Origin of the sequence: Achromobacter sp. JUb104, from assembly GCF_024806975.1 — a bacterium.
Lineage (GTDB): Bacteria > Pseudomonadota > Gammaproteobacteria > Burkholderiales > Burkholderiaceae_B > Achromobacter > Achromobacter spanius.
Genome location: NZ_JANUEY010000002.1, coordinates 1,315,413 through 1,428,296 on the forward strand (window position 1 = coordinate 1,315,413; position 112,884 = coordinate 1,428,296).

Sequence of the window (112,884 nt, forward strand, 5' to 3'; positions counted from 1 at the left end):
GCGCTTCACGTAATCTTCCATCCACCCTTCACCGAGAATGTGCCGGGCCATCTCGACAACGATGTAATCCGCTTCCATCTTGACGTCGCCCTCATAGCGCGACAGCCCCTGCAAGCACGATGGGCATGACGTCAGCACCTTCACGTCGCCGGCGAAGCCATCACCGCGCAGCGCCGCGTCGCCTTTCAGCAATTCTTCCTGCTTGCGAAAACGCACCTGCGTCGAGATATCCGGCCGGCTGACCGCCAACGTGCCCGATTCCCCGCAGCAGCGGTCGCTCTTGATGGCTTCATCACCCACCAGCGCCCGCACCGTCTTCATCGGCTCTTGCAGCTTCATCGGCGTGTGGCAGGGGTCGTGATACATGTAGCGCACACCCTTGGCGCCTTCCAGCTTGATGCCCTTTTCCAGCAGGTACTCGTGGATGTCGATCAAACGGCAGCCTGGGAAGATCTTGTCGAACTCATAGCCCGACAACTGGTCGTAGCACGTGCCGCAACTGACCACCACCGTCTTGATGTCCAGGTAGTTCAGCGTATTGGCAACCCGATGGAACAGCACCCGGTTATCGGTGATGATCTGCTCGGCCTTGTCCGTCATGCCGTTGCCGCGCTGGGGATAGCCGCAGCACAGATACCCCGGCGGCAACACCGTCTGCACGCCCGCATGCCACAGCATGGCTTGCGTGGCCAGGCCCACCTGCGAGAACAGGCGCTCTGAACCGCAACCCGGGAAATAGAACACGGCTTCCGTATCGGCGGTTGTGGCCTTGGGGTCGCGGATGATCGGCACGTAGTTCGCGTCTTCGATATCCAGCAACTTGCGCGCGGCCTGTTTCGGCAGCCCGCCCGGCATCTTCTTGTTCACGAAGTGAATGATCTGCTCGCGCAGCGGCGGCTTGCCCACGGTGGCCGGCGGCTTGGCCGTCTGCTTTTTCACCAATCCCGAAAACAAGTCATGCGCGGCGCGCTGGACCTTGTAGCCCACCCCCACCATCGCCTTGCGCGTGGCGTTGATGGTGGCCGGGTCCTTCGCGTTCAAGAAGAACATGGCGCTGGCCGTGCCCGGATTGAACGACTTGCGGCCCATGCGGCGCAGCACGGCGCGCATGTTCATCGACACGTCGCCGAAGTCGATATCCACCGGACAGGGGTTGTAGCACTTGTGGCAAACCGTGCAGTGGTCCGCCACGTCTTCGAATTCTTCCCAGTGCTTCAGACTGACGCCGCGCCGCGTCTGCTCTTCGTACAAAAAGGCTTCGACCAGCAGCGAGGTCGCCAAAATCTTGTTGCGCGGCGAATACAGCAGGTTCGCGCGCGGCACGTGCGTGGCGCACACCGGCTTGCACTTGCCGCAGCGCAGGCAGTCCTTGATGGATTCCGAGATGGCGCCGATGTCGCTTTGCTGCATGATCAGCGACTCGTGGCCCATCAGGTTGAAGCTGGGCGTCCAGGCGTGGCGCAAATCAGCGCCGGGCATCAGCTTGCCGGCGTTGAAGTGGCCGTTGGGGTCGACGCGGCGCTTGTAATCCTGGAACGGCGCCAGCTCGGCGTCGGTCAGGAATTCGTACTTGGTCAGCCCGATGCCGTGTTCGCCGGAAATCACGCCGTCCAGGTCGCGGGCAATCTGCATGATGCGGTCGACGGCCTGGTGGGCCTCGCCCAGCATCTCGTAGTCGTCCGAGTTGACCGGGATATTGGTGTGCACGTTGCCGTCGCCGGCGTGCATGTGCAGCGCCACGAACACGCGGCTCTTCAGCACACGGCCATGGATGGCGATCAGCTCATCGACGATCTTCTTGTACGCCGCGCCCGAAAACGCACGCTGCAAGCCGGGCAGTACTTCAGTCTTCCACGACACACGAATCGTGCGGTCCTGCACCACGTCGAACAGGCGCGCCGTGGGTTGCGCGGCCAGGCGGTCGGTCAGCGTGGCTTGCACGTCGCCCAGGCCCAGCGCTTGCAGTTCAGGCAGCGCCTGCGCCAGCGGCAGGTCCAGGTTGTCCAGCAGCCATTGCCAGCGCTGGCGCACGCTGCCCAGCAGCTCAAGCGCCTGGCGCGTGCGTTCGGCCAGCACTTCGGCACGGGTGCTGTCGATGTCCGCGTCGTCGGCCTTGCCGATGGGCAGCGGCGTGCACAGGTAGGCGTCCAGCGCACCCAGCAGCTTGAGCTTGTTGCTGGTCGACAGTTCGATGTTGATGCGTTCGATGTGATCCGTGTATTCGCCCATGCGGGGCAGCGGAATCACGACGTCTTCGTTGATCTTGAAGGCGTTGGTGTGGCGCGCGATCGCGGCGGTGCGCGAGCGGTCCAGCCAGAACTTCTTGCGCGCCTCGGGGCTGACGGCCACAAAGCCTTCGCCATGGCGCGTGTTGGCCAGGCGCACGACTTCGCTGGCGGCGGCGGCCACCGCGTCATCATCGTCGCCAACGATGTCGCCAATCAAGACCATCTTGGGCAGCACACCGCGCTTGCTCTTGGTGGCGTAGCCCACCGCGCGCAGATAGCGTTCGTCCAGGTGTTCCAGGCCAGCCAGGATGGCGCCGCGCGCCTTGCCTTCGCCGTCCAGGTAGCCCTTGACCTCGACAATCGACGGGATGGCGTCGCGCGCCTGCCCGAAGAATTCCATACAGACGGTGCGCGTGTGGCGCGGCATGCGGTGCAGCACCCAGCGTGCCGACGTGATCAGGCCGTCGCAACCTTCCTTCTGGATGCCGGGCAGGCCGGCCAGGAATTTGTCGGTAACGTCCTTGCCCAGGCCTTCCTTGCGGAACACGCGGCCTTTGATTTCCAGCAGCTCGGTCTTCAAGAGACGCTCGCCGGGCTTGCCCTTGCCATCGAACCACTTGAGTTCGAAGCGGGCCGTGTCCACGTCATGGATCTTGCCCATGTTGTGTTCCAGGCGGGTGACTTCCAGCCAGTTGCCGTCCGGATCCACCATGCGCCACCAGGCCAGGTTGTCCAGCGCGGTGCCCCACAGCACGGCCTTCTTGCCGCCCGCGTTCATGGCGATGTTGCCGCCCACGCACGACGCTTCGGCCGAGGTCGGGTCCACCGCGAAGACAAAGCCCGCGGCTTCGGCCGCTTCCGACACGCGCTTGGTCACCACGCCGGCGCCGGCGTGGATGACGGCCACGGGCTCGGTCAGCCCGGGCAAGATACAGGACTCGACCTTGCCCAGCTTGTCGAACTTTTCGGTGTTGATGACGGCCGACTTCCAGGTCAGCGGAATGGCGCCGCCGGTATAGCCCGTGCCGCCGCCACGCGGAACAATGGTCAGGCCCAGCTCAATACAGGCGGTGACCAGCGCGGCGATCTCATCTTCGGAATCGGGCGTCAGCACCACGAACGGGTATTCCACGCGCCAGTCGGTGGCGTCCGTCACGTGGGACACGCGCGACAGGCCGTCGAACTTGATGTTGTCGCGCGCGGTGATGCGGCCCAGCACCTTCTGCGCCTGCTTGCGCATCATGGTGGTCTGGTCGAATTCCCCTTCGAAGGCGGCAATCGCGGAACGGGCGCGGGCCAACAGGCCGACCACCTTTTCGTCGCGATGCGGATCATGGCCTGCTTCGGTGGGGATGCCCGGTTCGCGCCGACGGTCGATTTCGCCCAGGCGATGGTGCAGGGCATCGATCAGCTGCTTGCGCCGCTTGGGATTGTCCAGCAGGTCGTCCTGCAGATACGGGTTGCGCCGCACCACCCAGATATCGCCCAGCACTTCGTACAGCATCCGCGCGGAACGGCCCGTGCGGCGCTCGCCGCGCAGGTCGGTCAGCAAGCTCCAGGCGTCATCGCCCAGCAGCCGGCCGACAATCTCGCGGTCGGAAAACGACGTGTAGTTGTAGGGGATTTCGCGCAGTCGCGCGGGTGTCGCGGGCGGCATCGCCCCGTTCAAAATGTGGCTAGCGAGTGGGGCGTTCATGGCAGCAGGAGGGGCCCATAAAAAATTATTTTATGCCATTGGCCGGACTTGACCCCAAATACCCCTGGGAAGCCGGCCAATGGCACGGGGAAACTGGCGTTAACCGTCCCCGTTTAAGTTCGACGTCAGTGCTTAGATCTGGCCCGGGAAGAACCACAGCAGGCTGGCCGTCATGACCAGATACCGCAGGAATTTGCCGATGGCCATATAAAGCATGCAGGGCCAGAACGACAAACGCAGCCAGCCCGCCACGGCGCACAGCGGGTCGCCCACGGCGGGCAACCAGGACAGCAGCAAGGCCGGCGGGCCCATGCGGTGCAGCCAATCGTGGGCGCGCTCATTCCAGCGGCCCCGCATCCGCCCGCTTTCGGTGGCGTCGGGATGAGGGTGCGGGTGTTTTTCCTTCCAGCGATGCACGGCTTTTTCGGCGCCCACGCCCATCCAGTAGCTGATCGCCCCGCCCACGGTGTTGCCGGCCGTCGCCACCAGGATGGCCGGCCAGAACATGTCGGGCGACAGCTTGATGTAGCCAAACACCGCCGGCTCGGAGCCCAGCGGCAGCAAGGTGGCGGAAACGAGCGATACCGTGAAAATGGCGGACAAGCCCACCGAGGGCAGCGCCAACATTCCCAGCAACCACTGAACAGCGGATAAAAGGCTTTCTTCCATGAGGAGCGAGTGTAGCCGCGCCCGGTCCAATGCCGATCAGGAATCGAATCGGCCGCCCTTGGCGCCGCCGCGCCATCGCCACGACAAAGCTTTTCAGGCGGCGCGGCATTCCCTGCAATAATCTGGCCCAGTCCTCACTCTTGCTCTTGCGCGGTCCATGTCCACTGATTATCTGAAACGCATCCTGACTTCGAAGGTTTACGACGTAGCGGTCGAGTCACCGCTGGAAGCCGCGCCCCAGCTATCCGCGCGAATTTCCAACACGGTGCTGCTCAAGCGCGAAGATACTCAGGCGGTGTTCAGTTTCAAGCTGCGTGGCGCCTACAACAAGATGGCCAACCTGCCGCCGGCCGCGCTGAACCGGGGCGTGATCGCGGCCTCGGCCGGTAACCACGCGCAAGGCGTGGCGCTGGCCGCCAGCCGCCTGGGCTGCCGCGCCGTCATCGTCATGCCCACCACCAGCCCGCAAGTGAAGATCGACGCGGTGCGCCGCCTGGGTGGCGAAGTGGTCCTGGCGGGCGAAAGCTTCACCGACGCCTTCGCGCATGCGCAGATCCTTGAGAAAAAAGAGAAGCTGACGTTCGTCCATCCCTTTGACGACCCCGACGTGATCGCCGGCCAGGGCACGGTGGGCATGGAGATCCTGCGCCAGCATCCGGGGCCGATCGACGCCATCTTCGTGGCCATCGGCGGAGGCGGTCTGATTTCCGGTGTCGCCGCCTACATCAAGCAATTGCGGCCCGAGATCAAGATCATTGGCGTGCAGACCGAAGATTCCGACGCCATGCTGCGCAGCGTGCGCGCCGGTCGCCGCGTGCAATTGAATGACGTGGGCCTGTTTTCGGATGGCACTGCCGTCAAGATGGTGGGCGTGGAAACCTTCAAGCTCACGCGCCAGTACGTGGACGACTTCGTGGTGGTCAATACGGATTCAATCTGCGCCGCCATCAAGGACGTGTTCCAGGACACGCGCAGCGTCCTGGAACCGGCGGGCGCCATGGCAGTGGCCGGCGCCAAGCAATACGCGGCCGAGCACCATCTGAAAGGCAAGACGCTGGTGGCGATCGCTTGCGGGGCCAACATGAACTTCGATCGCCTGCGCTTCGTGGCCGAACGCGCCGAAGTCGGCGAAATGCGCGAAGCCGTGTTTGCGGTAACCATGCCCGAGCAACGCGGCAGCTTCCGCCGCTTCTGCGAACTGGTCGGCGAACGCAGCGTCACCGAATTCAACTACCGCATTTCCGACGCGGACCGTGCGCACGTGTTCGTGGGTATTCAGGTGTCGTCCGCGACCGAGCCCGACAAGATCGCCGCCAACTTCCGCCGCCATGGCTTCGACACGCTGGACCTGACCCACGACGAGATGGCCAAGACGCACCTGCGCCACATGGTGGGCGGGCGTTCAGCGCTGGCGCGCAACGAACTGCTGTATCGCTTTGAATTTCCCGAGCGCCCCGGCGCGCTGATGCGTTTCTTGAACGCGATGAACCCGGACTGGAACATCAGCCTCTTTCACTACCGGAATCAGGGCGCGGACTACGGGCGCATCCTGATCGGCATCCAGGTGCCGCCCACGGACAAGAAGCAGTTCCGCACGTTTGTGGCCGAATTGGGCTACCCGCATTGGAACGAAACCGAGAACCCGGCCTACAAGCTGTTCCTGTAGACAACACGACGCCAGAATGCGAGAGGGCCTCCAGATGGAGGCCCTTCCCTTCTGCGCGTCGAATGCGCCCGGCCGGACCCAGGCGGGGGGGGTTGCTGTCACTCGGCGGCCTACGGAGATAAGCCGCGCATTCAGCAGGGTCCGGCCAGGCGCCCCGTCGCTTAGAAACGGTGGCGCATGCCGACGGCAACGGCGGTGTCGCGCGCGTCGTGCTGGAACGCATAGTTGTCGCCATAGGAGGCGTAGGCGTACAGGTTGGTGCGCTTGGTGAAGTCGTAGGTGTAGCCCAGGCTGTAAACGTTGAACGTGGCGTCATCGCCCGTCAGCTTGTCGTTGCCGGCGGTCGCGCGCTGCCAGGAACCGAACACGGCGTGGCGGCCCAAGGGCACGGTGGCGCCGATCATGTACGAGTTGGCGCGGAAGCCGTCGGCCAGCTTGAACGAGCCCAGCGTGTTCATGCCTTCCGGCGTGGTGCCCATGTTCTGGCCCACGAACCAGCCGTCGCGGGTCTGGCCGAAAGCGGCTGCCAGCTTCACGACTTCAAAGTCGTACGAACCGCCGATGATGTATTCCTGGATGCGAGCCGCGCTCTTGCCGCCGACGCGATCGTTGGTCGGATCGAAGCGGTCATAGGCCGCGGCCAGGTTCAAGGGGCCGTTCACGTACTGCATGCCAACGGTCAGCACGCGGTTGTTGTCGCCGGTGGCGAAGCCGGTCTGCGTGGTGTCGCTGACGGTGTCATCGGCGCTGAACGAATAGCCGATGCCGGCCTTGAAGCCGCCCAGGCTGGGGGTTTGATACAGCACCATGTTGTCCAGGCGCATCGTGTTGGCGCTGCCGAACGTCGTGCCCATGTTGGCGGTGTTGTAGCTGATCGAGAACGGGTCGATCGAACCGAAGTACTTCGACGCCAGGTTCGTTTGACGACCGAATTCCAAACGGCCCCAGGAATCGCTGTCCAGGCCCACGGTGGCTTGACGACCGAACAGGCGGCCGTTTTGCGCCGACTTGCCGTTCATGGGACCGAAGCCGCCTTCCAGGGTGAACACGGCGCGCAGGCCGTCGCCCAGATCTTCCGTGCCGCGCAGGCCGAAACGCGAACCGCTGCTGACACCTTGAACGCCGCCAAAACGGCTTTGCTTGGCCCCATTGAACTTCACTTGCTCGTAGCCGATACCCGCGTCGATCAAGCCGTACAGCGTTACGGAGTCAGCGGCTTGCGCAGCGCCGGCAGAGCCTGCCAGCAACGCAACGGCCAATAGCGTCTTCTTCATATAAGTCCCCAAAATGGCGAGATAAAAGGCATGCGCAGTCGCGCCGTCCAAGCGACGGGCTTCTGCGTGCCGCTGCAATCCGCAAGCGGCGTCTGCACTACATCTAGTGTCCGGCCTGGTGCAACTTGAAGTAACACCGGTTTTGACGAACTACTTTCCACGGTTGGGATAATGACAGCCGGCTGAAACGTCAGAACGCCTGGGGATGCGCCTTAACGCCTTGAAAACAAATACGAATGTTTGCTCGCTATTGAGGGTGACAGGCGGCACGGTGGCGTCACGGCGCAGGATTTTTCGACAGCAGTTGTTGGCGGCGGCGTACAGTGTTGCGGCATAAACACCACAGCGTCGCCCCGCAATCACCACGCCATCACGACCGCCAACGTTCGGCGAGGATAAAAAAACCCCTTGGCGTCTCAAGGGGTTTCGTGACCATCCGGGTGCCCGCGCAAGCCGGGCTTGCAGCCTTACTTGCCCTTGGGCGGGTAGTCCAATTCACCGAAGGTATATTCGCCGCGGGCCTTGGCTTCAGCCAATTCCTGGCGAACTTGTTCGCGCGACTTGCCGGCCGATTGCGACACGGCGGCCTTGGGCGGGTAATCCAGTTCGGCGGAGGTGACCTGGCCGGCGGCCTTGGCGGCTTGCAGTTCTTGTTGGACTTGATCGCGCGTCAGGCTGGTTTGCTGCACGGTGGCGGGCGGGTAATCCAGTTCGCCAAACGTGACCTGGCCGGCGGCCTTGGCGGCTTGCAGTTCTTGTTGAACCTGTTCACGCGTCTTGCCATCAGCGTGAGCGGCGGACATGCCGACTAGGGTTGCGGTGACCATGAGTGCGGTTGCTAGGGCTTTCATTGTGATGACTCCATCCTAAACCTTGCACAGCGTCTGCTGCCAGAATGGCAGCGGCTATGTGACTGTTTGATTGCTGGGACGAAGTATCTGGGGTTTCGAGCCTAGTAAAAACCCTTATTTTGGTGAACATATTTTCACGGATGGGACAATTGCACGTTGTATCCGGCGAATGCCGTGGGAATTTGCGCGATTTCTGCGCATTTCCTTGTGCCGCGAAGCGCCGTAAGCCTTACAGGTGTTCAGCTTGATGCAAGCCGACAGGGGAGTTTCGGCTTGGTGGCCCTCGGCCAGAACATGTTCGTCGCGCGGGAATAGACATTTTCGCTGGCGGGACAATAAATCCATTTATCATACAAACCTGCCAGAAATGGAATTTATAGACTCGAGGCCCCATGGATATCCAGCTTAACGACATCGCGCTCTTTGTCGAAGTCGCCAAGCGCAAGAACTTCAGCCACGCTGCCGAAGCCTTGAATATTCCGACATCCACGCTCTCGCGCCGCGTCAGTGAACTGGAACGCAGCGTCGGGATGCGGCTGCTGAATCGCAGCACGCGCAAAATCGATCTGACCGAAGCCGGCGCCATTTATTTTGAGCGCTGCCGGCACATCGTCGAAGAGGCGCGCATCGCGCATGACCAATTGCTGGACATGGCGGTGCAGCCCAAAGGGCGTTTGCGCATTTCGCTGCCCACCAGCCTGGCGCAATTGTTCTTGCCCGCGGTCATACGCGAATTCCGCGAGCAACACCCCGACATCGAATGCGATTTCGATCTGAGCATGCGTCCGATCGACCCCATCAGCAACCCGTTCGACCTGATCCTGCGCTTCGGGCAGCAGCCCGATTCCAGCCTGATTTCACGCAAGATCGTGCTGATGGCCCACCAGTTGTATGCGTCGCCGGACTATCTGGCCCGCTATGGCGAGCCGCGCGTACCGGCCGACCTGACCCACCACGAATGCCTGCGCCCCACGATGCGCGAGGAATCGTCGTTCTGGATGCTGCATTCGGGCGACAAGGTAGAGCGCGTGCAAGTGTCGGGCAGGCTGTCGGCGAACAATGTGGGCATGTTGGGGCGTCTGGCCGGCCAGGGCTTGGGCATTACGCCGCTGCTGGTGTTTGACGCGATGGAACGCGCCATCAATCAAGCGGGCCTGGTGCGCGTGCTACCCGACTGGAGCCTCACGCCCCTGCCGCTATTCGCATTGCTACCCTCGCGCATGCTGCCCGCCAAAACCAAGGCGTTCCTGGATTTCATCCAACCAAGGCTGTCCGATTCGTAGGATGGGTGCAGCGCGGGAACCCGCTGCCAAGAACGCCGCCCGAATCCGCGCGAAACCCATCAAACAGCCGTAACCAGCACCCTAAGGCGTATCCGCCCCATACTGGCAAACCGTAAACAGCGGCGTACCCGTCGCGGCCACTTTCGCTGACCCGCCCAGATCAGGCAGATCAATAATCGCCGCAGCCTCCACCACATTCGCGCCCAGGCGTTGCAGCAGCTTGATCGCGGCCAGCATCGTGCCGCCCGTGGCGATCAAATCGTCGACCAGCAGTACGCGCTGGCCGGTGCGCACGGAATCCGTGTGCATCTCAACCGCCGCATTGCCGTATTCCAGCGAATATTCCTCGGCCACCGTACGGAAAGGCAGCTTGCCCTTTTTGCGCACCGGCACGAAACCCAGGTTGAGTTCATAGGCCAGCACGCTGCCCACGATGAAACCGCGCGCGTCCACACCCGCCACGAGGTCAAGGCGTTGGCGCATATAGCGGTAAACGAACAGATCGATCAGAACCCGGAACGCCCGCGGGTCCTGCAGGACGGGCGTGATGTCGCGGAAGGTGACACCAGGTTGGGGCCAGTCCGGAACGCTGCGGATGGTGCGCCGGATGGTCTCGGCGTTGTCGGTCTGCATGAAAGGCGGGCCTGAAGAATTGAAGCAAGGCGAACTATAACCTTGCCACCGCGCTTAAGCCAGGATTGCCGCCGGCGATGACACGTCATGTAATCGTCCATTGCGCAATTGCAGGCAACGGTCCACCGCGCCCGGGGGCAATACCGCATGCGTAGCCAGCACCACGGTGCGTCCCTGCACCGCGCGTTCCAGGTCATTGAAGAAGTCAGCTTCCGCCACGGCGTCCAAGCCGGCGGTGGGTTCGTCCAGCACGATCACGGCGGCCGGCGACAGCAATGCGCGCGCCAGACACAGGCGGCGCGACTGCCCGGCCGACAATTGCGACCCCGTTTCTCCCGCCCAGGTGTCCAGCCCTTCCGGCAACGCGCGCACAAAGTCACCCAGCCGTGCCGCGTCCAGGGCGCGCCACAGCGCCGCGTCGTCAGCCGTGGCGTCACCGATCAGCAGATTGGTGCGCAAGGTGCCCAGAAACACGGGCGCATCCTGCGACAGCAAGGCAATGCGTCGATGCCAGTCGCTTTGCATGGCGTCACGCGCGTCGCAGCCGCCAAAGCGCACCTGCCCCGCCTGCGGATCTTCCAAGCGCAGAATCAAGTGCAACAAGGTGGACTTGCCCTCGCCGCTGGCGCCCAGAATGGCCACGCGCTCGCCCGGTTCCACCCGCAGATCGATACCATCCAGCACCGTCGGGCTGGCGCCCGCCGACCGGGCGGGATAGCAAAAGCTGACGCCGTCCAGTTCCAGCGCGCCCCTCACAGGCAAGCTTAGCGGCGTGGCCGGGTCGTGCATGTCGGGCTGCGCCTGCGTAACGTCGCGGATGCGCGCCGCCGCCGTCATGGCCGAACCCATGCGCGAAGCTCCCCGCATGATCGGCCCCGCCACTTCAAAAATGCCGATGACGGCCAGCAGCAGCCCGGCCAGCACCGGCCCTTCGATGCCGCCCGCTTCGTGCGTGCCCAAGCCGAACCACAGCAATGCCAGCACCGACACGCCAGCGGCCACCTGCAAGAACCACTGCCCCCTTGCGGCAACGCGCGCCTGACTGCGGCGAGCCCGCGCACTGGCCTCGCACAAGCGTTCGAAATGCTCGGCCGTCTGCGCTTGCGCGTGCAACGCCACCATGTCCGCATGGCCATCCACCGCATCCAGGGTTGCCGCGCGCAACCCTGCCGCGCTTTCCTGCGCGGCCGCACCCGGCTTGCGCGCGGCGCGCAGCAGCCACAGGGGCACCAGCACGCAGGCAGTCAACAAAGCCAACGCGAAAGCCAGCGCGGCGGCAGGCACCCACATGCCCAACACGGCGGTCAGCACCGCACCGGCCAGCACGGCCGTCGCCAAGGGCGCCAGCACAAACAGAAACACCGTGTCCAAGGCATCGACGTCGCCCGTCATGCGCGCGACCAGATCGCCGTTGCGATAGCGCGCCAGTTGGCTAGGCGTCAAGCGGATCAAGGCGCCGAACACCGTGGCGCGCAAGTCCGCCAGCAGACGCAAGGTAGCCGAATGGCCCACCACACGATCCGCATAACGGGACACGATGCGCAGAAAGGACAGCCCGCGCACCAGCGCGGACGGCGCAAACAGATTGAAGACACCGCCTGCGCCCGCGATCGCGGCGCCGGTCAGGAACCAGCCGGAAACGCCCAGCAGGCCAACGCCGGCGGCAACGGTTGCCAGCGCACAGAATAATGCGAGTAAAAGCCCGCTTTTACGGCGCGCATACAAGGGCAACAGCAATAACAGATTCTTCATGCCTCTTCCACTTTCCCGCCCGCCACCCGCACGACACGGCCCAGGCGCGCCGCGACCGCCGCAGAGTGCGTGGCCAGCAGCAAGGTACGGCCGACGGAGAACGTCAGGATTTCATCCAGCAGCCGCGCCTGGGTCGCTTCATCCAGATGCGCCGTGGGCTCGTCCAGCAGGATCAGGCCAGGGTCACGCAGGAACAGCCGCGCCAGCGCCACGCGCTGCGCCTGCCCGCCCGACAAACCCTGGCCCCGGCTACCCAGCGGCGTGTCCAGGCCTTGCGGCAGCGCGGCCGTGAATTCCAGCACGCAGGCGCGGCGCGCGGCTTCCTGTACATCAATGTCGGACGCGCCAGGGCAACCCAGCCGGATGTTGTCGGCGATGGTGCCGGCCAGCAGTTGCGGCGTCTGCCCAATCAAGGCGACCCGGCCGCGCAATGCGGCTTCGTCCCAGTCGGCCAAGGGTAGGCCGTCGATACGGATATCACCCTGGCTGGGGCGCAGCCGCGCGATGGCTTCGATCAAGGTGGACTTGCCAATGCCGCTAGGCCCCATCAACGCCACGTGCTCGCCGGACGCCAGCGTCAGCGAGGCCTCGGACAATACGGCGTGCGCCCGGCCGGGCGCCAAGACGGTCAAGCCTGACACCGCCAGGCCCGCCGCGCCTAACGACGTCGCCGCCGTGCCAGCGGTGCCATGCATCGGCTTGGACTCGGCATCCTCTTGCGGCAGGCCATCGAACAAGACGGCGATCTGCGTGACGGCGGCCAGCGCCGTGGCGCGGTCGTGATAATGCGCCGCGAATTGACGCAGCGGCGCATAGACTTCCGGCGCCATCAGCAGGCAGAACAAGCCCGCCTGCAACGTCAGCGGCGACCAGCGCACATCCAGAAAGCCCAGGTACGTCAAGCCGATATACACGGCCACGCCCGCCACGCCCAAGGCCGCAAAGAACTCCAGCACGGCTGACGACAGGAACGCAATGCGCAGCACCGACATCGTGCGTTGGCGCAACGCATCGCTGGCCGCCACGACCGAGGCCGCTTCGGCGTCGGTGCGACCATAGAGCTTCAGCGTGGACAAGCCGCGCAGACGGTCCGCGAAGAAGCCGGACAAGCGCGCGAAGGCGCGCAGATGACGGCGGCTGGCGCCTTGCGCGCCCCACCCGACCAAGGCCATGAACAGGGGAATCAAGGGCGCGGTGATCAGCAGCACCAGCCCGGCAATGACATCCACCGGCAGCAGCAACACCGAAAACGCCACCGGCAACATGGCAGCGGCCGCCATGGCGGGCAGGTACTTGGCAAAGAAGCCATCCAGCGCTTCAACCTGATCCACCACCGCGCTGGCCAATTCGCCAGACGCCTTGCCACGGCTCCAGTACGGCCCCTTGGCGACCATCCGCGTAAACAGCGACTGGCGCACGTGGCGCTTGATGCGTTCGGCCGCGTCCGCGCCCGCGCGCTCGCCCGCCCAGGTGATGGTGGCGCGCACCAGCATCAAGGCGGCGATGCCCACAATGCTGGCCAACAATTCCTGGCGGGGCACGTCTTGCATGATCGCCGCGTCCAACACGCTGGCCAGCAACCATGCCTGAACCACCAGCAAGGCGCCGCTGACAAGCGGCGCGGCGCCTGCCAGCATCAACGGAAGCCTGGCCGACTTGGCAAGCGTCATCAACCACCGCGACTGCTCGCGCGGCGGTTTCTGCAAACTGGCCGAAGGATCGTGCTCGAGGCTGCTAGCGCCGCCGCTCACTCGTCGTTACGGCTGGCGCGCGGGTCATGCGTATGACCTTCGCGCAGCTCGAACCACATTGCATTCAGGATGGCGAAGGCACACGCCAAACCCAGACCGAGTATCCACGAGAAATACCACATGGAGTGGACTCCTTTTAGTATGAGTTGGGCGTGTCGCCCACGGATTCATGGGTGACCTTGCCGCGCATCACGCGATACACCCATGCGGTGTAAAGCGTGACGATCGGCAGGAACACAGCAACTGCAATCACCATGATCCACAGCGTCAGTTGGCTGGACGATCCGTCCCAGATGGTCAGGCCGGCCTGCGGCTTGGTCGACGACGGCATGACGAACGGGAACAGCGCAAAACCCACCGTCAGGATCACGCCGGTGATCGACAGCGACGACGCCAGGAACGCCAGCATGTTGGCGCGCACGCTCAAGAGCAGCACCACCAGCAGCGCGCCGGCCACGCCCAGCGCGGGCGCAATCCACATCAAGGGCCAGGTGGCGTAGTTGGCCATCCAGGCGCCGGTCTGCACCGCCACGGTCTTGAGCATGGGGTCCGACGGCCCATTCGCGTTGACCGCGCTGGTGATGGTGTGGCCGCCAATGCCGCCGGCAACCCAGAACCCGCCCGCGACGAACAGCGCCGCGGTCAGCAAGCCCGCCAGCCGCCCCCAGTTGCGCGCGCGGGACGACACGGGGTCGTCAGTGCGCCAGGCCAGCAGCACCGCGCCATGCATGGCCAGCATCACCACGCTGAGCACGCCGGCCAGCAAGGCGAACGGCGCAAAGAGCTGATAGAAATGCCCTTCGTAGATGGGCCGCAGCGTCACAGGGTCGAACGTGAACGGCACGCCCAGGATGATGTTGCCCATGGCCACGCCAAACACCAGCGAAGCCACCACGCCCGAGAAACACAGCACGCCGTCCCAGCTATTGCGCCAGCGCGTGCCTTCCATCTTGCTGCGGTACTTGAAGCCCACGGGGCGCAGGATCAGCGCAATCAGCACCAGCATCATCGCCAGGTAGAAGCCGGAGAATGATGCGGCATACAGCAAGGGCCAGGCGGCAAAGATGGCGCCGCCCGCCGTGATCAGCCAGACCTGGTTGCCTTCCCAGACCGGGCCGACAACGTTGATGACAATGCGGCGTTCGGCGTCGGTCTTGGCCACCACGGGCAGCAAGGCGGCCACGCCCAGGTCAAAGCCGTCCATCACGGCAAAGCCGATGAGCAAGGCGCCCAGCAGCACCCACCAGATCACCCGCAAGGTGCCATAGTCGAAAGGAATAAGGGTATCCATCTGCTTCTCTCCCCTTAGGCGCGCACGGCGGCGCGCACAGGATCGGCGGCGGCGTTGCCCGCCACCGGCCCATCGGATTTCGGACCCGCCTTGATGGCGTGCAACATGACCTTCACGCCGATGATCAGCAAGACGGTGTAGAGCACCAGGAAGATGGCCAGGCTGATTGCCAGGTCGGCAATGGTCAGGCCGGATGCCGCGTAATACGTGGGCAGCACCCCTTCGATCACCCAGGGCTGGCGGCCGTACTCGGCCACGAACCAGCCGCTTTCAATGGCGACCCAGGGCAACGGCAGGCTCCACAGCGCCACCTTCAGCAGGCCCCGGCGGCTGTCCAGACGCCCGCGCGAGGCCAGCCAGAAGGCCACGCCGAAGAACAGGATCAGGTACATGCCCACCGCCACCATGATGCGGAACGCCCAGAACAGCGGCGCCACGTTCGGCACGGTGTCAATCGCGGCCTGCTTGATGTCGGCCTCGGTGACCTTCGTCATGTCTTCCTGGTAGCGCTTGACCAGCAGGGCGTAGCCCAGGTCCGGCCAGGTCTTGTCGAAGACCATGCGCGCGTCCACATCCTTGGGATTGGCGCGGATCTTCTGCAAGGCGTCATACGCCACCATGCCGTCACGGATGCGGTTTTCGGCGCGCAGGATCAGGTCGTTGATACCCAAGAGCGGGGTGGTCAGCGAACGGGTGCCGATGATGCCCATGACGTACGGGATCTCGATGGCGAAGTCGTTCTTGCGCTCGGCCTGGTTGGGAATGGCGAACAGGTTGAAGGACGCGGGCGCGGGTTCGGTCTCCCACATGGACTCCATGGCCGCGATCTTCATCTTCTGATGCTCGGTGGTGAGGTAACCGCTTTCGTCACCCAGCACCACCACCGACAACGCACCGGCCAAGCCGAAGCTGGCGGCCACCGCCATCGAGCGCTTGGCCAGGTCGGTATGGCGGCCCTTCAGCAAGTACCAGGCGCTGATCGACATCACGAACATGGCGCCAGCTACGTAGCCGGCGCTGACCGTGTGCACGAACTTCGCCTGCGCCACGGGGTTGAAGATCACCGAAGCGAAGTCGGTCATCTCCATGCGCATGGTGTCGGGGTTGAAGATGGCGCCCACCGGGTTCTGCATCCAGCCGTTGGCGATCAGGATCCACAGCGCCGAGAAGTTGGTGCCAAACGCCACCAGCCAGGTCACCACCAGGTGGCTGACCTTGGACATGCGGTTCCAGCCGAAGAAGAACAGGCCGACGAAGGTGGCTTCCAGGAAGAAGGCCATCAGCCCTTCCAGCGCAAGCGGCGCGCCGAAAATATCGCCAACGTAGTGACTGTAGTAGGACCAGTTCATACCGAACTGGAATTCCATCACCACGCCGGTGGCCACACCCAGCGCGAAATTGATGCCGAACAGCGTGCCCCAGAACATGGTCATCCGTTTCCAGATGGGGCGGCCGGTCATGACGTACACGCTTTCCATGATGGCCAGGATGAACGACAGGCCTAGCGTGAGAGGGACGAACAGGAAATGGTAAAGCGCGGTCGCGGCAAACTGGAATCGCGACAGGTTGACGACATCAAGATCAATCATTGGGGCGCTCCCAAGCAGTCGAGACACCGCGGCAACCGGCATGGTTCCCAGGCCGACTCTGGCGCCATGTTAAGGGCGATGGATACAACTTCATAGCGGTTTCCTGAAAAGTTCGGGCGCATGGCAGCTCAGTCCTTGCCCCGCAATTTGCCGGCGAAGCCAAGCACCTTTTGCACTTGCGAACCCAGTCGCATGAGCTTTTGCAAGGTCTCCGGGGGCAGGCGTTGAACCTCATCGAACCATCCGGAAGACAGTTCGATGAGCTCCAGCATTTCGGTCATGCGTTGTTGCGCGTAGGCGTCATTGGGCCCTGATGGTGTTTCAAGCAAGGTGTCGCGCAGCAGGGTCAGGGTGGGATTGATTTCGCGCTTGCGCTTTTCTTCCATCAGGATGCGGAAGATTTCCCAGACGTCTTTGGGCGTCTCGAAGTAGTCGCGGCGGTCGCCCACCTGGTGCACCAGCTTGACCAGGCGCCACGACTGCAACTCTTTCAACCCCAGGCTGACGTTTGAGCGTGAGAAGCCCAGCGTCTCGGCGATCTCGTCGGCATTCAGCGGTTCGGGGTGCAGGAACAGCACGGCGTAGATCTGGCCGACGGTGCGGTTCACGCCCCAACGGCTGCCCATTTCGCCAAAGTGCAGGACGAAACGTTCGTTTTGAGGGGTAAGAACCATGAGCTATCGACGCCAAAGAATCAACATGGCGGCGTCTCTGATAAATCCAGTTACGCCACTTTCAGAAATTTCTGAAATTATCGAACAAACTGTGTGATAGCGCAAACCGTGGTTGCAGAAAGCCAAACAGCCACCGGCCCTGGGGCGCGGTGGCTGTCATCAGGGGCAAGGCCCCTGCACAATTCAATCGGGCAGGTCAGCCGGCCTTGACGGCGACGGCGGCGGAAACGCGCTTGGCCTTGGCGCGCGCGGCGGCCACGTCCTCGTCCACGGCCAGGCCCACGCCCATGCGGCGCTTGACGAAGGATTCCGGCTTGCCGAACAGGCGGATGTCCGTACCCGGTTCGGCCAGCGCTTCAGCCACGTTGTGGAACGACACGGCGGCGGCGTCCACGCCACCATAGATAACGCTGCTGGCGCCGGGCTGGCGCAGGCTGGTGTCCACCGGCAGGCCGAGCAAGGCGCGCGCGTGCAGTTCAAATTCGTTCTGGGTCTGGGTGATCATGGTGACCATGCCGGTGTCGTGCGGACGCGGGCTGACTTCCGAGAACCAAACCTGGTCCCCCGCAACAAACAGCTCAACGCCGAAGATGCCCAGGCCGCCCAAATCGGACGTGACGGCCAGGGCGATTTCCCGGGCGCGTTCCAGCGCGGCGGGCGACATGGGGTGCGGTTGCCAGCTTTCCACGTAGTCGCCGTCAACCTGTTTGTGGCCGATGGGTTCGCAATACCGGGTTTCGACCGTGCCGTCGGCGCCACGGGCGCGCACCGTCAGCAGCGTGATTTCGTAGTCGAAGCGGATGAAGCCTTCAACAATGGCCCGGCCACCGCCCACCCGGCCGCCTTCCTGGGCGTAGCGCCACGATTGCGCCACGTCATCGGCGCTTTTGATCACCGACTGGCCCTTGCCGGACGACGACATCACCGGTTTGATGACGCAGGGGTAGCCGATGCCGCCGTCGATGGCGGCCCGCAATTCTTCCTCGGTGTCGACAAAACGGTAGGGCGACGTGGGCAGGCCCAGCGTCTCGGCCGCCAGGCGCCGGATGCCCTCGCGGTTCATGGTCAATTGGGCGGCGCGGGCGGTCGGCGTCACGCGGGCCACGCCCGCCGCTTCCAGTTCCACCAGCAAACTGGTGGCAATAGCCTCGATTTCGGGGACAATAACGTGCGGCCGCTCTTGCTCGATGATCTTCTTCAGGGCGTCCGCGTCGGTCATGGAGACCACATGCGCGCGGTGCGCCACCTGATGGCCCGGCGCATCGGCATACCGATCCACCGCAATGACTTCCACGCCCAGCCTTTGCAGGGCAATGATGACCTCTTTGCCCAACTCGCCGGATCCGAGCAACATGACTCGGGTGGCCAGGGGGGACAGGGGCGTGCCAAGAACGGGGCTGGAGATGCTGGACATGGAATGGGCCGGGATAGAAGGATTTGAAAGCCGTTGAAAAAAGTTCCGCCAGGATGCCATACGCCCCTGCTGGGGGCAAACCCGCACACTGATATTAAAATCCCTGAATGACTGATCATCCCATCACATCGTCCGATGCCGCGCTGGCATCTGCACGCAGAACGTTGCAAGTCGAAAGCCAGGGTCTGCTGGACCTGTCCGCGCGGCTGGACGACTCATTCACCCAGGTCGTCGCCATGCTGCTGGCCTGCCGGGGCCGCGTCGTGGTCACCGGCATCGGCAAGACCGGGCACATCGCCCGCAAGATCGCCGCGACGTTCGCCTCGACCGGCACGCCCGCTTTCTTCGTACACGCCGCGGAAGCCGTGCATGGCGACCTGGGCATGATCACGCAGGATGACGTGGTGATTGCCGTGTCGTATTCCGGCGCCGGCCAGGAATTGCTGACCATCCTGCCCGTGGCCCGGCGCATGGGCGCCAAGCTGGTGGCGATTACCGGCAACCCGCAATCTGAACTGGCCCTGTTGGCCGATGTGCACCTGGACGGCAGCGTGGCGCAGGAAGCCTGCCCGCTCAACCTGGCGCCCACGGCCAGCACCACGGCCGCGCTGGCCCTGGGCGACGCCCTGGCGGTTGCCTGCCTGGAGGCGCGCGGCTTCGGCCCGCAGGATTTCGCGCGATCCCACCCCGGCGGCGCGTTGGGCCGCCGCCTGCTGACCCACGTGCGCGATGTCATGCGCCAGGGCAACGCCCTGCCCATCGTGCTGGCGGGCACCCCCGTGTCGCAAGCGCTTGAAGTGATGTCCGCCAAGGGCATGGGCATGACGGTCGTGACCGACGCCCAACACCGGCCGCTGGGCATCTTCACCGACGGCGACTTGCGCCGCCTGATCGCCCGCCATGGCGATATCCGAAGCTTGACCGTGGAGGCCGGCATGACCCGGTCGCCACGCAGCATCCCTCCCGACGCGCTGGCCGCCGAGGCCGCCCAGCACATGGACGAGCTGCGGCTCAGCCAGATGCTGGTACTGGACGCCGACGGCGCGCTGCTGGGCGCATTGCATATGCATGATCTGATGGCCGCTAAAGTGGTATGACTATGACTCTTCCTGCTTCCGTGACTCACCCGGCCGAAGCGCTGGTCCTGGCCCGCATCCCCGCCACCGTGCGCGATCGCGCCGCCGCCGTACGCCTGATGGTGTTCGACGTGGACGGCGTGCTGACCGACGGCAGCCTCTATTACGGCGAAGGCGGCGAATTGCAAAAGCGGTTCCACGCCCTGGACGGCCATGGCTTGCGCCTCTTGATGGAAGGCGGGCTGGGCGTGGCGCTGATGACGGGCCGTTCTGGCCCCATCGTGGCGCGTCGCGCCGCGGAACTCGGCATCTCTGAAGTCATTCAGGGTGTGCGCGACAAAGGTTCGGCACTGACCGAACTTGCGCAGCGCGCCGGTGTCCAACTGAATCAAACCGGCTACATGGGCGATGACATCATCGACCTGCCGGCCATGCAGCGCGCCGGTTTTGCGGCCAGCGTGCCCAATGCACCCGGCTACGTCAGCCAGGCGGCGCATTGGGTCTCCACGCAGCACGGCGGCAGCGGCGCGGTGCGCGAATGCTGCGACCTGCTCCTGGCATCCCAAGGACGCCTGGGCGCGTTCCTGGCGGCGCCGGGCCTGTTAGGCCCGGGCGCCATCCAATGACGGTCCCGAACCCCGACACGCCCTTGCGGCGACACCGATGAAAGAACGTTTTCCTTCCCTGATCGCGCTGTTCCTGCTGCTGGTGCTGGTCACCAGTTCATGGTGGGCCGCCGATTACGCGCAGCGGGCCATCCAGGTGGACCCGCCCCGCCGCGTCACCCACGAGATGGACGCCTGGTCGCGCGATTTCGTCATGTTGCGCACGGACCCCACCGGCCGCCCGATCAACCGGCTGGAAGGCGAATACGCGGAACATTTCCCCGACGACGATTCGTATCACATCACCGCGCCGCGCGCGGTGGGCCAGCGCGAGGCCAACCCGGTAACGGTAGGCGTGGCGAAAACCGCCGTGATGGAGCAAGGCGGCAAGCGCATCGTCATGAATGGCGACGCCCATGTGCACCGCCAGCCCGACGCCAACAACGACATGCTTGACGTGCGCAGCCAGCAGTTGATCATCCTGCCCGATGAAGACGTGGTCTTCACCGACCTGCCCGCCGAGGTCATCAAGGGCCGTTCGCGTATGAATGGCAAGGGCATGCACTACAACAACAAGACACGCCAATTGCAGGTGTCCGCGTCGACGGATGTTGAGATTGCCGGTTCCGAAGGCAAGCAACAGCGCCGCACCGAGATTCCCGCCAACAACACTGACCAAAAGAAACCATGACCGACCTTCGGACTCTCTTTGCCCCGACGACCCGCCTGCTGGGCGCCGTCCTGCTGTCGGCCTCGGTGCTTGCGCCCGCCTACGCGGCGGAACCCGCGGCCAAGCCGGCCGAAGAGCCCAGCACGCTGATCCTGTCGGACACGCTGCACTACGACGACGTCAAGAAGCAAAGCGTTTTCACCGGCAACGTCAACATGACGCGCGGCCTGATGACGCTGACCTCCGATACGCTGGAAATGCACGAGGACGCCCAAGGCGGTCAGTACGGCACGGCCACCGCCAACAAGGGCAAGGTCGTGACCATCCGTCAGGAACGCCCGGATACCTTTGAACTCATCGAAGGCAAAGGCTTGCGCGCCGAATACGATGGCACGAAGAGCACGTTTGATCTGATCGGACAGGCTGTCGTGGTCCGTTACGTCTGTGGCAAACCGTTCGACACGATTCGCGGCGAACGGATACGCTACAACGAAAAAACCGGCACCTACGAAGCCCAGGGCGGCCCCAACTCGGCTGCGGCGGGCGGCCGCGTGCGTTCGGTTGCCGAACCCCGCGCCAAGTCCGATGCCGCCGTCGCGGAATGCCGCAAGCAGCAAGCCGCCAAGAAAGGGCGCTAAAAGCGCCCCCCACGCCACACACTCGCACCCACGATGAATCAACCTTCTGTGCCCACCCCCGTGACCTCCGCCCCGTCCGGGGTCAAGCAGGGCAGCCTGCGCGCAACCGGTTTGCGCAAGACCTATAACGGCCGGACCGTGGTGCAGGATGTGTCCCTGTCCGTGGTAAGTGGCGAAGTCGTGGGGCTGCTTGGCCCCAACGGCGCCGGCAAGACCACCAGCTTCTACATGATCGTGGGCCTGGTGCCCGCGGATGCGGGTCGCATTGAAATCGATGGTGCCGTCATTACCGCGATGCCGATCCACAAGCGCGCGCGCATGGGCCTGTCATACCTGCCCCAGGATGCGTCCGTCTTCCGCCGGCTGACGGTCGAACAGAACATCCGCGCCGTGCTTGAACTGCAAGTGGGCGCTGATGGCCGTCCGCTTTCCACGCCCAAGATCAATGAGCAGATGGAAGCCCTGCTGGAAGAACTGCAGATTGGCCATATCCGCAGCAATGCCGCGATTTCGTTGTCCGGTGGCGAACGGCGCCGCGTGGAAATCGCGCGTGCCCTGGCCACCAGCCCGCGCTTCATCCTGCTGGACGAACCCTTCGCCGGCGTGGACCCCATCGCCGTCATTGAAATCCAGCGCATCGTGCGGTTCTTGAAGGGCCGCGGCATCGGCGTGCTGATCACCGACCACAACGTGCGCGAAACGCTGGGCATCTGCGACCGCGCTTACATCATCAGCGAAGGCAAGGTGCTGACCGACGGCCACCCCGACGAAATCGTGGGCGATCCGGCCGTGCGCCGCGTGTATCTGGGCGAGCACTTCCGCATGTAAGCGGCACCTGGGGAAGACCCCTAGTTCCCCTACGGGAACGGGTCAATACCCCCTAGGGCGTCCGCCATAAAAATGCCATGTTCTTGCGCTAGGTCAGCTTGTTTTATCGGCCCGAGTCTATACACTAGTACTAAACGTAGCCACCCAATCAAGGAGAACGCCTAACGACCTCACCGCGCATTTCGCGCAACCATTTTTTCTCTTTTAGAAGGAGAGCACACTATGAACCTGAGCATCTGCGGTCGTCACCTCGACGTCACCCCGGCAATCCGGGAATATGTCATGAACAAACTGGCGCGAGTGCTGCGGCATTTCGATCACGTCATCGATACCCAGGTCATGCTCTCGGTAGAGCCCCTGCGGCATAGAGCCGAAATCACCATGCGTCTAAGCGGTAAGGACATTCATTGTGAAGCAACCGATGAAAATCTCTATGCAGCCATAGACCTTCTTGCTGACAAAGTCGACCGTCAGGTCATCAAGCACAAGGACAAGGTACGAAGTCACTCAGCGGAGTCCGTGAAGCGGCAAGCGGCGAACCTTTCGCCACCCCAGCAGTAACGCGCTTCATGATCACTCGCTCTGAGCGATACGCTAAACAGCGATTGTAAAAATCCTGCCTAAGTCCCGGTGTCCCGCTAGACGTCAGTCCAGCCGGGGCATCGGCAAAGCTCCCCCCGCAGTACCCTCCGCAGTATCCCCCCAAGATTTGTCCCCGAAATCCTCGGCCCCCATTGGTGCCCTAGGTCTTTGCATCGCGCATTCCTGCGTGTTTTGCAGCCGAGTCCCGCGCCCCCCGGGTTGGCCCGCATGCCGTAACGCCCACAATGCGCCGCGATCAGACTATGCTGTCGCTCTTGCCGTACCGTTCGCCGCCCAGTGCATGGGCGCGACGCAAGGCCAATTTATTGCACTGCGTCATATAACCATATAATGATCCGATGAATCATTTGTCGCGCATCCTACCCGCCGGCAACGTCGTGCTCGATATGCTCGCAACGAGCAAGAAACGGGCGTTCGAACAAGCTGGCCTTCTTTTTGAAAACAATCATGGCTTGGCACGCGCGCTCGTGTTCGACAGCCTGTTTGCCCGGGAACGTCTTGGCTCCACTGCCCTTGGGCAGGGCGTGGCCGTTCCGCATGGCCGCGTGAAAGGACTGGAGCAGGCGCTGGCGGCATTCATCCGCCTGGCCCAGCCCATTTCGTTCGACGCGCCCGACGGGCAACCGGTGTCGATGCTGCTTTGCCTGCTGGTGCCGGAAACGGCCACGCAACAGCACTTGGACATCCTGGCCGAACTGGCGCAGCTGATGTCGAACAAGGCATTGCGTGAAGCGCTGGCCACCGAGCCCGATCCGGCCATCGTCCACAAAATGCTCACGACCGGCAAACTCTGACCCTCGCGGACACGCAGCCATGCTAACGGTGCAGGAACTCGTCGACGACAACGCCGACAAAATCCCCTTTAACTGGATATCCGGCCAAGGCGCCGCGGACCGCGCCATTCCCGATGACGGCATGGCGGCCGCCGACCTGGTTGGCCACCTGAACCTGATCCACCCGTCCCGCATCCAGGTGTTCGGGCAGGAAGAGCTGGCGTACTACACCCGCTTCGACCTGCGCCGCCGCATGCACCACATGGACGAGCTGTTGATTGGCGGCGTTCCCGCCATTCTGCTGGCCGACGGCCTGACGCCCCCGCAAGATCTCGTGGACCAATGCGACCAGCACCAGGTGCCGCTGCTGTCCACCCCGGTGGCGGCCGCGCAACTGATCGACCTGCTGCGCATCTACCTGGGCAAGAAGCTGGCGCCCACCACCACCGTTCATGGCGTGTTCCTGGACGTGCTGGGCTTGGGAGTGTTGATCACTGGCGAATCGGGCCTGGGCAAGAGCGAACTGGCGCTGGAACTGATTTCGCGCGGACACGGCCTGGTGGCCGACGACGCCGTGGAATTCTCCCGCACCGCGCCCAACATGATCGAAGGCCACTGCCCGCAACTGCTGCAGAACCTGCTGGAAGTTCGCGGCCTGGGCCTGCTTGATATCCGCACCATCTTCGGCGAGACCTCCGTGCGTCGGAAGATGCGCCTGAAGCTCATCGTGCATCTGGTGCGCGCCACCGCGCAAGACAAGTTCGAACGCCTGCCGCTGCAAGACATCACGCAAGACATGCTGGGCCTGCCCGTGCGCAAGGTGATGCTGCAAGTGGCAGCCGGTCGCAATCTGGCCGTGTTGGTGGAAGCCGCTGTGCGCAACACCATACTGAAGCTGCGCGGCATCGATACGCTGGGCGAGTTCATGGAACGCCAGGCCATGGCTATCCTCCAAAGCAGCAAGTGAACGCGCGTCGCCTTGCGGCACCGTGAGCCTGTACGAAACCCTGGCCGGCGAGATCGCCAAGTCGATCCGCGACGGCGTCTTGCGCGTCGGCGACAAGCTGCCTTCCGTGCGGCATGTTTGCGCCACGCGGGGCGTCAGCCCGTCGACGGTATTCCAGGCCTATTACCTGCTTGAAGCGCGCGGCCTGATCCGCGCCCAGCCGCGTTCGGGCTATTACGTGCACGCCCCCGCCGAATCGCTGCCACCCGAACCCGGCGCATCCAGCCCAGACGGCGAATCAACCGAACTCGCCATCAGCGAGCGCATCTTCGACATCCTGGACTCCGTGCGCAACCGCGACGTGACGCCACTGGGATCCGCCTTTCCTTCCCCGCTGCTGTTCCCGCTGCCGCGCCTGGCGCACGCCATGGCCGCGCACCTGAAACGCCAGGATCCGCTGGATACGGTCGAAGACCTGAGCCCCGGCAACCCGGCGCTGCGCCGCCAGATTGCGCTGCGCTACCTGATCGGCGGCATGAACGTGCCCGCCAGCGACATCGTCGTCACCAACGGCGCGCTGGAAGCACTGAACCTGTGCCTGCAGGCCGTCACCGCACCCGGCGACATCGTGATGGTCGAGGCGCCCACGTTCTATGGCGCCTTACAGGCGCTGGAGCGCCTGGGCCTCAAGGCGTTGGAAGTGCCGACTCATCCGCGTACCGGCGTGGACCTGGACGCCATGGAGTCCGCCATCAAACGGCACGCGCCGAAGGCTTGCTGGCTGATGACGCAGTTCCAGAACCCGCTGGGCAGCCTGATGCCGGAAGACAGGAAGCGGCAACTAGTTGAGCTATTGCGCCGCCACGACATCCCGCTGATCGAAGACGACGTGTACGGCGAACTGTATTACGGCGCCGTGCGGCCGGTGCCGGCCAAGGCCTACGACAAAGATGGGCTGGTGCTGCATTGCTCGTCGTTCTCCAAATGCCTGGCGCCTGGCTACCGCATCGGCTGGGCCTCGGCGGGCCGATACTCTCGGCGCGTAGAGCGCTTGAAATTGTCATCCACGCTTTCCGCGTCGGGCCCGGCGCAAGGCGCCATCGCCGAATACCTGGAACAAGGTGGCTACGACCGCCATCTGCGCCGCTTGCGTCAGACCTTGCACGCGCAGCAAGCACGCATGGCTGATGCCATCGCCCATGCATTTCCCGCTGGCACGCGCGTGACTCGCCCGCAAGGCGGCTTCTTCCTGTGGGTGGAACTGCCCGCGGCGGTGGAGGCGCTGGCGTTGCATCGCGAGGCCTTGGCGCACGGCGTGAGCGTGGCGCCAGGGCCGATTTTTTCGGCCAGCAGCCAGTTCACAAGCGCCCTGCGCCTGAACTACGGCCATCCCTGGGACGCAGCCCATGAAGAGGCGATCCGCGTGCTGGGTAACCTGGCGCATCAGCATCAGGCCCGCGCGCGGTCTACCGCGCGGCGCTAGCCGGCCTTAGTTCAAGGTGGACGACGCGCGCGCCCGCTTGACCTCGAGCGCGGTGACGCCGCCCGCTTCGTTGCCCCAGCTATTGCGGATGTAGGACACCAGCATGGCGATGTCGCTGTCGTTCAGCATCTGGCCAAACGGCGGCATGCCATGGGGCCGGGGATTGGCGGCCGTGGCGGGGGCATAGCCGCCATCCAGCACCATGCGTATGGCGTTGACCGGCGACGGCGCCGTCACCGTCGGGTTACCCGCCAACGCCGGCCACGCGGTGCCGCTGCCCTGCCCTTGCGGCTGATGGCATTGCGCGCAATGCTGGCGATAGATCTTGCTGCCCAATTCCATTGCCGCGGGCGCAGCCGCCGCCGTTGAGCGCGGTGTGGAAGCCGGCGTGGCCGGCAGGGACTTGATGTAAACGCCGATCGCCAGCGCGTCGTCGTCCGTCAGGTGCTGCGTGCTGCCCAGCACCACTTCGGCCATCGGACCGCTGGCGCTCGAATGGGCCGAGATGCCGGTCTTGAGCAAGGCGGCGATGTCGGCCGCCGTCCAGCGGCCCATGCCGGTCTGCCTATCGTTGGTGAGCGGCGGCGCATACCAATCCAGCACCGGAATGACACCCCCGGTGAACGCATCGGACGATCGGGTGGCCCCCAGGCTGTTGCGGGGCGTATGGCAGGCGGCGCAATGCCCCAAGCCTTCGACCAGATAGCGGCCCCGGTTCCATTGCACCGATTGCCCCGCGTCGGCCTCTTGAACGCCCGGCTTGAAGTACAGCGCACGCCACGCGGCCAGCAAGGCGCGCTGGTCGTAGGGGAACGCCATGTCGGGCGGGCGATTGGGCTGGCTGACCGGCGGCACGCTGCGCAGATAGGCGTACAGGGCGTCGGCATCGGCCCGCGTGACACGGGTGTATTCGGTGTAGGGGAAGGCCGGATACAGCAGCGTGCCGTCCTTGGATTTACCGTTGTGCAGCGCTTGCCAGAAGTCGTCGGCGGTCCAGGTGCCAATGCCCGTTTTTTCATCAGGCGTGATGTTCGGACCGTACACCGTGCCGAATGGCGTGGGGATCGGCGTGCCGCCCGCCAGCGCCTTGCCGCCCCGGCTGGTGTGGCAGGCCATGCAGTTGCCGGCCAGCGCCAGATAGCGGCCGCGCTCGACCAGCGTGCCCGCGTCCGCCGTGGCGGCGGGGCCCGTGCTGGTGTCGTCGCGGGTGCCCAGCCAAACCATGCCGCCTACCGTCACGACACACGCCAGCAACACCAGAGTCAGGATTTTCTTCAGCAGTTTCATCATGGCCCCCGGATCAGCGTTGCGCCTGGCTGCCGCATTCCGCGGGCAAACGTAGCGACCCCGCGCTTTCAGGCGCATAGGGCTCGGTGATGGGCTGTGACGACAGCCACGCCGCCAGGGCGCCGATGTCGACAGGGGTGAGTTTGTTGGCGATGTCGGCCATGCAGTCCGGCGCGGCAGCGCGGCGCAGCCCGGTCTTCCAACTGCCGATCTGCGAACCGATGTAGTCGCGCGGCAAACCCAGCAAGCCAGGGATGGCGGGCATCAGGCCGCTGAGCGCGGCGCCGTGACAGGACGCACAGGCAGGCAGGCCACGTGCCGCGTCGCCCTGCAAGGCCAGCTTGCGGCCGGCCTCCAGCGTGGCACTGGAAACTTCCGCGCGCGGCGGCGGCGGATAGGGCACATGCTGCTCGGAAAAATACGCGGCCATCTCGCGCAGGTAATCGTCGGGTAGACCCGCCAGCAGATGCGACATGGGCCGGTACTGACGGCGGTCGTCGCGGAAGTTCAGCAACTGGTGGTACAGGTATTCCTGCGGCTTGCCGGCCAGGCGCGGGTAGTAGCCGTCGGCGCCGGCCCGGCCCTGCGCACCATGGCAGGCGGTACAGGCCGCAACACGGGCCGCCATGGTGTCGGGCTGCAAGGTATCAAGCGTCGATGCATCGGGACTCGCGCTGGCGGGGGCGGAAGCCGACGTGGCGGGCGCCGCTGGCTGCGCGTTCAGGGGGCTTGTCGTAAAGACAACAGCAGCCGCCGCCAACACGCGGAAAATCGCCCCAAACCGCGGCAGTGAAACACTACGAAAGGAAATGAGCGCTAACATCTAGGTCGAATTCCTATCCCCCGAAAGCATGACGGCGGGGCTGGTCAGTGAGTCGATCAAGTATCCGGCCCGTAAGCTTAAGCGATGGGGCGAGAAAGGGTACAGGCGCAGATTCCCGATTTACGGCCATATCAGATGTCATCCCGCCTGCATCGTCCTGGAAAAGCGTGCCACAATCATGTCCATGTTGAAAGTCGTCCTAGTCACCGGTATCTCAGGTTCGGGAAAATCAGTTGCCTTGCGCATGCTTGAGGACGCCAGCTACACCTGCGTCGACAACTTGCCGGTGCGCTTCCTGACCGAATTCATCGCCAACGCACGCGACGAAGGCTTGGAGCGCGTGGCCGTGGCCATCGACGTCCGCTCGCCCGGCGAACTTGCCGAACTACCCGATGTGGTCACCGCGTTGCGCGCCATGGGCACCAGCCTGCGTGTGGTCTTCCTGGACGCCAACACTTCGACGCTGGTGCAGCGCTACTCCGAATCGCGCCGCCGCCATCCCCTGACCGATCGCCTGCAACGCGGGGGCACGCCGCCTTCGCTTGCCGACTGCATTGCGCTGGAACGCGAACTGCTGGCGCCGCTGCGCGAGCAGGAACATGTGATCGACACCTCGGACCTGACCCCGGGCCAGTTGCGCGCCTGGATCCGCGACCTGATCCAGGCCGACCGCGCGCCGCTGGTGCTGACCTTCGAATCCTTCGCCTACAAGCGCGGCGTTCCCGGCGACGCCGATCTGGTGTTCGACGTGCGCTGCCTGCCCAACCCGCATTACGACCGCAACCTGCGGCCGCTGACCGGCCGCGACGAACCCGTTGCCACCTGGCTGGCCGGGTACGAGCAAGTGGGGCAGATGGTCGACGACATCGCCGGCTTCCTGAACCGCTGGCTGCCGCAATACACGCAGGACACCCGCAACTACCTGACCGTGGCAATCGGCTGCACGGGCGGCCAGCACCGCTCGGTCTATGTGGTGGAGCAGTTGGCGCTGCGCTTCGCCGACCACGACCCCTTGCTGGTGCGCCACCGAAACCAATTGCCCACCGAATCCGCATGACCCTGTCTCGCCCGCTACGCCTGATCCTGATGCTGTTGCTGGCCATTGCCGTGGCCGGTTGCTCTTCCACCGGGGGAAGCAAAAAGGGCGGCGGGTACTACAAAGACGACGGCCCGGACGCCAACCCGCCGTCGAACCTGGACCAGGTGCCGGACGCGGTGCCCCGCATCGAACCCTATGCCAGCGGCGCCAACCGACCCTATGTGGTTTTCGGCAAGCGCTACGTGCCGGACACCAGCGGCCAAGCGTACAAGCAGCGCGGCCTGGCGTCCTGGTACGGCAAGAAGTTCCACGGCAATTCCACGTCTATCGGCGAGTCCTACGACATGTACGCCATGACGGCGGCCCACACGACGCTGCCGCTTCCCAGCTATGCGCGCGTCACCAGCCTGGTCAACGGCAAGACGATCATCGTGCGCGTGAATGACCGTGGGCCGTTCCATAGCGACCGCATCATGGATTTGTCCTATGTGGCCGCCTACAAGCTGGGCATCATCGGACCGGGTAGCGGGCAGGTTGTGGTCGAGAGCATTCCGCAGGAAGAGATTCGACGCCTGGCCTCGCAAGGAACGCCCGCGGCGCCGGCGCCGGAGCCCGATTCCGCCACGGGCTCCTTGCCCGTCCAGGCGCCGTTAAGCGCCGCGCCGGTGGCGTTGACGGCTGAACCCTTGCCCGGCCCCGCCGCGGGTTCGGCCCCGGTACGCCAGGCGCCGGCAGCCGGCATCGGCAATGTCTATCTGCAAGTGGGCGCATTCAGCCAGGCCGGCAATGCGCAATCGCTGGTTGCCCGCATCAATCCGCAACTGAGCGCGGCGGGCGCACCGCCCGCCCAGGTGGATCAATCCAACAACCTGTACCGGGTCAGAATCGGCCCGTACCCCGACCGCCAGAGCGCGTTGAACGCAGTGCCGGTCGTATCCGACCGCATCGGCATCCTGCCCAGCATCGCCACGCAGTAAACGCGGGCGGCTTTCGGGCTTACCAAGGCAGCTTTACCAAGGCAGATTCACCAGGGCAGCTCGGCTTGCCCGTCGCAGACGCGGCGCGCGCGCGGGTTGCGGCTGACATAGCGGTTGCCTTCGTGAGCCAGCAGCGCCTGCTTGCGCGGGAGCCCGCCGCCAAACCCCGTCAGCGAAGTATCGGCGCCAATCACGCGGTGACACGGAATGATGATGATGATGGGGTTGCGACCGACCGCGCCGCCAACCGCCTGCGCGCCCTTGGGCCGCCCCACGGTGCGAGCCAGGTCGCCATAGCTGGCAAGCTTGCCGAAATCCAGCGCGCACAGTGACTGCCAGACCTTGTGCTGGAAGGCAGTGCCCACGGGGTCCAGCGCCACATCGAAAGCGCGGCGCTTGCCCGCGAACCATTCGTCCAGTTCGCGCCGCGCCTGCTCAAGGATGGGATCGGCATCGGTGTGCGTCCAGCCTTCAGGCGACGGCAGCGATTCCTGGTCCGTGAACCAGGCGCCCCGCAGGCCTTTCGGGCTGGCGACCAGACGCAGCTCCCCCAAGGGGGTAGGCATGTCGCGGTAGGCCAAGGGTTCCAGCGGATCGGCGGGTTTTTTCGACACGATTGTTGGGTACGCCATGGCTTACTCCGCCGACTTCTTGCGCGACAGCGCCCGGTTGTACAACACGTCACGCGGCTGGCCCGTGACTTTGGCGGCGACCCGCGCGGCGTCGCGCACGGACAGTGATTCCAACAGCGCGTCCAGCAACACGTCGGTGCGCGGATCGGCGTCCACGTCGATTTCCTGCTCGACGGCGGCATGCGCGATCAGCACGAATTCGCCCTGTTCGCGGTGAGCATCGGCAGCCAGCCAGGCCGCCGCTTCGCCCATCGTGAGGGTGGCGATTTCTTCAAAACGCTTGGTGAGCTCACGCGCCACGGTCAGTTGCCGGTCGGGGCCGCAGACTTCCAGCAGGTCCGCCAGCGTGGCGGCCAGCCGGTGGGGGGATTCAAACATCACCACGGGTGCGGGCAAGGCGCACCACGAACGCAGCCAGCGCTGGCGCGCCACGGCCTTCGGCGGCGGGAAACCGGCGAAGGCGTAGGCGGGATTTTCGTCGGTGGTCACGCCGCTGCCCATCAGCGCCGCAATGACGGCGCTGGGCCCGGGCACGGGCACGACCGCGAAACCGGCTTCGCGCACGGCGCGCACCACGCGCGCGCCGGGGTCGCTGACGGCGGGCGCGCCCGCGTCCGACACCAGCGCCACGCGCTGGCCTTGGGCCAGGCGTTCACAGATGGCTTGGGCGGCGGTGGCTTCATTGTGGCGGTGCGCGGCCATGAGCGGCGTGCTGACGCCCCAGGCGTCCAGCAAGGTGCGGCTGGCGCGCGTGTCTTCGGCGGCGATCACGTCGGCGCGTTGCAGGGCATGCCAGGCCCGCAGCCCCAAGTCGCCCAGGTTACCGATCGGCGTGGCCACGACGTACAGCGTCGACGCGGGCCAATGCTGCCCCGCCACGCGGTCGGCCACGCGGCTCCAGGCATCGCCACCGGGCGGGGGTGAGACATTTTGATTCATTGCAGCCTACTGACACGGAAAACCATGTCAGTGTAGCCGCCAATCCCCGCCATCTTCGGAGCCTGCATGACGGACGATACCTTGCGCCTGGCCTGCGAACTGGCGCTGGCCGCCCGGCGTCGCGCGGACAAACGGCGGCGTCGCAGCCGGCCGCCGCCCGCCCCTGGCGACACGCCGGTGCGGCGCTCGCCCATGCAGCGCCGGGGAGACCACCACGAAGACGCCGCGCTGCGGCTACTGCAAGCCCGCGGCCTGGTCTTGCTGGCGCGCAATCTATGGACGCGGGCCGGTGAGATCGATCTGGTCATGCGCGACGGCAACACGCTGGTCTTCGTCGAAGTGCGCGCCCGCGCACACACCCGCTACGGCGGCGCGGCGGCAAGCATCGGCCGCGACAAGCAGGCTCGGCTGGCCCGCGCGGCCGCGCACTGGCTGCCGGAACTGGCGCGGCGGCATTGGCAAGGGGTGGCACCCCCCGCCCGCTTTGACGCGGTGGTGTTCGACGCCGGCCATCCGCAGTGGCTGCGCGGCGCGTTTGTGCTGCCGTAGCCCGATGCGCAGGCAGGGTCCGGACTCGCCGGTAACGATGTGCCGCACAGTCGTTACGCATGGACAGAACGGCACGACGGCCCCGTGAGATAATCGCGCCCATGGATATGACCTCTCGTATGACGTCGCACTTTCGCGACGCCATGGCTGCGTGCGAACAAAGTATGAACGTCCTGGCGGAACCGCTGGCAGTGGCGGTCGACGTTCTATTCGGCGCCCTGGCGAACAACGGCAAGATTCTGGCTTGCGGCAACGGTGGCTCGGCCGCCGATGCGCAGCATTTCATCGCCGAACTGGTGGGCCGCTTCGAACGCGAGCGCCTGCCCCTGGCGGGCATCGCGCTCAATACCGACACCTCGATTCTCACCGCCGTCGGCAACGACTACGGCTTTGATGAAATCTATGAACGCCAGGTCAACGCCTTCGGGCAGGCCGGCGACGTGCTGGTGGCCATCTCGACCAGCGGCAATTCCCCCAACGTGGTGCGCGCCATGGAAGCCGCCAGCGCCCGCGAAATGCACGTGTTGGCCCTGACGGGCAAGGGCGGCGGCGTCATGGGGGAACTCATCACGCCCATGGACGTCCATCTATGTGTTCCCAGCGACCGCACCATGCGGATCCAGGAAGTCCATATTCTGCTGTTGCACGCGCTGTGCGACGGCATCGACGCTCTTCTGCTTGGAGACACCGAATGATTTCTGACGTCAGAACCGCAGTTCGCCCCCTGATGCTCGCGGCGGCACTGTCCACCGCCGCGCTGTCGCTGTCGGCCTGCGCGCCACTGATCGTGGGCGGCGCGGCCGCCACCACGGCGGTCGTGGTTACCGACCGCCGCACCTCCGGTGTCCAGCTTGAAGACCAGAACATTGCCTTCAAGGCGCAAAGCCAGATCTCGCAAAAGCTGGGCGACACCGCCCGCGTCAACGCCATGGCCTATGGCGGGCACCTGCTGCTGACGGGCGACGTGCCCTCCGAGCAGGCCAAAGCCGAAGCGACCACCATTGCGCAAGGCATCGAAAACGTCAAACAGGTCATCAACCAGTTGAATGTCGGCCCCATCGCCTCGTTCGGCACGCGCTCGAACGACACGTGGCTGACGTCCAAGGTCAAGACCGCGCTGATCAACACCAAGTACGTGCCGTCCGGCACCATTGCGCTGACGACCGACAATAGCGTCGTCTACCTGATGGGCAAGCTGACCCAGGCCGAAGGCGACTACGCGGCCAACGCCACGGCGGATGTCGGTGGCGTGGTCAAGGTGGTTAAACTGTTCGAGACCATCAGCCGCGAAGAAGCGATCCGGCTGTCCAACAGCAGCACCCGGGACGCCTCCACAGAAACCAAAGCGCCTATTCAAAGCGGCGCCGGCGCAGCACCCAGCGACAACAACGCGGCCGGCACGAGCAATGGCGTTGAAGCAATGCCCATCAAATGAAAAAAGCCATCGTAGCCCTGGCCGTCCTGGTGGCGGTAGGTATCGGCGCCTGGTTCGTCTGGCGCCCTGCCCAGACCGCGCCCGACGTCACCTTCACCACGCTGGAAGGCAAAACCTTTTCGATGCAGGACCTGCGCGGCAAGGTCGTGCTGGTCAAATTCTGGGCAACCAGCTGCGTGACTTGCGTGAAGCAGATGCCGGAAGCCATCGCCGCCTATAAGGAATACGCCGCGAAGGGCTATGAAGCCGTGGCGGTCGCCATGAACTACGACCCGCCCAACTTCGTGCTGAACTTCGCCGAACAGCGCAAGCTGCCGTTCCCGGTGGCGCTGGACACCAAGGGCGATATCGCCCGCGCGTTCGGCGACATCCGGCTGACCCCCACCGCCTTCCTGATCGACAAGCAGGGTCACATCATCAAACGCTATCTGGGTGAATACGACGTGGCCGAATTCCACGCCACCGTGGAAAAGGCGCTGGCGGCAGGCTGATCGCGCTGGGTTTGCGCGTTAGGTTGCCAGCGCGATTCCCGGTTGCTCTGTGCCCCGCCCCCAAAACAAAACCGCCCAATGGGCGGTTTTGTTTTTGCCCGGCCGAATCAGCCGGATCAAGCGGGATCTGCCAGGCTCAAAACGCCGGAATCACCGCGCCCTTGTACTTTTCCTGGATGAATTTCTTCACGTCCGGCGAATGCAGCGCATCCACCAGCTTCTTGATGCCGGGTGCGTCCTTGTTGTCCGAACGGGTGACCAGGATGTTGGCGTAGGGCGAATCGGCGCCCTCGATGAACAGCGCGTCTTTCGTGGGGACCAGGCCGGCTTCCAGCGCGTAGTTCGTGTTGATCAAGGCCAGGTCCACATCGTCCAGCGCGCGCGGCAGCATCGCGGCTTCGAGTTCGCGGAATTTCAGCTTCTTGGGGTTCTCGACCACATCGGCCGCGGTGGCCAGGATGTTGGACGGGTCCTTCAGCTTGATCACGCCCTGCTTTTGCAGCAGTACCAGTGCGCGGCCGCCGTTGGACGGATCGTTCGGGATGGCGACCGTGGCGCCGTCCTTGAGCTCGGTCAGGCTCTTGATCTTCTTGGAATACCCGCCAAAGGGCTCAACGTGGACCAGCGCTACCGGCACCAGCGTGGCCTTGCGGTCTTTGTTGAACGAATCCAGATACGGCTTGTGCTGGAAGAAGTTGGCGTCCAACTGCTTGTCCGCCAATTGCAGGTTGGGCTGCACGTAATCGCTGAACACCTTGATGTCGAGCTCGACGCCCTGCTTGGCCAACTGCGGTTTCACCACTTCCAGGATTTCGGCGTGGGGAACCTGGGTCGCGCCCACCACCACTTTTTCTGCATGGGCGGCATGGGCCGCCACCAGGAAGGCCGATGCCACCAGGGCAGACCGGACGAAGTTCAAACGCATGTGTTGCCTCTTTTATAGGATGAAAATAGGGGACTGATTCTCAGCGAGCCGGATTCACCCCCTTGTGCGGGGCTCCGCTGTCTGGAAAACGCACCCAATTTACCTGAATGCCGGTTATTTGTCGGGCATATGGACATGGGTTTTAGGCATATGAAACGCGGGGGTACTACAATCCGTCGTATGCTTGCGCTACCGCGTTCCGAACGCGATGTTGTGCAGGCATTTTTTCTAACCACTCATATCTATTTGCCGACTTAGCTGCCATGACCGACACCCCCGACCCTGCTGCCGTTTCGTCCCCCGCTGTCAAAGCCGCTGTGCTGTCTGAAGCACTGCCGTATATCCGACGATTCCACGGCAAGACCATCGTGGTCAAGTACGGCGGCAACGCCATGACGGAAGAGCGCTTGCAGCGCAGCTTCGCGCACGACGTCGTGCTGCTCAAGCTGGTGGGTCTGAACCCGGTGGTGGTGCACGGCGGCGGTCCGCAGATCGACGACGCGCTGCGCCGCATCGGCAAGCAAGGCACCTTCATCCAGGGCATGCGCGTGACCGATGCCGAAACCATGGAAGTGGTTGAATGGGTGCTGGGCGGCCAGGTCCAGCAAGACATCGTCATGATGATCAACGAGGTCGGCGGCAAGGCCGTGGGCCTGACCGGCAAGGACGGCGGCTTGATCCAGGCCCAGAAAAAACTGATGGCCAACAAGGACAACCCCGCCGAACCGATCGACATCGGCTTCGTGGGCGACATCACGCTGGTTGAGCCTGCCGTGGTCAAGGCCCTGCAAGACGACCAGTTCATTCCCGTGATCTCGCCCATCGGCTATGGCGAAGACGGCACCGCCTACAACATCAACGCCGACGTCGTCGCCGGCAAGATGGCCGAAGTGCTGGGCGCCGAAAAGCTCTTGATGCTGACCAACACCCCGGGCGTGCTGGACAAGGCGGGCAAGCTGTTGCGCAGCCTGTCGGCCCAGACCATCGACGAGCTCTTCGCCGACGGCACCATCTCGGGCGGCATGCTGCCCAAGATCTCGTCGGCGCTGGACGCCGCCAAGAACGGCGTGAATTCCGTGCACATCGTCGACGGCCGCGTGCCGCACTGCCTGCTGCTGGAAATCCTGACCGACCAAGGCGTGGGCACGATGATCAGCTCGCATTGATGCGAGCACAGCGCCTTTTGTTGCGGCCGGCGGTGCGCCTGCGCCGCTCGCGCCGCGTGGCCACGGGCGTTTCCGAACGCCTGTGGCTGTTCGATCTGGACAACACGCTGCACGACACCTCGCATGCCATCTTTCCGAAGATAGATCTCGGCATGACCATGGCGGTGGCCGAGGCGCTGAATGTAGATATCGACACCGCCAACGATCTGCGCAGGCAATACTGGCACCGCTACGGCGCCACGATGATCGGCATGGTGCGTCACCACGGCGTCAATCCACACGACTTCCTGCACCGCAGCCACGACTTCGACGTCAACCCGCTGGTGCGCAGCGAAAAGGCGCTGGCCTACAAGCTGCGCCGCCTGCCCGGCCGCAAGGTGCTGCTGACCAACGCGCCGCTGCGCTATGCGCGTTCCGTGCTGGAACGCCTGGGCATCCTGAACCAGTTTGATAGCCTGTGGGCCATCGAGCACATGCAACTGCACGGTGAATTCCGGCCCAAGCCGTCGCCCGCGCTGCTGCGCTACGTGCTGGCCCGCGAAGGCGTGCCCGCCCACCGTGCCGTGCTGGTCGAAGACACGCTGGCCAACCTGCGCGGCGCGCGCCGCGTGGGCGTGCGCACGGTGCACGTGTATCACCCCGGCACGCCCTTTTCGCGCGGCCAATCACATCGTCCGCCCTATGTCGACTTGCGGGTAAACTCCGTCAGTGATTTGTTGTTACGTCGGCGTCCCCTGCGGGGATAGCGGCGCGCTCCTCCCCCTCCCTTCACCGTCCAAGCCTGCGCGAGAGCAGTCCCTTCCATGGCGAGCAAACCCGGCGAGCGCAAGACCCAGATTCTGCAGACCCTGGCCGAGATGCTGGAGCAACCGCACGCATCCCGCATCACCACGGCCGCGCTGGCCGCGCGCCTGCAAGTGTCGGAAGCCGCGCTGTACCGGCATTTCGCCAGCAAGGCGCAGATGTTCGAAGGGCTGATCGAGTTCATCGAAACCAGCATCTTCACGCTGGTCAATCAAATTGCCACCATGGAACCCTACGGCGTGCCGCAAGCGCACAAGACCGTGGCCATGCTGCTGACGTTTTCCGAGCGCAACAAGGGCATGACGCGGGTGCTGACCGGCGACGCGCTAGTCACGGAAGACAACCGGCTGCAAGAGCGCATCAACCATATCAACGACCGGATCGAAACGTCGTTGAAGCAGTCGCTGCGCATCGCCATCACGGATGGCGGCCTGCCGGCGGACGCCAATGTGGCCGCGCACGCCAGCCTGCTGACGCATCTGGTGTTGGGCCGCTGGCTGCGCTATGCGCAAAGCGGCTGGCGCGTGGCGCCGACGCTGCACCTGGATGAGCAGCTGCGCCTGGCGCTGGGTTGAGCGACGCCGCCCCATTAGCGGCATAACACGAACGAATTCAAGTAGAAATCAGGTGCCAACGCCTCAGGGCGCTGGCACAATTCGTGTGCATTCATGCAACAGTCCTTGCTTGCGACCCACAAGGGCGGTCGAGCATAATGCCCCGGATGGGTTTGCTCAAGCCCAGATTTCCATCAGCTTGATCCACATCAATGCGGGTTTTCCTCAATGCCGTCACGATCGTCCTGTAGCGTCGACACATCGAATTAGATAAACCCGTGCTCGCGGGAAGTGTGTCGGCGGTTTGACCTCAACCGGAGATGGATATGACCGCGCCAGCCGCTGTCCCTGCCTCGCAAGCCCCCAAGAAAGTAAAAATACCCATCGGACTCATCGCCGGCGTCGTGGTGATGATCGGCGTGCTGATGATGCCCCTGCCCGCCGACCTGCCGGTTGCGGGCCACCGCATGCTGGCTATCCTGGCGTTCGCCGTGGTGGTCTGGATTACCGAAGCCGTGTCTTACGAAGCCAGCGCGATCATGATCACGACGCTGATGGCTTTCCTGCTGGGCACGGCTCCGACAATCAAAGACCCCAACGTGCTGTACGGGACGTCGGCCGCCATCAGCATGGCGCTGACGGGCTTTGCCAACTCGGCGCTGGCGCTGGTCACCGGCGCCTTGTTCATTGCCGCCGCCATGACCTTCACCGGGCTGGACCGGCGCATTGCGCTGGTCACGCTGTCGCGGGTGGGCACCAGCACGCGCCGCATCCTGATCGGATGTATCGCCGTGACGATCGTGCTGAGCCTGGTCGTGCCCAGCGCCACCGCGCGCAGCGCGGCCGTTGTGCCGATCATGATGGGTGTCATCGCCGCCTTCGGCGTGGACAAGCGCTCGAACATCGCGGCCGGCATCATGATCATCGTGGCGCAAGCCACCAGCATCTGGAACGTGGGTATCCAGACCGCCGCCGCGCAAAACCTGCTGACCGTCGGCTTCATGGAAAAGATGCTGGGCGAGCGCGTCGCGTGGTCGGACTGGCTGATCGCCGGCGCCCCGTGGTCGCTGATCATGTCGGCAGTGCTGATCGTCGTGGTGCTGAAGCTGCTGCCGCCGGAAAGCGACAGCATCGCCGGGGGCAAGGAAGCGGTCGAAAAGTCGCTGATTGAACTGGGCCCGATGACGGGCGCGCAAAAGCGCCTGATGGGTGTGTCGCTGATGCTGCTGCTGTTCTGGGCAACCGAAGGCAAGCTGCACAAGTTCGACACGACGTCGACCACCTACTTCGGCCTGGTCTTGCTGCTGTTGCCGCGCTTTGGCGTGATGACGTGGAAAGACGTGCAGTCGCGCATTCCATGGGGCACCGTGATCGTGTTCGGCGTGGGCATCAGCCTGGGCACCGCCCTGCTGACCACACAAGCCGGCCAATGGCTGGGCAACCAGGTGGTTGCGCACACCGGGCTGGACCATCTTGGGCCGCTCGCTATCTTCGCCGTGCTGGCCGCGTTCCTGATCATCATCCACCTGGGTTTTGCCAGCGCCACCGCGCTGACCTCGGCCATGCTGCCCATCCTGATCTCGGTGCTGGCCACGTTGCCCGGCGATTTCAGCCGCCTGGGCATGACGATGCTGCTGGGCTTTGTCGTCAGCTACGGCTTCATCCTGCCGATCAACGCGCCGCAGAACATGGTGTGCCTGGGTACGGAAACCTTCAACGCCAAGCAGTTCGCGAAAGTCGGCATCATCGTCACCATCGTCGGCTACCTGCTGATGCTGCTGATGGGCATGACCTACTGGCGCTGGCTCGGCTGGCTGTAAGGAGTACGCATCATGAAACTCTCTCTAGCCCAAGCCAATGAATACGGCCGCCGCGTGCTGATGGCGCAAGGCGTGCCGGAAGACATCGCGCGCGACGTGGCCGAACACCTGGTGGAGTCCGACCGGGTCGGCTACACCAGCCACGGCCTGTCTATCCTGACGAACTATCGCCGCGTGCTGTCCCAGGGGCTGGCGCAGGCGGACGGCCGCCCCGAGCTGGTCAATGACCGCGGCGCCATGCTGGCCTACGACGGCCACCACGGCCTGGGCCAATATGTGGGCAAGGTCGTTATCGAAAAGGCCATCGAGCGCACGCAGGAACACGGGCAGTGCATCGTGACCCTGCGCCACAGCCATCACCTGGGCCGCATGGGCCACTTTGGTGAAATGGTGGCGGCCAAGGGTCTGATCCTGCTGGCGTTCACCAACGTGATCAATCGCGCGCCCACCGTGGCGCCGTTTGGTGGCGCGCAGGCCTGCCTGACCACCAATCCGCTGTGCTTTGCCGGCCCGCTGCCCGGCGGACGCCCGCCCTTCATCGTGGACATGGCGACAAGTTCCATCGCCGTGAACAAGGCGCGGGTGCTGGCGGCCAAGGGCGAACAGGCGCCGCCCGGCTCGCTGATCGACGCGGACGGCAACCCCACGACAGACCCCAACGCGCTGTTCGCCGATCCGCCGGGCGCCCTGCTGCCCTTTGGCGGCCACAAGGGCTACGCGCTGGGCCTGGTGGCCGAACTGCTGGCGGGAGTGTTGTCGGGCGGGGGCACGATTCAGCCCGAACACCCGCGCAACGGCGTGGCGACGAACAATATGTTCGCGCTGCTGCTGGATCCGCAGGTGGACTTCAATACGGACTGGCGGTCGATGGAAGTGGGTGCGTTCATCGATTATTTGCACGCCTGCAAGCCGCAACCGGGTGTGGAGGCCGTGCAGTATCCGGGGGAATATGAAGCCCGGAATCGCGCGGTGAATGCGGATTCGGTCGAGTTCGATAGCCGGATCTGGGACGGGTTGACGAAGCTGGCGACGGATTTGGGGGTGCCGGAGGCGTTGCCTTGAGGGAGGGGCGCGCGGTGTCAGGTTTTGGTGGATCGGTGTCGGCTGATGCTCATCATGATGCCGAACGCGATGCCCATCGTGAATAGCGCGGTGCCGCCGTAACTCATGAAGGGCAAGGGTACGCCTACAACCGGCAGGATGCCCGTCACCATCCCGACGTTTACGAACACGTAGATGAACAGCATCATCGTCAGCGCGCCGGCCAGCAGCCGGCCGAACTGCGATGATGCGCGGGACGCAATCGTCAGGCCGCGCGCCATCATCAGGCCGTACAGCACCAGGATCGCAATGCCGCCATACAGGCCGAATTCCTCGGCGTAGACGGCGAAGATGAAGTCGGTGGTGCGTTCGGGGATAAAGTCCAGATGGGTCTGCGTGCCCTTCATGTAGCCCTTGCCGTACACGCCCCCCGAGCCCACCGCGATCATCGATTGAATCGTATGGAACCCCTTGCCCAAGGGGTCGGAGCTGGGATTCAGCAGCGTGCAGACGCGATGTTTCTGGTAGTCGTGCAGCACAACCCAGTTCACGTCCGGTTCGCAAAGCTGGTCTTCGTAGTACACCAGCGTGCCGATGCCGATGATGCCGGCCAACATGACCGGCACCAGCAGCTTGAAGGACAGGCCCGCGAAATAGATCACGAAAAAGCCGGCGCCGAACACCAACAGCGCCGTGCCCAGGTCAGGCTGCAACACGATCAGCCCAAAAGGCGCGGCCAGCATCGCGGCGGCGGCCAGGAAGTCGCGGATGCGCACGGCGCCTTCGTGGCGCTGGAAATACCAAGCCAGCATCATCGGCACGGCAATCTTCATCATCTCGGACGGTTGGATCCGGGTGACGCCCAAATCCAGCCACCGCGTCGCGCCCTTGCTGGTTTCGCCAAAGAACTCCACGCCCAGCAGCAACACCACGCCCACCACGTAAAACGGCAAGGCCAGCTTCATCAGCCACTTGGGTGGAATCAGCGCCATGGTCCACATCGCGAAGAACGCGATGATGAAGTTGCGCGATTGCTCGGCGAAACGCCAGTCGGTGCCACCTACCGCCGAATGCATGACGGTCAGGCCCAGCGCCGCGAACATCATCAGGATGGCCAGCAGCGGCCAGTCGAACGCCGTGAAAATGCGTAGCAGGATGAGGCCAAGGCGTTTCATTGTTGGCGCACCACTTCGTCGGTAATGGTTTCGACGGATGCCAGGGGGTCGCCGCGATCGGGCCGCACGATGTGGTCCTGGCGGTCTTTGGCGAGCCAATAGTCGAAGACCTTGCGCGCGACCGGTGCAGCCACGCTGGCGCCCCAGCCCGCGTTCTCGACAATCAGCGACACGGCAATGCGGGGGTGCTCCAGCGGCGCGAAACCCATGAACAGCGCGTGGTCGCGCAGGCGTTCGTCGATGGCGCTGGCGCGGTAATGGCCGCCGCGCAGGCTGAACACCTGGGCGGTGCCGGTTTTGCCGGCCGCCTGGTAAGGCGTGTTGGCGAACGCGCGGCGTGCCGTGCCGGAGCGCACCACGTCAGCCATGGCGTTCTTGATCACATCCACATTGGCCTGCTTGAGCGGGATGCGGTAGTCGGGCACGGACACGGTGGGCTTGGCGACGCCCGTGCGCGAGTCGCGCACCGCGTGCACCAGGTGCGGGCGACGGAACAGGCCATTGTTGGCCAAGGTCGACGTGCCCTGCGCCAGTTGCAGCAAGGTAAAGGAGTTGTAGCCCTGGCCCACGGCCACCGAAATCGTCTCGCCCGCGTACCAGCGCTGGCGGTCCTTGTCTTTGTAGGCGGCGCGCTTCCAGTCGGTGGACGGCAACACGCCGCGCTTTTCGCCTTCCAGGTCGATGCCGGTGATCTGACCAAAGCCGAACTGCTTGGTGAAATCATGCAAGGCGTTGACGCCGATCTCGGGGCCAAGCGAATAAAAGTACGTGTCGGACGACACCACGATGGCCTTGTGCATGTCCGTCATGCCGTAGGCCGCGCCGCCCGCGTTGCGAAACTTCTGTCCGCCGAATTCGTAGTAGCCGGGGTCCGAGATACGGTCCGTTGCGCGGCGCTTGCCGAGTTCCAGGGCGGCCAGGCCCACGAACGGCTTGTAGGTGGAGCCGATGGGGTAGGTGCCGTAAAGCGGGCGGTTGATCAGCGGATGGTCCGGCGATTCGTTAAGCATGCGCCAGTTATCGACATCAATGCCGTCCACGAACAGGTTGGGGTCGAATGAGGGCTGCGACACAAAGGCCAGCACTTCGCCCGTGTCCGGGTCAATGGCGACCAGCGCGCCGCGCTGCGTCCCGAAGGCTTCTTCAGCCACCTTCTGCAGGCCCAGGTCGATGGACAGCATGATGTCCGACCCCGGCACCGGATCAATCCGCCGCAGCGTACGCATGGGGCGGCCGCCGGCGGTGACTTCGACCTCTTCCAGGCCGGTGCGGCCATGCAGTTGCTCTTCCCAGGTCTTTTCGATGCCTTTCTTGCCGATGACGTCGGTGCCGCGGTAGTTGCCCAACTGGCCGGTACGCTCCAGCTCTTCGTTGTCGCCTTCGGCGATGCGGCCGATATAGCCGACCACGTGCGCGGCCGACACGCCTTGCGGGTATTCGCGCACCCAGCGCGCCCGCAATTCCACACCCGGGAACTGGAAAGCGTGCGCGGCGAACCACGCCGCCTCGGTGTCATTCAGGTTGTTGCGCAAGAGCAGGCTTGCGTAGCGGCTGGATTCCGCCGCGCGACGCTTGAAGCGCCGTTGATCCGCCGGGCTGATGTAGACGACTTCGGTCAGGCGCTCGAACAGCTCGTTCATGTTGCCGGCATGGGCCGGCACCACTTCCAACGTATAGGTGCGGTAGTTGCGCGCCAGGACTTCGCCGTTACGGTCCAGGATCTCGCCGCGCCGCGGCGGAATCGGCACCACTGCGATGCGGTTGCGGTCCGCGCGTTCGGACAGGCCTTCGTAACGGTCAACCTGCAAATACCAGAACCGGCCGATCAGCACGCCGAAGCACACCAGGGCGAAGACGCCGCCCACCCAGGCACGCAGGCGGAAGCGCTGCTTTTGCTGCTGGCCGGTTTTCTTGAATTCAAACATCAGGCATCGCCGCCATCAGGCGGAGGAGGATTCAGCGTCGTCGGCGCCACGCTGCGGCAGGTGCAGGACCCAGCCCGCCAACGGCCACAAGGCGGCCGTGATGGCCACGCTGATGCACCAGTCCCAGCCGGGCCACTTTCCCGCCAGCCAGGCGTGGATGATCTGCGTCAGGAAACGGGCGACGAAGAACACAGGCAGCATGTGCATCGCCTGGCTCCAGAGATCGAACCGTTGCAGCCGACGATGCAGCACCACGGCGCCATAGGCGACCAGGGTGTAGGACAAGGCATGTTCGCCCAGCAGGCCGGCGTCGTGCACGTCCATCAGCAAGCCGAAGAAGAACGCCGTGAAGAGACCCACGCGACGCGGTTCGTGCACGCACCAGAAGGCGATGATCAGCAGCAGCACGTCGGGCGCGCCCTGCCAGAGCCGCCAAGGCAGCAACGACACCAGCCACACCAGCAGCACTGTTCCCCAGACAAACACGCCGTGTGCCGGCCCGGAAAGGCGGTCGGGGTGTACGTTGCTGGGCGTACCCAGGCGGCGCCTGGGTTGCGATTGGTTAGTCCGATCCACCGGAATCGACCTCCTGACGGTTGGACTCGGCGCGGGCCACATCCACCTGCAAGACCAGGAAGTGGCGATAGCGTTCGGGGTGGGCCAGCGGTTCACATACGGCGCGGGCGAAACCGGAAGCGGTGTCGCGTTCAACCGAAGTCACTTTGGCCACGGGCAGGCCGGCGGGAAACAGGCCGCCGACGCCACTGGTGACGATAGTATCGCCTTCCTTGATGTCGGCATTGGCGGCAAGGTAACGAACTTCCATCTTGCCGGGGGAATTGCCGCCGAACGCAATCAGGCGCAGGCCGTTGCGCAGCAATTGCACGGGAATGGACACTTGCTCGTCGGTAACCAGGGCGGCTTCGGCCGTCATCGGCGTCACGCGCACGATCTGGCCGACCACGCCACCTTCGTCGATGACCGGCATGCCCGGCGCCAGGCCCGCCTTGCTGCCCTTGTTGAACACCAGCCGTTGCGTGAACGCGTTGGTGGGTTCGTACATGACTTCGACCACCACGGCCGATTGCGCCACGGTATCGGTCACACCCAGCAGGCGGCGCAATTGCGCGTTTTCGGCTGCCAGTTGCGCGGCGTGCGACGCCACTTGCGCCAGTTCGATGCGCTGGCGCTGCAAGGCTTCGTTTTCACTGCGGATGAGGTTGGCCGCGTTGACCCACTCGTTGACCTGCTGGACCAGATCGCGCGGCGCCATGACGGCGCGCTGGAACGGGTACAGCGCCACGGCAATCGTACGGCGCGCCGGTTCCAGCATGCGCCATTGCGAATCCATGATGATCAAAACCAAAGCAAGGACGACCAGAACGACCAGCCGCACCTCCGCAGGTGGGCCGCGCCTGAATAGGGGGGGGGTCCCTTGTCGTTGCATGAATCTCAGCCCGGACGCCCGCGTCCGTAGCCCCCGCAGCGGCCGGAGCCGGAAAAAAGCGGGGCTCCGGGCTGGCGGGCGGTATTAGTCGTTGATGAAGATGGCGCCCAGTTTCTCAAGGTGTTCCAGCGCCTCGCCGCAACCACGCACGACGCAGGTCAGGGGGTCGTCGGCCACCACGACGGGCAGGCCGGTTTCTTCCTGCAGCAGGCGATCAAGATCGCGCAGCAGCGCGCCGCCGCCGGTCAGGGCGATGCCCTTGTCGGTGATGTCGGCGCCGAGTTCCGGCGGGGTTTGTTCAAGTGCGATCTTCACGGCGGAGACGATCTGGTTCAGCGGATCGGTCAGCGATTCCAGGATCTCGTTGGACGAGACCGTGAAGCTGCGCGGCACGCCTTCGGCCAGATTGCGGCCCTTGACTTCGATCTCGCGGACTTCGGAACCCGGGAATGCGGAACCGATTTCCTTCTTGATCAATTCAGCCGTGGGTTCACCGATCAGCATGCCGTAGTTGCGACGGATGTAGTTGACGATGGCCTCGTCGAACTTGTCGCCGCCGACGCGCACGGAACCCTTGTAGACCATGCCGCCCAACGAGATGACCGCCACTTCCGTGGTGCCACCGCCGATGTCGACGACCATGGAGCCGCTGGCGTCGGACACGGCCAGGCCGGCGCCGATGGCCGCGGCCATGGGTTCTTCGATCAGGAAGACGTGGGACGCGCCCGCGCCCAAGGCCGATTCGCGGATGGCGCGGCGTTCAACCTGGGTGGAACCGCAAGGCACGCAGACGATGATCCGCGGGCTGGGCGCCAGCATGTTGCGGGGGTGCACCATGCGAATAAACTGCTTGAGCATCTGTTCGGTGACCGTGAAGTCGGCGATAACGCCGTCCTTCATGGGCCGGATGGCCTCGATGTTGCCGGGAACTCGGCCCAGCATCTGCTTGGCTTCGTGGCCGACGGCCTGGATGATCTTTTTGCCGTGAGGCCCGCCTTCATGACGGATTGCGACCACGGAGGGCTCATCGAGCACGATGCCCTTGCCGCGGACGTAAATCAGCGTATTGGCGGTACCGAGGTCGATCGCCATATCGCTGGAAAAATAACTGCGCAGGAATCCGAACATGGGAGCTCAGCTAAATTCTGGGGGGAATTGGGTTCATGCCGGGGGGCGTATGGCCCGAAAAAGGTCGGGTCCGCCTGTCATCACGGCGATTAAACCGTGAATCATAACTTATAATTTCACCGGAAATAGCGCATAAATGCAGGCTATTCAAGCTTTGTAACGGGTTTGGCGCATGCATACTGCCCAGTCCCGCCCTTCGGCCTTCGCTTATCGATTTTGCAATCCCTATGGCGCTTAATGACACAGATGTGGCCCGCATTGCCCGGCTGGCCAGGATCGAATTGACCCCCGACCAGCGCACACTTGCGCAGGCGGAGCTTAACGGCATTCTCCACTTGATAGAACGGCTTCAGTCCGTCGACACCCAAGGCGTCGAACCGCTGGCCCACCCCCTGTCCGCCCATGAGGACATTGTGCTGCGCTTGCGTGAAGACGCCGTGACCGAGGCCAGCTCGGAAGCGCGCCGCGAAGCGCTGCTGGCCAATGCCCCCGACGCCCAGGAAGGCTTGTTCCTGGTTCCTAAAGTCCTCGACTAAGCCATGACAAAACCTGCCTTGCATACCCAATTCGAGGGGATCGCCGCCTTGCGCGCGGCCCTCGCCCAACGCCAGGTCAGCGCCGTCGAACTGGCGCAAAGCGCCTTGGCGGCCGCCGATGCGGCCAGCGGCCTGAATTGCTTTTTACATATTGACGCTGAATTGACGCTGGCCCAGGCCCGCGCCGCCGACGCCGCCCTGGCCGACGGTTCGGCCGGGCCGCTGGCCGGCGTGCCCATCGCCCACAAAGACGCTTTCGTGACCCGCGGCTGGCGCACCACCGCCGGCAGCAAGATGCTGGACGGCTACGTCAGCCCGTTCGACGCCACCGTGGTCGAGCGCCTGGGCGCGGCCGGCGCCGTGTCCATCGGCAAGCTCAACTGCGATGAATTCGCCATGGGCTCCGGCAACGAGAATTCCGCCTACGGCGTCGTGAAGAACCCCTGGGACCACGCCGCCGTTCCGGGCGGGTCGTCGGGTGGCTCGGCCGCCGCCGTAGCCGCGCGCCTGGTGGCCGCCGCCACCGGCACCGACACCGGCGGCTCGGTCCGTCAGCCCGCCGCGCTGTGCGGCGTCAGCGGCATCAAGCCCACCTACGGCACCGTGTCGCGCTATGGCATGGTGGCTTTCGGATCCAGCCTGGACCAGGCCGGCCCGTTGGCGCAAAGCAGCCGCGACCTGCTTGAACTGCTGGACGTCATCAGCGGCTTTGACCCGCGCGACGCCACCAGCCTGGAAAAGTGCGATGCCGCCGTGAACGAGCCCGGCCGCGTCCGCCACGACTTCGACGCCGCGCAAGCAAAGTTCGACGCCGCCGGCAGCCAGCCCCTGAAGGGCCTGCGCATCGGCGTGCCCGAAGAATATTTCGGCGCGGGTCTCGCGGCCGATGTGGCCGCCGCCGTGGAAGCCGCGCTGGCCCAGTTCGAAGCGCTGGGCGCCGTGCGCGTGCCGGTCTCCCTGCCCCGCACGGAGCTGGCCATCCCGGCTTATTACGTCATTGCCCCGGCGGAAGCGTCCAGCAACCTGGCCCGCTATGACGGCGTGCGCTACGGCCACCGCACCGAGCAATACGGCGATTTGAACGAGATGATCAGCCGCTCGCGCGCCGAAGGCTTCGGCGACGAGGTCAAGCGCCGCATCCTGATCGGCACGTACGTGCTGTCCCACGGTTACTACGACGCCTATTATTTACAGGCACAACGCCTGCGCCGCCTGATCGCGCAGGATTTTCAGCGCGCCTACGCCGGCCAATGCGACGTCATCATGGGCCCGGTCACGCCGTCGGTCGCCAAGAACATCGGCGACAACCGCGACGACCCCACCGCCGACTGGCTGGCCGACGTCTACACGCTGGGTGTGAGCCTGGCCGGTTTGCCGGCAATGTCGATCCCCTGCGGCTTTGGCGACGACAACGGCAAGCGTCCCGTCGGCCTGCAGATCATCGGCAACTACTTCGATGAAGGCAGGCTCCTGGCCATCGCCGACCGCTACCAACAAGTGACCGACTGGCACAAGCGGTCCCCGCTGTGATGATGCCCCCACGCCCCTTACGCTCGCGGTCCCTGCTGGAGACTACCGGCGTTTCGGGCGGCCCGGCGCCGCTGGCCCCGCAGCCGCGGCACTACTGATTGGAACTACAGATAATGAACTGGGAAATCGTCATCGGCCTGGAAACGCACACCCAGCTTTCCACCGACTCCAAGATTTTTTCGGGCAGCAGCACGCAATTCGGCGCGGCGCCCAACACGCATGCCAATGAAGTGGACCTGGCCTTGCCGGGCAGCCTGCCCGTCATGAACCGGGGCGCGGCTGAACGCGCCATCCGCTTTGGGCTGGCCGTGGGCGCGACCATCGCGCCGCGCTCGGTCTTTGCGCGCAAGAACTACTTCTACCCCGACCTGCCCAAGGGCTATCAGATCAGCCAGTACGAACTGCCCGTCGTGGTGGGCGGAACGCTGTCGTTCTTTGTCGGCGAAGAAGAAAAAACCGTTAACCTGACGCGTGCCCACCTGGAAGAAGACGCCGGCAAATCGCTGCACGACGACTTCACGCTGGCCAACGGCTCGCCCGCCAGCGGCATCGACCTGAACCGCGCCGGCACCCCGCTGCTGGAAATCGTGACCGAGCCCGAAATGCGCTCGGCCGCCGAAGCCGTGGCCTATGCACGCGCGCTGCACAGCCTGGTCGTGTGGCTGGGCATTTGCGACGGCAACATGCAGGAAGGCTCGTTCCGCTGCGACGCCAACGTGTCCGTGCGCCCGGTCGGCCAAAAAGAATTCGGCACCCGCACCGAGATCAAGAACGTCAACTCGTTCCGCTTCCTGGAACGCGCCATCGTCTACGAAGCGCGCCGCCAGATCGAACTGATCGAAGACGGCGGCACGGTTGTGCAGGAAACGCGCCTGTACGACGCAGACCGCGACGAAACCCGCAGCATGCGCAGCAAGGAAGACGCGCACGACTACCGCTACTTCCCCGACCCCGACTTGCCCACGCTGGTGATCTCCAGCGCCTGGGTCGATGAAGTGCGCGCCGCCATGCCCGAACTGCCGGCCGCGCAACGCGCCCGCTTTGAATCGGAATACGGCCTGCCCGCCTACGATGCGGCCCAACTGACGGTCAGCCGCGATCTGGCCGCCTACTTCCAGGCGGTGGCCAACGCGCTGCCGGCGGGCCAGGCCAAACTGGCCGCGAACTGGGTCATGGGCGAAGTCGCCGCCGCGCTGAACAAGGACGAAAAGAGCATCGCCGATTCGCCCGTGCAAGCACCCGCGCTCGCCGCCCTGATCAGCCGCATCATCGACGGCACGATCTCCAACAAGATCGCGCGCGAAGTCTTCGGCGCCATGTGGGCCGGTGAAAACGGCGGCGACGCCGACGCCATCATCGACGCACGCGGCCTGAAGCAGATCAGCGACACGGGCGCCATCGGCGCCATGATCGACGAGGTGCTGGCCGCCAACCCCGCCATCGTGGAAGAGTACCGAGCCGGCAAGCAAAAGGCGTTCAATTCGCTGGTGGGCCAGATCATGAAAGCCGCACGCGGCAAGGCCAACCCGCAACAAGTGAACGACCTGCTCAAGGAAAAGCTGGGCGGCTGATAGTCAAGACAGGCATCAGTCCGACAAAAGGCCGCGGCACATTGCCGCGGCCTTTTCTTTTGCCAAGAATGGGGATGGCCAATTCTTGATCGGAGATCCCCAATGTCTGACTACATCGAAGTGCCGCAGGAAGCGGTTGCAAAACAGCTTGAGACGTTGATCGTGGCTGCACAGAACGGTGCGCGCATCGTCATCGTGAAGGACGGCAAGGCACGCGCCTACATTCGCCCGGCGAATCCTGATATGACCGAAGACATGTACGACGCGATCCTGGCGTTGCGGGGCTTCGCCTTAAACCGAGGCATCTCGGACGAACAACTCCGCGCCTGGGTAACCGAGGACCAGCGATGAAAACCGTGTTGGATGCATCGGTCGCGCTTGCCTGGCTGCTCGCCCGCAATGATCGTACCGAGGCTCTGTTGGCAAGGCATTTACTGGACCAAGCCCAGCATTTCCAGCTCCGCGTCCCCCGGCACTGGCATGCAGAGGTCGGCAACGGCATGCTGCGAATACAGCGGGCACGGGTCGTCACTACCGATGAAGCCACCGCTTTCGTGACCGCGCTTGAGAGCCTGTCCGTGCTATCGGATCGCCCCCACACTGCCGACCAATGGTGGGCGATTCAACACATAGCCATTACGCATGGCTTGACGGCCTATGACGCCGCCTACGTCGAGCTGGCGGCCCGGTCGGGCGGCGATCTGGCAACGTTCGATGGAAAACTGGCTGACGCGGCGCGCGCACACGGAGTCTCCGTGATCGGCCAGCCCCACGGCATCGCCGAGCCCGTGGCGTGCTATGGATGACCGGGCGCGGGGCAGCGGCCCGGTGCCCATCCAATCCGCTTACTTCACCCCGTACTTCGTCCGATACGCCTGTACCGCATCGCGGTTTTCCGCGAAAGACGCGTCGTCTTGCAGCAGGGCCATGATGTCTGACAGCGATGCAATCGCCACCACCGGAATGCCGTAGGTCTTGGCCACGTCCTGCACGGCGGAATGGGGGGACAGCGCGTCGTCCGGGCCGGCGCGTTCCATGCGGTCCAGGGCGATCAGCACGGCGGCCGGTTCGGCGCCCGCGTTGCGGATGATTTCCACCGATTCGCGCACCGACGTGCCCGCCGTGATCACGTCGTCGATGATGACGACCTTGCCCTTGAGCGGCGCGCCGACCAGGGTGCCGCCTTCGCCGTGGTCCTTGGCTTCCTTGCGGTTGTAGGCGAACGGCACGTCGTTGCGGCCATCCATCGCCGGGTGGCCCGCCAGCGCTACCGCCGTCGCGGTTGCCAACGGAATGCCCTTGTACGCCGGGCCGAACAGCATGTCGAACTGCACGCCGGAGTCCAGCAGCGCCTGCGCATAAAACTGCGCCAGCTTGCCGACCGCGCGGCCGCTGTTGAACAGGCCGGCATTGAAGAAGTACGGGCTGATCCGACCCGATTTGACCTTGAAGCTGCCAAAGCGCAGCACGCCTTCATCAAGGGCGAAGCGGACGAATTCTTGAGGCGTGGCGGAAGACGGGGTGGCAGGAGTGGCGGCGGGCATGCGAGTGGGTCCGGTGAATGGCAAACCCCCGCATTTTATCCGTTGTCGGGGCTATTCCCTGCCCCCGGCGCCGAGTCGGTTAAATTCCTGGCATTGTTCCGGCCCCCCGGCCGCTCTACAGGAGTTTCGCTTTGCTGCGCATCACGTCGATCAATCTCAACGGCATCCGCTCGGCCTTCCGCAAGGGCCTGCAACCCTGGATGGAAAAGCATGCGGCGGACATACTTTGCCTGCAGGAAATCAAGATCGCCGAGTCGGACCTGACAGACGACCTGCGTCATCCGCCTGGCTATACCGGCCACTTCCACCACGCGGTGAAAAAGGGCTACAGCGGCGTGGGCATCTACCTGCGCAACGCCGCCGAGCGCGTGAACATCGGCCTGGGCTGCGAAGAATTCGACCCCGAAGGCCGCATCATCCGCGCCGACTGGAAGAACCTGTCGGTTGTCAGCGCCTACCTGCCCTCGGGCTCCAGCGGCGACGAACGCCAGCAGGCCAAGTACCGATTCCTGGACCGCTTCGCCCCCTGGATCGACGCCCTGATGCACGAGCACAAAACCACCGGCCGCGAATTCGTCATCTGCGGCGACTGGAACATCGCGCACAAGGAAATCGACCTGAAGAACTGGAAGGGCAACATGAAGAACTCGGGCTTCCTGCCCGAAGAGCGCGCCTGGTTGACCGATGTTTTCGACAAGCGCGGCTTCGTGGACGTGTTCCGCACCATCGACGACCGCCCTGACCAATACACCTGGTGGAGCAACCGTGGCCAGGCCTGGGCCAAGAACGTCGGGTGGCGGATCGATTACCAGATCGCCACGCCCGGTATTGCCGCCCGCGCGCGCAACGTGGCCATCTACAAGGACGAGCGCTTTTCCGACCACGCGCCGTTGACGATCGATTACGACACCACGCTTTGATGGGTAAAGGCGGGCGCGCGCGGCGCGTCCGCCGGTGCCGACCGGCACCACAGGCGGCAGGCATCACGATCCGATCAAAAATATAATTAGGGACGCATAACTTATCCACGAGGCCGTTGCCGGCCCGTGGCTTGGCGGCAAACCCCTTTGTTTGCAGGGCCCGCGGGCAATTTTAGCCATCTGACTTAGCTGCTATAAAACGGGGACGCGTTAAAATCCCCAGCAAAATCAATACCTGCCCTGCAAATCCGGTCGTTTTCCCCCACCAAAGCCGCCCTCCTTGCTAAATACGTCCCCATTTTATTAAAAGAAAATACGCTTTCTTTTCAACGCACTAAGACGTTCTCGCACCTTTGCGCAGGGCAACAAATTTCCCATACACTTGCGCACCATGACGGTGCTGTTTATGCACCAGAATAATTAATCCGCGCCCCACAATGGCGCAGAACGCACCCATTCGTAGCACCCCCGAGGAAATCATGTTGAAAGTGCAGAGTCTGGACGACTTCCTGCGTGGCGTCGCCGCGCGCGACCCGCAGCAGCCCGAGTTCATGCAAGCCGTCCAGGAGGTCATGCATAGCCTGTGGCCTTTCATCGAAAAGCACCCTCACTACGCCGACCACGCCCTGCTTGAGCGCCTGGTTGAGCCGGAGCGGGTCATCCAGTTCCGCGTGTGCTGGACCGATGACCGGGGCCAGGCCCAGGTGAACCGCGCGTTCCGCATCCAGCACAGCTCGGCCATCGGCCCGTTCAAGGGCGGCATGCGCTTTCACCCCTCGGTGAACCTGTCCATCCTCAAGTTCCTGGCGTTTGAACAGACGCTGAAGAATTCGCTGACCACGCTGCCCATGGGCGGCGGCAAGGGCGGGTCCGACTTCGACCCCAAGGGCAAGTCCGACGCCGAAGTCATGCGCTTTTGCCAGGCATTGATGATTGAGCTGTATCGCCACCTGGGCCCCGACACCGACGTGCCGGCCGGCGATATCGGCGTGGGCGCGCGTGAGGTCGGCTTCATGGCCGGCATGATGAAAAAGCTGTCGAACTCGACCGCCAGCGTCTTCACCGGCAAGGGCCTGACCTTTGGCGGCAGCCTGATCCGCCCCGAGGCGACAGGCTACGGCACCGTGTACTTCGCCGAAGAAATGCTCAAGCGAGTAGGCAAGTCGTTCGACGGCCTGCGCGTGTCCGTGTCCGGGTCGGGCAATGTGGCGCAGTACGCCATCGAAAAAGCCATGTCGCTGGGCGCCAAGGTCGTGACCGTGTCGGATTCCAACGGCACCGTCGTTGATGACGCCGGCTTCACGCACGAAAAGCTGGTGGCGCTGATGCACATCAAGAACGACCTGCGCGGCCGCCTGGACACCTATGCCCAGCAATTTGGCCTGAAGTACGAAGCGGGCAAGCGCCCGTGGCATGTGCCGGTGGACGTGGCCCTGCCCTGCGCCACCCAGAACGAACTGGAACTGGCCGACGCGCAAACGCTGATCAGGAACGGCGTGCTGTGCGTGGCTGAAGGCGCCAACATGCCGGCTACGCTGGATGCCGCCAAGGCATTCATCGCCGCGCGCGTCCTGTACGCGCCGGGCAAGGCCAGCAATGCGGGCGGCGTGGCGGTGTCGGGCCTGGAAATGGCGCAGAACTCCGCGCGCCTGTCGTGGACCCGCGAAGAGGTGGACGCGCGCCTGCACGCCATCATGCGCGACATCCACGAAAACTGCGTGCGTCACGGCCACAGCGAGCGCGAATACGTCAATTACCTGGACGGCGCCAACATCGCCGGCTTCGTCAAGGTTGCCGACGCAATGCGCCAGCAGGGCCTGTATTGATTTTGACGCTGACCGCCACATAAAGCGTGGCGGCATATAAAGAATGGCGGCCCATCAGGCCGCCATTCTTGTTATTCCGTCGCCAATGTCACACGCTTAGTGCTTCATGGCGCCATGATCGTGGTTCATGCTCATGCCGGGATTGTGCGACGCCGGCATCACCTTGAATTGCACAGCGACTTCGCCGGCCTTTTCAAACTTCAGCGTGGCGGGCACGGTGGCGCCGTCCTTGAACGGCGCGCGCAGCTTGATGAACATGACGTGATAGCTGCCCGGGCTGAGCTTGACCTCGGCATCGGCCGGCACCACGATGCCGCCTTCCACCTGGCGCATCTTCGACACGCCGTTCTCGGTCAACACGGTGTGCAGTTCGACGCGCTCGGCGGCGTCGGACGACACCGACAGCAGGCGGTCTTCAGTCTTGGCGTCGTTATCGATGTCCATATACCCCGCCCCATTGGACTGACCCGGCGCCGACGCGCGCACCCAGACATCGTCGATTTCGATCTGGCCAACCTTATAGTCCTTCGCCCACGCCGAACCGGCCGTACACAGGCCCAGCGCGGCAATGCATGCGAATTTGCGGATGTTCATGGGGGTGTCTCCTAGTGGGTTAACGCCGCCGGACCAAGCTGCGGGCGGCCGACAGAACCGAATCGGTCAAGGCTTCCATCGCCTCGGAGTTTACCCGCCAATGTTGCCAATACAGCGGCACATCTTCCCAGGCGCGGCCGCGAAGCAGCATCAGATGACCTGCATCAAGATGCTCTTGCACCAGCGGTAGCGGGTTCATGGTCCAGCCCAGGCCGCCCAGCGTGGCTTGCACGAACGCACGCGTGGACGGCACCCACCAGACAGGCGGCTGCCAGGGCGCCGGGTCCGAGATCTTGTGCGCAAAACGTGCCTGCAAGGCGTCCTTGCGGTTGAACACCAAAACCGGCGCTTGCGCCAGCGTCTGCGCGTTGACGCCCTGGGCGAAATAGCGCTTGTGGAAATCGGGCGTGCACGTGGCCACGTAGCGCATGCTGCCCAGCGAATGAATCCGACAGCCCTGAACCGGATCGGCCAGCGTCGTCACCGCGCCCAGCACCGAGCCGTTGCGCAACAACGCGGCGGTGTGGTCCTGGTCTTCGGACTGCATGTCCAAGGTGGCGCGCGTGCGGGTCGAAAACAGCAAGGCGGCTTCGACAAACCAGGTTTCCAGGCTGTCGTGATTGACCGCGATGGGGATGCTGGCGTGCGGTACGTCGTCGTCGGACACGCCCAGCCGATTCAATGCGTCGTGCTCCAGCAGCGCCGTCTGCTCGGCCAGTTGCACCAGCACCTGACCGTCGGCCGTGGCGGCGGCCGGTACCGTGCGCTGGACCAGCAGCCGGCCCATGCGGTCTTCCAGCGCCTTGATGCGCTGCGACACCGCCGACGGCGTCACGCTCAAGGACAGCGCGGCCCGCTCAAAACTGCCTTCGCGCACGACGGCGGCCAGTGCCCGCAGGTTACCGTGGTCGATTTTCATGGATTAGCTCTGCTTAATATAGTGAAGGAAAATTAGCTGTATTTCATTCGCAGGGCAAGAGAAAATACGCTATTGCCGAACTGCGCGACGCTCTCGCACGCCACGCACGACAACCTCGGCACCCACATCAAAGCGCCGCCACAGGCGTTGCAGTCATAGGTATTTGCATCATGTTCGCCACATCCCCCCTCTTTCTTACAGCCTGGGCCAGCGGAACGGCCACCGGGCTGGGCCTGTTCGCGGTCGTGGGCGCGCAAAGCGCCTTTATCCTGCGCCAGGGCTTGATGCGCGCGCACCTGCTCAGCGTGGTCGCCATCTGCGCGCTGATCGATGCCGTGTTCATCTTCGCCAGCGTGTCGGGCTTGCAAGCCCTGACCACCTGGTTTCCCTGGCTGACCACCGCCGTGCTGTGGTTCGGCGTGGCGTTCCTGTCCTGGTACGGGCTTCAATCCGCGCGCCGCGCGCTGTCGGCAACGGGCGGCCTGGCCGCCGCGCGAGACGTGGCGCCCTCGCGCCGTGCCGCGATGCTTGGCGCGCTGGGCTTTACGCTGCTGAACCCGCATTTCTGGCTGGACATGGTGGTGGTGGGTTCGCTTGCCCACGGCTTCGACGACGCCCGCATGGCGTTTGCCGCCGGCGCCTTCACCGCCAGCCTGTTGTGGCTGGCCGTGCTGGGCATCGGTTCGCGCCTGTTCGCGCCGTTCTTCTCCAGCGCCTTGGCCTGGCGGGTGCTGGATGGCGTGATTGCCGTGGTCATGATCGGGCTGGCCATCAGCCTGGCGGTCAAGGGCGTATAAGAAAAGGCGCCGACCAAGGAAAAGCGCCACCCATCCTGTGAAGGAGGGGCGGCGCTTTCGCCATCAAGTGACGGGGTCAACGTGAGCGGATCAACCTGAACGAATCAACGTGACCCGATCACACTGACCGGCCGAACATTAACGACTCAGACAATCGTCAACGTCACATCGATGTTGCCGCGCGTGGCGTTCGAGTACGGGCAGACGATGTGCGCGGCGGCGACCAGCTTTTCGGCCTGTTCGCGATCCATGCCCGGCAGCGAGATCTTCAGTTCGACTTCGATGCCGAAGCCGGTCGGGATGGCGCCGATGCCCACAATGCCGTTCACCGACACATCGGCCGGAATGGCGATCTTGTCGCGGCCACCCACGAACTTCATGGCGCCCAGGAAGCAGGCGGAATAACCGACGGCGAACAATTGTTCGGGGTTGGTGCCGGCAGCGCCCGAGCCGCCCAGCTCGCGCGGCGTGGTCAGCTTGACGTCCAGGTTGCCGTCATCGCTGACGCCACGGCCTTCACGGCCGCCGGTTGCGGTGGCATTGGCGCGATACAGGACTTTTTCGATAGACATGGTGTGTTTCCTTTGTAGGATAAAAGTTGAACTGCCAGGCCTGGCGGGCCCTCCCGCTTCGGCGTTTACTGATGACTTGCAAACCTGCAAATCCATTTCGCTATTTAAGTAGCGCACAACTATATCGTGCACTACTTATTAGACCGGATGATGACACGCATCACCCCACACTTCAAATACTTTCGACCAGCTTGACCCGCAATGCGTGCAGCGCCTTCATCATGCCCTGCGCCTCGTCCAGCGTGCATTGCGCGGCGGCCGCTACCGAATGCGGCACGGTTTCGGCGCGCTCTCGCAACGCTCGACCCTGTTCCGTCAGCCCGACGATCACCTGGCGTTCATCATCGACAGCACGCTTGCGCGTCACCAAACCTGCCGCTTCCAGGCGCTTCAACAACGGCGTGAGCGTGGCCGAATCCAGGAACAGGCGATCGCCGATATCCGTCACCGTGATGTCATCGCCTTCCCACAGCACCAGCATTACCAGGTACTGCGGATACGTCAGGTCCAGCCCGCGCAACAGCTTGCGGTACACCTTGTTCATCGCCAGCGAAGTCGAGTACAGGGCGAAGCACAACTGGCTGTCCAGCAACAGCGGGTTGAATGCGCTTTTGGCTTTGGATCGAGATTTCATTGTGCAATATTAAATAGCGCGCTATTTAACGTCAAGGGTTTTTTTAAAAGATGTCGCGCCCCGCGCGTTCAGGCCGCTTGCTCGCCGTCGACGGGGGTGCGGTCCGACCCGTATTGTTTCAAGCCATCCAGGTTCAGCACGCGCACGGCGCCGTATTCCACATTCAGCAGGCCTGCCTCTTCCAGCTTGCGCAACGCCTGGTTGGCACGCTGGCGCGACACCCGGGCCAGATAGCCGACTTCTTCCTGCGTAATGGTCAGGCGCATGCCCATGCCGGGATACAGCAAAGGGTTGAACAGCTCGGCCAGACAGCGGGCTACTCGCGCGTCAGGGTCCAGCAATCGGTCGTACTCCGCCTTGCCGATGAACTGCGCCACGCGCTCGTTCAATTGATGCAGCAAATAGCGGTTGAAGGGAATGCTGGTGTCCAGCAGCCAGTCGAACGTGGGGGCCGGCAGCCGCGCCACGACGGAATCACGCAGCGCGACGATGTCGTACTTGCGGTCTTCGCGCTTGAGCAGCGAGCCCTCGCCGATCCAGCCGCCAGCAGGCACGCCGGTCAGCGACGCCACTTTGCCTTCCGCGTTGCCGACCGACACCTTGACCAAACCGGCCAATACGCCAATCCAAGCCTGTGCGAGTTCACCTTTGCGCTCTATGATCGATCCGGCAACGACTTGCTGCACAGAGAGGTCCCGCTCGACGCGCGATTGCTGCTCGGCGTTGAGCACGCGAAACCACGCCGCGGCAAGTTGAAGGGAGTCGGATAGCTGCATCGGGAATACCCTAAAAGTTCCTTGAATGTCGCGATGGTGACAGTTGGTAGCAACCCAACCTTATACCTTAAGTCCTGCCGTAAATCTAAAACCAACTGGTCAAGCCCCTTCTCGCCACAGTCGCTCCCGCGGCGCCTGGCACGGTGTGCCCAAACCGGAGGAGACAACGTGGCACATTCATCGCCCGCATCCGCACAGGTGCCGGCGGCGCTGGACACCTTTCCAGCGCTGCTGTTCGCGCATGCCAATGTTCGTGGGTCGCGGCCCGCGATACGAGAGAAAGATCTGGGGATCTGGCAAACCCTGACGTGGTCCGAAGTGGCGGCGCATGTGCGCCATGTTGCGAACGGATTCGCGTCACTGGGCATACGGCCCGGCATGCACGTTGCAGTCATCGGCGAGAACCGCCCGCGCCTCTATATGGCCATGATGGCCGCGCAGTCGTTGGGCGCGATTCCCGTGCCGCTCTATCAGGACGCGGTTGCGCAGGAAATGGTCTACGTGCTGCAAGACGCCGAGATCAGCGTGGCCGTCGTGGAAGACCAGGAACAGGTCGACAAGATGCTGGAAGTGCGCGAGCAATGCCCGGCCTTGAAGCACGTGGTGTTCGACGACCCGCGCGGCCTGCGCCATTACTCGGACCCGATGCTGCAATCCTACGAGCAGCTTGAGAAGCTGGGCCAGGAGTACGCGGCGCAGCACCCCGACTTTCTTGACCGCGCCATTGCCGCCGTGCAGCCGCACGACGCGGCCGCCATGTTCTATACCTCGGGCACCACCGGCAAGCCCAAGGGCGTGGTACTCACGCACCATGCGCTGATCGACCGCGCGCGCGCCGTGTCCGACATGGAAAAGCTGACCGACCACGAAGACGTGCTGGCCTACCTGCCGCCCGCGTGGATCGGCCAGAACATGTTCTCGTACACGCAGTTGCTGGTCACGGGCTTTACCGTCAACCACCCCGAATCGCCCGACACCGTGGCGATCGACATGCGCGACATCGGCCCCACCTATTACTTCGCGCCGCCGCGCGTGCTGGAAGGCCTGCTGACGCACGTGATGATCCGCATGGAAGACGCGGGCTACATCAAGCGCAAGCTGTTCGGCGCCTGCATGAATCTGGCGCGCCGTGTCGGCACCAAGATCCTGGACGGCGAATCCGTCAACGCCTGGGACCGCCTGCGCTACGCCATTGGCAATGCGCTGATCTACGGCCCCTTGCGCAACGCGCTGGGCATGAGCCGCGTGCGCGTGGCCTACACGGCGGGCGAGGCCATCGGCCCTGATCTCTTCGTGTTCTACCGGTCCATCGGCATCAACCTGAAGCAGCTGTACGGCTCGACGGAAACCTCGGTGTTCGTGTGCGTGCAGCCCGACGGCAAGGTGCGCGACGATACCGTCGGCCCGCCGGTGGCAGGCGTTGAAATCCGCGTGGCGGACAACGGTGAAATTCTGGTGAAAAGCCCCGGCTTGTTCAAGGAGTACTACCGCAACCCGGACGCCACGGCCGAGGCGCGCAGCGCCGACGGCTGGTTCCACACGGGCGACGCGGGCTACCTGGATACCGACGGGCAGTTGAAGATCATCGACCGTGCGAAAGACGTCGGCAAGCTGGCCAACGGCAGCCTGTTCGCGCCGAAGTACATCGAGAACAAGCTCAAGTTCTTCCAGCACATCAAGGAAGCCGTGGCCTTTGGCGCCGACCGCGATGACGTCTGCGCGTTCATCAATATCGACCTGGAAGCCGTGGGCAACTGGGCCGAGCGCCGGGGCCTGCCGTACGCGGGCTACACCGACCTGGCCGCCAAGGAAGAGGTCTACCAACTGATCGCGGAATGCGTGGAGCAGGTCAACGCCGACCTGGCCACCGACCCGAAACTGTGCGCCTCGCAAGTCAGCCGCTTCCTGATCCTGCACAAGGAACTGGACCCGGACGACGACGAACTGACCCGCACGCGCAAGGTGCGCCGCGCGTTCATTGCGCAGAAGTACGGCGTGCTGATCGACGCGCTGTTCGGCGGCAAGCAGTCGCAGTTCATCGAAACCGAAGTGAAGTTCGAAGACGGACGCACCGGCAAGATCTCGGCCGACCTGAAGATCCGACCCGTCAAGACGTTCCCCGCCATCACAGCCCGAGCCGCGTAGAGATCATGAGCAACAACGACCGCGACCAGCGTATCGGCGACGTCATGCTGGACATGCAGAACATCTCCCTGTCTTTCGGCGGCGTGAAGGCGCTGACTGACATTTCCTTCAACGTGCGCGAGCATGAGATTCGCGCCATCATCGGCCCCAACGGCGCCGGCAAAAGTTCGATGCTGAACGTCATCAACGGCGTCTACACGCCGCAGCAAGGCGGCATCGAATTTCGCGGCGAACGCTTCTCGAAGATGAACCCACGGCGCGCCGCCGAAATGGGCATCGCGCGCACGTTCCAGAACCTGGCGCTGTTCAAAGGCATGAGCGTGCTGGACAACATCATGACGGGCCGCAACCTGCGCATGAAGTGCGGGTTGCTGTCGCAGGCGTTCCGCCTGGGGCCGGCCGAACGCGAAGAAACCCAGCACCGCGAATTCGTCGAGAACATCGTCGACTTCCTGGAAATCCAGGCCTATCGCAAAACGCCGGTGGGCCGTCTGCCCTACGGCCTGCAAAAGCGCGTGGACCTGGGCCGCGCGCTGGCGATGGAACCGCGCCTGCTGCTGCTGGACGAGCCCATGGCCGGCATGAACATCGAGGAAAAGCAGGACATGAGCCGCTTCATCCTGGATGTGAATGACGAATTCGGCACCACCATCGTGCTGATCGAGCACGACATGGGCGTGGTCATGGATATTTCCGACCGCGTGGTGGTGCTGGACTACGGCAAGAAGATTGGCGATGGCCGCCCGGACGAAGTCCGCGCGAATGAAGACGTCATCCGCGCCTATCTCGGCGTGTCGCACTAAGGCGGACAGACATGGGATTTTTTCTAGAGACCTTATTCGGCGGCTTGATGAGCGGCATGATGTATGCGCTGATCGGCCTGGGCTTTGTACTGATCTTCAAGGCATCCGGCGTCTTCAACTTCGCGCAGGGCGCGATGGTGCTGGTGGCCGCCTTGTCCATGGCGCGCTTTTCGGAATGGATTCCGCGCTGGCTCGGCTTTGACAACCTGATCCTGGCCAACGTGCTGGCGTTCATTGTCAGCGCCATGGTGATGTTCGTGCTGGCGGTGGCCATCGAACGCTACGTGCTGCGTCACCTGGTCAACCAGGAAGCCACCACGCTGTTGATGGCGACGCTGGGCATCAGCTACTTCCTGGACGGCCTGGGCCAGATCACGTTCGGCAGTTCGGTGTATTCCATCAACGTGGGCATGCCCAAGGATCCGCTGCTGATCCTGGACTCGGTCTTTGAAGGTGGGTTGTTGATCAACCTGGAAGACCTGACCGCAGCCGTCATCGCGGCCTTGCTGGTCGCCACGCTGGCGCTGTTCTTCCAATACACGTCCACCGGCCGCGCGCTGCGCGCGGTGGCCGACGACCACCAGGCCGCGCAATCCATCGGCATTCCGCTGAACCGCATCTGGGTCATCGTGTGGTGTGTGGCGGGCTTGGTGGCGCTGGTGGCCGGCATTATCTGGGGGTCGAAGTTCGGCGTGCAATTCACGCTGTCCACCGCGGCGCTGCGCGCGTTGCCGGTGGTGATTCTGGGCGGCTTGACGTCGGTGCCGGGCGCCATTCTGGGCGGCCTGATCATTGGCGTGGGGGAAAAGTTGTCCGAGGTCTACCTGGGGTCGCTCGTGGGCGGCGGTATCGAAATCTGGTTCGCCTATGTGCTGGCGCTGGTGTTCCTGCTGTTCCGTCCGCAAGGGCTGTTCGGCGAGAAGATCATCGACCGCGTGTAAACCACCAGGCCCTTTAGGATAAAAACATGTTCTATCGCGAAAACGGCCAGTTCAAAACCAGCTACCGGGCGGATCAGCAGATTTTCCCGATCCGCCAGGACCGCATCTTCATCTGGCTGCTGCTGGCGGTGGCGTTCATTGCCGTGCCGGCGCTGTCGTCCGACTACCTGCTGCGCGCCATCCTGATTCCGTTCCTGATCCTGTCGCTTGCGGCGGTGGGCTTGAACATTCTGGTTGGCTATTGCGGCCAGATCTCGCTGGGCACCGGCGCCTTCATGGCGGTGGGCGCGTATGCGGCCTGGAACTTCGGCGTGCGCTTTCCCGGCATGCCGCTGCTGCTTCAGATTCTGCTGGGCGGGTGCTTTGCCACCCTGGTGGGCGTGATCTTCGGCATCCCCAGCCTGCGCATCCGGGGTCTGTATCTGGCGGTGGCCACGCTGGCGGCACAGTTCTTCGTGGACTGGGCTTTCCTGCGCATTCCCTTCTTCACCAATTACTCGTCCTCGGGCAGCGTGTCGGTGCCCCCGCTTACGGCCTTTGGCCTGCCGGTGCAATCCGCCCTGGAAAAGTACTTGTTCGTGCTGATCCTGGTGGTGGTCTTCAGCCTGCTGGCCAAGAACCTGGTGCGCGGCGCGATCGGCCGCCAGTGGATGGCCATCCGCGACATGGACGTGGCGGCCTCGGTCATCGGCATCCGGCCCATGTACGCGAAGCTGACGGCGTTTGCGGTCAGCTCGTTCATCGTGGGCGTGGCAGGCGCCTTGTGGGGCTACATCCACCTGGGTTCCTGGGAACCGCTGGCCTTTGACCTGAACCGTTCGTTCCAACTGCTGTTCATGGTCATCATCGGCGGGCTGGGTTCCATCATCGGCAGCTTCTTCGGCGCGGCCTTTATCGTGCTGGTGCCGGTGGCGCTGTCGAACATTCCGCACGCACTAGGCATTCCCCTGTCGGTGGACACCGCCGCGCACATCGAACACATGGTGTTCGGCGCGCTGATCGTGTTCTTCCTGATTGCGGAACCGCATGGGCTGGCGCGTCTGTGGAGCATCGGCAAGGAAAAGCTCCGCATCTGGCCATTCCCTCACTGAAGGTGACCCACCCCCGAAGCGCTGTTGGCGCTTCCCCCTCAAGGGGGCCCCGCTGGGGACCGGCAAAGCCGGATCCGCCGCGGCCCCACTAAGGGAAGCAGGCATCACGACCGTATTGATCATTACCGGCCGCGTCAGTGCAAACGCAGCGACCGGAATCCTGAATACCCGGCTCAAGACCGGGCCAATCCCGGTGTCCCAGGGTTTACTGACCCAAGCACCACGCAGGAGGTAAATGGAGATGAAGCGTCTTAACCTGAAGTTGGCGGCGGCATTGGTAGCCGCAGCCGGCGCCGTCGGCGCCGTGGCCACGCCGGCAATGGCGGCCGAAGAGCAGTTCGTTCCGTTGCTGGTGTATCGCACCGGGTCGTTCGCGCCGCTGGGCATTCCCTGGGCCGACGGCAAGCTGGACTACCTGAAGCTGGTCAACGAGCGCGACGGTGGCGTCAACGGCGTCAAGATCACGTACGAAGAATGTGAAACGTCCTACGCCACCGATCGCGGCGTGGAATGCTATGAACGCCTGAAGGGCAAGGGCACCGGGGCCTCGGGCTTCGACACCCAGTCCACCGGCATCACGTTCGCGGTCAGCGACAAGGCCATCCAGGACAAGGTACCCGTCGAAACGATGGGCTACGGCCTGTCGCAATCGGTGGACGGCAGCGTGTTCCAGTGGAACTTCCCGCTGCTGGGCACCTATTGGACCGCCGCCGACGTGATGATCCAGGACATCGCCAAGAAAGAAGGCGGCATGGACAAGCTCAAGGGCAAGAAGATCGCCCTGGTCTACCACGACTCGCCATATGGCAAGGAGCCGATCCCGCTGCTGCAAAAGCGCGCCGCCAAGGAAGGCTTCGAGCTGGTGCTGTATCCGGTCACCGCCCCCGGCGTTGAGCAGAAATCCACCTGGCTGCAAATCCGCCAGGCACGCCCGAACTACGTGCTGCTGTGGAGCGCCGGCATCATGACGCCGACCGCCATCCGCGAAGCGCAGGCCAGCGGCTACCCGCGCGACAAGATGTACGCCATCTGGTGGGCCGGCTCTGAAGGCGACGTGAAAGACCTGGGCGACGTCGCCAAGGGCTACAACGCCATCACCGTGCACAACAGCGGCGCCGAAAGCGACAAGGTCTACGACGACCTGAAGAAGTTCGTCTATGACAAGGGCCAGGGCGCGGACAAGACCGCCAAGAACACCCTGAACACCATCGCCCACACGCGCGGCATGATGATTTCCATGCTGCAAGTCGAGGCGATCCGCGCGGCGCAAGAGAAGTACGGCAAGGGCAAGGCCATGACGCCCGAGCAAGTGCGCTGGGGCTTCGAAAACCTGAACCTGACGCAGGAAAAGCTGGACAAGCTGGGCTTCGGCCAGATCATGCGTCCCGTCAAGACCTCGTGCGGCAACCACATGGGTGATGACTGGGCTCGCATCGTGCAGTGGGACGGCGCCAAGTTCAAGGTGGTGTCTGACTGGTATCAGTCCGACAAGGCCATCCTGGATCCGATGGTCAAGGAAGCCGCGGCCAAGTACGCCAAGGAAAAGAACATCACGCCCCGCACTTGCGAGAACTGATGTGAACCGGCGGCCGGCGCCCTGGCGGGCGTCGGCCGCCACCACGCCGCAGGAATCGTCATGACCGCTGCAACACACGCTGCAAACACCGCTGCCCCCAACGCCGCCGCCGCCCCCAACGTGCTGCTGGACGTGAACGGCATCGAGGTGATCTACAACCACGTGATCCTGGTGCTCAAGGGCGTGTCCCTGCAAGTGCCGGAAGGCAAGATCGTGGCCTTGCTGGGCGCCAACGGCGCGGGCAAGACCACGACGCTGCGCGCCGTTTCGAACCTGCTCAAGGGCGAACGCGGCGATGTCACCAAGGGCCATATCCAATACCGAGGCCAGCGCATCGAACGGCTGTCGCCCTCGGAACTGGTCAAGCGCGGCGTCGTGCAGGTGATGGAAGGCCGGCACTGCTTTGCCCACCTGACCATTGAAGAAAACCTGCTGACGGGCGCCTACACGCGCAACATGAACCGCGCCGACACCGCCGCGGCGCTGGAACGTGTGTACCAATACTTCCCGCGCCTGAAGCAGCGGCGCACCAGCCAGTCCGGCTACACCTCGGGCGGCGAACAGCAGATGACCGCCATCGGCCGCGCGCTGATGGCCAACCCCAACATGATCCTGCTGGACGAACCCTCGATGGGATTGGCGCCGCAGATCGTGGAAGAAATCTTCGAAATCGTGCGCGACCTGAACCAGCGCGAAGGCGTGAGCTTCTTGTTGGCGGAGCAGAACACCAACATTGCGCTGCGCTATGCCGACTACGGCTACATCCTGGAAAACGGGCGCGTGATGATGGACGGCGCCGCGCAGGACCTGGCCCAAAACGAGGACGTGAAGGAGTTCTACCTGGGTATTTCCAGTGGCGAACGCAAGAGCTTTCGCGAAAACAAGTTCTACCGCCGCCGCAAACGCTGGCTGGCCTGATCCCTGGAGCGGCCGCGCCGGCACACACGGCGCCGCCGCCGGCAACGACACCGCAGTACGGCACACGAGAGGGTGCGATCCCATGTCCGAGTTTTTCGATGTCCTGGAAACCCGAGCGCCCGAGCAACGCGAGCGCGAGCTGATGGCCGCCTTGCCCGCCGCGATTACGCGGGCGATAGCCCGCGCGCCGGCCATTGCCGAGCAACTGCGCGGCGTCGACCCCGCCACCATCACGTCGCGCGAGGCGCTGGCGCGCCTGCCGGTCTTGCGCAAGCATGAACTGCTGGAACGCCAACAGCACAGCCGCGACGACGCCGCCGCCCCCACCGGCCCCGGCAAGACCTTCGGCGGCTTCTCGGCCATCGGCTGGGGCGAGGCGATGCGCGTGTTCGCCTCGCCCGGCCCCATCTATGAACCGGAAAGCGCGCGCGCCGACTACTGGCGTTTTGCGCGCGCCCTGTACGCCGCGGGCTTTCGCGCCGGCGAACTGGCCTACAACTGCTTTTCGTATCACTTCACGCCGGCCGGCTCCATGATGGAAACGGCGGCGCACGCCGTGGGCTGCACCGTGTTTCCGGGCGGCACCGGCCAGACCGAACAGCAGGTGCGCGCCATTCAGGACCTGGCGCCCAGCGGCTACACGGGCACGCCCAGCTTCCTGAAGATCATCCTGGAAAAGTCGGACGAACTGGGCGTGAAGCTGGATTCATTGCAGCGCGCATTGGTGTCGGGCGAAGCCTTCCCGCCGTCGCTGCGCGACTGGCTGGCGGCGCGCGGCATCGAGGGCTATCAAGCCTATGGCAGCGCCGACCTGGGCATGATCGCGTTCGAAACGCCCGCCCGCCAAGGGCTGGTGTTGGGCGAAGACATCATCGTGGAGATCGTGCGCCCCGGCACCGGCGAACCGGTGCCCGACGGCGAGGTCGGTGAAGTTGTCGTAACCACCTTGAACCCGGACTATCCGCTGGTGCGCTTCGGCACGGGCGACCTGTCGGCGGTCTTGCCCGGCATTTCGCCTTGCGGGCGCACCAACACGCGCATCAAGGGTTGGATGGGCCGGGCCGATCAAACCACCAAGGTGCGCGGCATGTTCGTGCACCCGTCGCAGGTGGCGGACGTGGCGCGCCGCCATCCGGAAATTTTGCGGGCGCGGCTGGTCATCAGCGGCAGCACCGGGTCGGACCGCATGGTGCTGAAAGTGGAATCGCGGGTGCGCGGCGACGATCTGTCCAAGCGCATCGCGGACTCGGTACGCGATGTGACCAAGCTGCGCGCGGACGTCGAATGGGTGGACGCCGACGGCCTGCCCAACGACGGCAAAGTCATCGACGACGTGCGTACCTACGAATAGGAACGGCGCCGCCGCTTTACAGGCAGGAACAGCGCAGCCGTTCTGCAAGCCGGCGGGCCAGTATGGCCTACCGGCTTCTGAACGCTTCAAGCGCGGAATAGATCGCCATGCCGACCAGCATGGCGGCCACGAAGATCAACGCCTGCGGCACGCCCGCCGCCGCGGCCACCAGCGCCGGCCCCGGGCAGAAGCCCGCCAAGCCCCAGCCCGCCCCAAAAGCCAGGCTGCCCAATGCCAGGCGCAGGTCGATGCGGGTGGCGGTAGGCCAGCGCAGCGGCTCACCCGTCAGGCTGGCGCGGCGGCGGCGCAGCACGGCGAAGCCCACGGCTGTGATCAGCACCGCGCCCCCCATCACAAACGCCAAGGACGGGTCCCATGGCCCTGCCAGGTCCAGAAAGCCCAGCACCTTGGCCGGGTTGGCCATGCCGGACACGATCAGTCCCAAGCCAAAGACCAAGCCCGATACGAAAGCGATCAGTGCAGTCATGTCATACCCCCATCAGATGCCGCGTGGCATAGACCATGGCAAAGCCCGCCGCCATGAAGAGCGCGGTGGCGGCCAGCGAGCGCCGCGATCCGCGCGACAGCCCGCAAACGCCATGGCCGCTGGTGCAGCCCGACGCGTAGCGCGTGCCGATGCCCACCAGCAGGCCCGCCACGATCAGGCGCGGCGTGCCGGCCTCGACCACGATGGCCGGGAGCGCGGCGCCCAGGGTGTATAGCCAAGGGGCGGCGCACAGCCCCAGCAGGAACGCCAGCCGCCACGCGCCATCGCGTTGCGGCGGCAGCAGGCCGCCCAGGATGCCGCTGATACCGGCGACACGGCCCGCGCCCGCCATCAGCAGCACGACGGCGGCGCCGATCAGCAGGCCGCCAAGCGTGGCCGTGACAGGAGTGAAGGAAGACCAGTCCAGATTCATGTGAGTGACTCCATCGCGCGGCCGCAGTACAAACTGGATAGCGTTTTCATGACCTGGCTGACTTCGAAGCTGGCCATCTGGTAGTAGACGTACTTGCCCTCGCGGCGCGTGGACACCAGGCCTTCATCGCGCAACACACCCAGTTGCTGGGACAAGGTCGGCTGGCGGATGCCGGTCAGCGATTCCAGTTCACCCACGTTGCGTTCGTTCTGCACCAACTGGCACAGCAACAGCAAACGATCTTCGTTGGCCAGCGCCTTCAACAGCGTGCAGGCCTGGGCGGCGGATTCTCGCAAGGCGGCAAGCTCGCATTCGGTCAGGGAGGCGTTCATGGCGGTAGGCTGGAAATGAAAAAATCGAGCAATCATTATATTTACAGATAAACTATTCAGCAATATTATTTAAATACATAGATTGATATTCACGGGCCGCCATGAATCCACATATCCAAGCCTTTTTCGACGCCGTCACCGCCACCGTTACCTACGTGGTGCACGACGGCAGCGCCTGCGCCATCATCGATTCCGTGCTGGACTACGACCCGAAGTCCGGGCGCAGCGGCACCGCCAGCGCGGACCGGGTGGTGGACTACGTGCGGGAGCACGGGCTGGACACGCAATGGCTGCTGGAAACGCATGCCCACGCCGATCACCTGTCCGCCGCGCCCTACCTGCAGCGCAAGCTGGGCGGCGTCATCGCCATCGGGCAAAGCATCCGCACCGTGCAGGGGGTGTTCAAGCAGATCTTCAACCTGGAACCCGAGTTCCAGCTTGACGGCTCGCAGTTCGGCCGCCTGTTCGCCGACGGCGAAACCTTCCAGATCGGCAAGCTTGAGGCCACCGCCATCCATGTGCCGGGCCACACGCCGGCCGACATGGCCTACCTGATCGGCGACGCCGCCTTTGTGGGCGACACGATGTTCATGCCCGACGTGGGCACCGCGCGCTGCGATTTCCCCGGCGGCAACGCGCACGAGCTTTATCGTTCGATCCAGCGCCTGCTGAGCCTGCCCGGCGATACCCGGCTCTTCATGTGCCACGACTATCCGCCCAATGGCCGCGACGCCAATTGGCAGACATCGGTGGCCGAGCAACGCAACGCCAATATCCATGTCCGCGACGGCATCAGCGAAGACGACTTTGTCGCCATGCGCACGCGGCGCGACGCCACGCTGTCCATGCCGACGCTGATTCTTCCCGCCATCCAGGTGAACATCCGCGCGGGCCATTTCCCGCCGCCCGAAGACAACGGCGTGCGCTACCTGAAGATTCCGGTCGACAGCTTGTAGCCCCCCACGGGGCGCGTTCCGTACTTGCGCGGCGCGGGCGAATCCCTCAAGATCGGCCGTTTCCCAGCCGACCAGGCAGATCCCCATGTTCGCAGAAGCCGAAGCCGACCCCAGCCTGTCCAAGGACGAGTTTAAATCGTTGGAGACGCGGCTGCGCGTCGCCCTGCTCAATGCGCAATACCAGCGCCTGGAAAAGGCGGACAAGACGCTGCTGGTGGTGGTGGCGGGCATCGACGGCGCCGGCAAAGGCGCCACGATCAATCTGCTGAACGAATGGATGGACCCGCGCCACATCAAGACCCTGGCTTATGGCCCACCCGAAGGCGAAGAGCTGGAACGTCCGCCGTTCTGGCGCTATTGGAAAGACCTGCCGCCCAAGGGCAGCACCGGCATCGTGTTTGGGTCCTGGTATGCGCCGCTGGTGATCGAGGCGGCCCGCAAGAAGCCCAACCAGGAGTACATCGACGCGCATGCCGCCGCCATCCGCCACTTTGAGGCCATGCTGGCCATGGAGGGCGTGCAGATCGTCAAGCTGTGGTTCCACCTGTCGGCCGAGGCCCAGCATGAACGCGCGCAGCGTCTGCTGGCCAGCCCCGAAACCTCGTGGCAGGTCAGCCCGGTGGATTTGAAGGTCTACAAAAAATACGACCGCGTGCGCAACGCCGGCCAGGTGGTGCTGAACCACACGGACAGCGGGCATGCGCCCTGGGTCGTCATCCCCAGCGCCGACGAGAACATGCGTTCGGCGCGTACGGCCGAGGCCGTGCTGGCGGCCATGCGCCAGCGCAGCGTGCCGCGTATCCCGCAATCGTTTCTGGCGCATTCCCGCCCCGCCCGCATCGTCGACCGCCTGGGCAAGCTGGATTACGACGCCAAGATCGACAAGGACGACTACGAATCCGAGCTTGGCCTGTTGCAAGGCCGGCTGGCGCGCGCGGCACGGTCCCAGAAATTCCTGGATCGTTCGCTGGTGCTGGTCTTCGAAGGCCAGGACGCCGCCGGCAAGGGCGGCGCCATCCGGCGCGTGACGCACGCGCTGGACGCCCGCCAGTTCGACATCACGCCCGTTTCCGCGCCCAACAGCTACGAGCTGTCGCGCCCCTACCTGTGGCGCTTCTGGCGTCACCTGCCGCGCCACGGCCGCATCGCCATCTTTGACCGGTCCTGGTATGGCCGCGTGCTGGTCGAGCGCGTGGAAAAGCTGACCGCGCCCGCGCAGTGGCGGCGCGCCTATGGCGAGATCAACGACTTCGAGGAACAACTGGTGGCAAGCGGCGCGATCGTGCTGAAGTTCTGGCTGGCGGTGACGGCCGACGTGCAACTTGAACGCTTCAAGGAACGCGAAAAATCACCCTTTAAGAACTTCAAGATCACGCCTGATGACTGGCGCAATCGCGAAAAATGGAAGGACTATGCGGCCGCCGCCAACGAGATGCTGGCGCGCACGGACATCGGCCATGCGCCCTGGCATCTGGTGTCGGCCAACGACAAGCGGTACGCTCGCGTGCAGGTGCTGCGACACATCGTCCAAGCCTTGGAAGACCAGCTCTGAACCCGAACCCGAATCCAAATCCGCCAGGAGATCCCGCGCAATGAGCACCCTTGAAATCCGCCCTGTCGTGGCCGCCGACTTTGATGTCTGGCTGCCGTTGTGGAAGGGCTACCAGGAGTTCTACCGCGTCAACATCGATGACGCCATAACCCGCAACACCTGGGCGCGCCTGCTGGACCCGGCCGAACCCATGCATGCCGCGCTGGCCTACAGCGGTGGCCGCGCCATCGGCATGGTGCACTGGATTTTTCATCGGTCCACCTGGACGGCGGGCGACTACTGCTACCTGCAAGACCTGTACGTGGACGCGGATGTGCGCGGCACCGGCGCGGGCCGCGCGCTGATCGAACACGTCTACGCCGAAGCCGCCGCCGCGAACGCTTCGCGGGTGTACTGGCTGACTCACGAAACCAACGCGTCCGCGATGCAGTTGTACGACCGCATCGCCGACCGCTCCGGCTTCATCCAGTACCGCAAGGTGATGGCATGAGCGCTCGCGACCCGAACTGTCCGCTATGCCTGGAGGACGGCGGCTCGCTACTGTGGCGCGGGCCGCACCTGCGCGTCATCGAGGTCAACGACGCGGACTATCCGGGTTTTACCCGCGTGATCTGGAACGGTCATCTGGCCGAAATGACCAGCCTGTCCACGCATGGCCGCGACCTGCTCATGCGCGCGGTGTACGCGGTGGAAGAGGCGCAGCAGTCGGTGCTGGCGCCTGACAAGATCAATCTGGCGTCGCTGGGCAACATGGTGCCCCACTTGCACTGGCATGTGATTCCGCGGTGGCGCGGCGACCGCCACTTTCCGGATCCGATCTGGGCCGCGCCGCGTATCGCCGCCGGCGCGGAGCCTGCGGAATGGACCGATCGCCAGGCGCGCACGCAGGCCCTGCTGCCGCGCTACCGCAATCGCGTGGTCGAAAGCATGAACGCGCTGCTCATGCATTGAGTGTCGGGCCGGGCGGCGGGCCTTGGTAAACCGGTTCGGTCCGTTCTGCCCATTCGGCCCACTACGCCCATACTCCCATTACGTACTTACGCCGACCGCGCCTCGCGGCTCGGGCGTCCTCGTTCAGCCAGCCACGACGTATAAGCGTGCTCGACCTGCCCCGCGATGCGCTCGGCGGAAAACAATCCTTCGCCGCGGATGCGTTCCCGACCCGCGTCGCCCATCTGGCGCCGCAAGACCGGGTCATCCAGCAGCGATGCCAGCGCCGCCGCCAACGCGGCGGGATCGCGCGGCGGCACCAGCAGGCCGGTCACGCCGGCTTGCATCGTTTCCGGTACGCCGCCCACGTCGGTACCAATGACGGGCAAGCCCATGGCCGCGGCCTCGATGAACACGGTGCCCAAGGCCTCGCGGTGTGTCGCCAGCGCAAAAACGTCAAACGCCATCAACACATTGCCGATGTCGTGGCGCCGACCGGTGAAATGCACCCGCTGCGCCAGGCCCCGCGCCGCCACCTTGGCCTGTAGTTGCTCGAAGAGCGGCATGCCGTCGCCCACCAGCACCAGATGCGCGGTCGGAAAGCGGGCGGAAATCTGTTCGAATGCGTCGATCAGGTCGCCATGGCCCTTTTCGGCGCGCATGACGGCCACGCAACCCACCACCAGCGCATCTTGCGGCAAGCCCAGTTCCTGCCTCAGGCTTACGCCTTCGCGCACCTGCGGCAGCACCACCGGCGAATGAATCGTCGCAACGGATTCCGGCCGCGCGCCGCCATCCAGCAATTGCTTGCGCACATACCGGCTGACGGCGATGACGCGATGCGCCAGCCAGGTATAGGCATAGAGCGAATTGATGGGCTTGGCCAGATGCCGCGTGCGCACGATCAGCGGCGTACCCGCGAGCCGCGCGCCCAGCGCCGCCAGCACGGTGTCGCGGCGGCTGTGCGTGTTGAGGACATCGAAGCGCTCGCGCCGCAACAAGCGGCGCACGAACGCCACGCCACGCAGGAAATTGCCGGGGCCGTCCATCACGATGCGGTGCACCGTGAACCCCGCCTCGCTCAGTCGGTCACCCAGTTCCGCGCCGGGCTGGCAGACCAGTTCCAGATGGTGGCCACGGTCGCGCATCGCGACCATCTCCTTGTAGATGCAGAACTCCTGCCCACCGAACGAGGTGGCAGCCTCCGTATGCAGGATGCGCAAACGGGCGCCGGCATTGCCGGTCGGCGAATCAAAGACAGGTGGGGTCATCAGAGCGTGGGTTTCCCGGGCGAGTCGGAATTATTCCATGCGCGGTCACGGGCCAAGAGATAGGCCTCCAGATAGGCCACGTCGTCCTGCTCAAGCGGTGAAACGCCATGCGTGCGGCAGTCATCGGCGCACTCGGACGCCGCCAGCCTCTGCTCGGCCCACACCTGGATTCGGCCGGTGCAAGACAAATCAAAGCGCGCGCCCTCACGCCGCCACGTCAACAGGCGCATGCTGGGCGTCAGGCGCAGCACTTCGTACGTGCCGTGCGAGGCGGATGCGGCCGAAGGGGGAAGCGCACTACCGATGTCCACCAGGCGGCGGGCGCTGGAGTCTGCTGGCTGGTACATCAACACAGAAAGAGGATTAAGCGGCATGGGAGGCTAGCGAAGGTTGCCAGCCGGCTGATGCTGGCCAGGATCGGGTCAAGATGTTCAAGAAAAATCTGGATCTAGAAATTAATTGACACTTTTATTACAAACAGACGCACGACGGATCGGAATTTAGTTGAAATCCGGCAAGATGTCATCCGTACCGACCGCAGGTAAAGGCCTCAAGACGTGCCGCCCATCGCACCGACGCTTCCGCCCCCGTTGCACGCCGTTTACTCAGAAATTCCTGAGAAAGAATGGAATTTCACCGACGTTGGCATACAGTTGCTCCGCTTTTACCAAGCCCGCACCGCCGTGCGCGCGCCTGCCTGACAGGCTATTCAGGTAAAATTCAGCACAATTTCCGATGTTAACAAATCACACAAAGGACGCCCATTGACCCAGCAGGCCACGCCCCACCGCCCCGTTTCCTTCCTCCAGGCGTTCCTGCGTTCAGAAGCGTTGGGCGGTTATGTGCTCATGGCCGCCGCACTGGTCGCCTTGATCATCGCCAATAGCCCGGCCGCCCCCGTTTACTTCGATGTGCTGGGCACCAAGCTAGGCTTCGAAGCCGGCCCCGTCGTGCTCAAGGAAACGGTGCTGCATTGGATCAATGACGGCCTGATGGCGGTGTTCTTCCTGTTGGTGGGCCTGGAAATCAAGCGCGAGGTCATGGACGGCCAACTGCGTGGCGTCGGCCGCATCGTGTTGCCGGGCGTTGCCGCCATCGGCGGCATGGCCGTGCCTGCGCTGATCTATGTGCTGATCAACCTGGGCAGCCCCGAGACCCTGCGCGGCTGGGCCATTCCCGCCGCGACCGACATCGCGTTCGCGCTGGGCATCCTGGCCTTGCTGGGCAGCCGCGTGCCGACGTCGCTGAAAATCTTCCTGACCGCGCTGGCCATCCTGGACGACCTGGGCGCCATCGTCATCATCGCCTTGTTCTATACGTCCGAATTGCAGGTGTTCGCGCTGGGCATGGCGGGCGCGCTGCTGGCCTGCCTGTTCTGCCTGAACCGCGCCGGCGTGCTGCGCCTGACGCCCTACCTGCTGATCGGCGCCGTGCTCTGGTATTTCGTGCTGAAGTCCGGCGTGCATGCCACCCTGGCCGGCGTGGCGCTGGCGCTGACCATCCCGCTGCGGCCGCGCAACCAAGGCAAGCCCGAAGCGCATTCCCCCCTGCATGACCTGGAGCACGTCCTGCACAAGCCCGTGGCGCTGCTGATCGTGCCGATCTTCGGATTCGCCAACGCGGGCGTGTCGTTCGCGGGCATGGGCTTGTCCAGCTTGACGCAACCCGTGCCCATGGGCGTGGCGCTGGGCCTGTTCCTGGGCAAGCAGTTGGGCGTGTTCGGCTTCGCCTGGCTGGCCATCAAGAGCGGCATCGCCAGCCTGCCGCGCCATGCCACGATGAAGCAGGTGTACGGCGTGTCGATGCTTTGCGGCATCGGTTTCACCATGAGCCTCTTCATTGGCGCACTGGCCTTCACCGATGCCGCCACCGTCGACGCCACCAAGATCGGCGTGCTGACCGGCTCATTGCTTTCCGCCGTGCTGGGCTTCCTGCTGCTGCGCATGAGTGGTGCGCCGGCAGCGGAAATTGCCGCGACCGAGGCCGCGCGTTAAGGCCCGAGGCAGGCGCGCGCTATGCCAAAATCGCGCCCATGCCGATTGATAACCGCCTGACTCCCCACGCCCTTGCCGCCCAGACGGCTGAACTTCCCGCCGCCTGGGCTGCGGCTTTCACGCCGCGCGCCGTGGCCGACGCACTGGCATCCGCCACCGCTCACGTGGAAAAGCGCCTTGCCGACGGCGCGGTCGTGTACCCCGCCACGCCGTTTCGCGCCCTGCACGGCCTGGCGCCATCGGATGTGCGCGTGGTGATCCTGGGGCAAGACCCCTACCACGGCCCCGGCCAAGCGCAAGGCTTGGCATTCTCGGTGCCCGACGACTGCAAGCGCCCGCCCAGCCTGCGCAACATCTTCAACGAAATCGCGCAGGAATACCCGGGCACCGCCCTCCCCGCCGGCAACGACCTCAGCTCCTGGGCGGAACAGGGGGTGTTGCTCTTGAACACCTGCCTGACGGTGGAAGACGGCCAGCCCGCCTCGCACGCCAAGCGCGGCTGGGAAACGGTGACCGATGCGCTGATCTCATTGGTTGCGCGCGACCCCGCGCCCAAGGTGTTCATGCTGTGGGGCGCACACGCCCAGGCCAAGCGTTTGTTGCTGCCGGACAACAATGGCCATCTGGTGTTGATGTCCAACCACCCCTCGCCGCTGTCCGCCCGCAGGCCGCCCGTGCCTTTCCTGGGCTGCGGGCACTTCCAGATGACCAATGCATGGCTGGTGAACCAAGGGAAAAACCCTATTGATTGGGGACTGGACAAAAAAGTAATTCCCTTGCAAGGCGAATTCGGGTTATGATCGCCGCACTGCACAAAACGAGTTCGGCATTTACCGCTTTGATTTAGCGGCATTTTTTGCAGTCCGCCGGGCAACCTAGCCCGGGCCCCATGCCGAACTATCATCGATTCCTGACCTCCTTTCCTTTCGCCCTGCGTTCCAATCTGTACAAGAGAACGCGCCACGCGCACGGTTGATTCGGTCGGCACGATGCTCCATCAACCGTCGCCTGGATCCGGCCGCCTAATCCCCTGGCCCGACCAAGCACTGCGTCGCATTGTCTGCGGCAAGGGAAAGTAATGTCTTTCGAAAACCTGGGTCTTGCACCCGCTCTGTTGTCGGCCGTTCAAGAAGCTGGCTTCAATACCCCCACCTCGGTCCAAGCTGCCGCCATTCCGCAAGCGCTGGCCGGCCACGACCTGATGGTGTCCTCGCAAACGGGTAGCGGCAAAACCGCCGCCTTCATGCTGCCGGCCCTGCACCGTATTGCCCAGATGCCCGCCAACAAGGGCGTCGGCGTGCAAGTGCTGGTGCTGACCCCGACCCGCGAACTGGCCCTGCAAGTCACCGAAGCCACGGCCACCTACGGCCGCAAGCTGGCTGACCTGCGCACCGCCACCGTCGTCGGCGGCATGCCCTACGGCGCCCAATTGAAGGCCCTGTCGCGTCGCGTTGACGTGCTGGTCGCCACCCCCGGCCGCCTGATCGATCACCTGCAATCGGGTCGCGTCAAGCTGAACACCGTGCACACGCTGGTGCTGGACGAAGCCGACCGCATGCTGGACATGGGCTTCATTGAAGACATCGAAACCATCGTCAGCCGCCTGCCGGAAGACCGCCAGACGCTGCTGTTCTCGGCCACGCTGGACGGCACGATTGCCAAGCTGGCCGCGAAGATGATGCGCGACCCGCAGCGTATCGAGATGGCCGGCGCCAAGGAAAAGCACACCAACATCACGCAAAGCCTGCTGTACGCGGACGACGCCGGCCACAAGATGCAGTTGCTGGATCACGTGCTGCGCGACGCCAAGCTGGATCAAGCCATCGTCTTCACGTCCACCAAGCGTGGCGCTGACGACCTGGCCGATCGCCTGGCCGACCAAGGCTTTGCCGCCGCTGCCCTGCACGGCGACATGAACCAGCGCCAGCGCACCCGTACGCTGTCGCAACTGCAACGCGGCCAACTGCGCATTCTGGTTGCCACCGACGTTGCCGCCCGCGGCATCGACGTGCAAGGCATCAGCCACGCCGTCAACTTCGACCTGCCGATGCAAGCCGAAGACTACGTGCACCGTATCGGCCGTACCGGCCGCGCCGGTCGCAGCGGCCTGGCGTTCACGCTGGCCACGCACTCCGAGCGCCACAAGGTTCGCCGTATCGAGCACTACATCGGCCAAACGATTACGCCGGAAACCATCGCCGGTCTGGAACCCAAGCGCACGCCGCGTCCGTCGGCCGGCGGCAGCGGCGCCCCGCGTGGCGGCAAGCCGTTCGGCAAGCGTCCTGGTGGTTTCGGTGGTTCGCGCCATGAAGGCGGCGGCTACCAAGGCAACCGCGAAGGCCGTTCGTTTGGCGGCCCGCGTGAAGGCGCCGCTCCCCGTGGCGAATTCAAGCCGCGTGAAGGTGGTTACCAAGGCAACCGCGACAGCGCCCCGCGCGAAGGCGGCTACCAAGGCAATCGCCCCTTCGGCGACCGTCCGGCCCGTTCGTTCAGCGATCGTCCCAGCTTCGGTGATCGTCCCCAACGCGAAGGCGGCTACCAGGGCAATCGCCCGTTCGGCGACCGTCCCCCGCGTGAAGGCGGCTTCCGTGGTGGTGACCGTGATGCCCGTCCGAGCTTCGGCGGCGACCGTCCCAGCTTTGGCGACCGCCCCCAGCGCGATGCCCGCCCGTTCAGCGAGCGTGCTCCCCGTGAAGGCGGTTTCCGCGGCGCTGACCGTGACGCCCGCCCCAGCTTCGGCGATCGTCCCGCTCGTGAAGGCGGCTTCCGTGGCGGCGACCGTCCGGAAGGCGGCTTCCGCGCCAAGCCCTCGTTTGACAAGCGCCCCGGCGGCCCCGCCAAGCGCTTTGCCAAGCCGGCTGATCGCCGCGGCTAATTTGCCCGCTTGATCGCTTGATCCCCACCAAACCCCGCGCCTGTCGCGGGGTTTGTTTTTGGGGCGGCCCCAAACTGAAGCGCCCAACAACGCGCAACAACGCCCAGCGTCGCCGTTCTTTTTTTGGGAAAATGCGCCCATGACCACGCCTTCCTCGACCATGCAACGCCCCGCGCCCGCCAACCTTCCCCCGCTATCGCCCGCCGCCCAGGCGCACAGCGACGCCACCGCCGCGCATTTGCGCAAGACGATCACCGCCAATGGCGGCTGGCTGCCGTTCGATCACTGGATGGCGGAGGCGCTGTACGCCCCCGGGCTGGGCTACTACGCGGCCGGCAACGTCAAACTGGCTGACGCGGATGATGGCGCCAAGGCACCCGCCGGCGACTTCGTCACCGCGCCGCAACTGACTCCGCTGTTCGCCCGCACCATCGCCCGCCAGGCGGCCCAGGTGCTGCGCCAAACCGGAACGCAAACGGTGCTGGAATTTGGCGCGGGGACCGGCGCACTGGCTGAAGGCATGCTGCACGAGCTGGACGCGCTGGGGCTGGACCAGACGCAATACCTGATTCTGGAAGTGTCGGCCGACCTGCGCGCGCGTCAGGCCGAAAGGCTGGCGTCGTTCGGCAACCGCGTGCAATGGCTGGATTCACTGCCCAACGCGTTCGCGGGCTGCGTGCTGGCCAACGAGGTGCTGGACGCGATGCCCGTTTCCCTGTTTTGCTGGAGCGAGGACAGCGCCGTGCTGGAGCGCGGCGTGGCGCTGGATGCGCAGCAGAGCTTTGTCTGGAGCGACCGGCCCGCGCCGGCCGCACTGGCGCAGGCCGTGGCCGCGCGCATGCCGGCGCTGCCCGGCTACGTATCCGAAATCAATCTGCAGGGGGAAGCCTGGATTGCCGCCATGGGCAGTTGGCTGGAGCGCGGCGCGGCGCTGCTGGTGGATTACGGCTTTCCGCGCAGCGAGTTCTACCATCCGCAACGCGCGGGCGGCACGCTCATGTGCCATCTGCGCCATCACGCGCATGGCGATCCCTTCACCGCGCCGGGGCTGCAGGACATCACCGCGCACGTGGATTTCACGGCCATGGCGGATGCGGCGCTAGAGGCCGGTTTGCAGGTGTTGGGTTACACGTCGCAGGCGCGCTTTCTGATGAACGCCGGGCTGATGGATCTGCTGGCGCAACTGGACCCCTCGGATGCGCAGCAATACGCGCAGGCGGTGGCGCCAGTGCAAAAGCTGCTGTCCGAAGCCGAAATGGGCGAACTTTTCAAGGTGCTGGCCGTGGGCCGGGGCATGACGGAACCGCTGGCCGGGTTCTCGCGCGGCGACCGCCTGGGCAAGCTGTAGCCGCCGGCCTCAGCCCGCGCGCAGCCTATCCAGCCGCGCGCGCCGGACGCTGTCCTTGATACGGGCCGGGTCACCGGCGCAAGCCTTGGCGATGGCGCCGGCATCCACGCCGCGCACGGCGTCCACTCGCGACTGCCAGACGGCCATGTCCACGGGCCGCAAGATCGACGCCGTCTTCAACAGATCAAAAAACCGGTCAGGCTTGCGCAGTGCATCGACGCGCTCCATCAGCGCCAACTGCGCTTCCGTGGACGCGTCACTGGCCATGTCCGCGCCCGTATCACTTTCCACCACTTCCAGACCCGTCAGCACTTCCGGCAGCAGGCGTGCGTAGTCGTTGCATTCGGTGGGGACGCGCATGCGCCGACCCAGGGCCTCGCGCTCCGGCGTCAAACGGCACAGCAAGGCGTAGCGCCCCGCCAGCGACAAGCCCTGCTCCGCCGCCCGGTCCACGTTGGCGCCGGCTTCCTTGACCCCTTGCAGTTCGGGCATCACACGGGCCAGCGCGCCGGAATCTTGCAGCACGTCCAGCATGCGCGACGGCTTCTTCGCCATGAGGCCGCGCGAAAGTTCTTTCCAGACGCGCTCGGCCACCAGCGCGTCGGCCTCGCCTTCCTGGACCATGCGCTGGCAAAGCGCCAGGGTTTCGGGCGCCACCGTGAAATCATCGAAGCGCGCCGCGAAGCGGCCCAGGCGCAGGATGCGCACGGGGTCTTCCTGAAACGCTTCCCCCACATGGCGAAACACACGGGCGCGCACATCGGCCGCGCCGTCCAGCGGGTCGACCAATTCGCCGTCTTGCGTCTGGGCGATGGCGTTGACGGTCAGGTCGCGGCGGCGCAGATCTTCTTCCAGCGTCACGTCGGCGCCGGTATAGAAGGTAAAGCCCTTGTAGCCCCGGCCGGACTTGCGTTCGGTGCGCGCCAGCGCGTATTCCTCTTTGGTGCGCGGGTGCAGGAACACGGGAAAATCGCCGCCAACGGGAATGAACCCACGGCGGACCATGTCTTCAGGCGTGGCGCCCACCACGACCCAGTCGTGGTCGCCGGGCCGCAGGCCCAGCAGCGCGTCACGCACCGCGCCGCCCACGATATACACCTGCAAGCCGTCGATGGCCGGGTCTTGCGTCGGGTCCTGCATCATCGGGCCGCGGTACTCTCGGCGCCCAGCGGCGTGATGCTGCCCAGACGCTCTTTCAGGGACTGCGACTGGCCGCTGAACATCGCCGCGTAGTACACCGCGTTGGACATCACGTTCTTCACGTAGGTGCGGGTTTCGTTGAACGGGATGGTCTCGGCAAAAATGGCGCCTTCAATGGGATGCGAGAAGGTCGCGCGCCAATTTTGCGGACGCCGGGGCCCCGCGTTGTAGCCGGCGCTGGCCATCATCTGCGACCCATCCAGGTCGCGCAGCACCATGTTCAGGTAGTTGGTGCCCAGGACGGTATTGGTGTCGAAATCGTTCACGCTGGACGGCGTGAAATCCGTCATGCCGATCTTGCCCGCCACCCACTTGGCCGTGGCCGGCATCAACTGCATCAGGCCGGACGCACCCACGTGCGAACGCGCGTCCATGATGAAACGCGATTCCTGGCGGATCAGGCCATAGACCCAAGCCGGGTCCAATGCGATGGCGTTGGCCTTGGCCGTGACGCGGCCTTCAAACGGCGCGATGAAGCGCTGGGTGAAGTCGAACTCTTTTTCCGTGCGGTCGGACGTGTTGACCACGCGGTCGTAGATGTTCTCGGCGCGGGCCAGTTCGGCGGCGGCCATCAGTTGGCGGTCGCTCATGCCGCGCAGCGTGAAGTTCCATTCGGGCACCGCCTCGCCCCGCCAGCCAAGGCGGAACAATTGCACGGCACGCTGCAAGCCGGGGTTGGCCCGCGCTTCGGCGATTTCGCTGTCGGTGATGGGCGCCGGGCGCGGCGGCACGTTGATGCGCCGGCCCAACTCTTCAGACGACAACTGGCCGTAGAAATCGAAGCGGTCGGCAATGCTGGCGTACAGGGCGTTGGCGTCATCCTTGTGGCCGGTGGCCGCCAGCCCGCGCGCCTTCCAGTACACCCACGATGGGTCGTTGCGCTGCGACGCCGGCATCTCGTCGATCGAGGCAATCACCCACTTCCAGTCAATCTTCGGCTGACGCAGCGCGGCGCGCACCTTCCAGCCGGCGTTGTATTCCGTCATGCGGATGTGGCCGGCCTCGTGGTACCAGTCATCGGCGCGGCTATCCATCCGCAGCGCGGCGACCAGCGCATATTGCCCGCGCACCCAGGCCAGATTCGGCTTGGACATGGACTTGGCCCATTCGCGGCGCAGGTAGGAATCGGCCACGCTGACGTCCGAACGCGCCAAGCGGGCCAGCGCGATCGTCACGAGCTCTTTCTCGTTGCGGCCCACCGGCATGCGGTCTTGGCGGGTCAGCCACTTCATCGGGTCCTTCATGAGGACGTCGTAGGTTTTCAGATCGCGCGGCTCGAACATGTATTGCACAAGCTTGCGCGCGTCGGACGTCTTGTCGGCCTCGATGGCATCGCGCAACTGCGGTTCCAACTGTTCCCACCCCAGCACGCCGTCCGCCACCAGTTGGTCGTACAGCGCCCAGCAGGCGCTGCCCGGCGCGAACACCGACATCGCCTGCTCGGCGGTGGCGCGCTGGCCGCTCATGTGCTTGGCGTCAAGGATGGCGCATTCGATCTGGGCGTTGCTGTTCTTCACGGGCGCCAGCTTGCGCACGGTGTCGAAGTCGCCGCTGCGGGCGGCGGCCAGCAGCCAGTCGCCGCGCAGGCGGTCAGCCAGATAGGCGTCGCCGTTGCTGCTGATGAAGCGTTGCAGGTCGGCGGTGGGCCGGGCGCTGGCGGGCACCGTCCAAAGTTGATAGCGCAGCAGCCAGTATTCGGGGTACATGCCCAGGATGTCGGGCTTGGCCTGCGGCACCAGCGCGCCCAGGATGGACCATTGCTTGCGGGTCATGGCCTCGCGCGCGGCAACCACGGCGGTCAGCGCGGGCGTATCGGCGGTGGGCGGCAGGCCGGCCAGCACGGCCGGCGGCACGGCAATAACGGGTTGGGCGGGTTGGGACGTTTGGGCGGCGGTTTGGGCTTGCGCGCTGATGGCGGCGTTGCGCTGCTGGGCATCAACCGGCGCACAGGCGGCGGTGAACAGCGCCAGCAAGGGCAACCAACGGCGCAGGCCAGCGCGGGGGTCCGGCGCGAACGCGCCTTGCGGGGATTTCCGGCGAGTTTTCTGATACCGTCCAGATTGCTGCGCTTGTGTCATGCCGCGTCCCTCATTTACCGTCATACCCAGGCCTTGCCGCACGCCTGTATGCACATCGGCACGCTGCTTTGCAGGGCGCCTTGCACGCCGCCTTGCACGTCCGATGCCAGCAGCTTTGCTTTCATCTTCGCCTTCATTGTTCACCCCCATTACAGCCACTGCATGACTACGCAAAATACTCCAGAGGATACCGCAGTCCAGCACCGTACGCGATTGCGGAAACTGCGTGCCGAAATGCCCGAAGACCAGCGCAGCCGCGGCGGTTTGCTGATGCGCGCGCGGCTGTTCACCTGGCTGAACGTGGCCCGCGACGAGGCCGTGCGCGCGGGCCGCGCTGCGCCCGCCACCGTGGCCGCGTTCTGGCCCCTGGAAGGCGAACCCGACCTGCGCCCGCTGCTGACGCAATGGGTGGAAAACGGCGTGGCCGTGGCGCTGCCCGTGGTGCGCGAGCGCAATGCCCCGCTGGCCTTCCTGCCCTGGACGCCCGATGCCGAGCTTCGCGCCGGCCCGTACGGCATCCAGGAACCCGTGGCCGGCCCCGACGTGCTGCCGGACGTGGTCCTGGTACCCACGCTGGGTTACACGGAACACGGCGACCGCCTGGGTTACGGCGCGGGCTACTACGACCGCACGCTGGCCGCCTTGCGCGACCGGGGCCACCCGTTCATCACCATCGGCATCGCCTGGAGCTGCGGCGAGCTGGACGCCGACTACCAGGCCGCGCCGCACGACTTTCCGCTGGACGCCGTGCTGACCCAGGACGGCTGGGTACCCGAGGCGCCACTTTCGCAAGGAACCACGGGCGGCACCACCCTGCATACGTTCCGCATGAACTGACGCACCAGAACCGCCCGGCGGCGCGCACCAAAGCGGTGCCATCAACCGCCGAGGGGATGGTGTTTCAGCGCCCTTGAGAGGATATTTCCCCAAAGGCGTGTCCCCAAAAGCTGGCACGCGGGTTGCTTATTAGTTTGTGACCGGCCGAGCATTGGCCGGGTTGACCGCGTGCAAGCCGGCCACCCACAAGCCGGCAGCAAGCACAGCATCGGAGGAGCCATGAAGGACAGAACATCCCGTCCCGCCGCTTATGACGAAATGCGCCAAGGCGCAGGCGGCATCCGCTCCCAGTACCAGGCGTTCGAACGCTGGCACCAAGAGCAATCGGCTGAAGCCATGGCCGTGCGCCGCCTGGAAGCCGACCTGAGCTTTCGCCGGGTCGGCATTACTTTTTCGGTAGCGGGCGACGCCGCCGGCACCGAACGCCTGATCCCGTTCGACCTGATCCCCCGGATCATTCCCGCCGACGAATGGCGGCACCTGGAAGCCGGCCTGAAGCAGCGCGTGCGCGCGCTGAACATGTTCATCCACGACATCTATCACGGCCACGACATCGTGCGCGCGGGCATCGTGCCGGCCGAACAGGTCTTTCTGAACGCCCAGTACCGCCCCGAAATGCAGGACGTGGACGTGGCCGAGGACATCTACTGCCACATCGCCGGCGTGGACATCGTGCGGGCCGGCGCGGGCGAATTCTATGTGCTGGAAGACAACCTGCGCGTGCCCTCGGGCGTGTCCTACATGCTTGAAAACCGCAAGATGTCGATGCGCTTGATGCCCGACGCCTTCAGCCGCATCAAGGTCGAACCCGTGGCGCACTACCCCGACCTGCTGCTGGACAACCTGCGCGAAGTCGCCCCGCATGGTGGCGACGACCCCACCGTGGTGGTGTTGACGCCCGGCATGTACAACTCGGCCTACTTCGAACACGCCTTCCTCGCGCAGCAGATGGGCGTGGAGCTGGTCGAAGGACAAGACCTGTTCGTCGAACAAAACACCGTCTACATGCGCACCACGCAAGGCCCGCGCAAGGTGGACGTCATCTACCGCCGCCTGGACGACGACTTTCTAGACCCGCTGTCGTTTCGCGCCGATTCCGCCCTGGGCGTGCCCGGACTGCTGTCGGTGTATCGCGCCGGCCGCGTCACGCTGGCCAACGCCATCGGCACCGGCATCGCCGACGACAAGTCCACCTATCTCTACGTGCCCGACATGATTCGGTTCTACCTCAGCGAAGAACCCATCCTGTCCAACGTGCCGACCTGGCGCTGCGGCCGGCCCAGCGAGCTTTCCCACGTGCTGGCCAACATGCACGAACTGGTGGTGAAGGAAGTGCACGGCGCCGGCGGCTACGGCATGCTGGTGGGCCCGTCCGCCAGCCATGCCGAGATCGACGCCTTCAAGGACCGCGTGCGCGCCAACCCCAGCAACTACATCGCTCAGCCCACGCTGGCGCTGTCCACCGTGCCCACCTACGTGGAATCCGGCGTGGCGCCGCGCCACGTGGATCTGCGCCCCTACGTGCTGTGCGGCAAAGACATCCGCACGGTGCCCGGCGGCCTGTGCCGCGTGGCGCTGACCGAAGGCTCGCTGGTGGTCAACAGCAGCCAGGGCGGCGGCACCAAAGACACCTGGGTTCTGGAGGACTGAACATGCTGAGCCGTACCGCCGACAATCTGTTCTGGATGTGCCGCTACATTGAGCGCGCTGAAAACACCGCGCGCATGCTGGACGTGAACCTGCAGATGTCGCTGCTGCCGCAAGACACGCAAACGCGCGAAGGCTCGTGGCTGGGCGTGCTGCGCATCTCTGAACTGCAAGGGCTATATCAAAGCAAGTACGCGTCCATCTCGCCGCACGACGTGCTGCAGTACATGGTGCGTGACCCGGAAAACGCCTCGTCCATCTATTCCTGCATGCGCGCCGCCCGCGAAAACGCGCGCGCCGTGCGCGGCAGCCTGACCACCGAAGTCTGGGAAACGTACAACACCACCTGGCTGGAACTGCTCAAGCACCTGCACACCGGCCTGTTGGAACGCAACCCCGGTGAATTCTTCGAATGGGTGAAGTTCCGCTCGCACCTGGCGCGTGGCGTCACCATCGGCACCATGCTCGAAGACGAGGCGCTTTACTTCCTGCGCATCGGCATGCATCTGGAGCGCGCGGACAACACCGCCCGCATGCTGGACGTGAAGTTCCACGAACGCGGCAGCAACGGCACGATGGAGCCCCGTGGCGAACCCACCGGCACCGCCGCCTTGCAAAGCGAGTTCTATCGCTGGTCAGCGCTGCTGAGTTCTGTGTCCGGGCTTGAGATCTACCGCAAGGTGTATCGCGACGTCATCACGCCCGATCGCGTGGCCGAATTGCTGATCCTGCACCCCGACATGCCCCGTTCGCTACTGGCGTCGATGCGCGCGGTATCCGAGGACCTGGCGCGCGTATCGAACCAGCGCTCGACCGAAACCCAGCGGCGCGCGGGCATGCTGTGCGCCGAGCTGCAATTCGGCCGCGTCGAAGACATCCTGGATAGTGGCCTGCACCAATACCTGGACCACTTCCTGGACCGCATCAACGACCTGGGCAACCGGATCAGCCAGGACTTCCTGGTTCCGCTGTCGGCATAACCTGGAGACAGCACCATGAAACAGTTCATCACGCACATCACCCACTACCGCTACACCGCGCCGGTCACCTACAGCATCCAGACCCTGCGCCTGACCCCGCGCGACGACGAGCACCAGCGCCTGCTGCGCTGGAACATCGAAGCACCGGGCGCGCTGGAAAAGCAGGTGGACGCCTACGGCAACATCACGCACACGCTGACCTTGAACCGGCCCCACACCGATATTGAATTGCGCGTCGTGGGGCAGGTGCAGGTGGCGCCGTTGACGCGCGGCCTGCTGGGTGGCGAAGACAGCCGCCTGCCGGTCCACGCCTATTGCGTGCAGACGTCGTTGACGCAAGCCGACGACACCATTCTTGCCTTTGTGCGCAGCGTGCTGCCCAACGGCATCACCACCCCGGACGACATCCTGGCGCTGGCCAACGCCATCAGCGACCGGGTCGCCTACGAGCCCGGCACCACCGACGTCACCACGGCCGCCAACCAGGTCCTGGCAATGGGCCACGGCGTATGCCAGGACCACGCCCACCTGTTCCTGGCCTGCGTGCGCGGCCTGGGCGTGCCCGCCCGCTACGTCAGCGGCTACGTGCACACCACCACCGAACACTCGGCCAGCCATGCCTGGGCCGACGTATGGCTGGCCGATATCGGCTGGACCAGCGTCGACATCACCAACCGCCAGTTCGCCTCGGACAGCCATTGCCGGCTGGCCGTGGCGCGCGACTATGACTCGGCCTCGCCGGTGCGCGGCGTGCGCAGCGGCGGCGGCGAGGAATCCATGGAGATCAGCGTGCAGGTGCAGACGTCCGGCCAGCAATAACCGCCGCGCCCGCGCCGCAATACAATGCGGCGTGGTTTCTCCAAATTTTCGATCATGACCTACTGCGTAGCCGCCCGCCTTGACGCTGGCCTGGTATTTCTCTCTGACTCCCGCACCAATGCGGGCGTCGACCAGATCAGCGTTTTCCGAAAAATGACCGTCTTCGAACGACCGGGCGAGCGCGTCATGGTCATGATGACTTCCGGCAACCTGGCGGTCAGCCAGGCCGTGCTGCATGCCCTGGCCCGCCAGCACGAGGAAGGCGGCGACACCATCTGGACCGCCACCGACATGTTCGAGGCCACCCGCTGCGTGGGCGCGGCCGTGCGCGAGGTCTATCAGCGCGAAGCCCCTGCCCTGCATGAGCAAGGCGTGGACTTCAACGTCAGCATCATTTTCGGGGGACAGATCGGCGCCGAACGCTGCCGCCTGTTCCAGGTTTACGCGGCCGGCAATTTCATTGAAGCCGGCCAGGAATGCCCGTACTTCCAGATCGGCGAAGCCAAGTACGGCAAGCCCATCCTGGACCGCGTGCTACGCCCCGACACGTCGCTGGACGAAGCCGCCAAGTGCGCGCTGATTTCCATGGACTCGACCTTGCGGTCGAACATTTCCGTGGGCCTGCCGCTGGACTTGCTTGTGTATGACACCAACGCCCTGCGCGTGACGCACTTTGCCAGCATCGACGAAAACAACGAGTACTTCCGCATGATCCGCGGCACCTGGGGCGAACGCCTGCGCCAGGTTTTCGCCGAGATCCCCGACCCGCTCTGGACCAACCCGGACGACCCCAGCTCACTGGTGCCCTTGAGCCGCGTGCATCAGCCGCTGCGCATTGAACCGGTGAACGCGCCCGAACCCAGCTACCCCACGCCGCAGGTGCTGGCGCAAGATCCGGGCAAAGACCAGGCGAGTTAAAGACCCGCCGCATTACATAGCGGCGGCTGTCTCGCCCCGAGTTGAGCAAGCGCGCGTAACCCCCTGGGTTGCCCCCCGCGTTTTCCCCCCTTTCCACTTGCTGAAACCCGGCTTGTGAAACGGCGAATTCTCATCCTTGGCTACACGGGCCACACTGGTTGCGGCCTGCATTGCGCATGATCGTTGACGCATGCGGGCACGAGAAAAAACCACAAGGAGCGAGACATGCCCAATTACTTCGGGCGCGCGGCAACGCGCGCAGCCTGGCCCGTGCTGGCCCTGTCATGCCTTGCCTGGGGATCCGCCAGCGCGCAGGGCGCCTACCCCAACCACCCCATTTCGCTGGTGGTGCCGTTCGCGGCCGGCGGGCCGACCGATGTGGTCGCGCGCAGCCTGGGCGCGTCCATGGCCAAGACGTTGGGGCAAAGTGTCGTGATCGAAAATCGCACCGGCGCGGGCGGCACGCTGGCCTCGCAGCACGTGGCGCGCGCCGCGCCCGACGGCTACACCTTCCTGATCCACCACAACGGCATGGCGACCGCGCCGGCGCTATACCGCAAGCTGTCGTACAACCCGCTGACGGACTTCGCCTACGTTGGCCAGGTGGCGGACGTGCCCATGACCTTGCTGGGCCGCAAGGACTTGCCGGCCGACGGCATGACGGGCTTTATCAAGTACGCGCGCGAAAACGGCAATAAGATCAACCTGGCCAACGCCGGGCTGGGCGCGGTATCGCAGTTGTGCGGCATGCTGCTGCAGGAAGCGCTGGGCGTGCAGTTCACCACGGTGCCCTATGCCGGCACGGCCCCCGCCATGACGGCGTTGCTGGGTGGCCAGGTGGACGTGCTGTGCGACCAGACCACGCAGACCATCCCGCAGATCAAGGCCGACCGCGTGAAGCTATTCGGCGTCACCACGCTGGACCGCATCAAGACGCTGCCTGATGCACCGACCTTGCAGGAAGCCGGCTTGAAGGGGTTCGAGGTAAAGGTCTGGCACGGCGTCTATGCGCCCAAGGGCACGCCGCCCGAAGCCATCAACAAGTTCAATGCGGCGCTGCGCGCAGCGCTGAAAGACCCGACGTTCACGCAGAAAATGGCAGAACTGGGCGCCGACATCGTTCCGGAATCGAAGCAGACGCCAGAAGGCCTGCAAACCTGGCTGCAATCCGAAATCAACAAATGGGGCGTCGTCATCCGCAAGGCAGGCGTCTACGCGGATTAAACCCAGACCGTGAATGATGGGTTGCGCGCGGCGCGGCATCGCGTTCTTTTGCCGGGTCGCGCGCGCTTCACCCATCCTACGCAAGCTTTACAGCGCCAGTTCCTTCCACACCGCAAGCGGTGCTTCTGCCTGGTTCAGCGTATAAAAATGCAAACCCGGCGCGCCGTTGTCCAGCAGGGTCTGGCACAACTCGGTCACCACATCCACGCCAAAGGCGCGGATGGACGCTTTATCGTCACCAAACTCCGCCAACCGCAGGCGAATCCAGCGCGGCACTTCCGCGCCGCACATTTCCGAAAAGCGCAGCAGTTGCGTGTGGTTCGTGATGGGCATGATGCCCGGCACGATCGGCACGTTCACGCCCTTGGCCTGGGCCCGGTCGACGAAGTCGAAGTAGGCGTCGGCGTTGAAGAAGTACTGCGTGATGGCGGCATTGGCGCCGGCCTTCACCTTGGCCACGAAATGATCCAGGTCAGCCGACGGGTTGGCGGCTTGCGGGTGCATTTCGGGATAGGCGGCCACTTCGATGTGGAACCAGTCGCCGGTTTCCTCGCGGATGAACGACACCAGCTCGCTGGCGTAGCGCAGCTCGCCCGCATCGCCACCCATGCCCGAGGGCAGGTCGCCGCGCAGGGCGACCACGCGCCGCACGCCTTCGCTTTTGTACGTCTGGAGTATGTCGCGCAGATCCTGGCGCGTGGCGCCCACGCAAGACAAGTGAGGCGCCGCATCGCAACCCAGGTTGCGCAACGTGCGCACGGCATCGGCCGTGCCGGCGCGCGTGGAACCACCCGCGCCGAAGGTCACGCTGACGTACTTGGGCTGAATGGCCAGCATCTGCTTGGCCGCGCGCACCAGCCGCTCTTGGCCGGCCAGGTCGCGCGGAGGAAAGAACTCCAGGCTGAAAGCAGGGGAAGTCGAGTCAGACATTAGGGGATCAGTTTGGTAAGCAGGCCAGAGATGATGCTGTACAGAATGGCACCGCCCACGGCCCACCAGAACCCGTTGACCTGGAAGCCCTTCAGCACGGAGCCGACGAACCAGAACAACAAGGCGTTGATGACGATAAGGAAGAGCCCGAGCGTGACGATCGTGATGGGCAAGGTAAGCAACACCAGCACCGGCTTGACCAGCATGTTGACCAGGCCCAGCACCAACGCCGCGATCAGCGCTGAACCGAAACTGGCCACGACGATACCGGGCAAGAGGTAGGCGACGGCCAGCAGGGCCACCGCGTTCAGGATCCAGACGAGTATCAGTGCCACCATGTTCGAACTCCTGTGTTGACGCGCCGCGGCCTGGTTTTAACTGGGTGAAAACCAGGTTCGCCCGCGGCTTGGAAACCCGCGCCAACATGGCGCGGCATTTCCTATTGTGCTTTCAACCAATCAATAGCGGTAGTGCTCGGGCTTGAAGGGGCCTTCGACCGGCACGTTGATGTAGTCGGCCTGATCCTTGCGCAGCGTCGTCAGCTTCACACCCAGCTTCTTCAAGTGCAGGCGCGCAACCTTTTCGTCCAGGTGCTTGGGCAGCACATAGACTTCGCCCGACTTGTAGGCTTCGTTGCGCGTGAACAGTTCGATCTGGGCGATGGTCTGGTTGGCGAACGACGACGACATCACGAACGACGGGTGGCCGGTGGCGCAACCCAGGTTCACCAGGCGGCCTTGGGCCAGCAGGATGATGCGCTTGCCGTCCGGGAAGATCACGTGATCAACCTGCGGCTTGATTTCTTCCCACTGGCAGTCAGCCAGGCCGGCAACGTCGATTTCGTTATCGAAGTGGCCGATGTTGCAGACGATCGCCTGGTCCTTCATGGCGTTCATGTGCTCGCGCGTGATGACGTGGTAGTTGCCGGTGGCGGTAACGAAGATGTCGCCATGAACGGCAGCTTCTTCCATCGTCACGACCTTGAAGCCTTCCATCGCGGCTTGCAGGGCGCAGATCGGGTCGATTTCGGTAACCCAGACTTGGGCGCGCAAGGCGACCAGCGCCTGGGCGCAGCCCTTGCCCACGTCGCCGTAACCGGCCACGACGGCGATCTTGCCGGCAACCATCACGTCGGTGGCGCGCTTGATGCCGTCCACCAGCGATTCACGGCAGCCGTACAGGTTGTCGAACTTGGACTTGGTGACCGAGTCGTTGACGTTGATGGCGGCAAAGGCCAGCTCGCCCTTTTGCGACATCTGGTACAGGCGATGCACGCCGGTCGTGGTTTCTTCCGTCACGCCCTTGATCTGCGCCAGGCGGGTGGAATACCACTTCGGATCACGCTTGAGCGTTTCCTTGATGGCGGCGAACAGGATGCGCTCTTCGTCGCTGCCCGGGTTGGCCAGCACCGAGATGTCTTTCTCGGCCTTGGTGCCCAGGTGCAGCATCAACGTGGCGTCGCCGCCGTCGTCGAGGATCATGTTGGCGTGCTGGCCATTGGGCCATTCGAAAATCTTGTGGGTGTACTGCCAGTACTCTTCCAGCGTTTCGCCCTTGACGGCGAAGACCGGCGTGCCGGACGCGGCGATGGCGGCGGCGGCGTGGTCTTGCGTGGAGAAGATGTTGCACGAGGCCCAGCGCACTTCGGCGCCCAGGGCCACCAGCGTTTCGATCAGCACGCCGGTCTGGATGGTCATGTGCAGGCTGCCTGCGATGCGCGCGCCCTTGAGCGGCTGCGCGGCGGCGAACTCTTCGCGGATGGCCATCAGGCCGGGCATTTCGGTTTCGGCAATGGCCAGTTCGCGACGGCCCCAGCCAGCCAGCGACAGGTCGGCAACCAGGTAATCGGAGAAGGATTTATCAGTAACAGCGTTCATGGTGTGTGGGCTCCACGTGAATATCGAACGGCGCACGATATGGCCGGACAACGCGAATACACCACGACAGTCGAGTGCTCGCCTTTCCCGCCATATGCGACAAAGGTGAGCGCCGTTGCTGTAGCGACGCGCAAGGCGCGGCGCTTGAACAAGGATTCCTGAGCCTGGCGAGCCGGGGTCCACGTGCTATTGCACATTGCCGTTGCACTTACCGTGCAAGGCGGGAACCGCTGGGTCGTCGCAACGCTCCTCAGGATTGCCGGGCATTGTACCGGTTCGGCACGGTGCGCGGAATTCCGTCCCTGAAAAAAACCAGGGAAAGATCAGTTCATCATTCCGCCCGCGCCGACGCGGCGCGGGAAGGGGATGCCGGCACTTGCGGCGGCACGGCCACCAGCGGCACCAGCGCATCCAGCAAGCTCGTCGCCACCGTGTCCCAGCTGCGGGTCAGCGCATGCGCCCGCACTGCGTCACGGTCCAGCGGCAGCGCGGCGCGGCAGGCTTGGGCCAGGTCGTCGTCCAGGCAGCCGGTGACGCCCTGGTTCACCACCGCCAGCGGCGCCTCGCTGCGAAACGCCGCCACGGGCGTGCCGCAAGCCATCGCCTCCAGCATCACCAGGCCGAACGTGTCGGTCAGGCTGGGAAACACGAACACATCGGCCGCGGCGTAGAACGAGGGCAGCGCGTCGTCCTGCTGCATGCCCAGGAAGACCGCATCGGGAAAGCGCTTTTTCAGCCGCGCCTCGTCCGGGCCCGCCCCCACCACCACCTTGCTGCCCGGCAGGTCCAGCGACAGAAAGGCATCCAGGTTCTTCTCGCGCGCCACGCGGCCCACGCTCAGAAAGACAGGGCGCGGCAGATGCGCGAATGCCTGGCTTCGGGTCGGCTGGAATTTGCGCGCGTCCACCCCTCGCGACCAGACCTGCAAGTTGCCCAGGCCACGACGCACCAGCACATCGCGCACCGTGGGCGTGGGCACCAGCACGCATTGCGAAGGCCGGTGGAACCAGCGCAGGTAGCGCCACGGCAACGCGGCGGGAATGCCCATCCGCGCTTGCAGGTAGTCGGGGAACATGGTGTGGAATGACGTCGTGAATTGCCAGCCGCGCGACAGCGCCATGCGGCGCGCCGCCAGCCCCAGCGGGCCTTCGGTGGCAATGTGCAGCGCGTCGGGAATGGTGTCGCCCAGGATGCGGCGCAATTGCCGCCCGGGTTGCAGGCACAGCCGCAAGTCGGGTTCGGACGGCGCCGGCACGGTTCGGCTGCCCTCCGGGCTCACCACGATCAGCTCGTGGCCCCATTCATGCAGAATCTGCCGCATGGTCGTCCAGGTGCGGACGACGCCATTGACTTGCGGATGCCAGGCATCCGTAACCAGGACGATGCGCATGATAGGGCCGGAAGTGCGCCGCGTTTGCGGCGATACCGCGATTTAGCCCGTGCCATGTGACAGGGCCACGACACCAGGCCACGTTGGCCAGACCCGAAACAGCGGGGAAAAAAAATGGCCGGTAGACCCGGCCCGCCCCGCCTTAGTTGTTGCGCCGGGGGTACCCCTGCGCCTTGATGCGCACCCAGACGTCGCGCTTTTCCTCTTCCGACATGAACACCCAGTTGGCGACTTCCATGGCCGTGCGGCCGCAGCCTCGGCAGATGTCGTCGAACAGGGTCGAGCACACGGCCACGCAGGGGGAGTCGGTTGCCTTGAAGACGCGCTGGGCGTCTTCAGGGTCGGGCAGTTCGGAAAGATCAGCGAAGTAACGATTCATGGGGCGAAGGTTACCACCCGGGCTGTGTCCCTTTATGGATAGCCCTATCGCCCACCAAGGCTAGCTTGACGGCGGCCGTTCAGCGCCATCCGAAGAACGCGCCGGCCTCTTGCAGCACGGCATCCGGGCATTCTTCGGCCAGGTAATGCGCCCCCGGCAAGGGGCCGCCCGAGACCTCGTCGGCAATCGCCTGCCATAGCGCCAGCACGTCGAAATTCTTGCCCACCGCCCCGCGCTCGCCCCAAAGCGCCCGCACCGGCATGCGCAGCCGCTCGCCCGAGGCGCGGCCCGCGCGGTCGTGGTCCAGATCCACCGTGGCCGACGCGCGATAGTCTTCGCACAACCCGGTGGCCCAACCGGGCAAGCGGGCCGTGCGTTCGTATTCGGCCATCGCCTCGGTGGAAAAATGCACCAGGCCGCCGGGGCGTCCACCCATCACCGAACGCAGGTAGAAAACGGGGTCGTGCTCGATCATGGTTTCCGGACCGGGCGCGGGCTGAATCAACCAGAACCAATGGAAGTACGCCTGGGCGAAGGCGCGCGTGGTGCCTTCGTACATGTCCAGCGTCGGCGCGATATCCAGCAGCATCATGCGCGACACGGCGCCGGCATGGTCCAGCGCCAGCCGATGCGCCACGCGCGCGCCCCGGTCATGCGCCAGCACCTCGAAACGCTCGTGGCCCAACGCGCGCATCACGCCCAGCATGTCGGCGGCCATCTCGCGCTTGGAATGCGCGGCGTGGTCCGGCGTGGCCACGGGCTTGGTGCTGTCGCCATAGCCGCGCAGGTCGGCCGCCACGCAGGTGCGATGCCGGGTCAGCTCCGGCCACACGCGGTGCCAGATGGCGCTGGTTTGAGGATGGCCATGCAGCAGCAGCAAGGGCGGGCCCGACCCGTCGATGCGCGCGGCGATCTCAATGCCATTAGCCGGGATGCGGCGCACGGGCAGGTCGAAAAATGCGGTCATGGGTAGGGTCTCCTTGTGCGTTTATTGTCTAGCGGAATCCAGGCGGTCGCGAACCGTGCGCGCCACATCCTTCATCCACGGATGCCGCGCCCAGTGGGCGGCCTCGAAGCGCTCCACGTCAGGCAATTGCAACAGCGACGCGCCCACCAGGTCCTGGCCTTGCGCAAACATGCGGCGATGCCGCTCCGGCAGGCTGAAGCCCGCCGTCCAGCCGTCGGCGGCGCGGACCTGGCCCGCCATCACGTCGATGGCCACGCGGTGGTTCCCGGGCGCTTGCGTATTGGACACCCGCGCGAGCAAAGCGTCGACATCGGCGGGCGGCAGGCTGACCAGCAGCAGGCCGTTGTTGACCGCATTGAAGTAGAAGATTTCACCAAAGCTGGGCGCGATCACCGCGCGGATGCCGAACTGCTGCAAGCCCCACACCGCGTGCTCGCGGCTGGATCCGCAGCCGAAGTTCGGGCCCGCCACCAGCACCGACGTGCCCGCATAGGCATCCTGGTTCAGCACGAAGTCCGCGCGCGGGGCGCCATGCTCGTCAAAGCGCAGGTCATACAGCAGGCCTCGGTCCAGCCCCGCCTTGTCGATGATGCGCAAGAACTGCTTGGGCATGATCTGGTCGGTGTCCAGGTTGGAGAACGGCAACGGCGCGGCGATGCCTTCAATCAGCGGATTCATTGGGTTTGGCTCCAGTCACGGACGTCAACGATGCGGCCGGCCAGCGCGGCGGCGGCGGCCATCGCCGGGCTCATCAGGTGCGTGCGCCCTGCCCGCCCCTGGCGTCCTTCAAAATTTCGGTTGGTGGTGGACGCGCAGCGCTCGCCCGGGCGCAGCACGTCGTCGTTCATCGCCAGGCACATCGAACAGCCCGGTTGGCGCCATTCAAAACCCGCCTCGATCAGCAGCGCCGCCAGGCCTTCGGCTTCGGCCTGCGCGCGCACCGCGCCAGAACCCGGCACGACCATGGCACGCACGCCCGCCGCCACCTTCCTGCCCCGCACCAGCCCGGCCACCACGCGCAGGTCTTCAATACGCCCGTTGGTACAGGACCCAATGAACACGCGGTCCACCGGCACTCCGGCGATCGGCGCGCCGGGTTCCAGGCCGATATAGTCCATGGCCTTTTGCAGCGCCAGCCGGGCGAGTTGATCGGGTTCGGCTTGCGGGTCGGGCACACAACCCGTGACCGGCACCGCTTGATCGGGGCTGGTGCCCCAGGTGACGAACGGCGCGATGTCGGCGGCATGGAACACGTGTTCGGCGTCGAACACCGCGTCGGCATCGGTGCGCAGCGTGGCCCAGTACGCGCGCGCTTGCGCCAGCATGTCGCCCTGCAACTGCGGCGCGTGCGCGGTGACGTAGCCGTCGGTCGTGGCGTCCGGCGCGATCAGCGCGGCGCGCGCGCCGGCTTCCACCGTCATGTTGCACAGGGTCATGCGGGCCTCGGCCGACAAGGCGTCGATCGCCTCGCCGCAGAATTCCACCGCATGGCCGCGCGCGCCTTGTGCGCCGATGCGATGCACCAGGTAAATCACCAGGTCCTTGGCGGACACGCCCGTGCCCAGTACGCCGTCGACCCGCACGCGCATGTTGCGCGCCACGCGGTACACCAGCGTCTGCGTGGCCAGGATGTGTTCGACTTCCGACGTGCCGATGCCAAAGCCCAACGCGCCCAGGGCGCCATAGGTGGTGGTGTGGCTGTCGCCGCACAGCACCACCATGCCGGGCAGAATCATGCCGTGCTCGGGCGCGATCACGTGCTCGATGCCCTGCAACGGGTCGGTCGTATCGAAGAGCGCGATGTGCTGCGCGTCGCAATTGCGTTTCAGGTTCACGGCCTGGCGCGACGACGCCTCATCGGCAATCACGCGCAGCGCCGACGGCACCGGGTGCGTGGGAATGATGTGGTCCACCACCGCCATCTGCTGCCCCGGCCGCAGCACGTCGCGGCCGCGCGCGGCCAGTCCGCTGAAGGCTTGCGGGCTGGTGTATTCGTTCATGATGTGCAGATCCACGTACAGCAGAATGTGCTCGTCGTCGATGCGGGCCACCTCATGGCTGGCCACCAGTTTGTCGTACAGCGTCATGCGGGGCATGTCTTGCTTCCTTGTCTTGCGTTCTGTTGTTGCGTTCTGGTGTTGCATTCTGGTCTTGCTTGCTTGGATTCAGACGCCCGCGACAGGCGCGGGCGCGTCTTGCAATGGCTTCAATCAGCCAGTCAGTTGGCCTGAATACCGGCGTCCTTCACCACCTTGGCCCAGCGCGTCATTTCGGCGGCCACCATGTCGTCCGTCTTCGCGGGCGTCGACACCAGCGGCTCGAAGCCCTCTTTCTGCATGCGCGTGCTGAGCTCCTGCGATTGCAGGGCTTCGGCCAGCTTGGCGTTCAAGGTGTCGATAACCGGTTGCGGCGTGCCAGCCGGCGCGCTGACGACAAACCAGGTGTTGAACTCATAGCCCGGCAGGCCGGACTCGGCGATGGTCGGCACATCGGGCAGCAGCGGCGAGCGCGTCGTGCCGGTCACGCCCAGGGCGCGCAGCTTCTTGCCGTCGACTTGGGGCTTGGCGGCGGACAACACCGGAAAACTCATCTGCACCTGGCCGCTGATGGTGTCCACCATGGCCGGGCCGCCGCCCTTGTACGGCACATGCAGGATCTGCGTCTTGGACACGGACTTGAACAATTCCGCCGCCATGTGGAAGGTGCTGCCGGTGCCGGCCGACCCAAAGCTCAGGTCATTCGCGGGGCGAGCGCGCACATAGGCCAGCAGTTCGCTGACGTTGGCCACGGGCAAGGCGTTCGTCACCGTCAGCACGTGCTGCGACGTGCCCACGGTGCCCACCGAGCGCAGGTCTTTGCGGGTGTCGAACGGCATGGTCTTGAACAGCGCCGGGTTGATGGCCAGCGACATGGTATTGATGCCCAGCGTGTAGCCATTGGGCTGGGCGCGCGCCACGGCGGACATGCCGATGTTGCCGGACGCGCCGGCCCGGTTCTCGATGATCACGCTCTGCCCCAGCGCGCGGCCCCAGGCCTCCGAGATCAGGCGCGCGGCGATATCCACGCTGCCGCCAGGCGCAAAGGGCACGATCAGCGTGATCGCCCGATCAGGAAAAGCGTCGGCGGCAGTGGCCGGCGCGGTCCAACAGGCTGCAACGGCAAGGGCCGCGCACAGGGCGCCGGCTACGGGTTTGATGGTCATGCGGATGTCTCCTCGGTTGGCCGCGTGGTGGCGCAGTGGCACTGCGGCTCTATAGTGGAGCGGCCAGTTTATAGGCCGCCTGGGTCTTTATAATTCGCCAAAAAACGAAATCTTTATTAGATTTAATTTATAAATGGCCACCGCCTTGGGGACTGCCATGGACGCCCTTTCCGATCTTGCTTTCTTTTCGCTGGTGGTCAAACACGGCAACCTGTCCGCCACGGCGCGCGAACTGGGCCTGACGCCGCCCGCCATCAGCGCCAGGCTGGCCCGGCTGGAGCAGCGTCTGGGCGTGCGGCTGCTGAACCGCACCACCCGGCGCGTCAGCGTTACCCAGGAAGGCGAGCTGTATCTCGCCGAAGGCGGGCGCATCCTGGCTGACCTTGAGGCGCTGGAACGCTCGGTGTCCAGCGCCCGCGCACAACCTCAGGGCCTGCTGCGGCTGAACGCCACGTTCGGCTTCGGCCGCGCGCACATCGTGCCGGCCGTCTCGGATTTCGCGCGCCAGTATCCCGATGTGGAAGTGCAGATGCGGCTGACGGACAGGCCCTTGAACCTGATCGAAGAAGGCTTCGACGTGGCCGTGCGCTTCGGCGACCTGCCCGACGCCCGCCTGACGGCCCGCAAGATCGCGTCCAACCGCCGGCTGCTGTGCGCGTCGCCCCGCTACCTGGCCACCTACGGCGAACCCCGCACCCCGGGCGAGCTGCAACGCCACCGCTGCATCGTGGTGCGCGAAAACGAGGTCGCCTACGGCACCTGGCGGCTGGAATCCGGCCAACGCGCGGAAACCGTGAAAGTGCGCGGCCCGGTCAGTTCCAACGACGGCCAAAGCGCGCTGGAATGGGCGCTGGACGGCCACGGCATCGTCATGCGCTCGGAATGGGAAACCGCCGCCTACCTGCGCGACGGCCGACTGCGCGAAGTGCTGACCGACTGGCGCACTCCGGCCGCCGACATCCACGCGCTGTACCCCGAACGCCTGAACCTGCCGGCCAAGACGGTGGCCTTCGTGGATTTTCTGTCACAGCGCTTCGCGCGGTATTTGAAGGGGCCGGGCGGCGCGGGTGGAGCGTGGTGATAGACCGCGAACGGGTTTCTTGTAGCCCCGGGGCTACAAGCCATGCAACTGTCCGCCGATCTGTAGCCCGTGGGCCACAGATCCCATAGCTACGTCACACGCACGCAGGTTTAAATCTCATCAATCGCCGTGCTCGCTGCCGTGCCCGCCGGCGCGTCGCCCGCGCCGATGGCGTAGCGGTCGCGCGTGGTGACGTAGAAGCTTGCGCCGAACCTGCCCACCGGGAAGTAATCCTGCAAGCGCACGCGCCAGGTTTCCGTGTCGATCAGGCCGTCGCGCGCGTGCAGCCAGCGCACCTGGCCGATGAAGATCTGGCGGCTGGCGGTTTCCATGGTTTCGTACAGCGTGCATTCGAACGCGACGGGGGCCTGCACGATGCGCGGCGGCTTGACGTGGTGGCTGGGCGCGGCGTCCAGGCCGGCGTGGGCCAGTTCGCTGACGTCGGCGGGCAGGCGGTCACCGCAACGGTGCATTTTTTCGGCCATGGCCTCGTCGGTCAGGTGCACCACGAATTCCTTGTCGCGGGCGATGTTGCGCGCCGTGTCCTTCAAGCCACCGTCTTCCAGGCGGTTGATGCTGACCATGACGATGGGCGGGTCTTCGCCCAGCATGTTGAACATGCTGAACGGCGCCGCGTTGACCACGCCGGTTTCGGACAAGGTGGTGATCAGCGCGATCGGGCGGGGCACGATCAGGCTGGCCATCAGCTTGTAGCGCTGGTATTCGGTGATTGCGTCGAAGTCGATTTCCATATCAGGCCAGTCCCAGCATCTGGGCAAGGGTTTGCGCGGGCTGCGGGCGCTCAAGGCTGATGCGCCGCTCCAGGTCCGCCAAGTGGTTGTCATTGATCTTCACGGCCTGGGCCACGTCGCCGCGTTCCATCAGGTCCACGATCAGCACGTGTTCGTCGTGTTCGCACGCGGCGTTGCCGGGCGGTTCGTACAGCGCCACGATGAGCGAGCAGCGCGACACCAGCTCGGCCAGATAGCCGTGCAGGATGGCGTTGCCGGAAAGCTCGCCCAGCCGCACGTGAAACGCGCTGGCCTGACGCGCCCACGCGGGCTGGCCGGCGCGATGCAGCAAGGCGTGTTCATCGCGCAACTGCTTGCGCAGCGACGCATAGTCGGCCTTGGTGGCGCGCGCCACGGCCAAGGGCAGCAGCGCGGCTTCCAGCGCACGGCGCGCCTGGAAGATCTGGCGCGTGTCTTCGGGCGTGGGTTCGGCCACCACGGCGCCCCGGTTGTGGTGCAGGTCCACCACGTGCTCGTGCGCCAGGCGCTGCAAGGCTTTGCGCGCCACCGAGCGCGACACGCCGAACAGCTCGCAGATCGCGGCCTCGGGCAGCTTCGTGCCGGGCGTCAGGCGCTGGCTCATCACGCTTTCATATACCGCTTCGCAGATGCGGCGTTCCATGTCGCTGTCGGGCGAGCCGTCGCCCGCGCTGGCGGCGCCCGCTACGGCGGGTTCGACGGCAATCGGTTTACGGGCAGCGGGCTTGGCGCGGGGTGTTGCGGGGCTTCGGGTTGGCATGCTGGACTCGGGGATAAACGTGCAAGACGGGCATTACGGGCATTACGGGCATTACGGGCATCGGCGCGGTTCGAACGGGCGGATTGGCCCGTCAGAGCGCGGCGATCACGCCGGACGGCAGGCTGTCCACGTGACGGCAGATTTCTCCGGGCGTGGTGAACCAGATCTCGCCCCGGTCGCGCGCGGCCGCCAATGGCGCCAGCGCCCGTCGCAGATGCCGCAGGCGATACGGTTGCCCAACAATATAGGGATGCAGCGCAATGCCCATCACCAGCGGCTGGCGCAGCGCCTGCGCGCGCATCTCTTCGAACTGGTCAAGAATCATATCGGCAAAGTCGCGCGCGTCCATCTTGCGGCCCATGATCATCGGGATGTCGTTGAGTTCCTGCGGGTACGGAATGGCCCATAGCTCGCCTGCGCGCGTGCGCATGCGCATGGGCTGGTCGTCGTGGCACCAGTTGAGCGTGTAGCGGTAGCCGGCTTCGGCCAGCAGGTCGGGCGTGGCGCGGCTTTCCGATATCCAGGGCGACAGCCAGCCCGCTGGCGCCTGGCCGGCGTGTTCAGCAATGCGGTCGCGGCAATGCGCCAGCAGCGCGCTTTCCTCGGCTTCGGGCAAGCCGCCCTGCCGATGGGCGTTGCTGTAGCCGTGGCCGATCAGTTCGTCGCCACGCGCCAGGAAGGCGTCGATCAGGTCGGGGCAATGGTCATACAGCGCGGTGTTGATCAGCACGCCTGCGGGCAAGCGCAGTTCGTCAAACAATTCCAGGCAGCGCCACGCCCCCACGCGGTTGCCGTATTCGCGCCAGGCGTAGTTCAGCACGTCGGGATGCGGCGAGGCCGGTCCCAGTTCCGCCCCCAGCCCTTCGCCAAAGGCGAAATGCTCGATGTTGAAGCCCAGGTACACGGCCAGCCGCGCCCCGTTCGGCCAGGTGTAGTCCGGCCGACCGGCAATCGGTTGATAGGCAAAGCGGCCGTGGCAAGCCAGGGCCTCGGGGGTCCAGGCAGCGGCGTCGTCACGCCCCGGATTAGTGCCTGCAAGCAAGGTTGGGTTCATTTTGGTGCAAATCCTGATGCATGATTGTTAACAAAATTCTTGGTTCTTTGGAAACAAAACTCGGTTCTGACGCATACAAACCACGCCCAAAGACGCCACATCTCCCCTCGTGGCAGAGGGATCCTGGCATTCAGCGACCCGGTGGACGCAGGTGGCATGGATCTTGCATGGGGTAGGGAAGCAGCCCTTAACCCCATGCAAGATCCGTTCCACTTTTTTCAGGAGTGTCTCGATGGTCCCGACCCGCCGTTCCTTCATGCTTCGCGCCACCGCCGCCGCCCTATTCACGGCCGGCCTCGCCCTGCAACCGGCGCTTGCCGCCGACCCCATCAAGATCGGCCTGATCACCGCGCTGTCGGGTGAATCCGCCCGCGCGGGCGAAGCGCTGACGCGCGGCATGACCATTGCCATCGACGAGATCAACGCCAAGGGCGGCCTGTTGGGCGGCCGCAAGATCGAGCTGGTGCGGCGTGACGACGAAGGCAACCCCGCCAAGGGCATGGCCGCCGCGCGCGAGCTGATCTTCAAAGAGAAAGTGACGGTGCTGTTCGGCGGGCTGGACACCCCGGTATCGATGGCCATCGTGCCCATCGTGAACCAGGAAAAGGTGCCGTTCATGGGCCCCTGGGCCGCCGGCACCGCCATCACGCACAACAAGGGCAACCCCAACTTTGTGTTCCGCGTGTCGGCCATGGACGAGATCGTCGACAGCGCCATGCTGCAGTACGCGCAAAAGACGTTTCAGACGACCAAGCCCGGGCTGATCCTGGTGAACAACCCTTGGGGCGAATCCAACGAAAAAGGGCTGAACGCCGCAATGGCCGCCGCCAAGGTCACGGCGGCGGGCACGGAAAAGTTCCAGCCCAATGACCTGGACGTGGTGCCGCAACTGAGCCGCCTGAAGGCCGCGGGCGCGGACACGCTGTTCATGGTGGGCAACGTGGGCCCGTCGGCGCAAGTGGTGAAGTCGCTGGACCGCATGGGCTGGAAGGTGCCGATCGTGTCGCACTGGGGTCCGGCAGGCGGGCGCTTTACCGAATTGGCCGGCCCCAACGCCAAGAACGTGCACTTCGTGCAGACCTACAGCTTCTTCGGCAAGCAAGGGCCGGTGGGCGAAAAGGTCTTGCAGGCGCTGAAGACCAAGTATTCCGACATCAAGGGCCCGCAAGACATCACGCCGGCGGTGGGCGTGGCCAACGCCTATGACGGCATGCAACTGGCCGCGCTGGCCATCGCGCAGGCCGGCTCGACCGATGGCGACGCGGTGCGCCAGGGCTTCTACAAGATCGGCAAGTACGACGGCCTGATCAAGACCTACGAACAGCCCTTCACCCCCACGTCGCACGACGCGCTGCGCGAAAACGACTACGTGTGGACGCACTTCGTCGACAACCGCATCCTGCCCGTCAAGGGCGCGCAATAAGCCGATTGCATCACGCGGGAGACGCGCATGTTGTTGATGTCCGCCATTGTCAGCGGCCTGGGTCTGGGAAGCATGTACGGGCTGATGGCCCTGGGCTTCTACCTGACCTACGCCGTGTCGGGAACGGTGAATTTCGCCCAGGGCAGTTCCATGATGCTGGGCGCCGTGCTGACCTACACGTTCGTCCAGACCCTGGGCTGGCCGCTGGCGCCCGCGCTGTTGGTGGCGCTGGCGCTCTGCGCCCTGTATGGGCTGGTGGTCGAGCGGCTGGCCGTGCGGCCGTTTGCCAGCCGGGGCTCCAACGCCTGGCTGATGTCGACGGTGGCGCTGGGCATCGTGCTGGACAACGTGGTGATGTTCACCTTCGGCAAGGAACCGCGCAGCCTGCCTTCGCCTTTGGCCCAAGCCCCGCTTGAAATCGGTGGCCTGGGGCTGGGCGTCTACCCGCTGCAACTGCTGATTCCGCTGGTCGGACTGACGCTGGCCGCCGCGCTGCACACCCTGTCGCGCCGCACGCGCTGGGGCGTGGCGCTGCTGGCCGTGGTGCAGAACCCGAACGCCGCGCGGCTCATGGGCATCCCCGTGCGCCGCGCCATCATGGCCGCCTTCGCCGTGTCCACGCTGTTCGCGGGCGTGGCCGGCGCGCTGGTGGCGCCGCTGTTCAACGTGCAGGCGGACATGGGCACGCTGTTCGGCTTGAAGGCCTATGTGGTGGCCATCCTGGGCGGCATCACCAGCGCCTGGGGCGTGATGATCGCGGGCCTGCTGTTTGGGGTGGTCGAAGCGCTGATCACCGTGAACCTGGGCTCTGGGTACACCCACATCATCAGCTTCACGCTGGTGATCGTCATGTTGGCCGTGCGTCCGAACGGATTGTTCGGCCGCGCCGATGTCAGGAAGGTCTGATGAATAAGCGACTTGCATCGCGCCGGCTGTGGCTGGCGCTCTACGCGCTGCTGGCCGTGGCCGCCCTGGTTCTGGCGGCTACCGTCAACGGCTATTACGTCTTCGTGCTGGGCAACGTGGCGCTGCTGGCGTTGGCCGGCATTGGCCTTAACGTGCTGCTGGGGTTGACCGGGCAGATGTCATTCGGCCACGCGGGCTTCTACGCCATCGGCGCCTACACCGTGGCCATCCTGACCGGCCAGGCGGGCTGGAGCTTCTGGCTGGCGTGGCCCATGGCCGCATTGGTGGCGGGCGCCTTCGGCCTGCTGCTGGCCCTGCCCGCGCTGCGCGTGAAGGGGCCGTACCTGGCCATGATCACCATCGCCTTCGGCTTTATCGTTGAACACGCGCTGATCGAAGGCGGCGACGTCACCGGCGGGCAGAACGGCCTGATGGGCATCGCGCAGCCCGCGCTGGGCGGCATTGGCGGCGACCGGGGCGTGGCGATGCTGGCGATCGTGACCGTGTTCGTGGCGCTGGCGGCATACGCGCTGCTGTCACGCGGCACCTGGGGCGCCGCGATGCGCGCGGTGAAAGACAGCGAGACCGCCAGCGAATCCATCGGCATCAATCCCTTGATGGTCAAGACGGTGGCGTTCATGGTGTCGGCGGCGGTGGTGGGCTTGGCGGGCGGGCTGTACGCACCGCAGACCGGCATGATCACGCCGCACAACTTCAATTTCATGCAGTCGATTCTGTTCGTGCTGGCGGTGACGCTGGGCGGCGCGGGATCCCTGGCCGGGCCCTTGCTGGGCGCGGTGGTGGTGGGCCTGCTGCCCGAACTGCTGTCCAGCCTGGAGGAATACCGCCTGCTGTTCTTCGGCGTGTTCCTGCTGGTGGTGCTGTGGGCGGCGCCGGACGGCGTGGCCGGCTTGCTGTCGCGCTGGCGTCGCAACGCGGCGGGCCAGGCGCTTGCACCGCGCCATGGCGGCGGCATGTCGATGGGCGGGCGCGCCGGGCGCGTGCTGCGCGCCGATGCGCTGACCATGACGTTTGGCGGCGTGCGCGCCGTGCAGTCCGTGTCGTTCAACGTGCCGCCCGCCGCCGTCACGGCGCTGATCGGCCCCAATGGCGCGGGCAAGTCCACCGTCATCAACATGCTCAGCGGCTACTACCAGCCCACCAGCGGCGCGGTGTCGCTGGGTGACACGCCGCTGGCCGCCTTGCCCGCCTATCGCGTGGCGCGCGGCGGCATTGCCCGCACTTATCAGACGTCGCAGTTGTTCGACACCTTGACCGTGGAAGACAACGTGGCGCTGGGCATGGTGCGCGGCCGCCTGGGCGGGCTGCTGGGATCGCGCCGCTACCTGGCGCCTGACGTGCGCGAACGCGCGCGTGCGCTGCTGGGGTTCTGCGGCTATGAAGGCGCGCTGAACGTGCCCGCCGCCGACCTGCCGCACGTGGACCGACGGCTGGTGGAGATTGCGCGCGCCTTGGCCACCGACGCCGACATCCTGCTGATGGACGAGCCGGCCGCGGGCCTGTCGCGCGAAGACAAGACGCGTCTGGCCGGCCTGTTGCGGCGCATTGCCGAAGCGGGCGCGGGCGTGCTGCTGGTCGAGCACGACATGGCGCTGGTGATGGGCGTGTCCGATCACGTCGTGGCCATCGACGCGGGCCGCGAACTGGCCAAGGGCAACCCCGCCGAGATCCAACAGTCGCCCGCCGTGCGCCAGGCGTATCTGGGCGATGACAGCGCCCGGCGCGCGCCGGCCGCGCGGCAACGTCCGGAAGGCGCGCCCGTTGCGCCCGAGGTACTTGGCGTGGGCAACCTGGTGACCGGTTACGGCGCGAACCCCGTGCTGCACGGCATCGATCTGCAAGTGCGCCAGGGCGAGATGGTGGCGCTGCTGGGGGCCAATGGCGCGGGCAAGTCGACCTTGATGCGCACGCTGGCCGGGCTGCATCGGCCCGCGCAAGGCGGCATGCATTTGCAAGGAATGGAACTGAACAACCTGGCCGCCGACCGTATCGTGGCGCGCGGCCTGGTGCTGGTGCCCGAAGGGCGGCAGGTGTTTCCCGGCTTGAGCGTGCTGGACAACATCCGGCTGGGCGCCTTTCTGCACCCCCAGGACCGCGAGGCCCGTGTCGAGGAAATGCTGACGCGCTTTCCGCGCCTGCGCGAACGCCTGCATCAGCGCGCCGGCCTCTTGTCGGGTGGCGAACAGCAGATGCTGGCGATTGCGCGCGGGCTGATGTCCAAGCCGGTGATCCTGCTGCTGGACGAGCCGTCGCTGGGCCTGGCGCCCAAGATCATCGACGAGCTGTTTGAAGCGCTGGACCGCCTGCGCGCCGAATCCATGACGATTCTTCTGGTCGATCAGATGGCGGCGCTGGCGCTGTCGTTGGCGGACCGGGCCTATGTGCTGGAGTCCGGCCGTGTGGCGGCGCAGGGGTCGGCGGCGGAGATTGCGCAAGACGGCGCGTTGGCTCGGGCGTATCTGGGCGCATGAAGCGATGCACCCGCCGAGGTAACAACCGCCGAGCGGTTCCTTGCAACCAAGCCCGCCCCGCAGCCACGGCTGCGGGCGCGGACGCAACAAGAACGCAGAAAAGAACGCGGGCGGGCCTGCCTTGGGCGCTAGGCCGCGTCCGCTTCCAGGCGCGCCCCCGCGCGCACGATGCCGCAACGCTTGTGCGCACGCATCACCACGCCGACTTCGCTGTTGAGCACACCGTCCAGCTCACCCAGGCGGCGTGTCACCACTTCCCACAGATGCTGGCTGTCGCGGCACAGCACGTGCCAGAACAGTTGCGATGCGCCGCTGGTGCCGAACAGGCAGCGTGTGTGCGGATCCAGCGCCAGATGCGCGGCCAGCGCGTCAACGGCTTGCGGCCGCACCTGCACTGAAATCACCGCTTCCAACGGAAAGCCCACCAAGGCGGGTTCAACTTCCACCCGGAAGCTCAGCGCGCGACGCTCAACCAGATGCTGCAACAAGCGCTGCGCCGTGGGTTCGCTGACCCCGGCGTGTTCGGCCAGCTCGGCCAGGCTGGCGCGCCCGTCACGCATCAGATGCGCCATCATGCGCTGCTCGGGTTCGCTCAGCGCAGCGGGCGGCTGCGCGGGCGCGGCCTCGGCGGCGGCCACGGACGGCTGCGCCTGGATGCGCCACTGGCCCGCGCGCCTGAAGGGGCGCAGCACCAGGCGTGCTTCCACGTGTTCCACGCCGTCAATGGACGGCAACACCCGCGTCACCACGTCCGGCATGTCGGCGGCGTCGGCCAGGGTCAGTTCGGCCATCAGGTCGGCCGTGCCGGCCAGCGTCACCACGAGTTGGCTGATGTCCAGCCGCGCCAGTTGTTCCGCCACTTCCGGCACCCGGCCCGATCGACAGCGCACCCAGGCATGCAGCACCACGCCCTGCCCCATGGCCAGCGGATCGGGTTCGGCAATGACGCGCAGCGCATCGGCGTCCATCAGGCGGCGAATGCGGCGCGCCACGGTCCGTTCGGCGATGCCGGTGGCCGCGCCCAGCTCGCGCCAGGACGCGCGGGGGTCTGCCTGCAACGCGATCAGGCAGGCCAGGTCGGTGTCATCCAGCACTGGCGTTAAGGGCTTACCCTTACTTGACGTGGCTATATTCATTAATCTAACGTTCGCGCATTGAGAAAAACACAAATTTAAACTGTTTTTTTGACCAAAAATAAACTTTTACCTGAGGACGACATGAGCAGCCCATCCGCGACCTTGCGCAGCAAGCAAGGGGCAAGCGCCGCGCCCGCCAGCGCGGCGCCCGTATCCCGCGCCCGCACCATTCTGGCCGGTAGTGTAGGCAATGCGGTCGAGTGGTTCGATTGGACCATCTACGCCTCGTTCGCCATCTTCTTCTCCAGCCAGTTCTTTCCGGAAGGCAATGAAACGACGGCGCTGCTCGCCACCTTCGGCATCTTCGCCGTGGGCTTCTTCATGCGCCCAGTGGGTGGCTGGGTGCTGGGCATCTTTTCCGACCGCTACGGCCGCAAAGCCGCGCTGGGCCTGACGATTCTGATGATGGCGGGCGGTTCCCTCATCATCGCCATCACCCCGACCTACGCCACCATCGGCTTGGCGGCCCCGTTGCTGCTGACCGCTGCGCGCCTCTTGCAAGGGTTGTCGCTAGGCGGAGAGTATGCCTCGGCCACGACCTTTCTGGCTGAAATGGCGCCGCCGGAAAAGCGCGGTTTCTATTCCAGCTTTGTGTTCTTCAGCGCCGCCGTGGGCATCCTGGCCGCGTCCGCCGTGGGTTGGATTCTGACGTCCACCCTGACCAAGGCCGACATGGCCTCCTGGGGCTGGCGCATGCCGTTCCTGCTGGGCGCGTTCGGTGGCTTGGCGGGCATGTGGATCCGCCGTTCAATTCCCGAAACCGAAGCGTTTTCACACGCCAAGCAGGCCGGCATCGAAAAACAGCCGCTGCGCACGCTGCTGCGCGACCACCCGCGTGAAGTGCTGCGCATCGTGGGCTTTTCGGTGCTGACGACGTTTGCGTTCTACATCTTCGTGGCCTACGTGCCCACCTACGCCATCCGCCAGGTGGGCGCCGACCCCAAGACCGCGTTCGCGGCCAACACCGTGGCCTTGATTGTCTTCATGCTGGTGCAGCCGCTGTTCGGCATGCTGTCCGACCGCATCGGCCGCAAGCCGCAATTGATCTTCTTCGCGGCCGGCTACCTGGTGTTCTTCTACCCGCTCATGACCACGCTGGGCCCGTCGTTCGGGTCGATCCTGGCCGTGGAACTGTTCGGCCTGGTGCTGTACGCCATGTACACGGCCATTGCGCCGGCCATCATGTCGGAACAATTTCCCACCAGCGTGCGCGCCGTCGGCATCGGCACGCCGTATAACCTGGTTGTGGCGCTGCTGGGCGGCACCACGCCCTACCTGCTGACCTGGCTGCAAAGCAAGGGCATGGAACGCTGGTTCTTCTACTACGTGCTGGCCGGCGCCGTGATCACGTTGATCACCTTCATCCGCATGCCGGAAACGCGCGGGCAGACGCTGAAGTAACTGGTGAAGTAGTTGCTGAAGGCATCATTGAAGCCGATGCTGAAGTCGCCGCTGAAGCCATCTCTGAAATCGCTCCAGCACGCGCCGTATAAACGCTTTCCGGACCCGTCAGGGCCGGAAGGCTTTTCCTTTTCTTGAAGAGAGCCATGCCAGCACAAGACCCCACCGACCTGCATTTTCGAGACGCCCGCGAACTGGCCCGCGCCATCCGTGACCGTGAACTGAGCTCGCGCCAGGTCACCGCCCACTTCCTGGACCGCATCGAACGCGCCGCGCCGCTGGCGGCCTTCAGCGAGGTCACCGCCGAACGCGCGCTGGCCCAGGCCGACGCGGCCGACCGGTTGCAGGACGCGGGCATACTGCTGGGGCCCTTGCATGGCGTGCCGGTGGCCGTGAAGGACAGCATCCAGTGGCAGGGCACGCCCACCACCGGCGGCTCACAAGCGCGGCGTGGCGTGATCAGCAACGAAACCTCGACGGCGGTACGCGCGCTGGCGGCGGGGGGCATGGTGATTCTGGGCAAGACGCGCATGACGGAATTCGCTTTTGGGCTGTCGGGCCAAAACCCCACCCAAGGCACAGCGCGCAACCCGTGGGACGCCAAGGTCGCCCGCGCACCCGGCGGTTCGTCAAGCGGCGCGGGCGTGGCGGTGGCGGCGGGCCTGACGCCCATCGCGCTGGGTGGCGACACCGGCGGTTCGGTGCGCGCGCCCGCGGCGCTCAATGGGGTGGTGGGCTACAAGCCATCGTCGGGCCTGATCAGCCGCGCGGGCTGCCTGCCACTGTCGGACACGCTGGATGTGCTGGGCCCCATCGCCCGCAGCGTGGCGGACGCCCGGCTGCTGGCGCAAGTACTGGCCGGACCGGATGTGGACGACCCCGCCACCCTGGCGTTGCCCGCGTCCTGCGTCACCGCGCTGCGCCATCCCGTGGCGCGCCGAGTCGCCACCGTCGCCGTATTGGCCCCGCAAGCCTGGCCCACGCCGCTATCAGACGCCGCCCTGCAGATCTGGCATCAGACTCAAGAGCGCCTGGCGCACGCCGGGCTGACGCCCACCACCTGGCATCCGCCCGCCTCCTTGTCGTTCGCCCGCATGGCGGACGACAACTCGTTGGTGCTGGCGTACGAGGCCTATCGCTATTTCGGCGCGCTGGCCGAAGACCCCGCCGCGCCCTTGTGGGAAGTGGTGCGCGCGCGCATCGCGGCGGGCGGCCGGATCGCGCAGGCAGACTACGAAGCCGCGCTGAACCGGCGGCAGGCCGACATGGCCGCATTCGCCACCGCCATGCAAGGGCTGGACGCCCTGCTGATGCCCGCCTGCGACCAGGCCGCGCAGCCGCTGGACGCCGAAGACGTGCGCCACGTGGGCCTGGGCAAACTGCTGCGCCCCGCCAATTTCCTGGGCGCGGCTGCCATCACCCTACCCGCCGGTTTCGACGCCGACGGCATGCCGATCGGCGTGCAACTGCTGGCCCCCGCAGGCCACGACGCCACCCTGCTCGACTGCGCGGCAACGCTGGAACGAGTGCTGGCACCGACACAACAAACGCCCGACATGTCACCGTGGGACCTGTAGGATGGGTGTAGCGCGCAACGCAGGTCATTAGAAAACCGACAAAGTTCGCGCGAAACCCATCAAGCAACGGTGGAATTCTGAAGAGCGGCGGCAAGAACCCAAGGGTTTTGAAGTGGCGTCGTCGATAACGTCCAAGGGTTCTGAAGTGGCGTCGTCGAAAGCGCGCAAGGGTTCTGTAGCCGGGCCATCAAAACCACGGCGGTCTTTAACCATTGCGGCGTTATGCCATCGGCGGGTGATGGGTTGCGCGCGATCGGCGGTGGCGCAGTGGTGGAGAGTTTTGCGCGCTTCACCCATCCTACGTGCCCAGCACTTCCTCCCATAAAAAAAACGCCCCTGCCATTCTTCATGGCAGGGGCGTTCTTCATGAAGACCCGCTGTTTTACAGCGCCTTCTTCAATTCCTGAACCTTGTCCGTGGCTTCCCACGAGAACTCCGGCTCGGAACGGCCAAAGTGGCCGTAGGCGGCGGTTTTCGCGTAGATCGGGCGCAGCAGATCCAGCATGTTCACGATGCCCTTCGGACGCAGGTCGAAGTGCTCGCGCACCAGCTTGGCGATCTGGTCGTCGGGGATGACGCCCGTGCCTTCGGTGTAGACCGTGATGTTGATCGGTTCGGCCACGCCGATGGCGTAGCTGACCTGCACCTGGCACTGGCGCGCCAGGCCGGCGGCCACGATGTTCTTGGCCACGTAGCGGGCCGCGTAGGCAGCCGAACGGTCAACCTTGGACGGATCCTTGCCCGAGAACGCGCCGCCACCGTGCGGGCAGGCGCCGCCGTAGGTGTCGACGATGATCTTGCGGCCGGTCAGGCCGCAATCGCCTTGCGGGCCGCCGATGACGAAGCGGCCGGTCGGGTTGACCAGGAACTTCGTTTGCGGCGTGATCAGGCCTTCGGGGAAGCTCGGCTTGATGATGTCTTCGATCACCGCTTCGCGGATGGTCTCTTGCGTGACTTCCGGCGCGTGCTGGGTCGACAGCACCACGGTATCGACTTCCGCCGGGCGGCCGTCAATGTAGCGGAAGGTCACTTGCGACTTGGCGTCCGGGCGCAGCCACGGCAGGCGGCCGTCCTTGCGCAGTTCGCTCTGGCGCTGCACCAGGCGGTGCGCGTACCAGATCGGGGCGGGCATCAGGTCGGGCGTTTCGTCGCAGGCATAGCCGAACATCAGGCCTTGGTCGCCCGCGCCCTGGTTCAGATAGTCTTCCGAGCTGCGGTCGACGCCTTGGGCGATGTCGGGCGATTGCTTGTCGTAAGCAACCAGCACCGCGCAGCCCTTGTAGTCGATACCGTATTCGGTGTTGTCGTACCCGATGCGGCGGATGGTGTCCCGCGCAACCTGGATGTAGTCCACGTTGGCGGTGGTGGTGATTTCACCAGCCAGCACGACCAGGCCCGTGTTGCACAGCGTTTCGGCTGCAACGCGCGCGTTGGGGTCCTGCGTGAAGATGGCGTCCAGGATCGAATCGGAAATCTGGTCGGCAACCTTGTCGGGGTGCCCTTCGGAGACGGATTCGGAAGTGAAGAGAAAATCGTTATTGGCCACAGATGCGTCCTTAGTGTCCGGCTTTGCCGGCGCATAGGTTCACGAGGCGCGTTGCACCCCGGACTGCATGACATACGCTATCTGGGCGCGACGCTTTAGCGGATTTGGCAAAGGCCGCGCAAAGCGCTTTACCCTTGCCGTCGCCCCGCAAGTTGTCGGTTAACTCGGCGACTGGACGGATTTTAAGCGAAAATGCCGTTCTTATGCTGGCGGCGGGGGTATGAACATATTCCCGAACACCGGCATAACCCTGCCCGTCCTTTTCTATTTGCCGCATGCTGCTCGCCCTGTTCCGACTTTTCGCCGCCCTGCCGCTACCCGTTGCGCACGCCCTTGGCCGCGCGGCGGGCCTGGCCGTGTACGCCTGGCCCGGCAAGTATCGGCGGCGCCTTCAGGCCAATGCCGCGCAGGCCGGCTACCCGGGCGCGGCCTTCGCGCGCCAGGCCGCGGCCGAGACCGGCGCCATGATTCTCGAGAACCCGCGCGTCTGGTTCAAGAACGAGGAAAGCCTGGCCCAA

107 protein-coding genes and 1 riboswitch (2 of these 108 running past the window's edge) are annotated in these 112,884 nt (G+C 64.9%); of the genes, 58 read left to right on the forward strand and 49 right to left on the reverse strand.

Going from position 1 to position 112,884, the window contains the following annotated elements; translation table 11 throughout:
- Both M2361_RS17770 and M2361_RS17775 read right to left on the reverse strand, forming a co-directional pair.
- On the reverse strand, window positions 1-3,924 hold the 5' portion of the coding sequence (locus M2361_RS17770) for an FAD/FMN-binding oxidoreductase (RefSeq protein WP_259250951.1). It extends 36 nt beyond the left edge of the window; only the first 3,924 of its 3,960 coding nucleotides appear in the window; the start codon lies at window positions 3,922-3,924; its stop codon lies off the left edge, out of view.
- 132 nt (window positions 3,925-4,056) lie between these two features.
- Window positions 4,057-4,593, reverse strand: coding sequence for a YqaA family protein (locus M2361_RS17775; RefSeq protein ID WP_100853952.1), 537 nt, complete (start codon window positions 4,591-4,593; stop codon window positions 4,057-4,059).
- A gap of 157 nt (window positions 4,594-4,750) precedes the next feature.
- Here M2361_RS17775 and ilvA point away from each other — a divergent pair, with 157 nt between their 5' ends.
- Complete coding sequence (gene ilvA / locus M2361_RS17780; protein ID WP_259250952.1) at window positions 4,751-6,259, forward strand: threonine ammonia-lyase, biosynthetic; 1,509 nt, start codon at window positions 4,751-4,753, stop codon at window positions 6,257-6,259.
- A 161-nt stretch (window positions 6,260-6,420) separates the two neighbouring features.
- On the opposite strand, the gene M2361_RS17785 is transcribed toward ilvA, so the two are convergent.
- Both M2361_RS17785 and M2361_RS17790 read right to left on the reverse strand, forming a co-directional pair.
- The gene (locus tag M2361_RS17785; protein WP_259250954.1) at window positions 6,421-7,533 is read right to left on the reverse strand and encodes a porin; all 1,113 of its coding nucleotides are present in this window, start codon (window positions 7,531-7,533) and stop codon (window positions 6,421-6,423) included.
- Between the two features lie 467 nt (window positions 7,534-8,000).
- The gene (locus M2361_RS17790) at window positions 8,001-8,384 is read right to left on the reverse strand and encodes a DUF4148 domain-containing protein (protein WP_259250955.1); all 384 of its coding nucleotides are present in this window, start codon (window positions 8,382-8,384) and stop codon (window positions 8,001-8,003) included.
- A gap of 392 nt (window positions 8,385-8,776) precedes the next feature.
- Between M2361_RS17790 and M2361_RS17795 the strand changes: the two genes are divergently transcribed.
- Window positions 8,777-9,667 (forward strand): LysR family transcriptional regulator, encoded by an 891-nt coding sequence (locus M2361_RS17795; RefSeq protein WP_100853948.1) that lies wholly within the window; start codon window positions 8,777-8,779, stop codon window positions 9,665-9,667.
- 81 nt (window positions 9,668-9,748) lie between these two features.
- Here the strand turns inward: M2361_RS17795 and M2361_RS17800 are convergent, their stop codons facing one another.
- The 8 genes from M2361_RS17800 to purT form a co-directional block, all read right to left on the reverse strand.
- Window positions 9,749-10,300, reverse strand: a complete 552-nt coding sequence (locus tag M2361_RS17800; protein ID WP_259250956.1) for an adenine phosphoribosyltransferase — start codon at window positions 10,298-10,300, stop codon at window positions 9,749-9,751.
- A 54-nt stretch (window positions 10,301-10,354) separates the two neighbouring features.
- Window positions 10,355-12,052, reverse strand: a complete 1,698-nt coding sequence (gene cydC, locus M2361_RS17805) for a thiol reductant ABC exporter subunit CydC (RefSeq protein ID WP_259250957.1) — start codon at window positions 12,050-12,052, stop codon at window positions 10,355-10,357.
- Window positions 12,049-13,722, reverse strand: a complete 1,674-nt coding sequence (cydD, locus tag M2361_RS17810) for a thiol reductant ABC exporter subunit CydD (RefSeq protein WP_259250958.1) — start codon at window positions 13,720-13,722, stop codon at window positions 12,049-12,051. Before cydD ends, cydC begins: the two co-directional genes overlap by 4 nt.
- Window positions 13,723-13,799: 77 nt before the next feature.
- On the reverse strand, window positions 13,800-13,925 hold the full coding sequence (gene cydX / locus M2361_RS17815) for a cytochrome bd-I oxidase subunit CydX (protein WP_042796116.1): 126 nt from the start codon (window positions 13,923-13,925) through the stop codon (window positions 13,800-13,802).
- Between the two features lie 14 nt (window positions 13,926-13,939).
- On the reverse strand, window positions 13,940-15,094 hold the full coding sequence (gene cydB / locus M2361_RS17820) for a cytochrome d ubiquinol oxidase subunit II (protein WP_259250959.1): 1,155 nt from the start codon (window positions 15,092-15,094) through the stop codon (window positions 13,940-13,942).
- Window positions 15,095-15,108: 14 nt separating this feature from the next.
- Entirely contained in the window at window positions 15,109-16,683 is a 1,575-nt protein-coding gene (locus tag M2361_RS17825; RefSeq protein ID WP_259250960.1) for a cytochrome ubiquinol oxidase subunit I, read from the reverse strand.
- A gap of 128 nt (window positions 16,684-16,811) precedes the next feature.
- On the reverse strand, window positions 16,812-17,357 hold the full coding sequence (locus M2361_RS17830; RefSeq protein ID WP_259250961.1) for a GbsR/MarR family transcriptional regulator: 546 nt from the start codon (window positions 17,355-17,357) through the stop codon (window positions 16,812-16,814).
- A 196-nt stretch (window positions 17,358-17,553) separates the two neighbouring features.
- Window positions 17,554-18,771, reverse strand: coding sequence for a formate-dependent phosphoribosylglycinamide formyltransferase (gene purT / locus M2361_RS17835; protein WP_259250963.1), 1,218 nt, complete (start codon window positions 18,769-18,771; stop codon window positions 17,554-17,556).
- A 107-nt stretch (window positions 18,772-18,878) separates the two neighbouring features.
- On the opposite strand from purT, the gene M2361_RS17840 reads away from it, so the two are divergent.
- From M2361_RS17840 to M2361_RS17880, 9 genes are all read left to right on the forward strand, one after another.
- A complete protein-coding gene (locus M2361_RS17840) occupies window positions 18,879-19,868 on the forward strand; it encodes an SIS domain-containing protein (protein WP_259250964.1) in 990 nt (329 codons plus the stop codon).
- Entirely contained in the window at window positions 19,865-20,473 is a 609-nt protein-coding gene (locus M2361_RS17845; RefSeq protein ID WP_404976388.1) for a KdsC family phosphatase, read from the forward strand. Before M2361_RS17840 ends, M2361_RS17845 begins: the two co-directional genes overlap by 4 nt.
- A gap of 37 nt (window positions 20,474-20,510) precedes the next feature.
- A complete protein-coding gene (lptC, locus tag M2361_RS17850; protein WP_259250967.1) occupies window positions 20,511-21,143 on the forward strand; it encodes an LPS export ABC transporter periplasmic protein LptC in 633 nt (210 codons plus the stop codon).
- Window positions 21,140-21,760: a lipopolysaccharide transport periplasmic protein LptA gene (lptA, locus tag M2361_RS17855; protein WP_259250968.1), complete on the forward strand. Its 621-nt coding sequence runs from the start codon at window positions 21,140-21,142 to the stop codon at window positions 21,758-21,760. Before lptC ends, lptA begins: the two co-directional genes overlap by 4 nt.
- Window positions 21,761-21,793: 33 nt before the next feature.
- Complete coding sequence (gene lptB / locus M2361_RS17860) at window positions 21,794-22,588, forward strand: LPS export ABC transporter ATP-binding protein (protein WP_050446226.1); 795 nt, start codon at window positions 21,794-21,796, stop codon at window positions 22,586-22,588.
- Window positions 22,589-22,810: 222 nt separating this feature from the next.
- Complete coding sequence (hpf, locus tag M2361_RS17865) at window positions 22,811-23,149, forward strand: ribosome hibernation-promoting factor, HPF/YfiA family (RefSeq protein ID WP_050446225.1); 339 nt, start codon at window positions 22,811-22,813, stop codon at window positions 23,147-23,149.
- A gap of 380 nt (window positions 23,150-23,529) precedes the next feature.
- A complete protein-coding gene (locus tag M2361_RS17870; RefSeq protein WP_259250969.1) occupies window positions 23,530-23,985 on the forward strand; it encodes a PTS sugar transporter subunit IIA in 456 nt (151 codons plus the stop codon).
- Between the two features lie 19 nt (window positions 23,986-24,004).
- Window positions 24,005-24,931, forward strand: coding sequence for an HPr(Ser) kinase/phosphatase (gene hprK / locus M2361_RS17875; RefSeq protein WP_006216298.1), 927 nt, complete (start codon window positions 24,005-24,007; stop codon window positions 24,929-24,931).
- A gap of 22 nt (window positions 24,932-24,953) precedes the next feature.
- Window positions 24,954-26,393, forward strand: coding sequence for a PLP-dependent aminotransferase family protein (locus tag M2361_RS17880; protein WP_259250972.1), 1,440 nt, complete (start codon window positions 24,954-24,956; stop codon window positions 26,391-26,393).
- A gap of 6 nt (window positions 26,394-26,399) precedes the next feature.
- On the opposite strand, the gene M2361_RS17885 is transcribed toward M2361_RS17880, so the two are convergent.
- Together M2361_RS17885 and M2361_RS17890 are read right to left on the reverse strand one after the other, a co-directional pair.
- Entirely contained in the window at window positions 26,400-27,680 is a 1,281-nt protein-coding gene (locus M2361_RS17885; RefSeq protein WP_259251519.1) for a cytochrome c, read from the reverse strand.
- Window positions 27,681-27,693: 13 nt separating this feature from the next.
- Entirely contained in the window at window positions 27,694-28,503 is an 810-nt protein-coding gene (locus M2361_RS17890; RefSeq protein WP_404976390.1) for a c-type cytochrome, read from the reverse strand.
- A gap of 184 nt (window positions 28,504-28,687) precedes the next feature.
- Here M2361_RS17890 and rapZ point away from each other — a divergent pair, with 184 nt between their 5' ends.
- Complete coding sequence (gene rapZ, locus M2361_RS17895) at window positions 28,688-29,560, forward strand: RNase adapter RapZ (protein WP_100857552.1); 873 nt, start codon at window positions 28,688-28,690, stop codon at window positions 29,558-29,560.
- Window positions 29,557-30,519 carry a septal ring lytic transglycosylase RlpA family protein gene (locus tag M2361_RS17900; RefSeq protein WP_259250975.1) on the forward strand — a complete coding sequence of 321 codons (963 nt, stop codon included), beginning with the start codon at window positions 29,557-29,559 and terminating at the stop codon, window positions 30,517-30,519. The genes rapZ and M2361_RS17900 overlap by 4 nt, the downstream gene beginning before the upstream one ends.
- Window positions 30,520-30,566: 47 nt before the next feature.
- Here the strand turns inward: M2361_RS17900 and M2361_RS17905 are convergent, their stop codons facing one another.
- Together M2361_RS17905 and rsmI are read right to left on the reverse strand one after the other, a co-directional pair.
- Window positions 30,567-31,151 carry a methylated-DNA--[protein]-cysteine S-methyltransferase gene (locus tag M2361_RS17905; protein ID WP_259250976.1) on the reverse strand — a complete coding sequence of 195 codons (585 nt, stop codon included), beginning with the start codon at window positions 31,149-31,151 and terminating at the stop codon, window positions 30,567-30,569.
- Window positions 31,152-31,154: 3 nt separating this feature from the next.
- Window positions 31,155-32,090 (reverse strand): 16S rRNA (cytidine(1402)-2'-O)-methyltransferase, encoded by a 936-nt coding sequence (gene rsmI, locus M2361_RS17910; RefSeq protein WP_259250978.1) that lies wholly within the window; start codon window positions 32,088-32,090, stop codon window positions 31,155-31,157.
- A gap of 66 nt (window positions 32,091-32,156) precedes the next feature.
- On the opposite strand from rsmI, the gene M2361_RS17915 reads away from it, so the two are divergent.
- From M2361_RS17915 to M2361_RS17930, 4 genes are all read left to right on the forward strand, one after another.
- Window positions 32,157-32,639 carry a YraN family protein gene (locus tag M2361_RS17915; RefSeq protein ID WP_259250979.1) on the forward strand — a complete coding sequence of 161 codons (483 nt, stop codon included), beginning with the start codon at window positions 32,157-32,159 and terminating at the stop codon, window positions 32,637-32,639.
- A 101-nt stretch (window positions 32,640-32,740) separates the two neighbouring features.
- Entirely contained in the window at window positions 32,741-33,334 is a 594-nt protein-coding gene (locus tag M2361_RS17920) for a phosphoheptose isomerase (RefSeq protein ID WP_013396736.1), read from the forward strand.
- Window positions 33,331-34,074, forward strand: coding sequence for a BON domain-containing protein (locus tag M2361_RS17925; RefSeq protein WP_100853929.1), 744 nt, complete (start codon window positions 33,331-33,333; stop codon window positions 34,072-34,074). The genes M2361_RS17920 and M2361_RS17925 overlap by 4 nt, the downstream gene beginning before the upstream one ends.
- Entirely contained in the window at window positions 34,071-34,565 is a 495-nt protein-coding gene (locus M2361_RS17930; protein WP_100853928.1) for a peroxiredoxin, read from the forward strand. Before M2361_RS17925 ends, M2361_RS17930 begins: the two co-directional genes overlap by 4 nt.
- A 136-nt stretch (window positions 34,566-34,701) precedes the next feature.
- On the opposite strand, the gene M2361_RS17935 is transcribed toward M2361_RS17930, so the two are convergent.
- The gene (locus tag M2361_RS17935) at window positions 34,702-35,490 is read right to left on the reverse strand and encodes a MetQ/NlpA family ABC transporter substrate-binding protein (protein ID WP_259250983.1); all 789 of its coding nucleotides are present in this window, start codon (window positions 35,488-35,490) and stop codon (window positions 34,702-34,704) included.
- Between the two features lie 263 nt (window positions 35,491-35,753).
- Between M2361_RS17935 and argB the strand changes: the two genes are divergently transcribed.
- The 5 genes from argB (at window position 35,754) to M2361_RS17960 (ending at window position 40,896) form a co-directional block, all read left to right on the forward strand.
- On the forward strand, window positions 35,754-36,656 hold the full coding sequence (gene argB / locus M2361_RS17940; protein ID WP_006216311.1) for an acetylglutamate kinase: 903 nt from the start codon (window positions 35,754-35,756) through the stop codon (window positions 36,654-36,656).
- Window positions 36,656-37,402, forward strand: a complete 747-nt coding sequence (locus tag M2361_RS17945) for a pyrimidine 5'-nucleotidase (RefSeq protein ID WP_259250985.1) — start codon at window positions 36,656-36,658, stop codon at window positions 37,400-37,402. The genes argB and M2361_RS17945 overlap by 1 nt, the downstream gene beginning before the upstream one ends.
- 57 nt (window positions 37,403-37,459) lie before the next feature.
- The gene (gene slmA / locus M2361_RS17950; protein ID WP_259250986.1) at window positions 37,460-38,035 is read left to right on the forward strand and encodes a nucleoid occlusion factor SlmA; all 576 of its coding nucleotides are present in this window, start codon (window positions 37,460-37,462) and stop codon (window positions 38,033-38,035) included.
- A 305-nt stretch (window positions 38,036-38,340) separates the two neighbouring features.
- The gene (locus M2361_RS17955; protein WP_259250987.1) at window positions 38,341-39,834 is read left to right on the forward strand and encodes an anion permease; all 1,494 of its coding nucleotides are present in this window, start codon (window positions 38,341-38,343) and stop codon (window positions 39,832-39,834) included.
- Between the two features lie 12 nt (window positions 39,835-39,846).
- On the forward strand, window positions 39,847-40,896 hold the full coding sequence (locus M2361_RS17960) for an Ldh family oxidoreductase (RefSeq protein WP_259250988.1): 1,050 nt from the start codon (window positions 39,847-39,849) through the stop codon (window positions 40,894-40,896).
- Between the two features lie 17 nt (window positions 40,897-40,913).
- Here M2361_RS17960 and rodA read toward each other — a convergent pair whose 3' ends face one another.
- The 5 genes from rodA to M2361_RS17985 form a co-directional block, all read right to left on the reverse strand.
- Window positions 40,914-42,050, reverse strand: a complete 1,137-nt coding sequence (gene rodA / locus M2361_RS17965) for a rod shape-determining protein RodA (protein ID WP_259250990.1) — start codon at window positions 42,048-42,050, stop codon at window positions 40,914-40,916.
- Window positions 42,047-43,975 carry a penicillin-binding protein 2 gene (gene mrdA / locus M2361_RS17970; protein ID WP_259250991.1) on the reverse strand — a complete coding sequence of 643 codons (1,929 nt, stop codon included), beginning with the start codon at window positions 43,973-43,975 and terminating at the stop codon, window positions 42,047-42,049. Before mrdA ends, rodA begins: the two co-directional genes overlap by 4 nt.
- A 15-nt stretch (window positions 43,976-43,990) precedes the next feature.
- The gene (gene mreD / locus M2361_RS17975) at window positions 43,991-44,551 is read right to left on the reverse strand and encodes a rod shape-determining protein MreD (protein WP_100853922.1); all 561 of its coding nucleotides are present in this window, start codon (window positions 44,549-44,551) and stop codon (window positions 43,991-43,993) included.
- On the reverse strand, window positions 44,538-45,422 hold the full coding sequence (gene mreC / locus M2361_RS17980) for a rod shape-determining protein MreC (RefSeq protein ID WP_100853921.1): 885 nt from the start codon (window positions 45,420-45,422) through the stop codon (window positions 44,538-44,540). The genes mreD and mreC overlap by 14 nt, the downstream gene beginning before the upstream one ends.
- 84 nt (window positions 45,423-45,506) lie before the next feature.
- Window positions 45,507-46,550, reverse strand: coding sequence for a rod shape-determining protein (locus tag M2361_RS17985; protein ID WP_006216320.1), 1,044 nt, complete (start codon window positions 46,548-46,550; stop codon window positions 45,507-45,509).
- 227 nt (window positions 46,551-46,777) lie between these two features.
- Here M2361_RS17985 and gatC point away from each other — a divergent pair, with 227 nt between their 5' ends.
- From gatC to M2361_RS18010, 5 genes are all read left to right on the forward strand, one after another.
- Window positions 46,778-47,086, forward strand: coding sequence for an Asp-tRNA(Asn)/Glu-tRNA(Gln) amidotransferase subunit GatC (gene gatC, locus M2361_RS17990; protein ID WP_259250993.1), 309 nt, complete (start codon window positions 46,778-46,780; stop codon window positions 47,084-47,086).
- A gap of 3 nt (window positions 47,087-47,089) precedes the next feature.
- Complete coding sequence (gene gatA / locus M2361_RS17995) at window positions 47,090-48,616, forward strand: Asp-tRNA(Asn)/Glu-tRNA(Gln) amidotransferase subunit GatA (RefSeq protein ID WP_259250994.1); 1,527 nt, start codon at window positions 47,090-47,092, stop codon at window positions 48,614-48,616.
- A gap of 113 nt (window positions 48,617-48,729) precedes the next feature.
- Window positions 48,730-50,187, forward strand: coding sequence for an Asp-tRNA(Asn)/Glu-tRNA(Gln) amidotransferase subunit GatB (gene gatB, locus M2361_RS18000; RefSeq protein WP_259250995.1), 1,458 nt, complete (start codon window positions 48,730-48,732; stop codon window positions 50,185-50,187).
- 102 nt (window positions 50,188-50,289) lie between these two features.
- Window positions 50,290-50,538: a hypothetical protein gene (locus M2361_RS18005; protein ID WP_100853917.1), complete on the forward strand. Its 249-nt coding sequence runs from the start codon at window positions 50,290-50,292 to the stop codon at window positions 50,536-50,538.
- Window positions 50,535-50,993 (forward strand): type II toxin-antitoxin system VapC family toxin, encoded by a 459-nt coding sequence (locus M2361_RS18010; RefSeq protein WP_259250996.1) that lies wholly within the window; start codon window positions 50,535-50,537, stop codon window positions 50,991-50,993. The genes M2361_RS18005 and M2361_RS18010 overlap by 4 nt, the downstream gene beginning before the upstream one ends.
- A 39-nt stretch (window positions 50,994-51,032) precedes the next feature.
- Here the strand turns inward: M2361_RS18010 and pyrE are convergent, their stop codons facing one another.
- Complete coding sequence (gene pyrE / locus M2361_RS18015) at window positions 51,033-51,731, reverse strand: orotate phosphoribosyltransferase (RefSeq protein WP_259250997.1); 699 nt, start codon at window positions 51,729-51,731, stop codon at window positions 51,033-51,035.
- A gap of 131 nt (window positions 51,732-51,862) precedes the next feature.
- Here pyrE and M2361_RS18020 point away from each other — a divergent pair, with 131 nt between their 5' ends.
- Both M2361_RS18020 and gdhA read left to right on the forward strand, forming a co-directional pair.
- Window positions 51,863-52,651 carry an exodeoxyribonuclease III gene (locus tag M2361_RS18020; RefSeq protein ID WP_100853915.1) on the forward strand — a complete coding sequence of 263 codons (789 nt, stop codon included), beginning with the start codon at window positions 51,863-51,865 and terminating at the stop codon, window positions 52,649-52,651.
- 479 nt (window positions 52,652-53,130) lie between these two features.
- A complete protein-coding gene (gene gdhA, locus M2361_RS18025; protein ID WP_259250998.1) occupies window positions 53,131-54,477 on the forward strand; it encodes an NADP-specific glutamate dehydrogenase in 1,347 nt (448 codons plus the stop codon).
- Window positions 54,478-54,573: 96 nt separating this feature from the next.
- On the opposite strand, the gene M2361_RS18030 is transcribed toward gdhA, so the two are convergent.
- Both M2361_RS18030 and M2361_RS18035 read right to left on the reverse strand, forming a co-directional pair.
- The gene (locus M2361_RS18030; protein ID WP_259250999.1) at window positions 54,574-55,071 is read right to left on the reverse strand and encodes a copper chaperone PCu(A)C; all 498 of its coding nucleotides are present in this window, start codon (window positions 55,069-55,071) and stop codon (window positions 54,574-54,576) included.
- Between the two features lie 19 nt (window positions 55,072-55,090).
- Window positions 55,091-55,990 (reverse strand): LysR family transcriptional regulator ArgP, encoded by a 900-nt coding sequence (locus tag M2361_RS18035; protein ID WP_259251000.1) that lies wholly within the window; start codon window positions 55,988-55,990, stop codon window positions 55,091-55,093.
- Between the two features lie 170 nt (window positions 55,991-56,160).
- On the opposite strand from M2361_RS18035, the gene M2361_RS18040 reads away from it, so the two are divergent.
- A complete protein-coding gene (locus M2361_RS18040; protein ID WP_259251001.1) occupies window positions 56,161-56,787 on the forward strand; it encodes a LysE/ArgO family amino acid transporter in 627 nt (208 codons plus the stop codon).
- Between the two features lie 146 nt (window positions 56,788-56,933).
- Here the strand turns inward: M2361_RS18040 and M2361_RS18045 are convergent, their stop codons facing one another.
- The 3 genes from M2361_RS18045 to M2361_RS18055 form a co-directional block, all read right to left on the reverse strand.
- The gene (locus M2361_RS18045) at window positions 56,934-57,359 is read right to left on the reverse strand and encodes an organic hydroperoxide resistance protein (protein WP_100853910.1); all 426 of its coding nucleotides are present in this window, start codon (window positions 57,357-57,359) and stop codon (window positions 56,934-56,936) included.
- 172 nt (window positions 57,360-57,531) lie between these two features.
- Window positions 57,532-57,993, reverse strand: coding sequence for a MarR family winged helix-turn-helix transcriptional regulator (locus tag M2361_RS18050; protein ID WP_050446197.1), 462 nt, complete (start codon window positions 57,991-57,993; stop codon window positions 57,532-57,534).
- A gap of 68 nt (window positions 57,994-58,061) precedes the next feature.
- The gene (locus M2361_RS18055) at window positions 58,062-58,769 is read right to left on the reverse strand and encodes a Crp/Fnr family transcriptional regulator (RefSeq protein ID WP_259251002.1); all 708 of its coding nucleotides are present in this window, start codon (window positions 58,767-58,769) and stop codon (window positions 58,062-58,064) included.
- 168 nt (window positions 58,770-58,937) lie between these two features.
- Here M2361_RS18055 and M2361_RS18060 point away from each other — a divergent pair, with 168 nt between their 5' ends.
- The 7 genes from M2361_RS18060 to M2361_RS18090 all read left to right on the forward strand — a co-directional run bounded on the left by M2361_RS18060 (window position 58,938) and on the right by M2361_RS18090 (window position 67,594).
- Window positions 58,938-60,914, forward strand: a complete 1,977-nt coding sequence (locus M2361_RS18060; protein ID WP_259251003.1) for a long-chain fatty acid--CoA ligase — start codon at window positions 58,938-58,940, stop codon at window positions 60,912-60,914.
- A 5-nt stretch (window positions 60,915-60,919) separates the two neighbouring features.
- Window positions 60,920-61,717, forward strand: coding sequence for an ABC transporter ATP-binding protein (locus M2361_RS18065; protein ID WP_100853906.1), 798 nt, complete (start codon window positions 60,920-60,922; stop codon window positions 61,715-61,717).
- A gap of 11 nt (window positions 61,718-61,728) precedes the next feature.
- Window positions 61,729-62,658: a branched-chain amino acid ABC transporter permease gene (locus M2361_RS18070; RefSeq protein ID WP_100853905.1), complete on the forward strand. Its 930-nt coding sequence runs from the start codon at window positions 61,729-61,731 to the stop codon at window positions 62,656-62,658.
- A 26-nt stretch (window positions 62,659-62,684) separates the two neighbouring features.
- Window positions 62,685-63,749: a branched-chain amino acid ABC transporter permease gene (locus M2361_RS18075; protein WP_100853904.1), complete on the forward strand. Its 1,065-nt coding sequence runs from the start codon at window positions 62,685-62,687 to the stop codon at window positions 63,747-63,749.
- A 235-nt stretch (window positions 63,750-63,984) separates the two neighbouring features.
- On the forward strand, window positions 63,985-65,325 hold the full coding sequence (locus tag M2361_RS18080) for an ABC transporter substrate-binding protein (RefSeq protein WP_259251004.1): 1,341 nt from the start codon (window positions 63,985-63,987) through the stop codon (window positions 65,323-65,325).
- A 60-nt stretch (window positions 65,326-65,385) separates the two neighbouring features.
- On the forward strand, window positions 65,386-66,243 hold the full coding sequence (locus M2361_RS18085) for an ABC transporter ATP-binding protein (protein WP_259251005.1): 858 nt from the start codon (window positions 65,386-65,388) through the stop codon (window positions 66,241-66,243).
- 82 nt (window positions 66,244-66,325) lie between these two features.
- On the forward strand, window positions 66,326-67,594 hold the full coding sequence (locus M2361_RS18090) for a phenylacetate--CoA ligase family protein (protein ID WP_259251006.1): 1,269 nt from the start codon (window positions 66,326-66,328) through the stop codon (window positions 67,592-67,594).
- A 67-nt stretch (window positions 67,595-67,661) separates the two neighbouring features.
- Here the strand turns inward: M2361_RS18090 and M2361_RS18095 are convergent, their stop codons facing one another.
- The 3 genes from M2361_RS18095 to M2361_RS18105 are packed head-to-tail and all read right to left on the reverse strand — an operon-like array spanning window position 67,662 to window position 68,846.
- Window positions 67,662-68,081, reverse strand: coding sequence for a YeeE/YedE family protein (locus tag M2361_RS18095; protein WP_259251007.1), 420 nt, complete (start codon window positions 68,079-68,081; stop codon window positions 67,662-67,664).
- Window position 68,082: 1 nt separating this feature from the next.
- Window positions 68,083-68,514: a YeeE/YedE family protein gene (locus tag M2361_RS18100; RefSeq protein WP_259251008.1), complete on the reverse strand. Its 432-nt coding sequence runs from the start codon at window positions 68,512-68,514 to the stop codon at window positions 68,083-68,085.
- The gene (locus tag M2361_RS18105) at window positions 68,511-68,846 is read right to left on the reverse strand and encodes a helix-turn-helix transcriptional regulator (protein ID WP_259251009.1); all 336 of its coding nucleotides are present in this window, start codon (window positions 68,844-68,846) and stop codon (window positions 68,511-68,513) included. Before M2361_RS18105 ends, M2361_RS18100 begins: the two co-directional genes overlap by 4 nt.
- A 101-nt stretch (window positions 68,847-68,947) precedes the next feature.
- Between M2361_RS18105 and M2361_RS18110 the strand changes: the two genes are divergently transcribed.
- From M2361_RS18110 to M2361_RS18125, 4 genes are all read left to right on the forward strand, one after another.
- Window positions 68,948-69,802 (forward strand): MBL fold metallo-hydrolase, encoded by an 855-nt coding sequence (locus tag M2361_RS18110; RefSeq protein ID WP_259251010.1) that lies wholly within the window; start codon window positions 68,948-68,950, stop codon window positions 69,800-69,802.
- A gap of 85 nt (window positions 69,803-69,887) precedes the next feature.
- Complete coding sequence (gene pap, locus M2361_RS18115; protein ID WP_259251011.1) at window positions 69,888-71,354, forward strand: polyphosphate:AMP phosphotransferase; 1,467 nt, start codon at window positions 69,888-69,890, stop codon at window positions 71,352-71,354.
- A gap of 40 nt (window positions 71,355-71,394) precedes the next feature.
- A complete protein-coding gene (locus tag M2361_RS18120) occupies window positions 71,395-71,844 on the forward strand; it encodes a GNAT family N-acetyltransferase (RefSeq protein WP_259251012.1) in 450 nt (149 codons plus the stop codon).
- On the forward strand, window positions 71,841-72,305 hold the full coding sequence (locus M2361_RS18125) for an HIT family protein (RefSeq protein WP_259251014.1): 465 nt from the start codon (window positions 71,841-71,843) through the stop codon (window positions 72,303-72,305). Before M2361_RS18120 ends, M2361_RS18125 begins: the two co-directional genes overlap by 4 nt.
- An 86-nt stretch (window positions 72,306-72,391) precedes the next feature.
- Here M2361_RS18125 and M2361_RS18130 read toward each other — a convergent pair whose 3' ends face one another.
- Both M2361_RS18130 and M2361_RS18135 read right to left on the reverse strand, forming a co-directional pair.
- On the reverse strand, window positions 72,392-73,555 hold the full coding sequence (locus M2361_RS18130; RefSeq protein WP_259251016.1) for a glycosyltransferase: 1,164 nt from the start codon (window positions 73,553-73,555) through the stop codon (window positions 72,392-72,394).
- Complete coding sequence (locus M2361_RS18135; protein ID WP_259251017.1) at window positions 73,555-73,929, reverse strand: hydrogenase; 375 nt, start codon at window positions 73,927-73,929, stop codon at window positions 73,555-73,557. Before M2361_RS18135 ends, M2361_RS18130 begins: the two co-directional genes overlap by 1 nt.
- A 390-nt stretch (window positions 73,930-74,319) precedes the next feature.
- Between M2361_RS18135 and nhaA the strand changes: the two genes are divergently transcribed.
- The 4 genes from nhaA (at window position 74,320) to M2361_RS18155 (ending at window position 79,772) form a co-directional block, all read left to right on the forward strand.
- On the forward strand, window positions 74,320-75,549 hold the full coding sequence (gene nhaA, locus M2361_RS18140; RefSeq protein ID WP_259251019.1) for a Na+/H+ antiporter NhaA: 1,230 nt from the start codon (window positions 74,320-74,322) through the stop codon (window positions 75,547-75,549).
- A gap of 38 nt (window positions 75,550-75,587) precedes the next feature.
- Entirely contained in the window at window positions 75,588-76,349 is a 762-nt protein-coding gene (locus M2361_RS18145; protein ID WP_259251020.1) for a uracil-DNA glycosylase, read from the forward strand.
- Window positions 76,350-76,627: 278 nt separating this feature from the next.
- The gene (locus M2361_RS18150; RefSeq protein ID WP_100853889.1) at window positions 76,628-78,424 is read left to right on the forward strand and encodes a DEAD/DEAH box helicase; all 1,797 of its coding nucleotides are present in this window, start codon (window positions 76,628-76,630) and stop codon (window positions 78,422-78,424) included.
- A 160-nt stretch (window positions 78,425-78,584) separates the two neighbouring features.
- A complete protein-coding gene (locus M2361_RS18155) occupies window positions 78,585-79,772 on the forward strand; it encodes a class I SAM-dependent methyltransferase (RefSeq protein WP_259251520.1) in 1,188 nt (395 codons plus the stop codon).
- A gap of 9 nt (window positions 79,773-79,781) precedes the next feature.
- Here the strand turns inward: M2361_RS18155 and M2361_RS18160 are convergent, their stop codons facing one another.
- Window positions 79,782-80,912 carry a CCA tRNA nucleotidyltransferase gene (locus tag M2361_RS18160; protein WP_259251521.1) on the reverse strand — a complete coding sequence of 377 codons (1,131 nt, stop codon included), beginning with the start codon at window positions 80,910-80,912 and terminating at the stop codon, window positions 79,782-79,784.
- On the reverse strand, window positions 80,912-83,050 hold the full coding sequence (locus M2361_RS18165; protein WP_259251022.1) for a lytic transglycosylase domain-containing protein: 2,139 nt from the start codon (window positions 83,048-83,050) through the stop codon (window positions 80,912-80,914). The genes M2361_RS18160 and M2361_RS18165 overlap by 1 nt, the downstream gene beginning before the upstream one ends.
- A gap of 162 nt (window positions 83,051-83,212) precedes the next feature.
- Between M2361_RS18165 and M2361_RS18170 the strand changes: the two genes are divergently transcribed.
- From M2361_RS18170 to M2361_RS18195, 6 genes are all read left to right on the forward strand, one after another.
- Window positions 83,213-83,887 carry a 5-formyltetrahydrofolate cyclo-ligase gene (locus tag M2361_RS18170; RefSeq protein WP_259251023.1) on the forward strand — a complete coding sequence of 225 codons (675 nt, stop codon included), beginning with the start codon at window positions 83,213-83,215 and terminating at the stop codon, window positions 83,885-83,887.
- 219 nt (window positions 83,888-84,106) lie between these two features.
- Window positions 84,107-85,537 carry a circularly permuted type 2 ATP-grasp protein gene (locus M2361_RS18175; RefSeq protein ID WP_100853887.1) on the forward strand — a complete coding sequence of 477 codons (1,431 nt, stop codon included), beginning with the start codon at window positions 84,107-84,109 and terminating at the stop codon, window positions 85,535-85,537.
- A 2-nt stretch (window positions 85,538-85,539) separates the two neighbouring features.
- Window positions 85,540-86,514 (forward strand): alpha-E domain-containing protein, encoded by a 975-nt coding sequence (locus M2361_RS18180; RefSeq protein WP_259251026.1) that lies wholly within the window; start codon window positions 85,540-85,542, stop codon window positions 86,512-86,514.
- A gap of 15 nt (window positions 86,515-86,529) precedes the next feature.
- Entirely contained in the window at window positions 86,530-87,333 is an 804-nt protein-coding gene (locus M2361_RS18185) for a transglutaminase family protein (RefSeq protein ID WP_050446175.1), read from the forward strand.
- 54 nt (window positions 87,334-87,387) lie between these two features.
- Window positions 87,388-88,251, forward strand: coding sequence for a proteasome-type protease (locus M2361_RS18190; RefSeq protein WP_259251028.1), 864 nt, complete (start codon window positions 87,388-87,390; stop codon window positions 88,249-88,251).
- A 225-nt stretch (window positions 88,252-88,476) separates the two neighbouring features.
- Window positions 88,477-89,475 (forward strand): tripartite tricarboxylate transporter substrate-binding protein, encoded by a 999-nt coding sequence (locus M2361_RS18195; RefSeq protein WP_259251029.1) that lies wholly within the window; start codon window positions 88,477-88,479, stop codon window positions 89,473-89,475.
- An 87-nt stretch (window positions 89,476-89,562) separates the two neighbouring features.
- On the opposite strand, the gene metF is transcribed toward M2361_RS18195, so the two are convergent.
- From metF to M2361_RS18240, 9 genes are all read right to left on the reverse strand, one after another.
- The gene (gene metF, locus M2361_RS18200) at window positions 89,563-90,405 is read right to left on the reverse strand and encodes a methylenetetrahydrofolate reductase [NAD(P)H] (protein WP_259251030.1); all 843 of its coding nucleotides are present in this window, start codon (window positions 90,403-90,405) and stop codon (window positions 89,563-89,565) included.
- On the reverse strand, window positions 90,405-90,740 hold the full coding sequence (locus M2361_RS18205; protein WP_050446250.1) for a phage holin family protein: 336 nt from the start codon (window positions 90,738-90,740) through the stop codon (window positions 90,405-90,407). The genes metF and M2361_RS18205 overlap by 1 nt, the downstream gene beginning before the upstream one ends.
- Window positions 90,741-90,863: 123 nt before the next feature.
- Window positions 90,864-92,282 carry an adenosylhomocysteinase gene (gene ahcY / locus M2361_RS18210; RefSeq protein ID WP_100853883.1) on the reverse strand — a complete coding sequence of 473 codons (1,419 nt, stop codon included), beginning with the start codon at window positions 92,280-92,282 and terminating at the stop codon, window positions 90,864-90,866.
- 100 nt (window positions 92,283-92,382) lie between these two features.
- Window positions 92,383-92,540: riboswitch (S-adenosyl-L-homocysteine riboswitch) on the reverse strand.
- Window positions 92,541-92,613: 73 nt separating this feature from the next.
- A complete protein-coding gene (locus tag M2361_RS18215) occupies window positions 92,614-93,672 on the reverse strand; it encodes a glycosyltransferase family 1 protein (RefSeq protein ID WP_259251031.1) in 1,059 nt (352 codons plus the stop codon).
- Window positions 93,673-93,814: 142 nt separating this feature from the next.
- Complete coding sequence (locus M2361_RS18220; RefSeq protein ID WP_050446170.1) at window positions 93,815-94,051, reverse strand: DUF1289 domain-containing protein; 237 nt, start codon at window positions 94,049-94,051, stop codon at window positions 93,815-93,817.
- Between the two features lie 79 nt (window positions 94,052-94,130).
- A complete protein-coding gene (locus tag M2361_RS18225) occupies window positions 94,131-95,018 on the reverse strand; it encodes an alpha/beta fold hydrolase (protein ID WP_259251032.1) in 888 nt (295 codons plus the stop codon).
- A 21-nt stretch (window positions 95,019-95,039) separates the two neighbouring features.
- A complete protein-coding gene (gene leuD / locus M2361_RS18230) occupies window positions 95,040-95,696 on the reverse strand; it encodes a 3-isopropylmalate dehydratase small subunit (protein ID WP_259251033.1) in 657 nt (218 codons plus the stop codon).
- The gene (gene leuC, locus M2361_RS18235; RefSeq protein WP_259251034.1) at window positions 95,693-97,114 is read right to left on the reverse strand and encodes a 3-isopropylmalate dehydratase large subunit; all 1,422 of its coding nucleotides are present in this window, start codon (window positions 97,112-97,114) and stop codon (window positions 95,693-95,695) included. Before leuC ends, leuD begins: the two co-directional genes overlap by 4 nt.
- A 122-nt stretch (window positions 97,115-97,236) precedes the next feature.
- Complete coding sequence (locus tag M2361_RS18240; protein ID WP_259251035.1) at window positions 97,237-98,220, reverse strand: tripartite tricarboxylate transporter substrate binding protein; 984 nt, start codon at window positions 98,218-98,220, stop codon at window positions 97,237-97,239.
- Between the two features lie 157 nt (window positions 98,221-98,377).
- Between M2361_RS18240 and M2361_RS18245 the strand changes: the two genes are divergently transcribed.
- On the forward strand, window positions 98,378-99,301 hold the full coding sequence (locus M2361_RS18245) for a LysR family transcriptional regulator (RefSeq protein ID WP_259251037.1): 924 nt from the start codon (window positions 98,378-98,380) through the stop codon (window positions 99,299-99,301).
- Between the two features lie 110 nt (window positions 99,302-99,411).
- Here the strand turns inward: M2361_RS18245 and M2361_RS18250 are convergent, their stop codons facing one another.
- From M2361_RS18250 to M2361_RS18260, 3 genes are all read right to left on the reverse strand, one after another.
- Window positions 99,412-100,053, reverse strand: coding sequence for a flavin reductase family protein (locus tag M2361_RS18250; protein WP_050446162.1), 642 nt, complete (start codon window positions 100,051-100,053; stop codon window positions 99,412-99,414).
- A 1-nt stretch (window position 100,054) separates the two neighbouring features.
- On the reverse strand, window positions 100,055-100,831 hold the full coding sequence (locus tag M2361_RS18255) for a GntR family transcriptional regulator (protein ID WP_259251040.1): 777 nt from the start codon (window positions 100,829-100,831) through the stop codon (window positions 100,055-100,057).
- A gap of 91 nt (window positions 100,832-100,922) precedes the next feature.
- On the reverse strand, window positions 100,923-101,885 hold the full coding sequence (locus tag M2361_RS18260) for a polysaccharide deacetylase family protein (protein ID WP_259251041.1): 963 nt from the start codon (window positions 101,883-101,885) through the stop codon (window positions 100,923-100,925).
- A gap of 232 nt (window positions 101,886-102,117) precedes the next feature.
- On the opposite strand from M2361_RS18260, the gene M2361_RS18265 reads away from it, so the two are divergent.
- Genes M2361_RS18265 through M2361_RS18275 form a run of 3 tightly spaced genes read left to right on the forward strand, consistent with a single transcriptional unit; the run spans window position 102,118 to window position 106,706 of the window.
- Complete coding sequence (locus M2361_RS18265) at window positions 102,118-103,308, forward strand: ABC transporter substrate-binding protein (RefSeq protein WP_259251042.1); 1,191 nt, start codon at window positions 102,118-102,120, stop codon at window positions 103,306-103,308.
- Window positions 103,309-103,335: 27 nt separating this feature from the next.
- Window positions 103,336-104,214 (forward strand): branched-chain amino acid ABC transporter permease, encoded by an 879-nt coding sequence (locus M2361_RS18270; RefSeq protein ID WP_100853873.1) that lies wholly within the window; start codon window positions 103,336-103,338, stop codon window positions 104,212-104,214.
- The gene (locus M2361_RS18275) at window positions 104,214-106,706 is read left to right on the forward strand and encodes a branched-chain amino acid ABC transporter ATP-binding protein/permease (RefSeq protein ID WP_259251043.1); all 2,493 of its coding nucleotides are present in this window, start codon (window positions 104,214-104,216) and stop codon (window positions 106,704-106,706) included. Before M2361_RS18270 ends, M2361_RS18275 begins: the two co-directional genes overlap by 1 nt.
- Before the next feature lie 128 nt (window positions 106,707-106,834).
- Here the strand turns inward: M2361_RS18275 and M2361_RS18280 are convergent, their stop codons facing one another.
- Window positions 106,835-107,842: an Lrp/AsnC family transcriptional regulator gene (locus M2361_RS18280; protein ID WP_259251046.1), complete on the reverse strand. Its 1,008-nt coding sequence runs from the start codon at window positions 107,840-107,842 to the stop codon at window positions 106,835-106,837.
- An 81-nt stretch (window positions 107,843-107,923) separates the two neighbouring features.
- On the opposite strand from M2361_RS18280, the gene M2361_RS18285 reads away from it, so the two are divergent.
- Both M2361_RS18285 and M2361_RS18290 read left to right on the forward strand, forming a co-directional pair.
- Complete coding sequence (locus tag M2361_RS18285; RefSeq protein ID WP_259251047.1) at window positions 107,924-109,243, forward strand: MFS transporter; 1,320 nt, start codon at window positions 107,924-107,926, stop codon at window positions 109,241-109,243.
- A 146-nt stretch (window positions 109,244-109,389) separates the two neighbouring features.
- Window positions 109,390-110,820, forward strand: coding sequence for an amidase (locus tag M2361_RS18290; protein WP_259251049.1), 1,431 nt, complete (start codon window positions 109,390-109,392; stop codon window positions 110,818-110,820).
- Window positions 110,821-111,202: 382 nt separating this feature from the next.
- Here the strand turns inward: M2361_RS18290 and metK are convergent, their stop codons facing one another.
- The gene (gene metK / locus M2361_RS18295; protein ID WP_046802994.1) at window positions 111,203-112,366 is read right to left on the reverse strand and encodes a methionine adenosyltransferase; all 1,164 of its coding nucleotides are present in this window, start codon (window positions 112,364-112,366) and stop codon (window positions 111,203-111,205) included.
- 275 nt (window positions 112,367-112,641) lie between these two features.
- On the opposite strand from metK, the gene M2361_RS18300 reads away from it, so the two are divergent.
- Window positions 112,642-112,884, forward strand: the 5' end (the start) of a protein-coding gene (locus M2361_RS18300) for a lysophospholipid acyltransferase family protein (RefSeq protein ID WP_259251053.1). It continues 654 nt past the right edge of the window; the window shows 243 of its 897 coding nt (coding positions 1-243); it begins with the start codon at window positions 112,642-112,644; its stop codon lies beyond the right edge, outside the window.

Bases quoted from the DNA above. Each gene is read 5' to 3' on its own strand.
- M2361_RS17775 (WP_100853952.1), bottom strand. From the start codon at position 4,593: ATGGAAGAAAGCCTTTTATCCGCTGTTCAGTGGTTGCTGGGAATGTTG.
- ilvA (WP_259250952.1), top strand. From the start codon at position 4,751: ATGTCCACTGATTATCTGAAACGCATCCTGACTTCGAAGGTTTACGAC.
- M2361_RS17785 (WP_259250954.1), bottom strand. From the start codon at position 7,533: ATGAAGAAGACGCTATTGGCCGTTGCGTTGCTGGCAGGCTCTGCCGGC.
- M2361_RS17790 (WP_259250955.1), bottom strand. From the start codon at position 8,384: ATGAAAGCCCTAGCAACCGCACTCATGGTCACCGCAACCCTAGTCGGC.
- M2361_RS17795 (WP_100853948.1), top strand. From the start codon at position 8,777: ATGGATATCCAGCTTAACGACATCGCGCTCTTTGTCGAAGTCGCCAAG.
- M2361_RS17800 (WP_259250956.1), bottom strand. From the start codon at position 10,300: ATGCAGACCGACAACGCCGAGACCATCCGGCGCACCATCCGCAGCGTT.
- cydC (WP_259250957.1), bottom strand. From the start codon at position 12,052: ATGAAGAATCTGTTATTGCTGTTGCCCTTGTATGCGCGCCGTAAAAGC.
- cydD (WP_259250958.1), bottom strand. From the start codon at position 13,722: ATGACGCTTGCCAAGTCGGCCAGGCTTCCGTTGATGCTGGCAGGCGCC.
- cydX (WP_042796116.1), bottom strand. From the start codon at position 13,925: ATGTGGTATTTCTCGTGGATACTCGGTCTGGGTTTGGCGTGTGCCTTC.
- cydB (WP_259250959.1), bottom strand. From the start codon at position 15,094: ATGGATACCCTTATTCCTTTCGACTATGGCACCTTGCGGGTGATCTGG.
- M2361_RS17825 (WP_259250960.1), bottom strand. From the start codon at position 16,683: ATGATTGATCTTGATGTCGTCAACCTGTCGCGATTCCAGTTTGCCGCG.
- M2361_RS17830 (WP_259250961.1), bottom strand. From the start codon at position 17,357: ATGGTTCTTACCCCTCAAAACGAACGTTTCGTCCTGCACTTTGGCGAA.
- purT (WP_259250963.1), bottom strand. From the start codon at position 18,771: ATGTCCAGCATCTCCAGCCCCGTTCTTGGCACGCCCCTGTCCCCCCTG.
- M2361_RS17840 (WP_259250964.1), top strand. From the start codon at position 18,879: ATGACTGATCATCCCATCACATCGTCCGATGCCGCGCTGGCATCTGCA.
- M2361_RS17845 (WP_404976388.1), top strand. From the start codon at position 19,865: ATGACTATGACTCTTCCTGCTTCCGTGACTCACCCGGCCGAAGCGCTG.
- lptC (WP_259250967.1), top strand. From the start codon at position 20,511: ATGAAAGAACGTTTTCCTTCCCTGATCGCGCTGTTCCTGCTGCTGGTG.
- lptA (WP_259250968.1), top strand. From the start codon at position 21,140: ATGACCGACCTTCGGACTCTCTTTGCCCCGACGACCCGCCTGCTGGGC.
- lptB (WP_050446226.1), top strand. From the start codon at position 21,794: ATGAATCAACCTTCTGTGCCCACCCCCGTGACCTCCGCCCCGTCCGGG.
- hpf (WP_050446225.1), top strand. From the start codon at position 22,811: ATGAACCTGAGCATCTGCGGTCGTCACCTCGACGTCACCCCGGCAATC.
- M2361_RS17870 (WP_259250969.1), top strand. From the start codon at position 23,530: ATGAATCATTTGTCGCGCATCCTACCCGCCGGCAACGTCGTGCTCGAT.
- hprK (WP_006216298.1), top strand. From the start codon at position 24,005: ATGCTAACGGTGCAGGAACTCGTCGACGACAACGCCGACAAAATCCCC.
- M2361_RS17885 (WP_259251519.1), bottom strand. From the start codon at position 27,680: ATGAAACTGCTGAAGAAAATCCTGACTCTGGTGTTGCTGGCGTGTGTC.
- M2361_RS17890 (WP_404976390.1), bottom strand. From the start codon at position 28,503: ATGTTAGCGCTCATTTCCTTTCGTAGTGTTTCACTGCCGCGGTTTGGG.
- rapZ (WP_100857552.1), top strand. From the start codon at position 28,688: ATGTTGAAAGTCGTCCTAGTCACCGGTATCTCAGGTTCGGGAAAATCA.
- M2361_RS17900 (WP_259250975.1), top strand. From the start codon at position 29,557: ATGACCCTGTCTCGCCCGCTACGCCTGATCCTGATGCTGTTGCTGGCC.
- M2361_RS17905 (WP_259250976.1), bottom strand. From the start codon at position 31,151: ATGGCGTACCCAACAATCGTGTCGAAAAAACCCGCCGATCCGCTGGAA.
- rsmI (WP_259250978.1), bottom strand. From the start codon at position 32,090: ATGAATCAAAATGTCTCACCCCCGCCCGGTGGCGATGCCTGGAGCCGC.
- M2361_RS17915 (WP_259250979.1), top strand. From the start codon at position 32,157: ATGACGGACGATACCTTGCGCCTGGCCTGCGAACTGGCGCTGGCCGCC.
- M2361_RS17920 (WP_013396736.1), top strand. From the start codon at position 32,741: ATGGATATGACCTCTCGTATGACGTCGCACTTTCGCGACGCCATGGCT.
- M2361_RS17925 (WP_100853929.1), top strand. From the start codon at position 33,331: ATGATTTCTGACGTCAGAACCGCAGTTCGCCCCCTGATGCTCGCGGCG.
- M2361_RS17930 (WP_100853928.1), top strand. From the start codon at position 34,071: ATGAAAAAAGCCATCGTAGCCCTGGCCGTCCTGGTGGCGGTAGGTATC.
- M2361_RS17935 (WP_259250983.1), bottom strand. From the start codon at position 35,490: ATGCGTTTGAACTTCGTCCGGTCTGCCCTGGTGGCATCGGCCTTCCTG.
- argB (WP_006216311.1), top strand. From the start codon at position 35,754: ATGACCGACACCCCCGACCCTGCTGCCGTTTCGTCCCCCGCTGTCAAA.
- M2361_RS17945 (WP_259250985.1), top strand. From the start codon at position 36,656: ATGCGAGCACAGCGCCTTTTGTTGCGGCCGGCGGTGCGCCTGCGCCGC.
- slmA (WP_259250986.1), top strand. From the start codon at position 37,460: ATGGCGAGCAAACCCGGCGAGCGCAAGACCCAGATTCTGCAGACCCTG.
- M2361_RS17955 (WP_259250987.1), top strand. From the start codon at position 38,341: ATGACCGCGCCAGCCGCTGTCCCTGCCTCGCAAGCCCCCAAGAAAGTA.
- M2361_RS17960 (WP_259250988.1), top strand. From the start codon at position 39,847: ATGAAACTCTCTCTAGCCCAAGCCAATGAATACGGCCGCCGCGTGCTG.
- rodA (WP_259250990.1), bottom strand. From the start codon at position 42,050: ATGAAACGCCTTGGCCTCATCCTGCTACGCATTTTCACGGCGTTCGAC.
- mrdA (WP_259250991.1), bottom strand. From the start codon at position 43,975: ATGTTTGAATTCAAGAAAACCGGCCAGCAGCAAAAGCAGCGCTTCCGC.
- mreC (WP_100853921.1), bottom strand. From the start codon at position 45,422: ATGCAACGACAAGGGACCCCCCCCCTATTCAGGCGCGGCCCACCTGCG.
- M2361_RS17985 (WP_006216320.1), bottom strand. From the start codon at position 46,550: ATGTTCGGATTCCTGCGCAGTTATTTTTCCAGCGATATGGCGATCGAC.
- gatC (WP_259250993.1), top strand. From the start codon at position 46,778: ATGGCGCTTAATGACACAGATGTGGCCCGCATTGCCCGGCTGGCCAGG.
- gatA (WP_259250994.1), top strand. From the start codon at position 47,090: ATGACAAAACCTGCCTTGCATACCCAATTCGAGGGGATCGCCGCCTTG.
- gatB (WP_259250995.1), top strand. From the start codon at position 48,730: ATGAACTGGGAAATCGTCATCGGCCTGGAAACGCACACCCAGCTTTCC.
- M2361_RS18005 (WP_100853917.1), top strand. From the start codon at position 50,290: ATGTCTGACTACATCGAAGTGCCGCAGGAAGCGGTTGCAAAACAGCTT.
- M2361_RS18010 (WP_259250996.1), top strand. From the start codon at position 50,535: ATGAAAACCGTGTTGGATGCATCGGTCGCGCTTGCCTGGCTGCTCGCC.
- pyrE (WP_259250997.1), bottom strand. From the start codon at position 51,731: ATGCCCGCCGCCACTCCTGCCACCCCGTCTTCCGCCACGCCTCAAGAA.
- gdhA (WP_259250998.1), top strand. From the start codon at position 53,131: ATGTTGAAAGTGCAGAGTCTGGACGACTTCCTGCGTGGCGTCGCCGCG.
- M2361_RS18030 (WP_259250999.1), bottom strand. From the start codon at position 55,071: ATGAACATCCGCAAATTCGCATGCATTGCCGCGCTGGGCCTGTGTACG.
- M2361_RS18035 (WP_259251000.1), bottom strand. From the start codon at position 55,990: ATGAAAATCGACCACGGTAACCTGCGGGCACTGGCCGCCGTCGTGCGC.
- M2361_RS18040 (WP_259251001.1), top strand. From the start codon at position 56,161: ATGTTCGCCACATCCCCCCTCTTTCTTACAGCCTGGGCCAGCGGAACG.
- M2361_RS18045 (WP_100853910.1), bottom strand. From the start codon at position 57,359: ATGTCTATCGAAAAAGTCCTGTATCGCGCCAATGCCACCGCAACCGGC.
- M2361_RS18050 (WP_050446197.1), bottom strand. From the start codon at position 57,993: ATGAAATCTCGATCCAAAGCCAAAAGCGCATTCAACCCGCTGTTGCTG.
- M2361_RS18055 (WP_259251002.1), bottom strand. From the start codon at position 58,769: ATGCAGCTATCCGACTCCCTTCAACTTGCCGCGGCGTGGTTTCGCGTG.
- M2361_RS18065 (WP_100853906.1), top strand. From the start codon at position 60,920: ATGAGCAACAACGACCGCGACCAGCGTATCGGCGACGTCATGCTGGAC.
- M2361_RS18070 (WP_100853905.1), top strand. From the start codon at position 61,729: ATGGGATTTTTTCTAGAGACCTTATTCGGCGGCTTGATGAGCGGCATG.
- M2361_RS18075 (WP_100853904.1), top strand. From the start codon at position 62,685: ATGTTCTATCGCGAAAACGGCCAGTTCAAAACCAGCTACCGGGCGGAT.
- M2361_RS18080 (WP_259251004.1), top strand. From the start codon at position 63,985: ATGGAGATGAAGCGTCTTAACCTGAAGTTGGCGGCGGCATTGGTAGCC.
- M2361_RS18085 (WP_259251005.1), top strand. From the start codon at position 65,386: ATGACCGCTGCAACACACGCTGCAAACACCGCTGCCCCCAACGCCGCC.
- M2361_RS18090 (WP_259251006.1), top strand. From the start codon at position 66,326: ATGTCCGAGTTTTTCGATGTCCTGGAAACCCGAGCGCCCGAGCAACGC.
- M2361_RS18095 (WP_259251007.1), bottom strand. From the start codon at position 68,081: ATGACTGCACTGATCGCTTTCGTATCGGGCTTGGTCTTTGGCTTGGGA.
- M2361_RS18100 (WP_259251008.1), bottom strand. From the start codon at position 68,514: ATGAATCTGGACTGGTCTTCCTTCACTCCTGTCACGGCCACGCTTGGC.
- M2361_RS18105 (WP_259251009.1), bottom strand. From the start codon at position 68,846: ATGAACGCCTCCCTGACCGAATGCGAGCTTGCCGCCTTGCGAGAATCC.
- M2361_RS18110 (WP_259251010.1), top strand. From the start codon at position 68,948: ATGAATCCACATATCCAAGCCTTTTTCGACGCCGTCACCGCCACCGTT.
- pap (WP_259251011.1), top strand. From the start codon at position 69,888: ATGTTCGCAGAAGCCGAAGCCGACCCCAGCCTGTCCAAGGACGAGTTT.
- M2361_RS18120 (WP_259251012.1), top strand. From the start codon at position 71,395: ATGAGCACCCTTGAAATCCGCCCTGTCGTGGCCGCCGACTTTGATGTC.
- M2361_RS18125 (WP_259251014.1), top strand. From the start codon at position 71,841: ATGAGCGCTCGCGACCCGAACTGTCCGCTATGCCTGGAGGACGGCGGC.
- M2361_RS18130 (WP_259251016.1), bottom strand. From the start codon at position 73,555: ATGACCCCACCTGTCTTTGATTCGCCGACCGGCAATGCCGGCGCCCGT.
- M2361_RS18135 (WP_259251017.1), bottom strand. From the start codon at position 73,929: ATGCCGCTTAATCCTCTTTCTGTGTTGATGTACCAGCCAGCAGACTCC.
- M2361_RS18145 (WP_259251020.1), top strand. From the start codon at position 75,588: ATGCCGATTGATAACCGCCTGACTCCCCACGCCCTTGCCGCCCAGACG.
- M2361_RS18150 (WP_100853889.1), top strand. From the start codon at position 76,628: ATGTCTTTCGAAAACCTGGGTCTTGCACCCGCTCTGTTGTCGGCCGTT.
- M2361_RS18155 (WP_259251520.1), top strand. From the start codon at position 78,585: ATGCAACGCCCCGCGCCCGCCAACCTTCCCCCGCTATCGCCCGCCGCC.
- M2361_RS18160 (WP_259251521.1), bottom strand. From the start codon at position 80,912: ATGCAGGACCCGACGCAAGACCCGGCCATCGACGGCTTGCAGGTGTAT.
- M2361_RS18165 (WP_259251022.1), bottom strand. From the start codon at position 83,050: ATGACACAAGCGCAGCAATCTGGACGGTATCAGAAAACTCGCCGGAAA.
- M2361_RS18170 (WP_259251023.1), top strand. From the start codon at position 83,213: ATGACTACGCAAAATACTCCAGAGGATACCGCAGTCCAGCACCGTACG.
- M2361_RS18175 (WP_100853887.1), top strand. From the start codon at position 84,107: ATGAAGGACAGAACATCCCGTCCCGCCGCTTATGACGAAATGCGCCAA.
- M2361_RS18180 (WP_259251026.1), top strand. From the start codon at position 85,540: ATGCTGAGCCGTACCGCCGACAATCTGTTCTGGATGTGCCGCTACATT.
- M2361_RS18185 (WP_050446175.1), top strand. From the start codon at position 86,530: ATGAAACAGTTCATCACGCACATCACCCACTACCGCTACACCGCGCCG.
- M2361_RS18190 (WP_259251028.1), top strand. From the start codon at position 87,388: ATGACCTACTGCGTAGCCGCCCGCCTTGACGCTGGCCTGGTATTTCTC.
- M2361_RS18195 (WP_259251029.1), top strand. From the start codon at position 88,477: ATGCCCAATTACTTCGGGCGCGCGGCAACGCGCGCAGCCTGGCCCGTG.
- metF (WP_259251030.1), bottom strand. From the start codon at position 90,405: ATGTCTGACTCGACTTCCCCTGCTTTCAGCCTGGAGTTCTTTCCTCCG.
- ahcY (WP_100853883.1), bottom strand. From the start codon at position 92,282: ATGAACGCTGTTACTGATAAATCCTTCTCCGATTACCTGGTTGCCGAC.
- M2361_RS18215 (WP_259251031.1), bottom strand. From the start codon at position 93,672: ATGCGCATCGTCCTGGTTACGGATGCCTGGCATCCGCAAGTCAATGGC.
- M2361_RS18220 (WP_050446170.1), bottom strand. From the start codon at position 94,051: ATGAATCGTTACTTCGCTGATCTTTCCGAACTGCCCGACCCTGAAGAC.
- M2361_RS18225 (WP_259251032.1), bottom strand. From the start codon at position 95,018: ATGACCGCATTTTTCGACCTGCCCGTGCGCCGCATCCCGGCTAATGGC.
- leuD (WP_259251033.1), bottom strand. From the start codon at position 95,696: ATGAATCCGCTGATTGAAGGCATCGCCGCGCCGTTGCCGTTCTCCAAC.
- leuC (WP_259251034.1), bottom strand. From the start codon at position 97,114: ATGCCCCGCATGACGCTGTACGACAAACTGGTGGCCAGCCATGAGGTG.
- M2361_RS18240 (WP_259251035.1), bottom strand. From the start codon at position 98,220: ATGACCATCAAACCCGTAGCCGGCGCCCTGTGCGCGGCCCTTGCCGTT.
- M2361_RS18245 (WP_259251037.1), top strand. From the start codon at position 98,378: ATGGACGCCCTTTCCGATCTTGCTTTCTTTTCGCTGGTGGTCAAACAC.
- M2361_RS18250 (WP_050446162.1), bottom strand. From the start codon at position 100,053: ATGGAAATCGACTTCGACGCAATCACCGAATACCAGCGCTACAAGCTG.
- M2361_RS18255 (WP_259251040.1), bottom strand. From the start codon at position 100,831: ATGCCAACCCGAAGCCCCGCAACACCCCGCGCCAAGCCCGCTGCCCGT.
- M2361_RS18260 (WP_259251041.1), bottom strand. From the start codon at position 101,885: ATGAACCCAACCTTGCTTGCAGGCACTAATCCGGGGCGTGACGACGCC.
- M2361_RS18265 (WP_259251042.1), top strand. From the start codon at position 102,118: ATGGTCCCGACCCGCCGTTCCTTCATGCTTCGCGCCACCGCCGCCGCC.
- M2361_RS18270 (WP_100853873.1), top strand. From the start codon at position 103,336: ATGTTGTTGATGTCCGCCATTGTCAGCGGCCTGGGTCTGGGAAGCATG.
- M2361_RS18275 (WP_259251043.1), top strand. From the start codon at position 104,214: ATGAATAAGCGACTTGCATCGCGCCGGCTGTGGCTGGCGCTCTACGCG.
- M2361_RS18280 (WP_259251046.1), bottom strand. From the start codon at position 107,842: ATGAATATAGCCACGTCAAGTAAGGGTAAGCCCTTAACGCCAGTGCTG.
- M2361_RS18285 (WP_259251047.1), top strand. From the start codon at position 107,924: ATGAGCAGCCCATCCGCGACCTTGCGCAGCAAGCAAGGGGCAAGCGCC.
- M2361_RS18290 (WP_259251049.1), top strand. From the start codon at position 109,390: ATGCCAGCACAAGACCCCACCGACCTGCATTTTCGAGACGCCCGCGAA.